Source organism: Rhizobium sp. N731, assembly GCF_001664145.1.
In the GTDB taxonomy this organism is placed as follows: Bacteria; Pseudomonadota; Alphaproteobacteria; order Rhizobiales; family Rhizobiaceae; genus Rhizobium; species Rhizobium esperanzae.
In genome coordinates this window covers 170,408-283,105 of the sequence record NZ_CP013606.1, presented here as the reverse complement: position 1 = coordinate 283,105, position 112,698 = coordinate 170,408, and the positions used below count along the sequence as shown (strand labels likewise).

The following is a 112,698-nucleotide window of genomic DNA, read 5'->3' as shown; positions in this document are numbered from 1 at the left end:
GTGCGAGTCAACCGAATCACTTTACGATTGGTTCCGAATCAAAACGAATCAAATTTCAATAGCTTAGCCAAAATGATTCACGCGTTTTCCGAGTCTCGATCATCCCCTTGAATCTGATCGATCTTTTCCACGCCCGGTGCTTTCTGCGATGGGAACAACCAGGAGATAGGAGCGCCTGAGGAGTGGTTTTGATCCTCGACGGCTCAATCGACGCGTTGTCCTTCGCCATCGAACACATGCAGATATTGCGGCGGGAAGGCGACGTTGACCTTCGGCCCCGCCCTCAGCGCATCGCGGTCGAGCGTGAAGATCTTGAACGGCAGGCCGTGAAGCGCGAGGTGCAGGATGATGCCGAAGCCGGTGGGCTCGACGAGCTCCACATCGGTTGCAAGCCCGGTTCCATCATTCGTCATCAGCACATGCTCGGGCCGGATGCCGAGCGTCACCTTCGCGCCGTCTTCAAGCGGCAGCGGCTTTGCCAGCGGCACGATCGTTCCGTCTTTCAGCCGCACGCCACCCGCATCATAATTCGCCTCGAGGAAATTCATCCCCGGCGAACCGATGAAGCCGGCGACGAACAGGTTGGCCGGCCGGTCGTAGAGTTCCAGCGGACTGCCGACCTGCTGGACGACGCCGCCATGCATGGCGACGATCCGGTCGGCCAGCGTCATCGCTTCGATCTGATCGTGGGTGACGTAGATCGAGGTCGCCTTCAGCTCGCCGTGCAGTTTCTTGATTTCGGCGCGCATCTGTTCGCGCAGGCGCGCATCGAGATTGGACAGCGGCTCGTCGAACAGGAAAGCCTTCGGCTGGCGCACGATGGCGCGGCCCATGGCGACGCGCTGGCGCTGGCCGCCGGAAAGCGCCTTCGGCCGCCGTTCAAGCAGCGGGTCGAGGCCGAGCTTGGCGGCGGCCGCCGCCACCGCGCTCGTGATCTTCTCCTTTGCCGTCTTTCGCAGTCTGAGGCTGTAGCTCATATTGCCGGCAACGTTCATGTGCGGATAGAGCGCATAGGACTGGAACACCATGGCAATGTCACGGTCCTTGGGATGCCGTTCGTTCACCCTGGCGCCGGCAATCCGGATTTCGCCCGATGTGACATCCTCCAGCCCGGCAATCATGCGCAGCAGCGTGGACTTGCCGCAGCCGGAAGGGCCGACGAGCACGACGAATTCGCCGTCCCGGATTTCAAGATCGACGCCGTGCAGCACCTGCACGTGGCCATAGGCTTTGCGGATGTTCTGGATGTCGATCGATGCCATTTGTTTAACCCTTGACCGCGCCGGCCGTCAGGCCCTGGACGAGATAACGCTGGATAAGCAGGAAGAAGAGACCGGCCGGGATGAGCGCCAGGACGCCCGCCGCCATCATCTGTCCGAAATCCACCGAGAATTTCGAAACGAAGGTGAGAAGCCCGACCGGGAAGGTCGCCGCGTCATTGCCGTTGATCAGCATCAACGCAAAGAGCAGCTCGCTCCAGGCCGCGGTGAAGACGAAGCCGAGTGTGGCGGCGATGCCGGGCAGCGTCAGCGGCAGGATGATTTGCCGGAAGGCGGTGAACTGCGTTGCCCCGTCGATCATCGCCGCCTCTTCGAGATCTTTGGGGATGCCGTCGAAAAAGGACTGCATCAGGAAGGTGGCGAAGGGCACGTTGAAGGCGGTGTAGACGATAACGAGGCCGGTCAGGCTGTTGGTCAGATGCAAGGGCGACAGGATCTTGAAGATCGGCGCGACCAGCATGACGAGCGGGAACATCTGGGTCAGCAGCATCAAGGCGACAATCCAGTATTTTGCCCGGAAATTGAAACGCGACAATGCGTAGCCTGAGAGCGAGGCGCAGATCGTCACGGTCACGGCCGTCGAGACCGAGACGATCAGACTGTTCTTGAAGAAGGTCGGAAAGGCGCTGTGCTGCAGCACGAAGGCATAGTGATCCCAGCTCGTGCGCGACGGCCACATACGCACGCCTTCGCTATAAAGCAGGTCGTTCGGCGTCACCGAGACCTTCAGCAGCCAGAACAACGGGAAGAGCGCGAAGGCGATGTAGCAGAGGATTGCCAGGCGGTGCGCGATCGTGGGAAGGATGGATCGTCTCATGGTCTCAATCCTTGTTCAGCAGCGTCTGCCTGAGCAGGATGATCAGCATCGAATAGGCGAGCAGCAGGGCAAGCAGCACCAGCGCGATCGCCGAGGCATAACCGAAATCGAGCCGTTTGAACGCCGTCGTGAAAATATAGCTCGCGACGATCTGCGTGCGGTCGGCCGGCCCGCCATTGGTCATGACGACGATCAGATCGGCGAAATTGGAAATCCAGACGGTGCGCAAGAGCACGGTGATGGCGATCGTCGGCGCGAGAAACGGCAGGGTGATGGAGCGGAAGCGCTGAAACCAGCCGGCGCCGTCGATCGAGGCCGCCTCGTAGAGATCGCGCGGGATCGCCTGCAGGGCCGCCAGCAGCGTGATGGCGAAGAAGGGAATGCCCCACCAGACATTGGCGACGATCGGTCCCCACATCGCAAAGTTGGGATCGGAAAGGATATTGCCCGGCGCCTGCATCAGCCCGAGGGCGAAAAGCCAGTGCGGGATCGGCCCGATAACCGGATTGAACAGCCAGGCCCAGTTGAGGCCGGCAAGAAAGGACGGCACCGCCCAGGGCAGGAAGACCAACGCCTGCGCGATCGCCCGGCCCGGGAACGGCTTGTCGAGCAACAGCGCCAGGATGAGCCCGAAGACGAACTGCAGGACGACGGAGGCGCCGGTCCACCAGAGCGTGTTCCTCAGCGCCCCGTAAAAGGCGGCATCGCCCGCAAGCTCGCGGAAATGATCGAGCCCGATGAAGCCGCCGGAAAACGGATTGAGCAGCTGGATATCGCGGAACGCATAGGACACGCCCAATGTCAGCGGCACCAGCATGACCGCGATGATCAGGATCAGCGACGGCGCGCTGTAGAGATAGGGCTCCGAAGCATCGGCAAGACGACGCAGCCACGGCCTGCGGTCGCGACGTATGTCGATAATATCGGCGGAAATGGTCATCGGTTTGCAGTTTCCATTATCTTTACACGGTGAGGCCTTGCGCGGGTGGTGCCTTTGAACTGGGTGGCTGAGGCCCCCTCATCCGACCCTTCGGGCCACCTTCTCCCCTAGGGGAGAAGGGATATGCCGCAACGTTTCGACTCCCTCTTCTCCCCTCGGGGAGAAGGTGCCCGTAGGGCGGATGAGGGGCTTCTGTCTCGAAGCCCCCTTCACCCCTACTTCTTGCTCAAGAACTTCTGCTGCGCCTTGGTCAGATAGTCCGCCCACTGGTCAGCCAGATCCTTTGCCGAGATATCGCCGAGCAAGGCCTGCTGCGAGGTCTTGATCGCCAGCGAATCCTTGAAGAAGGCGAATTCCTCGAGATAGGTCGGCATGACCGTCGGCACGGTGTTCGGATCCGCCAGCTCTTCGAACCAGCCCTTGAACTGGTCACCGGCGTAGAAGGGATCCTTCTCGGCCGCGGTATAGGCCGGCAGGGCGCCGATGCGCTTGTTCCACTCGATATTGCCTTCCGGCCCTTCGAGGGTGGCGATCAGCTTCCAGGAGAGATCCTTGTTGGCGCTCGTCGCAAACATCGACCAGCCGCCGTAACCGATGGTCGGGAAGGACTTGCCATCAGGCCCCTTCGGCAGCGGCATGACGCCGAAATCTTCCTTCTTCATGCGTTCGGCAATGGCGATCAGCGCATCCGGGTCCTGGTCGAGGAAGGCGCAGGTGCCGGAATAGAAGCCGGCGACGACTTCGTTGAAGCCCCAGTTGACGCTGTCCTTCGGCGCATAACCCTTCTTGTAGAGGTCGACCATCCACTCGATGCCCTTGGCCCAGCCAGGGCTGTTCATTGTCGAGGTGCCGTCCTCATTGAAGTATTTGTTCGAGCCGGCCATCGAGGCGGCAAAGATCATCCAGCCGTTGAGACCGCCCGGTCCGCCGCGCATGCAGTAGCCGTATTTGCCCTGCAATTTGGAGACTTTTTCGGACGCAGCGGTGAATTCATCCAGCGTCTTCGGCGGCGCGGCGACACCGGCTTCCGAAAGCAGCTTCTTGTTGTAGAACATCGCCCTCAAATAGAAGCCATAGGGCAGCATGTAGGCGGTGTTCTTGACATCGCGGCCGAGTTCGAGGGCACGCGGCGTCAGCTCCTTGGTGTGCTCCCACTTTGCGAGATAGGGCTCGAGGCTTTCGAGCATGCCGTTATTGGCGTAAAGCGACAGCCAGGTATCGGGCATTTCCATCACATCGGGCACGTCGCCGGCCGACACCATGGTGGCGAACTTCTGAAAGGCTTCGTTCCAGGGCAGCGAGATGATGTCGACCTTGGTGCCGGGATTGGCGGCCTCGAACTTGCCGACGATCGATTTCAGCGTTTCGGTGCGCTCCGGGCTGGTGATGACTTCGACGAGCTTGAGCGTCGTATCGGCAAAGGCCGTACCCGCCATCATCGTAGCAAAGAGCGTCGAGATTATTAGTTTTTTCATGCTCAGTCCCCCTTTTAGGTTCTCTCGGTTTCAAGATTGCGAGGCGGCGGCGAGCGCCTCCTCGATGTCTCTCCACAGCGCCTCGGTTCCTTCGAGACCGACATGGAGACGTACGGATCGCGCATGGATGCCAAAGGTTTGCGCGGAATTCGGCTGGGCCTTCTGCTGCAGCACCACCTCGCCCGGTACGATCAGGCTTTCGTGCCCACCCCAGCTCACACCCAGTTTGAAGAGCTTGAGGTGATCGGCGAAGGCGCGGATATCGACCCCTTCGCGGAAGATGAAGGAAAACAGGCCCGACGTGCCGTTGAGCCCGGCCGGCAGCCGGTTGGCGAGGCCCGGATGACAGACCGTCTCCACCACCTCCAGCCGCTGCAGGCGCCGGGCGATCTCGAGAGCCGAGGCCTCATGCGCCTTCATGCGCAGCGGCAGGGTGCGCAGGCCGCGGATCAGCAGCCAGGCGTCGAAGGGCGAAAGCTTGCCGCCGAGATAGGGATAGGCCTCGGCCTTGATCCGGGCGACCACCTCCTTCGAGCCGGCGACGACGCCCGCCACCACATCGCTGTGGCCGCCGAGATATTTCGAAGCCGAATGGATGACGAGATCGACGCCGAGTGTCAGCGGTCGCTGGAAGAACGGGCTTGCCCAGCTGTTATCGATCATCGAGACGACGCCGTGGCGCTTGGCAAGGGCGGCGAGCGCGCCGACATCATGCGCCTCCATCACCCAGCTCGTCGGGCTTTCCAGGTACAGCAGCTTAGCGCCGGGCAACGCTCTGGCAACGGCCTCCTCGTCACGCCCGTCGACATAGGTCACCTCGATCTTCATCCGTTTCAGGATGGTGCCGAACAGGCGGAAGGCATCGGGATAGACGTGTTTGACGGCGACGATGCGGTCGCCCGGCTCGACGAAGCTCAAAACACTCGATGAGATCGCCGCCATGCCGCTGGCAAAACCCAGCGCATCCTCGGCGCCTTCGAGCTTGGCCAGCATTTCCTCGAAGGCCCGCACCGTCGGGTTCAGCCCGCGCGTATAGGTCGGCCGCACCTTCTCACCGCGATAGACAGTGATCATCTCGTCATAATCGGAAAAGGTGAAAAGCGAGGTCTGGAAGATCGGCGGCACGACGGCGTCGGCGAAATTGCCGTCGTCATGGGCGGTGATGATGGAGGCAAGATCGAACGGGTCTGCGCCGCTGCTCATTTGGACATTTCCTTGATGTCTTCCTCGACGATATCGAGAATTTTCAACGTTTCGGCGCGCGCCGCCTCGGCATCTCCGGCGGCGATCGCGTTGAAAAGGGTGCGGTGAAAGGGAAAGGACCGGCGGGCGAAATCCTGCCGGTCGAAGGGATGCTCCCAGAAGCGCTCGAAGGTCTCGCGCATCTGTTCGAGCAGCTGGCGAAACAGCGGATTATGGGTGGCGTCGTAGACGGCGAGATGGAAGGCCAGATCCTCCGGCCCCGATGTGCCCTTTTCCAGATGCACCCGCTCCATCTCGTTCAGCTTCTCCTCGATGACGACGAGGTCCTTGGCGGTACGCCGCCGCGCCGCGACCATGCCCGCCTCGCATTCGATGCCGCGGCGCACTTCGAGCGTCTGCAGCAGCGCGTCGCGCAGATGCGCCGCGTCGAACGACAGCGGCATATGGATCGTTGCCCTCGAAACCGGTTTCAGCAGATAGGTGCCGCTGCCCTTGCGCGTCTCGATGACGCCGAGCGCCTGAAAATGGCGGATCGCTTCGCGAATGGTCGAACGGCCGACGGCAAGGGCGGCCATCAGTTCCCGCTCCGCCGGCAACCGATCCCCGGCCTGCAGGCGCGCGTCTTCGACATAATCCGCCAACGCATCGGTCACCTGACGCGCGCGGTCGATAACAGGAAGCGGCCGGATCACCGGCCTGTCGCTGCTGTTTGCCTTCATGGTTCCCCAGTTTCTTATCAGGCAGTCAGATCGAAAATTGGTCTGACATCTTAGCATTTCGCAAAGTTGGGAAGGCGTCAAGCGCTGTTTGCACTCAGGAGTCGATCGCACCGAACCACATTGCCAAGTTCAGACATTGCGGCGTCGATTCTGCCGTGAGATGTTCCAGGACGTTGCGGCCGAAAGCGGAGGCTCCGAACCATGCGCGACTATGTGAAAAGCAAAGATTTTCACCGACATATGCGCTCGCTGCTGGTTGCGAGATTTCAGGAGCTTGGCTGGCAATCGCAAGCGGCTGGCAAGTGCAGCTTTGTCCAAGGCAGACGAGTTTTCTGGCTACAGGTATCGCAATATTCGAACAGCCTTACCGGCGGCACGTTTTCGCTCAACCTTTCGGAAGGTGTGGGCGCCGCTGGCGATACGAGAATATTGCGCCATCTGGACGAGGCTGACCGAGCCATCGGCAAGGCTTTGGAAGAGCACATCATCGCCCGCCTTCCCCCGCCGGATCCCGATCCGGACGTCGAGGTTGTCGGAGACGACGGCGGACCTGTCTTGGTGAAACTCGGTGATCTGGCGAAGGCAAATCCAAGGCAATGGGATGGTCCCTCCGACGTCTGGCTGCCCTACTTCAGCAAGAGCGACCTCGACGACTGGGCCGCTTTTCTTCTGCCTCGGCTTGACCGGCTCACGCGGTCGTCCACGCCTGAAATCATCGATCCGATGGCGTGGACCAAGCGGTTAGATCGCCTCACGGCTTTGTTTCGCAGGAGATGAGCCGGACATTCAGCCCGTCTCCTGGACCGCTGGCAAATGCGTGCCGCGCCCCCGCCTGCGCGCAGACGCATCGCGTCAGCGCTCCATCCTGAACCGCGCATGGCAGGTCGTGCAGGTCTGCAACATCAGGTGGAAAAGGTGTTCGGCGGGAAGCGACGACAGGCTCGACGCGTTGGCGACATGGGTTCCGAGCGGTCCGCCGCCCATCGGCTCTCCCGGCTGCATCCGCATGCGCTCGGTCATCGCCCCGGGATTGGCTTTCGCCGCCGCGCCCAGTGCGCGCGCATAGGTCCGAAGATCCTCGGCAAGACGGTCGAAGCGATCACGCTCGCGGGCGATGTCAGGCTTCGCTTCCGACCTCGCATCCTCGATGCCATCCGCAAAATGTCCTGCAAGAACCTCGCCCGACCTCTCGGCGATCGCGCCGGCGGCGGCTGCGAATGGCATGGACGAATAGGTGTCGGGGTTCCGGAACATCTCAGCCATGGTCTTCGCCGCTGCGGCCATGGCTTTCATGTCGGCCTGTCGGTCGCTGATGATATCCGCGCTCGCCGGTGTAACCAGTGCGGACACGGCGAGGACGGCGCCGAAAATGGTGGGCACTCCTGAAATCATCGAGAAACCTCGCATGTGATTGACCGGCCGGTGTCGCGCCAATTCTGAAGAGGCGAACTGAAAGACCCTCCGACCCTGTCGCAGCGAAGTCGAGCGAAAAGAGGGCGTAACCGCTCTGCCGCGCGGCGGGCGTCGATGGTACAGCGCTGGCAGCGCACGAAGCATTAACTGCGGCAAGATATTTTGTGGAGCAGGTCCGGAGGGGATGATGAAAGGCAGCTATTCGACGGCGCAGATCGGCCTGCATTGGCTGATCGCTCTGCTTCTCCCGGTCCAGTACCTCACCGGCGGCAGCATCGAACGCACTCACCATGCCGCCCATATGGGCGTAACACCCTCGTCCTTCGATCTCTTCCAGCACAACGTCCACAATTATGCCGGCATGCTGATCGGAGTGCTGATGGGCGTCCGGCTGCTTCTGCGCATCACGAGGCCGCCGGCGCCGCGATCGCCGGCTTCACGGCGGCAGAAGGCTGCGGCCGCCCTTCATCACGCCCTGTACGCGGCAATCCTGGTGCAGGCCGGCTTGGGTTTGGTCACCAGCTATTTCTGGTTCGGCACCGCAGCCTACCATGTCGCCATCGCGAAAATCATCCTGCTGATCGTCGCTCTGCACTTCGGCGCCGCGGTGTGGCACACGCTTGTCCTCAAGGACGAAACGCTTGATCGGATGATCTTTCCGCGTCGCGATCCATCCTCCGAAAAGCTGTAAACTCAAAGCTATATAGTGTCAGCCTGCGGGCGCACGATGCGCCGGCGCCACAGAAATGGCGCGAATCGCTGCCAGTCCTTCCGTGCAATTGATAATGGACGGCGTTCGATGTAATCGACGCAGTATGGGCAATATGTACCGAATCGCACTGAGCAGACTGCTCCTCCTCGTGCGGCTGGCGATCATCGTATCGCTGGCTGGGTACAGCATTTCCACTGTCGACGCCGCCATGCACGGTCCCGCCCTGCAAGTTGAAAAGACCATGTCCAGTGCTGCGTCCCACGGCAGCTACGATATGGCCAGCGTCTCAAACCACAAGCACGCACATGCCGATGCAGCCGACAATGACGGTCCTTCCAAGATCGCCAAACAGGAATGCTGCAAAGATTTTTGCGGCGGCTTCGTGCTTCTGTGCGCGAGCCAGAGCTTAGGCGGGCCGGTCGTCGCCTCGATCCGGCAGTTTATCGACGATCAGCACGTGATGGGGGAATTGCCGCCCCTGGATCGCCCCCCGAATATCTGATGAAGGATATGCCGGCTTGACCGGATCCAGTCGGTCGCCTGCCTGCGTCAGGGCAAGCGCGCCGTAGGCTATCTCTTATTCGGAAAATTCATAATGAAACCCTCGCTTTTCGTGGTGGGGCTGCCGCTTGTTGTCGGCGGCTGCGCATCCACGCTTCCTCCCGATGTCGTGGCGTCTTCCGCCGCGATCGAAGAGCCGTCCCCGCGCCCGGTCGTCTATCGATCACCGGTTTCGGGTTATATCACCAGGCAGCCGGTCGACCCGAAGCCGTGGCGCAAACAGAATGATCTGCAGTCTCCTCGGAAGGGAGATGCCTCATGATCGGCCTCGGAAAATTCGTCACGGTACTGGCCTTCCCGCTGATGCTGAGCGGCTGCGTCACCGGCGCCGAATATGCAAGCAAGCAGGCCGGTTTTGCTTCCGTTGCCGACAAGACCGCGATCGTCACCACCAAGCAGACGGTCTGGATACAGAACCAGAACCAGGCCCGCTCGGCGGCCGCGCAGGTAAAAAGCCTGCTTGCGCAAAAGAAGACCATCGATGTCGAGACTGCCGTTCAGATCGCCCTGCTCAACAACAAGGGCTTGCAGGCCGCCTACGCCGATCTCGGCGACAGCGCGGCCGATGCGTGGCAGTCGACGATGTTCACCAACCCGACCGTTGCCATCGCCACGACGGGCATAGGGACGCCGGAACTTGGGGCGTTCAAGACCATCGAGGCGATGATCACGACGAACATCCTGGCGCTCGCGACCAGAAACCGGGACATAGCGATTGCCGACACCCGTTTCCGCCAGGCGCAACTGACCGCAGCCGTCAGGACGCTCCAGCTCGCCGCCGACACGCGACGTGCCTGGATCGGGGCGGTGGCGACTTGGGAGACGGTCGGCCAGCTCCAGCGCGCCCAGGCGGCGGCGGATGCCGCTTCCGAACTGGCGGAGAAGCTCGGCGAGACAGGCGCGATGACCAAGGGCGCCCAGGCCCGCGAACATGTGTTCGTCGCCGAACTTGCCGGAGAGACGGCAAAAGCCCGCCTGGCGGCACGCCTCGCCAGGGAGGAGCTGACGCGGCTCATGGGCCTGTGGGGCAACGATCTGGACTATCAGGTCCCGAACAGCCTTGCGCCGCTGCCCAAGGCCATTGCCGGACGAGACGCGATCGAGGCCGAAGCAATCCGAAACCGGATAGACCTCCAGATCGCAAAGCTGGAACTCGAAGCCACAGCCAGATCCTACGGCCTGACCGAGGCGACACGCTATGTCACCGACCTCGAGATCCTGACCGGCTTCGACACGGAGCGGGAAATCGAGGATGACGAGAAGAAGACGAGGACGACCGGCCAGGTCGAGCTTGCGTTCGCCATCCCGATCTTCGACAGCGGAAAGGCCCGGATGCGCAAGGCCGAGCTGGCATACATGCGGGCGGCGAACCAGCTCGCGGAGAAGGCCGTCAACGTTCGCTCGGAAGCGCGCTCCGCTTTTGAGTCGTACCGCTCGAACTACGACATTGCCCGGCACTACCGCAACAATGTCGTGCCGCTGCGCAGCAAGGTCGGGGAGGAATCCCTGCTCACCTACAACGGCATGATTACCAACACCTTCGAGCTGCTGACCGACACGCGCGACAAGATCAACTCCATCCTGCTCTTCGTCAATGCGAAACGCGACTTCTGGCTGGCCGAAGCCAATCTCGCGCCCGCGATCTATGGCGGCGGGGCGTCGAATGCGTCGGCAGAAACCGAAGTCGGCGCTGCTTCCGAAAGCAGCGGGGGCGGCGGCCATTGAGAAAGGACCTCACCATGTTCAACAGACGACAACTGTTCGGAGCAAGCGCCGCCCTGCTGGCGGCTGGCGCTTGGACGAAGACCTCGGCCATGGGCCTTCCCGACGCTCCGACAATGGAGACGGCCGACATGCAGCCGCCGCTTCACCCGACCTCAGGCCCCGACTACCAGCCGGTCGTCACCCTCAACGGCTGGACCCTGCCCCACCGGATGATTAACGGCGTCAAGGAGTTCCACCTCGTCGCCGAACCGGTGGAGCGTGAGATGGCCGAGGGCATGACCGCCTACCTGTGGGGTTACAACGGCCAGTCGCCCGGACCGACGCTCGAGGCCGTCGAGGGCGACCGGGTGCGCATCTTCGTCACCAACAAGCTGCCGGAACACACGACCATCCACTGGCATGGCATGATCCTGCCATCCGGCATGGACGGCGTCGGCGGACTGACGCAGCCGCACATCCCCGTCGGCAAGACCTACGTCTACGAGTTCGACCTCGTGAAATCAGGCACCTTCATGTACCACCCGCATTCCGACGAGATGGTGCAGATGGCGATGGGCATGATGGGCTTCTTCGTCGTGCATCCGAAAGATCCGATGTTCATGCGCGTCGACCGCGACTTCGTCTTCCTGCTCAACGCCTACGACATCGATCCCGGTTCCTATGTGCCGCGCATCATGGAGATGACCGACTTCAACATGTGGTGCTGGAACAGCCGCGTGTTTCCGGGCATCAGCCCGCTGGTCGTCTCGAAGAACGACAGGGTGCGGGTTCGCGTCGGCAATCTGACGATGACCAACCACCCCGTCCACATGCATGGCTACGACTTCGAGGTGACATGCACGGATGGCGGCTGGGTGCGGCCGGAAGCGCGCTGGCCCGAGGTCAGCATCGACATCCCGGTCGGCGCGATGCGGGCCTACGAGTTCGACGCCAAGCATCTCGGCGACTGGGCCATCCACTGCCACAAGTCGCATCACACGATGAACGCGATGGGGCACGACATCCCGACCTTCATCGGTGCCGACAAGTCGAAGGTCACCGAAAAGATCAGGAAGCTGCAGCCGGAATACATGCCCATGGGCACCAAGGGCATGGCCGATATGGGCGAGATGGAAATGCCCATTCCCGAAAACACTGTCCCCATGATGACGGGTTGGGGCCCGCACGGCCCCATCGAAATGGGCGGCATGTTCTCGGTGGTGAAAGTCCGCGAGGGCATCTCGGCGGACGATTACGCCGATCCGGGCTGGTACGAAAACCCGCCCGGAACACAGGCCTGGGAATGGACCGGCGAACTGCCGGACGCGACCAAGGCCAAAGACGCAAAAACGCAAATCACACCGAAGCCGACAAAGGGCTGAGGTTCAATCCCCCACGTCCAGAAAGGATATATGCATGAAGAATTATCTACTCGCATTGGCGATCGTCGCCTTGGCAGGCCCGGCTTTCGCCTCCGGCAATCACGCCGGCGGCCACGGTGAGAAAATGGCTGTCGGCGAGCCCGGCGACAAGGCCAAGGCGACGCAGACGATCCGCGTCACGATGAAGGAAACCGATGACGGCAAAATGCTCTTCACCCCGGCTGTCTTCTCCGTCCGCAAGGGGCAGACGGTCAAGATCGCGATCAAGAACGCCGGGACGGTCGACCACGAGTTCGTGCTCGATCAGGAAGACAATATCCTGGAGCACAAGAAGGTCATGGAGAAGTTTCCCGAAATGGAACATGCCGACGCCAATTCCATCCGCCTCCCGGCCGGACAATCCGGCGAGATCGTCTGGAAATTCACGTCCGACGGCGCCTTCAAGTTCGCCTGCCTGATCCCCGGCCACTACGAAGCCGGCATGCACGGCGACGTCACCGTCGCTGGCAAGTGAACCGCAACACAAGGAGATATGAAGATGAAATCCACAATGATCAAAATCGCCATCGCCGCTCTGCTCTCGGCCTCAGCAGCCTTCGGTGCACTGGCTGAGGAATTCACCAAGGGCGTCGTCAACAAGGTCGATGCCAAGGCGAAGAAGGTCACCATCAAGCATGAAGACCTGAAGAACCTCGACATGCCGGCGATGACGATGGTCTTTCGGGTCGAGGACCAGGCGCTGCTCGAAAAGCTGAAGGAAGGTTCGAGCATCGAGTTCGTTGCCGAACGCCTGAATGGCAAGCTGACAGTCACCGAGGTAAAATAACGTGCGACTGCCGCCCGGTTCAAAGCCGGGCGGCAGCACATCAAGGAGTGGAGACCATGCGCAGGAGAAGCTTCATCGCGATGGCAGCGTCCGTCCTCGCGCTCCCCGGCCGGGCAACCCTCGCCGGCCCGGCGAAGATGACGGTCTACAAGGACCCGAACTGCGGCTGCTGCCACGAATGGTCAAAGGCAATGGCCGCGGCGGGATTTTCCGCCGATACCCGCGACACCGACGACCTCGCCGCCGTCAAGGCGCGGCTGGGTGTGCCCGCCGATCTGGAGGGCTGCCACACCGCCGTCGTCGAGAAATACTACCTCGAGGGACACGTGCCGCTCGAGGCCGTCCAGCGATTGCTGCGCGAGCGGCCGCCGCTTCGGGGGCTGGCCGTGCCGGGCATGCCGTCCGGTTCATTGGGGATGGGTGACGATCCGACGGCCTCCTATGACGTTTATGCGATCCGCTCGGAGACCGGAGCGCCATACGTGTTCATGGAGGTGCGCCCTCCGAAGGGCTGAGGTCTGGGCCGATCGAGCCGCGTCGTACTGCCGCTTATGAAACTGGAGCGTTGCAGAGCGCTGCCCAGAGATCGTGCTTCCAGTCGGCCCCAGGTCGCGCCGACAGGTCGACCGCATAGTCGGCGGAATTGATCCGCACCATCGCGGGCGAAACGCAGCGAACGCTTGCCTGGTGTTTCCCTGCATCCCGATAGAGCACTGTCCCACCACCATCGAATTCCGACAGTATGATCACGACGTCGAAATCGAAGGCCGGGTTGCGGGCTGGCCTGCCCTCCGCCAGGCTGAGGCTCACCGAGCGGCTACTGTCGAACGAAGCGGTATGGAAAACCGAAAGCTCGGACGCCGCAGATATCGATGCGGACTGCGAGCAAAGGATCAAAGTCAAAAGGACTCGGCGCATTTACCTCTCCCACGGTGAAATGCAGCCCGATCCTATCACATCGTCGGAGCCGGCGCGACCATTCGCACGGTTCCGAGCTACTCATCCGGGTTGACTAAGGTCGCCAGAATGCCTGCATCTCCTCAATCGTTACCTTTCCGTCCTTGTTGGCGTCCACGCCGCCGAAAATCCGTTTGTGGATGGCGGTCACTTCATCGAATGAAAGCGAACCGTCGCCATCGGTATCGGCAATCGCGAACATGATCTTCATCATCGGTCCGCGCATGCCCATCATCGGCATGCCGCCCATGCCGGATCGCATCATGTTCCGGCCCATCATTCCGCCGGGCATCATGTCGGAGCCGGGCATTTCTCCCGGGCTTCCGGTCATTCCCTCCACGTCCGAAGGCGAGGTGGTCTGCGGCGCGTCTTCGGGATGGTGTGGATCCGGTCCATTAGCCTGAGCAAAGGTCATACCTGCCGTGCCGGCCGTTATAGCCCCGGCCAGCAGGACAGCGTTAATAATCGGCACTCTCATAGGTCTTCTCCTTCGGCTGGTCACAGTTCACGCTTCCGCTGACGCGGCGGCGGGATGACTTCGAATTATGTGCTTCGCGTGCACGCCGCCGGGCCAGGCCCGTTGACGGACGCAGCGCCTGGGCGGCAGAGCCGAACGGCGCGTCGCCAATCAGCCAAACCGGCGGCTGATGACGTTGAAGATGGCTCCGAGCAATGCGCCCGCATAGCCGCCGAAAACGACGCTTTGAACCGTGCCGAGCACCACGCTCCAAAGGTCGAAGCCGGTGAGCCCGAGGTAGAACTGCAGCCACGGCCTATGGAGGCCCCACTCGGGAGCTATGAAGCCAAGAAGCATGCAAAGCAGGAACGATACGGCTGCAAAAACCGCCACCGTCGCGCTGAGAACAGGAACGGAAATTTGCGCAGGGGTCGTCGTCGGCGCATCGGAACGGGTGTGGAAGATTGTGTTCGCCATTGTGGTTCTCCTTCGGAGTTGTTGATGCCGCAAGACCACGAGACGACAGTAGATTCATCCTTTCGCGATGACCTTGATCCAGATCAAGAACGACACCCGGCTCGTCGAGACCGCATGGCGGGTTTGCCGGAACTCCGACGAAATTGCTCGCCGCTGCGGCTCTATAGTGCGTTAGCCGCCAACCAGCTCCGCGGTTCAGACCGCGGGCCTCTGCGCGATTTTCTGGAGCTGATCTATCGGCCAGCCTGTTTCAAGTTGACAAGCGCCTTGATCGGCAAATGATCCGAAGCGGTGCGGGCGAGCGGCGTGTCATGCGCTTCCACCTCGGAGATAATCCCCTTGCGGTTGGCGATGATGCGGTCGAGGGCGAGCAGCGGCAAGCCGGCGGGAAAGCTGGGGACTGCAGGTGGTAGCTCTCCGAAGGCGGATTGGAAGGTATTGAGCGAGGAGCGGTCGCCCAGCCGCCATTCGTTGAGGTCGCCGAGCAGGATGGTCGGCATCTCGTGCCTGTTGTTGATGAGTTCGACCAGTGTGCGGGCCTGCTGGGCTCTGTTATGGCGCAGCAGGCCAAAATGCGCGGCGATGACGCGCAGCACACTGCCCTCTTCCAGCTCGATTTCGGCGACGAGCGCGCCGCGCGGCTCCAGCCCCGGCAGCTTGACCTGGTGCACGTCATGCACCAGCCCCTTCTTGAAGAGCACGACATTGCCGTGCCAGCCATGCGCCTTGGCCATGCCGGCGACCGGCACCGGGATTAGCCCCGTCTCTCGCTCGAGTCGGCCGAGATCGAGAATGCCGGTGCGCTCGCCAAAACGCGTATCGGCCTCCTGCAGTGCGATGACATCGGCACCGATTTCATGGATCACCCGACTAGTCCGTTCAGGATCGAAGCGGCGGTCGGTGCCGACGCATTTGTGCACATTGTAGGAGGCGATCAACGTTCCGGCACTGCGCGGCCGTGTCTCCGTATAGGCGGGATCAAGCCGCTTTTTCCTGTTCCTGATCGAGGCGAGAATACTGGCCGGTAGATTTTCTTTTTTAGCGTGCATCGGAGGGCGCACTTGTTTCGTTGATCGAAAGGCTCTCTCGCCAGTATAGGCAGGCAGGCTGAACTTGCCATGTCCGGGCACAAAAAATCAAAGATAGGGCGACCCCAGCCACAGCACCTTCTCAAGCAGCCGCACCGGAAAGGGCCGCGCGCGCAAGCCCTCCAGCGTCACCAGCGTTGCCGATTTCAGGGTTTCGTCGAGATGCTCGTCGATCTCGGCGGCAAAGCCCTCGTTCAGCACTTCGAGGTCAACCTCGAAATTCAGCCTGAGCGAGCGCGGATCGAGATTGGAAGAGCCGACATAGGCCCAGGTGCCGTCGATGGTCAGCAGCTTCGAGTGGCTGAAGCTGCCGGTCGAGCGCCAGATGCGGCAATAATTCTTGAGGATCTGATCGAATTGCGCCGTCATCGCCCGGTCGACCAGCATGAGGTTGTTGACGTCAGGCACGACGATATCGACTTCGACGCCGCGGCGCGCCGCCGTCACCAGGGCGCTGATCAGTTCGCGGTCCGGCAGGAAATAGGGCGACATGATGCGGATCGATTGACGCGCGACGGAAAAGGCGCCCATCAGCATCTTATGGTTGGTTTCGACGCTGCGATCCGGCCCCGAGGCGACGACGCGCATCAGGATGGGATCGCCGGGGTTGCGCTGCGGCGGTTCGATGCGCCAGGCCTCGCCGTTCAACAGCTCCCCAGTGGTGAAGCGCCAGTCTTCGGCGGCAAGGTCGAAGAGGTCGGCGACCACAGGGCCGGTAACACTGAAATGCGTATCATGGGCGAAGCTCTTGCCCGTCTCCTGCTCGCTGAAACCCGCCCGAATATTCATCCCGCCAGTCAGCGCAATGCGGCCGTCGACGATCAGGATCTTGCGGTGGGTGCGCAGATTGGCATAGGGCAGCCGCAAACCCATGATGACATTGCCGTTGAAGACGGCGACGGTGACGCCGCCCTCCTTGAGATGGCCGAGAATGCTCGGCACCGAATAACGCGCGCCGACGGCATCGATCAGCACCCGGACCGTTACACCCCGCTTCACCGCGGCAATCAGCGCATCGGCGATGCGCAGACCGATGACATCACGGTCGAAGATGTAGGTTTCGAGCAGGATGCTGCGCCCCGCTTCATCGATGGCTGATTTCATCGCGGTATAGGCCTCGTCGCCGGTCTCCAGCATGTCGATCGTATTGCCTGATGTCAGCGGGTTGCGTGTCACGCGGTCGCCAAGCGTCTGCAGCGCCGCAAAGCGGCGGCCGAACTGGCTGATCACGGTCTCGGCGTCGGCGTCGAACGTCTCCAGCTCGTCGGTCCCGGGCGCGAGCAGCAGGGCGTCGCGGCGAATGCTCAGCGATTTGCGGCGGATGCGATTGATGCCGGCAATCGCATAAAGCAGCGCACCGACAACAGGCGAGAGGATGATGACGCCGACCCAGCCGATCGCCGCGCGCACCTCCTCCTTGGTCATGGCGGCATGGATCGCCGCCGCGGCTCCCATGGCGATCGAAACGACAAAGAGGATATGCGGCCAGTAGGTCGACAGGAGATAGAACATCGCTGGCCAATATAGCCGCGAAACGGCGGCGTTCAATTATCCAGCCGCTCCCCCATGGCGCGAAATTTCTCCTCGGGATTGTTTTGCCGGGAGTGGTCCGTTCGATCGCGGGAACAATCCCGGTTGAGATCGATTCCTTCTCAGAAGATGAGGATCGCCATCATGAATATCGCCGCAAGCGTCGGTCCTGCCTTGGCGCTCGAAGTCGCGGATGCAGACAGCATTGCCGAACTCCGGCATCAGGCCGAGGACTGCACCCGCTGTGACCTCTATCGGAATGCGACGCAAATCGTCTTCGGTGAAGGTCCGGGAAAGGCCGAGATCGTCCTTGTCGGTGAGCAGCCGGGTGACCGGGAAGATATCACCGGCAGGCCCTTTGTCGGCCCGGCAGGCCATCTGCTCGACCTCTGTCTCGATGAAGCCGGCCTGGACCGTCAACGCTGCTACGTCACCAATGCCGTCAAGCACTTCAAGTTCACGCCGCGCGGCAAACGACGCCTGCACGCGAAACCCAATGCCGGCGAGATAAGGCGTTGTGCCTGGTGGCTCGGTGCGGAACTCAACATCCTGCAACCGAAACTCGTGGTGGCGATGGGCGCAAGCGCTCTCTATGCGCTGCTCGGGCCGAAGGCAAAACTGACGCCCGAGCGCGGTCACATCCTGCAGCCTGCAAACCATCCGCCGGTTCTGGTGACCATCCACCCCTCCTATCTCCTGAGAATCCGCGATGAGGCCGAGCAGGACAGGCAGCGCCAGGCATTCGTGTCAGATCTGCACAGCGCGGCGGAATTTCAGTCTCGGTGAATGCCGATTCTCAACCTTGATATGCTGCAACGCGAAATATTTACGGTTGCAGTTCGATTTCGCTTGAAACGGCGCTCCTCCTCTGGAACCATCCCGGCAGTATCGCGTTCGAACGACGGCATTATGTGACTGGAGATCAGCGATGTCAGAAACTCGGGAAGAGTGGATCAAAAAACGTGCATACGCCCTTTGGGAAGAAGAGGGCCATCCGACAGGACGAGATTCCATCCATTGGGAACGGGCGCGGCACGAGCGCGAAGCGTTCGAAGGCTCTGCTGCCTCTTCCAACGGCAAAGAAGCCAAACCCAAGGCCAAGCGCGCCGCAACGGCCACGAAGCGTGCCGCAACGGGCGCCAAGACAAACGGCGTTGTCACGCCGGCGCCCAAGCGGACGGCGAGCCGCAAGACGGCATCCTGACTGCTGGAATACCGATCACATTCAAAAAAGGGCGTCGTTGCGACGCCCTTCGGCTGTGCTTTGTCATATGCCTGAATTAGTTGGGTTTTAAGAGATTGCAGGCGGGCTTGCCGCGCGGGGGTGAACAAAGGCCGGATGACGCTGCAAGTTTTGAAGCTTCCAAAAAAATTTGAGGCTTCGCCCGCAAGCCAGGAACAAGACGATACGAAACTGTTTATGGCGAAACGAGGGAGGCGGCCATGAACGATCGTATCGAAATCCTCTTCGCTACGCCTCTTGCAGCCCGCAGCCACGCTTCCAAGGTGATCGTGTAAGCCATGGAAATATCGCTCGTGCTCATCGCCGCTCTGCTTTATCTCGGTCTGGCGCTCGGCTTCATCCTCGTCGTCGATAAGCTCGTCGAGCTGGTTTTCCGCGATTCCCGTACGCCGCTGCGACTGCCCTCCTTCGATATCGGCCGCGCCTTTGCAGCGTCGCAGAAATTCCACCGGAAATAACAGTTCAGCTGGCGCCCACGCACGGTTAGAAAGTAGGGTGGTCTGGCGCAGCGACCCCGAAAACCGGAATTGATTTTCGGAAAGCAGGATGAGATCGAGGACAATGGGACAGCGGCGAAGCGTTCAGCCGGCGACATGGCTTTTTGCGGCGCGCTCCTTGCGTGACTTCGGCGACGGCTTCGTGGCCATTCTTTTGCCGGTCTATCTCCTTGCTCTTGGATTTTCGCCCCTGCAGGTCGGCGTCATTGCCACGGGATCCCTCTTCGGATCAGCACTTTTGACCATCATCATCGGATTTCTCGGCGGGCATCATGATCTCCGCCGCCTGCTTTTGGCAGCCGCCGGCCTGATGGTCGCCACCGGTGTCGCCATGCCCATGATCAGCGACTATGCGCTGCTGCTCGCCGTCGCCTTTGCCGGCACGATCAATCCGTCGGCAGGCAGCGTGAGCATCTTCGTGCCGCTTGAACATGCGGTCCTTGCCCGGGAGGTGACCAACGCCGATCGAACGAGAATGTTTGCGCGTTACAGCCTGGTCGGGGCGCTCGCAAGCGCCGGGGGCGCGCTTGCTGCGGCGCTGCCTGACGTCATGACGCGGTTCGGAATGACGCAACTGAGTTCGATCAGGCTGATGTTCGTTCTCTATGCGCTCGTTGGCATTCTCGGCGGCCTTCTTTATGCCCGCATACCGTCTCGCCCGGTGACGCACGAAGATCACAAGCCGGCGGCACTCGGGCCTTCGCGCGCCATCGTTATGAAGCTCGCGGCCCTCTTCAGTCTCGATGCCTTCGCTGGAGGTTTCGTGGTCCAGTCCTTGCTCGCGCTGTGGCTGTTCGAACGATTCGATCTTTCGCTATCCCAGGCTGGAGTGTTTTTTTTCTGGACCGGCGTGCTGTCGGCGTTTTCGTTTCCTGTCGCTGCCCGGCTATCGAACCGGATTGGCTTAGTGAACACCATGGTGTTCACCCACATTCCATCAAGCATCGCTCTCGGCCTTGCCGCATTCGCCCCCACCTTGCCGTTGGTGCTTGCCTTGCTGCTGGTTCGGGCCGCGCTTTCGCAGATGGATGTGCCAACCCGTTCTTCCTACGTGATGGCGGTTGTCACCGAGGCGGAGCGAGCCGCTGCCGCAAGCTTCACATCGGTGCCGCGCAGCCTCGCATCGGCGGCCAGCCCTGCGCTGGCCGGTGCTCTTTTCGCCGCGTCTTATCGGGCTTGGCCGCTTATCATCTGTGCCGGCCTAAAGATTATATACGACCTCCTGCTGTTGCTGCAGTTCCGCCACCTCAAGCCGCCCGAGGAATCCTGAAGTCCATGCCTGCCTCCGGCGGAAGTTCATCGGCTACCGCCCCTAAACGCAGCGCCGGCGGGCGCGAGCAGCGTCAACTGCAACGGGCGCATGCCCCCTCAGGTCCGTCCTCTGAGAGCTCGCTCTGTTCTGTCGGCGATTTGGGTCACGGCATAGGCGATCACCATGTAGATCACCACGGCGACCAGGAAGGCTTCGAGATAGTAGAAATTCAGCGCCGCGGTCAGCTGCGACTGTGCGAAGATGTCGACCACCTCGATGGCGAAGCCTAGCGACAGCGCCTTCATGATCACCATGAAGGAGTTGGCGAGATCCGGGATCGCTGCCACAATCACCTGCGGCAGCATGACCCGGCGGAAGAGTTGGCTCTTCTTGTAGCCGAGCGAATAGGCGGCGTCCGCCTGCCCCGTGTCGAACGAGTTCAGCGCGCCCTTGACCACCTCCGCCTGGAAAGCCGCGACGCAGGCTGTCAGGGCGACGATGAGCGTCACCCAATTCGGCGTCGAGTGACCATTGTACTCCACGCCGACGAGCGAGGTAAGGAACTGCAGCGTCGACGGAAGTCCATAATAGGCAAGGAAGATCACCACCACCATGGGGACGCCCTTGAACGCCACCTTGTAGGCGACAACGAGCTGGCGAAGGACTGGGACCCGACGATACTCGACCATGGCAAACAGGCTGCCGATGATCGTCGAAAGCACGAAAATGGCGAGCGCCATGGCAAGCGTCAGCGGCACTGCGCCCAGGATATCCCGGAGGTCGGGAAGAAGAACTTCGATATCGAACATGGTGTGCTCCTTCCTTCGATCAGACGCTTGCCATCAGCGTGGCCCGGGCGGGCGCAGCACTCGGGGCGAACTTCGCAGAACGAAGCTCGAAGAAACGGACGATCAGCCAGGCGGCCAGGCAGAGGACCGAATAGAGCACCGCCAATAGGAGGTAGGTTTCGAACTGATATTGGTTGTAGTCGCGCTCCATGACGAGGTGGGCGGTCGCCATCACGTCGGCGGCGCCGATGTACATGACCAGAGCTACATTATGGATGAGGTAGATGATCGAGTTTCCGTAGCCGGGAAGCGCGATATGCACCGCCTGCGGCGCGACGACGCGCACCAGCTTCTGCCGGAACGTATAACCGAGGCTGTCGGCGGCGTCATGCTGGCCGCGCTCGACGGCAAGAAAGGCCGGACGCATGACTTCCGACAGATAGCCGCCATGATAGAGGCTGAGGCCCAGCATGGCGGCGATCGTCGGCGAGACGAAGTCGTCGATGCCGAAAACGCCGACAAGCACCGGAAGACCATAAAAAGCCACGAACAGCTGCAGAACGACCGGAACGCTTCGCGCGTAGGACACGTAGAGGTCGGCCAGCTGGCTGACCACCGCAATCCTGCGCACGCGGAACGTCGTCGTCATCAAAGCCAGCACGAAGCCGGCGAACATGGCCGTGAACGTGATCGCAAGCGTCAGCGGCAGCGCCGAGAGCAGCTCGGGGATCATGATGGATAGGTCCACTTGGGAACACTCCTTCTGTCAGTCAGGGGCCTGGTCGCCGGCTTCGAAGCCAGGCGTTACTTCATGTATGTGGTGATGTCCTCGCCGAACCATTTCTGCGAGAGCTTGGCGAGCGTGCCGTCGGCCTTGAGCTCCTTCAAAGCCTTGTCGATGCCGTCGGCGAGCGCCTTGTTCTCTTCCGAGCGATGGATGAGCACGAAGGTGTTGTTGATCGCGACCGGCTCGCTTGCCTGGACGTTCAGCTTCTGCTGGTCGATCACGGTCTGCTCGCCGAGATTCGACGGCAGGACGAGCGCGTCATACTTGCCGTTCTCGACCTCCTTCAGGCGATCCGGATAGGGAATGCCGGCACTCGAAGCGGTGATTTCGATCTTGTAGTCGGGATTCTTTTCCTGCCACGCCGTAGCGAACTTGTAGATGCCGCCGCCCGCCGTCACCGGCACGATCTTCTTGCCGACCAGATCCTTCATCTCCTTGATGCCGCTGTCCTTGCGGCTGTAAATCTTGATCAGGCTGGCGCCGATCGGCGCTTCCGGAATAAGGAACTGCTTTTCGCGGGCTGGCGCACGATAGTAGCCGCCGGTTGCGATATCGTACTTGCCGGTCGCAAGGCCCGTCTCCTGCGCGATGTCGGCAGCACCTTCCATCACGAACTTGTACTGCGGCAGCTTGGCGTTGATCGCCTTCAGGACGTCGGGCTCGTAACCCTGCGGTTCGACGCCGATCGCGCCCCAGGAGAGCGGCTTCGATTCCGCCGCGGTGGCGATCTTGATCGTCCGAACGTCCTCGGCGAAGGACGCGGTTGCGAACGCGATCGCGACGCCTGCTACGGCGAGACCGAGACCACGGCGCGAGATTGAACTCATGGAAGTCATTTCAGGCATCCTTTCTTACTGGATCGCGCGTTCGGAATTGAGAAACTGAGCGAGGCGCGGGTTGGAGGGCGTGTCGAAGATTTCGGACGGACTGCCGTCGGCTGCGACGACACCTCGGTCCATGAAGACGATGCGGTTCGAGATGTTCTTGGCGAACTGCATCTCGTGCGTGACGAGAAGCGAGGTGATGCCCGAGGACGTGACATCCTTGATCACCTTGAGGACCTCGTTCACGAGTTCGGGATCGAGCGACGAGGTCGGCTCGTCGAAGAGCATCACATCAGGTTTGACCGCGAGCGCTCTGGCGATGCCCGTTCTCTGGAGCTGCCCGCCCGAAAGCTGCGACGGATAGTTGTCGAGCTTGTCGGAAAGCCCCACCCGCTCAAGCTCCTGCAGCGCAATGGCGCGGGCTTCGTCCTTCGACTTGCCCTGCACGACAACCAGCGGATCCATGACGTTCTGGATGACCGTCATGTTCTTGAAGACGTTGAACTGCTGGAAGACCATCGCGGTGCGTAGACGAATCGCCCGAACGGCGGTCTTGTCCGGCCGCGCGAAGTCCATCCTGATATCGTCGAAGGCAATCGTTCCGGATGCCGGCTTCGCCAGGTGGTTGATGCACTTCAACAGCGTCGTCTTGCCGGTTCCGCTGGGACCGATGATCGAAACCACGTCACCTCGTTTCACCGAGAGATCGACGCCATTCAGGATCTGGGTGCGACCGTAGGACAGCTTCAGGTTCTTGATCTCAAGCATTTCGGATATCAGGTCCTTTCGGAAGACAGTTCGGGAAGCGCTTCGGTCTCGGCATCGAACCACTCGTCGCCGAGAAGTTCCGGCGTGTCGAAGGCCTGGAGGTTTGCAAAGTGCTTCTCGCGGTCTTCGACGAAGAGCGATCGGACGACGCCGCGCGCCAGGCGGTCGGCGCCCTCGCTGATTGCAGGGATGTCGCCTGTGAGCTTGCCGTGGCTGAGGGTCGCCGGGAAGTTGAAGCAATGAATCTTCGAGAGAACCGGGCAGGAACCCGGTTCCCTCTCAAGGAATTCGAAAGCCTCGCCAAGATCAGGCGATCCTTCAAGCTCCGCATTCGCCATCCCGGCCGGCATCGGGAAGCGGTCGCGCCAAAGTCGGATGTGGGGTTCGAAGACCGCCAGTTCCGGCCGATTGGTCAGATCGATCTTGAAGCCGGTCCCGAAGATCAAGAAGTCGAGGGGGTAGCTGGCCTTCGACGTCGTCACGACGAGCTGGTCGCCGTCCTGCTGCAGGCCGGTGATCGGGCTTTGGAGATGAAGGTGGGCCCGCTCGAAGGAGCTGACGCGCAGCACGCTCGGACGCGGCGGCGGCGTCTGCTGGCTCATGGCGTAGTCGAGGAAGCGCCACTTCCATTCGTCGGGCAGTCCGGCGAAGCCATGGACGACGCCCTGGCTGCCGATGCCGGTGAACTTGTTGATCCGCGGCAGTTCCTTGCGGCGGACGAACATGTCGAGGCGGGCGACACCTGCTTCGAGCGCGGTCGCGGCATTGTCCATCGCCGACGCACCCGCACCGATCACCCCTACCCGCTTGCCGCGCAGCGCTGCGAAGTCGATCGCATCGGCGGTGTGCGCCCAGAACCTGCGATCGATATTTTCGGCGATGTCGGGCACGAAGGGGCCGCCGAGACCGTCGCGGCCGGTTGCGAGAACAACGTGGCGGGCGATAATCGTTTCCGTGCGCCCATTCTCGCTGCAGGCGAGGTCGAGCATGCCATCGTCGCGCGGCAGGATCGCATCGACCGAGACGCCGTTGCGCACCGGCAGCTCGAGCACCTTCCGATACCAGATCAGGTAGTCCATCCACGTCTCGCGTGGCGCTCGGTCGAGCGCCATCCACGCTGCGCTGCCGAAGCGCGCTTCATAATAGGCCCGGAAGGTGAGCGCCGGCAGTCCCATCGCGGGGCCTGTAAGCTGTTTCGGAGATCGAAGGGTGCGCATCCGGGCGAAAGTGACCCACGGCCCTTCCTGCCCGGCGGGTGCCTTGTCGAGGATGACATGGTTGGCGACGCCAAGGCGCTTCAGCATTCCGGAAGCGACGAGGCCTGCCATGCCGCCGCCGATGATGACGACGTCGATGACAGGCTGGCCATCAATTTCGCGGGCGGGAACCCACGCCTTGGCGGGCAGTTCCAGCCAGGAGAGGTCCTGACGAAGACGCGCTTCGAGGGCGTCAAGATTGTGAGGATGTGTGGAAAGGTCGCTCATGCCGGCGCTCCTTCGGAGATCGCAGCCTGCCCGTAGACGGTGTCCGCCAAGGTTTCGATGCCATTCGCCTCCAGCAGACGGCAGCCAGGCATCTTCAACGCTTCGAGCCGCGCGGCATCGATAACGGCGGCGACGGTCGGCGCGAGCGGCAACGCCGCCGCCGAGATCGCACCGAACAGGAACGGGATGGCCAGGTCGAGCACGCGCATAACGATGCCATCGAGGGGCACGCCGCAGACGGTCGCGGGCTCGACGATGGCAATGCCAAGTCCTGCGCGCACCAACGAGAGCGCAGTCAGCGAGGCGTTGACGTCGATGATGCGATCCGGCGCCACCCCTGCTCGTTCCAGCGCCTCGTCGACGCGATGACGAAGCCGATAGGGGTTCGCGAGCGTGATGATGCGACGCTCCGCGAGATCGGCCAGGCGAACGACGTCGTTCGCAGCGAGAGGATCGTCGGCGCCGATGGCGATCACGCAAGGTGCTTCCGCGATCCAGTGGATGTCGAGACCGCGATGTTCGAGCGGCAGGCTCGATATGCCAAGATCGGCCGACCGGGCGAGAACCGCCTGCACGACGTTTTCGGCGGCGAGCGCCTGGACGTGGAGATGACGCGGGATCAGGTCGGGCGAGACGGCCGCCAAAGCCTGCGGCAGGATTCCTGCGGCAAGAGACGGCGTTGCCGCGATGGTCAAGGTCGCGGGCTCGTCGAGACCGATTGCCTCGGCCCGTTCGCGGATGTGCGTCAGGCTGGCGAGATGACGTTCGACCTCGGCATGGAAGCGCAGTCCGCGCGACGTCGGCTGGATGCGCGGACCGCTTCGGTGGAGGAGCGCATAGCCCAGATCGGCTTCCAGGTCCTGGATCTGCCGCGTCACGGCCGGCTGGGAACGGCCGAGCAGCCGGGCTGCGCCGGTGACGCTGCCAGCCGACATCACCGCCGCGAAGGCTTCGAGCTGCCGGATGTCGAACGGGCTTTTATTCATATTCAACATGAACCACCGCTATCCATGCTTTGGAAGCATTCGCTTTCCATGATTTGAGCAGATACTAGATAATTATTTCGCATGATTGCAAGTCTCCATGTGATTTTGACATAATGAACCTCCACCCTATCTAAAGCTCTCCCGCGAGATGCAAAGGAGCCTGCCTTGACGCTCATCGAAACTCTTGCCGCCGTCAGACCCGGCTCAGCCCTTGCCGAGGCCATGGAAAAACGGACGGAGATCCTGCGCCTCAGCGAAGCCGCCCACGACGCAGTCCTTCTTCCGCGTGATCCCGGTGGCCTGTCGCATGGCCTCAGGGCGGCGCTTGCCGCCCGTATGGCCCGTCACAACCACAGCGAAAAACTGGCGAAGCACTATGACGAACTGGTAAAACGTGCCGCCGAGGCATCGACAGCGCCGCTCGCCAAGCCAGGTACTAGCGCAACCGATGGGCGCATCGCAGAGATCGTCCGCCATGCGGACCGACTGACGGTCGCGCCGCGGGAAGCGACCCGCGACCACATAGAAAGATTGCGCAGTGCGGGAATGACCGACGCAGACATCGTCCGGCTGTCGGAGCTTGCGGCCTTCGTAAATTATCAGGCTCGCGTCATTGCAGGGCTGGCGCTGATCGGAGGAAGACAATGAGCGAAATCGTCCATACCTTCACCACTGAGGTTCCGCGCTGGCGGCCTTACGTCATTCCAGTCGATCTTGAAACTGCGACCGCCGAGCAGCGGGCGGCAATGCAGGTCACGCCCTCCAACAAGGGCATCTCCCCCTACGTGCTGACGCTTGCGCATGACCCGGAATCCCTCGCCGTCCGCTCACCCCTGTTCAACCTGATTATGTACGGTAGGGACGGGCTTTCACCGGGAGAACGCGAGCTGGGCGCCACTGCTGCTTCCGTCGTCAATCGCTGCGTCTACTGCGCCGCCGTCCATGCCTCCCGGTTCATCAGCCATACCAAGCGGACTGACGTGATCGACGCCATTTTCGCCGATGGGCTCGACGCCGAACTCGATGAGCACCTTCAAACCATCTTCGATTTCTCCGCCCATCTGTCGACGACACCGCCGGAAGCAACGCAAGCTGACGCGCAGGCGCTGACGGACGTCGGTCTTTCCGAGCTTGAAGCCCTGGACCTCGTGCTATCGTCCGCCATATTCGGCTGGGCGAACCGCCTGATGCATACGCTCGGCGAACCAGTAAAGGACTAGACATTTCCGGGTTAGCTTAAAGCATTCTGTTGGATTCGCCGTAGGCGTCACCGCATGCGCATCAGGTCCACAGCGCGATTGCTGATGATTGCTTCCATCGAAAAATAGCCGGTCACTGTCGCAAGATCGAAGTTCGTTATCAGCTTCTGGTAGAAAGCGTCATAGCCGGACATTCCTTTGGTGATGACCTTGATCAGGTAGTCCCAGTCGCCGCCTATTCGGTAGAAATCGACGACTTCCGGCATCCGGTCGACGTGCTTGCGAAAATCTTCCGACCATTCCTTTGAATGATGGCGAGTTCGGATCATGACGATCACCGTGAGATCATAACCGAGCGCTTCGAAATCGATGGAGGCGCGCGATCCTTTGATGACACCTGTCGCATAAAGGCGCTGAAGCCGGCGCCAGCAAGCATTCTGCGACAGTCCGACCTGCTCGGCCAAGTCACGTTGAGAAAGCGAAGAATCCCGCTGCATGCACGTCAGAATTCTCAGATCAATTTCGTCGATTTTCAAATTATTATCGATCATATGACCCAATCTTGTCCTATTCGTCCAAAAAATCGGTGAAGTTTTCGACGGTGATGCAGATTAGAATCATTGTCAAATCCTTCGCGGAGAATGACGATGCACGAACTGGCTGCGCGCTATCCATCAAAAGAACTCTCCACGGTCCTCGGCAAGTTCAAGAGTGATCTCAACCGAGATGACCCCATCGGCAGGTTCAGGGCGGGGCTGATAGGCTCAAAGGCGAGTGTCGACGGCCCGTTCGGCCCCAAGGACCTCGTCTATGCCGACTATGTGGCTTCGGGACGCGCCCTCAGACAGATCGAAGAATTCATCCTCGAAGAGGTCCTTCCCTACTACGCGAACAGCCATACCGAGGCGTCCTACTGCGGAGGGATGATGACCCGCCTTCGGCGGGAAGCCCGCTCAATCATTAGAGAGCTCTGCGGAGCCGATCGACAGCATGCCGTCATCTTTGCCGGATCTGGCGCGACGGCGGGCCTCAATCGCCTGGTGAAGCTGCTGGGCGTCGCCGATGCGATCGCGGCCGGCAAAAGCGTGCGCGTCGTCCTCGGCCCATATGAACACCACTCCAACATCCTGCCTTGGCGCGAGAGCGGAGCGGAGGTCATCGAGATTGCCGAGGGTAACGACGGTGGTCCCGATCCGGTCATGTTGCAGAAGGCACTTGAGAACGCGCCCGCAGATTTGACCGTTTGCTCGTTCTCTGCCGCATCGAACGTCACTGGCATCCTGACCGACGTCGCGGCTTTCACAAAGATTGCAAAGGCTGCAGGCGCCAAAGTCGTCTGGGACTATGCGGGGGCCGGACCATACGTGCCGATTGCGATGACGCCCGAGCTTGGCGCCGAAATCGACGCAATCGTCGTGTCTCCTCACAAGTTCCTGGGCGGCCCAGGGGCCTCCGGCATATTGGTCGTGCGGCAGGACGCGGTAATGACGAGCAAGCCATCCTGGCCCGGGGGCGGCACGGTGAAATTCGTGTCACCCACGGGGCACGATTACAGCGACAGCCTGGAGTCTCGGGAGGAAGCGGGAACACCCAACGTCATCGGCGACATCCGTGCGGCGCTCGCCTTCCTGGTCAAGGACGCGATCGGACTTGATGCAATCAAGCGGCTGAACGACGAGTACACGCGGCGCGCCTTCACCGCGTGGAAGGACGTTTCGGAGATCGAACTGCTTGGCTCCACCTCGATTGCACGCTTGCCGATCTTTTCGTTTCGCGTGCGCGATGGAAAGGGTGGCTACATCCACCAGCAATTGATTACCCGCATGCTCAGCGATCGGTTTGGCATTCAGGCGCGTGGCGGCTGCGCCTGCGCTGGACCCTACGTGCATCGGCTGCTTTCGATAGACACCCGGACGTCGGAGCGCATGCGGCAGGCGATCTTGGCTGGCAACGAAATCGAGAAACCCGGATTCACGCGGCTCAACTTGAGCGTCCTCGCATCGGACGAAACAGTTGCCTTCATCCTGGATTCGGTCGCGCAACTCGCGCGGGACGCATCGTTGTATGTCGCGCTCTACACCTTCGATCCGGCGCGCGCGACCTTCTCACCGGTCGCGTCCGGTCGACAGGAGGCGGTCTGTGCGTAGACCTGATGTCGCCGCGTTCTTCGACGCGCGGACCTTTTCGATTCAATATGTGGTCAGCGATCCGCAAACCAGGGCCTGTGCGATCATCGATCCGGTTCTCGATTTCGACGAGAAGTCAGGATCGACAACGACCCACAACGCCGAGATGCTGTTGGACCACATTCGGGACCAGGACCTGCGCCTGCACTGGATCCTCGACACTCATCCGCATGCCGATCACCTTTCGGCCGCCGCCTATCTGAAGGAGCGGACCGGCGCGCCAACGGCGATCGGGAGCCGCGTCACGGATGTTCAGAAAATCTGGTCGAAGATCTACAACTGGCCTGATCTTCCCGTCGACGGCAGCCAGTGGGATCGGCTCTTCTTCGACGGAGACACCTTCTCTATTGGGAACATCGAGGTCGGCGTCATGTATTCGCCTGGCCATACCCTTGCCTCGATCACCTACACGGCGGGCGACGCCGTGTTCGTTCATGACACTATCTTCATGCCTGACAGCGGCACTGCCCGTGCGGATTTTCCAGGCGGCAGCGCCAGGTCACTCTGGTTGAGCATTCAGAACATCCTGACGTTACCCGGCGATACGCGCCTCTTTGTGGGACACGATTATCAGCCCGGCGGCCGGCAGCCGCTCTGGGAAAGCACAGTGGAACGTCAGAGGGCGGAAAACATCCACGTTGCGCGATGTGCTTGCGCCGACGCGTTCGTCACCCTTCGGGAGGCGCGTGATCGCACGCTGCCGATGCCGAAGCTCATACTTCACGCGCTGCAGGTCAACATCAACGGCGGCCGGCTACCGGAACCCGAAGGGAACGGCCTTCGCTATCTCAAGTTCCCGATGGGTGCCTTTCAAGGTTCCGTCTGGTCCTGAGCAACCCGATTACGGCACCTCGTCCGCTGACTGAACATTCTGTGCTCACGCAGGATCCTGAAAAATGGCGCTAGATCTTTTCCAATATGGCATGGGGACCCTCAGCGGCGCCTTGGTTGGCTTCACCCTCGCCCTTCTGGGCGGTGGCGGCTCCATCCTTGCCGTCCCGCTTCTTGTTCACGCCGTAGGACTGACCGACGCCCATACCGCCATTGCCACCAGCGCCGTTGCCGTTGCTTCGAATGCGTTGATCAGCCTGGTCATGCACGCGCGCCGAGGAACGGTGATATGGCGGTATGCGGGACTTTACTGCGCGACTGGCACGCTCGGGGCGCTGCTCGGCGCCTCGATCGGAAAGATGCTCGATGGGAAGCATCTGCTTTTGTATTTCTCGGGGCTGATGATCGCCATCGCCATCTTGATGCTGCGTCGAATAAGCGTCGCCAGCGAAGATACCTGTATCTTCGAACGTCGGAACACCACCAAGGTTCTTGCGATCGGTGGCGGGAGCGGTGTCGTCTCCGGTTTTTTCGGAATAGGCGGTGGCTTCCTGATCGTCCCCGGCCTGGTGTTTTCCACCGGCATGCCGACGATCAATGCGGTGTCGACCTCTTTGGTCGCGATCGTGGCGTTCGGTTCGACTACGGCTGCCACCTATTCCATCTCAGGTCTCGTCGACTGGCCGCTCGCCGCGGTCTTTATCGCGGGAGGCGCGTTCGGCGCCGTCCTCGGCTGCAAGCTTGTGCACCGCCTTAGGCCCTATCAATCTGCGCTCAATAGTGTTTTTGCGGGCGCCATTCTCACCTTCGGCGTCGCCATGGCGTGGAGCACCCTCCTCGGATAGCTCGCCGTAGACCACAAGTTACCAACTTGATCCAGGGGGATAGGAATGGCGTTTCGAACCTGGAGCAGGCAATGCTTTCGACTATTAAGGAATTGTTCGACTTCGGCTTGGCGAGCCAGGCACATTCGCACGTCCACGGAGCGCATCGGCTCTCGCACGGTGAAGGCGGCCACGGCCATACGCACGGCGTCGTCGACCCGAGCATCGCCTCCTCGAAGCGCGGCATCTGGGCCATCAAGTGGTCCTTCGTCATCCTGGTGATCACCGCGGTGCTGCAGCTTGTCGTCGTCTTCTATTCGGGCAGCGTCGCGCTTCTCGCGGACACCATCCACAATGTCGGCGACGCCGCGACGGCCATTCCGCTGTGGATCGCCTTCTCGCTCGTCCGCCGGGCGGCGACGAAGACTTTCAACTACGGTCTCGGCCGGGTCGAGGACTACGCCGGCCTCATTATCGTTCTTATTATTCTCTTCAGCGCGCTTGTCGCTGGCTACGAAGCGATCGACCGCCTCTTGAATCCGCAGCCGATCACACAGCTCGCCGCGGTCGTAATCGCGGGCGTCGTCGGCTTCGTCGGCAATGAGGCAGTCGCGGTGTTCCGCATCAGGGTGGGCCGCGAGATGAACAGCGCAGCGCTGATTGCCGATGGTTATCATGCGCGCACCGACGGCCTGACAAGTCTTGCGGTCGTGCTTGGCGCGATCGGCGTCTGGCTTGGCTTCCCGCTCGCCGACCCCATTGTCGGCCTCATGATCACGCTGGCAATCTTCGGCATCGTCTGGCAGTCCGCGAGAGCCGTCGTCACCCGCAGCTTGGATGGCGTCGAACCGGGGATCACGGACGAGATCCGCCATGCAGCCGAACACATCAGGGGTATCGACGAGGTCGTCGACGTAAAGGCGCGATGGCTTGGCCATAAGCTCTTCACCGACGTGGTCATCGCAGTCGATCGGTCGAAGACCGTTTCGGAGGCGAACACTATCGCGACCGCCCTGCGCCGCGAGTTGCAGGGACATCTGCCCTCGCTTGGAAACGCCACCATCCAGTTCGACGACGGCGGTGCAGTTTCAGCTCCGGTCCAGGCCTCCGCTTCTCCATCGGCCGGCCACGGTCACCATCACGCGCCTGCGCCGTTTACGGTGAGCTCCCGATTGGCGACCGGATTGCTGGAGATTATCGACACCCCCGAGGGCGAACGCATGCGGCTCTCGATCTCGAAGCATGCCAGAGGGCTCGAGGCGGTCGTGGAGATCGCTCGCGAAGGCGGCATCGAACGGCTGCCGCTTCTTCCTTCACCTGCGGATCATCATGCTCTGATGAGCACCGTCGCCCCAACCGAACCGCACGAGTTCGACGCCACGTTGAAGCTGATGGCGGGCGTCGAGATCGACGACCTTCCTTTCCGGATGGAAGAGCCTGAGGGCCATCATCACTGACTTGTCCCGGAGGCGGTCATCGGCGTAAGGTCGGGCCGCCTTCCCCTCGGAAGGATCGAGAAATGGACACGATGAGCGAACTGCACACCCATGCCACCCACCCGGAGATCGTCAAGCGCCTGAAGCGGGCCGAAGGCCACCTCCGAAGCGTCATCGCGATGATCGAGGGCGGCAAGCCGTGCCTCGACATCGCGCAGCAGCTTTCTGCCGTCGAGAAGGCGATCGTCAACGCCAAGCGCACCCTGATCCAGGACCATCTCGACCATTGCCTCGAAGAAACCGTCGGCGCCCTCCCCCGCGATAAGCGGCAGTCGATCGACGAGTTCAAGACGATCACGAAATACCTCTGACGGCATGGCCGACCTGCTTGTCTATCTGGGATTGTTCGCGACCGCCTTCGGTGCTGCGACCATCATGCCGATGCAGTCGGAAGCCGTTCTGGTCTGCCTCCTCCTGTCCGAGAAGTTCTCTATCTTCTGGCTGCTCGTCGTCGCCAGCCTCGGCAACGTTCTCGGTGCGCTGGCGAACTGGCTGCTCGGTCGCGGCATCGAACGCTTCCGGGCGAAACGGTGGTTTCCAGTGGGGCCGACGGCCCTCGACCGGGCGCAGCTATGGTATCGTCGCTTCGGCAAGTGGTCGCTGCTCGCAAGCTGGCTGCCAATCGTTGGCGACCCGATTACGGTCGTATCCGGTCTCTTACGCGAGCCCCTGCCGACCTTCCTGTTGCTGGTGAGCGTCGCCAAGGTAGGGCGATATCTGGTGCTTGCAGCAGCGACAACGGGGCTGGCCTGATGTTTCAGCAGATCATCGACATGCAGAGGGAAATCTACCTGACCTTCGCAAGTCATATAAAGGACTTCGCCGCGGGCGGCGGCTGGGGGGCGTTCTTGGCGTTCCTGCCGATGGGCATCGTCTTCGGCGCAGTCCATGCGATGACACCAGGCCACAGCAAGTCGGTGCTCGCCACTTATCTGGCGGGGTCGTCGACAAAGGCGCATCGGGCGCTTGTCGTGTCGCTGGCTCTTTCCTTCACCCATGTGACGATGGCGGTCCTTATCGCGCTGCTTGCCCTTCCCCTGGTATCACACTCCTTCGTCAATGCCGGCTCTTTGCCGGCACTCGAGGTTGTCAGCCGCGGGCTGCTGGGCGTCATCGGTCTCTGGATGGTGCTGACCGCGCTCCTCCGGCATAGCCACTCGCACGCTGAGGGCGAAGGCCTGCTGATGGGATTTGCCGCCGGCCTGGTGCCATGCCCCCTCACCTTGTTCGTAATGACCTTCGCGATGATCCACCAGGTCGTCGTCACCGGGCTGCTGTTCGCCGCCACGATGATGATGGGCGTCGCCCTGACCTTATCGGCAGTCGCCCTGCTCGCGGTGGTCTTCCGGGACCGCATCTCCTATCTGATGAGAAGGCATCCGCAATTGCTTGCCTCCGTCTCGCGCGCGATGGCCGGTCTGGCTGGTCTCGTGCTTGTCGCTATCGCCGCGATCGAGATAGCGAATTGGTTGAACGCGCGATGAGGATCAGAGCGATGCTAAGACTGCAGACTATACTCGCTTCGGCAGCAATTGCTTTCGTGCCTCTCACCAACGCCCTTGCGGACGATGGTCTGCCGTCGTTCGACCGCTTCGCCGATCGCTGCCTGGACCGAGGGCCGCAATATGACCGCGCGGCCGCACTCGCCCACCGAAACAAGTGGCCGTCGCTTGCTGCCGACATGGTGTTGAGCATTCTTCCTCTTTCGGAACCCGTGGCATTCGACGGCTGGATCACCGGGGCGGGCAGCACGGCGCCATTCGAAGCCCTGGTCGTTGGACGGGCTATGGTCGGAGAGAAGGCTGTCGAGAGCTGCACGATGGCCTTCGCGGGGACCGACGCCGCAGGCTTCGAGCGCAGCCTTGTTTCAACAAGAGCGGCAAGGCCGTCCGGAGAGCAGAACGGTGAAGGACGTATCCGGAAATTCTTCACGATCGAGCGCGATGGGTTGAAAGAGGCGGTGACGCTCGATCTTCCCATCTACCCGAACGGCAGCGACGAGGTGCTCGCGAGCGTCGTCGCCGAGCAACAAACCGAGCACTGAATATGTCCCGATGACAAAGCGATCAATGCATTCTGTCCCGCCATGCCGCATCGGCCGCGCCTTCGCAGCATCGCAAAAATTGCCGAACTAGCAGTTCTTGCCAGCGTCCGCTTGCGGCTAAAGCGCTGAACACGGGACGGTAACGATATTTCGACCGAACCCTTTCCCTGCCATTTCAAACCTCTATGTTGACGGTTGGACGAGCTAAACCCCTAGGGCGCGCATCTTTTCAGGCGCGCAAGAAATGCTGTAGAACGTTGAATTGCTGCCGTTCACACCGGCGCGGCGGGCGATAGGGAAGCGGTTTTGAATGGGAAGCGTCGGCAACAGCTGGCCGAGAGGCGGCGGCAAAATCGGCGAATTGTTGCGGCATCCGGCCTTTGACGCCGTCGGTCTCGGACCGGTCGAAAGCTGGCCTGCTTCTCTCAAGCATATCGCCGAAATGGTGTTGAATTCGCGCCAGCCGAAATTCGTCGCCTGGGGTCCGGATCTCGCCTTTCTCTACAATGATGCCTACGTGCCTGTTTTCCCTGACCGGCATCCTGGCGCACTCGGGAGACCCTTTCGCGAGGTTTGGGCTGATATCTGGGAACAGTTCTCGCCGATCGTCGCCAGCACGCTTGAAGGCAGGCCGCAGCTGTTTAAAGAGCTGCTCATCCCGATGCGCCGGGACGGCCGCACCGAGGATACCTGGTTCACCTTCTCCTACACGCCGCTGCGCGACGATGACGGCGCCATCGCCGGCATCCTCTGCGCGACCCTCGACGTCACCGAACAGGTCGCCGCCAAGCGCGGCGAGAAGCTGGCGCTGGAAGAACTGCGCGCCAAATCGGAGGCGCTTGCAGTCGTCAACCAGGCGGGCGCCGCTATTACCATCGAGCCCGATGTCGAACGTCTCACCCAGATTGTCGTCGATGCCGGTGTGACACTGACGGGCGCCGAATTCGGCGCCTTCTTCTACAATGTCGATGATGGCGAGGGCGGCAGCTACATGCTTTACGCGCTCTCCGGCGTCGACCGGAAGAACTTCGAGAAATTCCCGATGCCACGCAATACAAAGGTCTTCGAGCCGACCTTCAGCGGCGAAGGCATCGTGCGCTCCGACGACATCCTGCTCGACCCGCGCTACGGCCAGAATCCGCCGCATTCCGGCATGCCGACGGGGCATCTCCCGGTCAGGAGCTATCTTGCCGTGCCGGTCAAATCGCGCGACGGCAGCGTTATCGGCGGCTTGTTCTTCGGCCACGGCGAACCCGGCCGCTTCTCTCAAGCGGCCGAGGCGAGCCTCGTCAGCCTCGCCGGCCAATCGGCCGTCGCGATCGACAATATTCGGCTGTTCCGTGCCGCCAAAATCGAAATCGACCAGCGCCGCCACATGGAAGATCAGCTGCGCAAACTCAACGAAATGCTCGAGGTTCGGGTCGCGGCCGAGATCGCCGATCGCCAGCAGGCCGAAGCAGCGCTCCAGCAGTCGCAGAAGATGGAATCGATCGGCAAGCTCACCGGCGGCGTTGCCCATGACTTCAACAATCTGCTGCAGGTGATCTCAGGCAATCTGCAGCTTCTCGGCAAGGACGTGGCCGATAACGGCCGGGCCAGGGAGCGCATTTCGAATGCGCTTGCCGCCGTCGAACGTGGCTCGCGACTGGCAAGCCAGCTGCTCGCCTTCGGCCGCCGCCAGGCGCTGGAACCGAAGGTCGTCAATATCGGCCGCCTGGTCACCGGCATGGACGACATGCTGCGTCGCGCGCTCGGCGAGGAAATAGAAGTCGAGACCATCGTCTCCGGCGGCCTTTGGAACACCTTCGCCGATCCGGCCCAGATCGAGAACGCCCTGCTCAACCTCGCGATCAACTCGCGCGACGCTATGGATGGCGTCGGCAAGTTGACGATCGAGGTCGGCAACGCCTTCCTCGACGATTCCTACAACCGCACCCATCCCGAGGTGAAGGCCGGCCAATATGTCGTGCTCGCCGTCACCGATACCGGCTCCGGCATGACGCAAGAGGTGATGGAGCAGGCCTTCGAGCCGTTCTTCTCTACGAAACCGGAAGGTAAGGGCACCGGTCTCGGCCTGTCGATGGTCTACGGCTTCGTCAAACAGTCCGGCGGCCACGTGAAGATCTACAGCGAGATCGGCGAAGGCACGACCGTCAAACTCTACCTCGCCCGCTCGGTCCGCAGCGAGGATCGCGCCACGGCGGCCGACACCATGCCGGCGACCGGTGGAACCGAAACCATCCTTGTCGCCGAGGACGACGAGGGCGTTCGCGCCACGGTCGTCGAGATGCTCTCGGATCTCGGCTATTACGTGCTGAAGGCGAAGGATGCGCACAGCGCCCTCACCGTGATCGAGAGCGGCGCCCATATCGACCTGCTCTTTACCGATGTCGTCATGCCCGGCCCCCTGCGGAGCCCGGAGCTTGCGCGCATGGCGCGACAGCGCCTGCCCGACATCGCCGTGCTCTACACCTCGGGCTATACCGAAAACTCGATCGTCCATGGCGGCAGGCTCGATCCGGGCCTGGAGCTGCTCTCCAAGCCCTATACGCGCGAGGAGCTCGCCCGCAAGATCCGCCAGGTGCTCGCCAACCGGCCGCAACGCCACCAGGCGGAGGCCAATGCGCGGGTGTCCAATGCAAGGCAACCTGATCCACAGGTTCCCGGCACGGCTGGAAAGCTGAGGCTGCTGCTCGTCGAAGACGATGCGTTCATCCGGATGGATACCGCCGAAATCCTGCAGGATCTCGGCTACGACGTCATCGAGGCGGGCAGCGGCGAACAGGGCGTTGATATCCTTGGCCACACGCTCATCGACGTCATCGTCGTCGATGTCGGCCTGCCCGGCATGTCGGGCTCGGCCTTTGCCGCCAAGGCGCGGGACGCCCTTCCGTCGGTCGGCCTGGTCTTCGCGACGGGCGACAGCGACCCGCCCGACGCCGCTCGCTTCTCCGGCTCGGTCCTGCTGACGAAACCCTACGACAACGCTGCGCTCGACCGGGCGGTCAAGAGAGCCGTCGAGCTATCCCAAGCTGAACCGCTCTAACCCCGCCCTCGTCGAACTCGGGATATTTGCGCATCAGGTCGACCTCGCTGGTGCAGCTGTCGTCGCGGGCCGTTAATTCGATCGAGATCATGTCGGTAGGCTTGAGGCGGCCGTCGTTATGTAGGAATGTCCCTTCCCTTCCTTGAAGCTGACGATTAGGTGACCGGCGATACTTGGCCGTTCACGTCGATCGCGTCGTTTCCATCGGCTCTGACGATGTGTTTTTCCATGTTCTCGATTCCCCGCTGCACGCAGGTTTAAGCAGGCTTACCCATCGGAAACCTGACAAAACCGGCTTTTGTTCCGAATTTCGGGACAATGGCTCCTGGAGCGCCGTGTGTCCGTTCGGAGCGCAGAGGACGCTCTAACTCTTTAAATCTACGCACCGGACTACCGAAAATCGATCTGGTTCGGGCCGATGCTGTAGGGAACTTTTCCCCTCGGCACCGGTTGGATTCTCTTACAAACCGCGTTCGAGCGCTTGCAAACCACAGGAGGCGAAGATGCCGCGAGGAGACAAATCCGACTATACCGACAAGCAGAAACGCAAGGCCGAACACATCGAGGAGAGCTACGAGGAGCGTGGCGTCTCCGAGAAGGAGGCCGAACGGCGCGCCTGGGCGACAGTCAACAAGGAAAGCGGCGGCGGCAACAAATCCGGTTCCGGCCGCGGCAAGAAGGATACGCACGAATCCTCTGAAAAGGGCGGTCGGGCCGGCGGTGCTGCATCCGCGGCACGCTCGAAGGAGGAACGCTCCGCTTCCGCAAAGAAGGCGGCCGCGACACGCAAGCGCCACGAGCACCATAGCCATCACTAAGCATGTGCCGAAGGGTGTGAGCGGTCTCAGGCGGCGTCATGCTCCAACTCTGTAATCGAGGATCGGCAGGCGTCAGTCTATCGCCTGCCCATCCGGCAAAGGGATTTTCGCCATGGCCAAATCGAAGAAGTGGTCGCAGGACGTTACCGAACACAGCAACGCGATGGACCTCAAGGAAGGCGTGTTCAAATCGGACGATCCGAAGAAAATTGCCCGGTCGATCAAGCACTCCGCCGAGGAGAGCGATCGCCGCAAGTCGAGCCCGTTTCGCGCCGCCATGTCGATGCTGACCTTCTACATCAACCGCGCCGGCGAGCAGCTGTCGAAAAAGCGGCGCGGCACCCTTGAAAAAGCCAAGGACGAACTGCGAAAAGACTTCGGTCGTCAACCGAGGCATTGAACATGGCATATGAGCTTTATTATTGGGACGGCATTCAAGGCCGTGGTGAATTCGTGCGCTTGGCGCTGGAGGAAGCCGGCGCCGACTATGTCGACGTCACGCGTCAGCCCGGCCGAGGAACGGGCGCCATGCTCGAGATCATGAAGAGCGAAGGCGAGCTTCACATTCCCTTCGCGCCGCCCTTCCTGAAAGACGGCGATCTTCTTATCCCGCATGTCGCCAATATCCTGTTTTACCTCGGACCGAAGCTCGGCCTTGCACCGGAGGACGAGAGCCTTCGCTATGTCGCCAACGGCCTGCAGCTCACCATCACCGATTTCGTCGCCGAAGCGCACGATACGCACCACCCGATCGACGTGTCGCTTTATTATGAAGACCAGAAGCAAGAAGCCAAAGCCCGCTCGGTCGCCTTCATCCGGGACCGCATTCCAAAATTCCTCGGTTATTTCGAGCGCGTGCTGACGCGAAATCCGCAAGGTCCCAATCATATGATTGGCAATTCGCTCACCTATATCGACCTCTCCCTCTTTCAGGTGATCGAGGGCCTCACCTATGCCTTTCCCAAAGCGATGAAGAAGAGCAAGGCCGAATACCCCGCTCTCCTTGCCCTGCACGATGCGGTAGCCAAACGCCCGAACATCGCCCGCTATCTCGCCTCCCCTCGCCGCCTCGCCTTTAACGAGGAAGGTATTTTCAGGCACTATCCGGAACTAGACACCGGGAGCTGAAGAGTTCAGTTCGGCCTCGCCTATGAGGAAATCAAGCAGCCTGTTTTCTTCGGCCCGCAGACCCCGCAGCGGCTCGTTGCCGCCCTCGGTCAAAGGATGATCATTGCCGGCGAGCGCAATGGTGGCCGGATGGATATAGCTCGAGCGTGAGATCGCCGGCGTATTGTGCAGCGCCTCGGCCGCAGCCTCCGACATTTCCTTCACCGTCGGCCGGCCGCCGCCGACGATCCTTTCGCGGGCGACACCGAAGGCCGCCAGCGATCCGGCCCAGGTGCGGAACGTCTTGGCGGAAATCGGAATGCCCGATATTTCGGCCAGATAGGCATTCAGCCGGCCGGAATCGACCGGTTTCAGCGCGCCGCTTTCATCCTTCCAGACGAAGAGCTGGCGGCCGGGCAGGTCGGAAATCTCTTCCAGGATTTTCTGCAGCCTGGGATGTTTGAGGCTGCGCTGGACACGCTTGCCGCCCTTGGCGCGGAATTTGAGCTCGATGCGCCCGTCAACGATTTTCAGATGCCGCTTCAAGAGCGTCGTCGCGCCATAGGTGCCGTTCTCCCTGACATAGGCCTGGTTACCGACTCGCAGATGCGCCTCGTCCAGCAGCGTCGTCAAAGCCGCCAGCACACCGTTGACGTCTTCGGCACCGGTGTCGAGATGGCGCAGGACGGTGCGGCGGATCTTCGGCAGTGCCTGGCCGAATTCGATCAGCTGGTGGAACTTTCCGGCACTGCGGAAGGACTGCCAGTCCTTGTGATAGCGATATTGCTTGCGCCCGCGCGCATCGATGCCGGTCGCCTGCAGATGGCCGTTCTCGTAAAGACAGATCCAGACGTTTTCGTAGGCCGGCGGCAGGCCGAGCGCACCGATGCGCGCCCGCTGCAACTCATCGGAAAGTGTTGTGCCATCCGGCATCACATAGCTGAAGCCCTTGCCCCTCCTGCGCCTGCGGATGCCCGGTTCGGTATCGCTGACATAGATCAGGCCAAGTTCGGTGATGGCTTCGGCATTCATGCTGTTGATGACCTGCTATTTGCTCCTGCGGCCGAACTGAAACCATCGGCGGCGCTGGGCCTTGGTCGCCCCCTCCGGCGGTTGCGTCTGGCCTGTCGGTGCAAAGACGGCCAGGCTTTGGGTGTAGACAATGACCGGATTGTCCTGATCGTGCACCTCGAAGGCGCCGGTCTCCGCCCCGGTGTCGAGAACCCGTGACCACTGCGTCAGTCCGTTCACCTCAGGCAGATGGACCTCGCAGTCGCCGCCGGCGTTGAAGACGAGGAAAAGGTCATCCATGTTTTCGGTATCCAGCGCATGCGCGCTCTTCGAGAGGTAGAGGCCGAGCACCTGCAATCCTTCATCGTTCCAGGCCCCGTCGTCCATGAAGCTGCCGTCGGGCTTGTACCAGGCGATCTCGATGCGCCCGTCCTCGCTGATCTCGCCGGTCAGGAACCGCTCCTGCCGGAGGACTGGATGAGCCTTGCGGAAGGCTGCCGCCCGCCGACAGAAATCGAGGAAGGGATCGTCGAGCCCGTCCCAGCCTGTCCAGCCGATCTCATTGTCCTGGCAATAAGCGTTGTTGTTGCCGCCCTGGCTGTTGCCAAGTTCGTCGCCGGCCAGGATCATCGGCACGCCCTGGGAGAGCATCAGCGTCGCCATCATGTTGCGCCGCCGGCGGGCGCGGGCCGCGTTGATGTCGGGATTATCGGTGGCGCCCTCGGCGCCCATATTATCGGAATGATTGTCCGAATGGCCGTCCCGGTTATCCTCCCCGTTCGCCTCGTTGTGCTTGCCGTCGAAGGACACCGTATCCATGAGCGTGAAGCCGTCATGGGCCGACAGAAGATTGATCGAGGAGGTCGCGCCCCGATCGGAATGATTGAATTGCGGCGCCGAGCCGGTGATGCGCGCCGCCAGCTCCGACACCATGCCGCCGTCGCCCTTCCAGAAGCGGCGCACGTCGTCGCGGAACTTGTCGTTCCACTCGCGGAAAGGGTGCGGGAAACCGCCGACCTGATAGCCGCCCGCGCCGATATCCCAGGGCTCGGCGATCAGCTTGACGCCGGCCAGGATCGGATCCTGACGGATAGCACCGAAGAACAGGCCCTGACGGTCGAACTCCAGATCCTGGCGCCCGAGCGTGCTGGCAAGATCGAAGCGGAAGCCGTCGATATGCATGACCCCAACCCAGTAGCGCAAGCTGTCGAGCACCATGCGCATCACCATCGGATTGGCAACGTTGAGCGTGTTGCCGGTCCCGGTCGTATCGAAGGTGTGGCGGGGATCGTCGGGAGAGAGGATGTAATAGCTCGCATTGTCGAGCCCTCGGAAAGACAGCGTCGGCCCCTTCTCGCTGCCTTCGGCCGTATGGTTGTAGACCACGTCCATGATGACCTCGATGCCGACGGCATGGAACTTCTTCACCATGGTCTTGATTTCGGTGATCTTGTCACTTGAGAGATAGCGCGCCTGCGGCGCGAAGAAACCGAGCGTCTGATAACCCCAATAATTCCTCAGATTCTTTTCGAGGAGATAGCGGTCGTCGAGGAAATATTGGATCGGCAGGAGCTCGATCGCCGAGACGCCAAGTCCGACGAGATGATCGATGATCGGATCGCTGCACATGCCGAGAAAGGTGCCGCGCAGCCGGTCGGGCACTTTCGGATGCGTCATCGTCAGGCCGCGCACATGCGCCTCGTAGATGATGGTATCCGGCCAGGGCCGCCGGATCGCCTCTTCACCCGCCCAGTCGAAATCGGGATCCTGCACGACGCCCTTGACCATGAAGGGCGCGCTGTCGCGGTCGTCGAAGGAAAGATCGTCCTCGCCGATCCGATAGCCGAACAGCGCATCATGCCATTCCAGCTCGCCCGTCACCTGCTTGGCATAGGGGTCGAGCAGAAGCTTGTTCGGATTGAACCGGTGGCCCGCACCAGGATCATAGGGGCCATGGGCGCGATAGCCGTATACGGTGCCCGGTCCGATGCCGGCTATATAGCCCGACCAGATGTCGCCCTCGCGTTTGGGCAAGGGCAGCCGGGCAATCTCATCTCTTCCGTCAGGGGAAAACAGGCAGAGCTCGATCTGTTCCGCATGCGCCGAGAAGACGGCGAAATGAGTACCGGAACCCGTATACTCCGCCCCCAGCTCCGGCTTGAGGAAGTCGAGTTCCGAAAAGGAAAAGCTCATGGCGCCCCGCTTGATGAAAAGACCAAGCGGGAAACGTGAAGATGGTTCGAAAGTTCCGTAGCCGCGGGGGAAAGCGGGCGCTGTCGTTTGCCGATCGAAGCGTTTACGGCATCAGCTGGCCGCCGTTGACCTCGATGACCTGGCCGGTGATGTAGCCCGAGAGCGTCGGCGAAGCGAGGAAGAGATAGGCCCCGACGCAATCCTCTGATGTGCCGACGAAGCCCATCGGGATCGATTTGCGTTGCAGTTCCATCTGCTCGTCATTGGTATAACGCTCGTGGAAGGGCGTGGCGATCACACCCGGCGCCACTGCGTTGACGCGGATCCTGTCGGCGACGAACTCCTTGGCATGGCCGGGCGTGATGGTCGAGACGAAGCCTTTGGAGGCGGCATAGAGGACCGCGCCATTGCCGCCGCCATTGCGGGCGGCGATCGAGGTGGTGTTGATAATGAAGCCGCCCTGCTTTTTCAGCCAGGGATGGGCCGCGCGCGTCGCCGCCAGCACCGAACGGGCATTGAGGTCCATCACCGCGGCATAATGGGCGTCGGTATATTCGGAGGTCGGCTTGCGCCCCAGCATGCCGCCGGCATTGTTGATGAGCCCGTCGAGATGGCCGAAGGTCTTCGCCGTCTCCTCGACGACACGCTCGGTCTCCCCTTCCCGCGACACGTCGCCCTGGATCAGATGCACCGTGCCGCCGGCAGCCCGAATCTCTTCGCCGAGCTTCTCCGCCGGCTCGCGGCTGGCATTGTAATGCACGCCCACCTTGGCTCCTTGCGCCGCAAAGGCGCGGGCAACCGCCGCCCCAATCCCAGTCGAGGCGCCGGTGATCAGCACCGCCTTGCCTGATAGATCCGGCAATTTGATGGATGCGAGCATTTGAGCAAGTTCTGTCATGGCTATGACGCCTCCCGAAAAACCAAAGACATAGGTGATGAAACAGGCAGGGGAAAGTCTACCAGCCGAAATCTAAGAAGGGCAATGCACGAAATGGCGAGAGCCGAGGTCCTTGCAACACCTCGAATTCCTCTCAGCGGGCATCATCGCCGATGCCCGCCGGAGGACGTTCACTGGACCTTGAAAGAAATTGTTAGGAAGACACACCGAAAGCCGGCTGCGGCTCCCGCCTGGCAAGAGGCGGGAAGGCGAGCGCGATCGCCGCCGCGCCGAGTCCGACCATCGCAGAACCGATGAAAAGCCAGGAATAATTGGCGAAAGTATCGAAGATCCAGCCGCCGATCAGAGGGCCGAAGGCCATGCCGAGGCTGGAGAGCATCGTCGCGGCGCCCAAGACGGTGCCGATGATACGCTGGCCGAAATATTCCCGCGCCAGCACCGCATAGAGCGGCATCACGCCGCCATAGGCACTGCCGAAGACGATGGCGAGGGCATAAAACTCCGTCAGCTCGCTGACCAGGAGATAGGTCGCGAGCGCGGCCGCCTGCACCAGGAGGCCGGCGATGAGGACCGGCTTCACGCCGAGTCTGTCGGCGAGGCTGCCATAGAGCAGCCGGCCGCCGAGGCCCGCCAGGCCTTCGACACTGTAGATGCTGACGGCCGCCATCGGTGCGACGCCGCAGATCGTCGCATAGTTCACCATGTGGAAAATCGGGCCGGAATGGGCCGCGCAACAGGCAAAGAAGGTGAGGCCGAGCACGATGAATTGCGGCGACCGGAAGACTTTCGACAGCTGTGGCCGGCCGCCTTCCGCGGCAAACTCGGTGCCGGCGTCGACGGCTTCGGCAGGCGGGCGCCTGACCAGCAGGGCGGCCGGCACCAGGAGCACCCAGGTGGCGATGCCGATGATCAGCATGGCGGGGCGCCATTCATAGGCCGAGATCAGCCAGCGCGCGAAGGGCGAGATGGTCATCGGCGCCACCCCCATGCCGGCGGAGACGAGCGACACGGCAAGCCCGCGGTTCACGTCGAACCAGGCGGTGGTCGCCGCGATCATCGGCGCGAAGAAGGCGCTGGCGGCCAGTCCGACCAGAATGCCATAGGTCAACTGAAATTCGATGAGCGTTGCGGCGCGGCTGGCGAGCACCAACGCCAGGCCGAGAAGCACGGACCCTACCAGCACGACGATGCGCGGCCCGAAACGGTCGCTTGCCGCGCCCCACAGGAAACCGCCGAGACCCATAACGAGGAAATTCAGCGTCATGGCGCTGGCGATGCCGACATGCGACCAGCCGGTCGCGGTGGCGATCGGCTCCTGGAAAATCGCCAGCGAGAACATTGCGCCGATGGCGACGCACGACATCAGGGCGCCAACGGCGACGATGACCCAACGATAGGAAACACTCATGGCTTCATACCTCCATGCCGACAGAGTGATCGCGACGCGTGCAGCCGGTCCGCCGCTTTCCGCGCCTTGCGATTAAAGACGTTTGAACCGCTGCGATTTCGACAGCGCCCTCACATCTTTTTACCACCGTGCCGTTTAGAGCGTGCGGAACATCACCAGGGCGTCGACATAACCCTCAGTCGGATGAAGGAAGACGCCCGGCAGCCGGCCGACGATTTCGAAGCCGAGGGATTGCCACAGCGCGACGGCGCGGCGATTGCTGCTGACGACGAAGTTGAACTGCATGGCGCGAAAGCCCCGTAACCGGGCATGTTCGAGCGAATGGTCATGCATCCGGCGGGCGACACCGCGGCCGCTTGCCGCGGGATCGGTCATGTAGCCGCAATTGCAGACATGGCGCCCACCGCCCGCCTGATTGGCCTTGATGTAATAGGTGCCGAGGATGACGCCATCCTCTTCCGCGACGAAGGTCTCGCGGTCCGCTCCCATCCAGTAGGCGAGCGCATCGGCTTCGGAGAGATCGCTGTCGAGCGCATAAGTCTCGCCGGCACGGATCGTCGGGCCGATGATTCTCCAGATGGCGTTTCGGTCGTCATTGTTTGCGGGTCGGATCAGCATGGCCGTTTCTATCGAAGCCCGGCACCGGAGGCAACGGGCTGAGCCCTGTCAGACCCTTTCGAGGGCAATGGCGACCCCCTGCCCGACACCGATGCACATGGTCGACAGCGAATAACGTCCGCCGGTTTCGGCAAGTTCCAGCGCCGCCGTGCCGGCGATGCGGGCGCCCGACATCCCAAGCGGATGGCCAAGCGCGATTGCGCCGCCGTTGCGGTTCACCCGTTGATCGGCATCGGCAATGCCGAGCGCCCGCAGCACCGCCAGCCCCTGGCTGGCAAAGGCCTCGTTGAGTTCGATCACGTGGAACTGTTCTTGAGTCATGCCGAGCCGCGCCATCAGCTTGCGCGAGGCCGGGATCGGCCCGATGCCCATCACCCGTGGAGGAACCGCGGCGGCCGCGCCGCCGAGGATGCGGGCGATAGGGGTCAACCCATATTTCCGCGCCGCCGCTTCCGAGGCGACGATCAGCGCCGCCGCTCCGTCATTGACACCGGAGGAGTTGCCCGCCGTCACCGTGCCGCCTTCTTTCTTGAAAGGCGTGGCGAGTTTTGCCAGAGCCTCGATCGTCGTCGCGCGCGGATGCTCGTCCTTGTCGACGACGATGGGATCGCCCTTGCGCTGGGGAATGGTGACCGGAGTGATCTCCTTCGCCAGCCGTCCGCTCGCTTGGGCAGTTGCCGCCTTCGCCTGGCTGCGCAGCGCGAAGGCGTCCTGATCGGCGCGGCTGATATGATAGTCCTCGGCGACGTTCTCGCCGGTCTCCGGCATGGAATCGACACCATACTGTTTCTTCATCAGCGGGTTGATAAAGCGCCAGCCGATCGTGGTGTCGTGGATTTCGGCCGCCCGCGAAAAGGCCGTTTCGGCCTTCGGCATGACGAAGGGCGCCCGCGACATGCTCTCGACACCGCCCGCGATCATCAGCTCCGCCTCGCCGGCGCGGATGGCGCGCGCCGCCGTGATCACCGCATCCATGCCGGAGCCGCAGAGCCGGTTGATCGTCGTGCCCGGCACCGCAATCGGCAGGCCGGCGAGCAGCGCCGACATGCGCGCGACGTTGCGGTTGTCCTCGCCCGCCTGGTTGGCGCAGCCGAAGATCACGTCGTCGACGGCTTCCCAGTCGACGGCGCCGTTGCGCGCCATCAGCGCTCTCAGCGGGATGGCGCCGAGATCGTCGGCCCGCACCTGGGAAAGCGCGCCGGCGAAGCGGCCGATCGGCGTCCGGATATAGTCGCAGATGAAAGCTTCGGTCATGGCTTTCCCTTCAGAGTTTCGGAACGACGAGATCGGCCACCGGCCCCTCGACGTGCAGTCGCGCCCCGGTCATCGCCTGCAATTCCTCCAGCGACATGGCAGCGAGCTTCTCGCGCAGCAGGAAGCGCCCCTCGACAATGTCGATGACGGCATGGCTGGTATAGACGCGGGTGATGCAGGCCACACCGGTCAGCGGAAAGGTGCATTTCTCCACCAGCTTCGGCTCGCCCGTCTTGGTGACATGCTCGGTGATGACGCAGACCTGTTTGGCGCCATGCACCAGGTCCATGGCGCCGCCGACAGCCGGCACGCCCTTGCTGCCGACCCGCCAATTGGCGAGATCCCCATTCTCCGCGACCTGATAGGCGCCGAGGATCGCGACGTCGAGATGGCCGCCGCGCACCATGGCAAAGCTGTCGGCATGGTGGAAGAAGGCCGCACCCGGCTTCAGCGTCACCGCCTTCTTGCCGGCGTTGATCAGATCCCAATCCTCCTCACCTTCGGCGGGCGGCTCGCCAAAATTGAGGATGCCGTTTTCGGTGTGGAAGATCGCCTGACGGCCGGGCGGCTGATAGCGGGCGACCATTTCGGGAAAGCCGATGCCGAGATTGACATAGGCGCCGTCGGCAATGTCCTGCGCCGCCCGCCAGGCGATCTGCGCATTGGAAAGTTTGATGTCGTCCCTGATATCGACGGTCATACGTAGGCCACTCCGGCTCGGATGAGCTCTTCTTCCTGCTGCGGATGCGGGACGGCGACGAGACGGTCGACGAAGATGCCCGGAGTGACCACATGTTCGGGATCGATGCCGCCGGCCGGCACGATCGAGGAGACCTGGGCAATCGTCCTGGCCGCCGCCATGCACATCAGCGGATTAAAATTGCGGCCGGCCTTGTTGTAGGTGAGGTTGCCGTGGGTATCGCCGATCGCCGCCTTGACGATGGCAAAATCGGCTTTCAGCCAGCGCTCCTGCACATAGTGGCGGCCGTCGAATTCGGCGATGACCTTGCCCTCGGCCAGTTCGGTGCCATAGCCGGTCGGGGTGTAAAAGGCCGGAATGCCGGCGCCACCGGCGCGGATGCGCTCGGCCAGCGTGCCCTGCGGCACCAGCTCCAGTTCGATCTCGCCGGCCAGGTATTTGTCGGTGAAAGCGCGCGGATCTGAGGAGCGCGGGAACGAGCAGATCATTTTCCGGACCAGGCCGGCGTCAATCATTGCGGCGATGCCGATGCGGCCGTTGCCGGCATTGTTGTTGATCACAGTCAAGTTTTTCGGGCCCTTGTCGATCAGGGCATGGATCAGCTCGATCGGCGCACCGGAGCCGCCGAAACCGCCGATCATCACCGTCGCGCCGTCGCCGATCTCGGAGACGGCCGCCGCCGTGCTCGCGATTGTCTTGTCCATGGGGATCTCCTCAGCCTTGGCGTCAGAAATAAAACGCTGCGGGAGCAGCGGCAAGATATTTTGTGCGTTATTTGACATTTGTTCGTATATCGCACAGAATGACTCAAGGATTGGAGACCGGAACCATGCGCGAAAGCGATTTCGTCAGCGGCTTTGCCCGCGGCCTGAAAGTCATCGAAGCCTTCGGCGAAACGCGCCAGCGGCTGTCGATCGCGGAAGCCGCCAAGCTGACCGGGCTCGACCGCGCTACCGTGCGCCGCTCGCTGCTGACCCTCGCCGAGCTCGGTTATGCCGATTACGACGGCAAGTTCTTTACGCTGACGCCGAAGATATTAAGGCTCGGCCATGCCTATCTCCAGGCGACGCCGCTGCCGGCGCTGTTGCAGCCGCATCTCGATCATCTTTCGGAACAGGCCGGCCAGAGCGCCTCGGCCTCGGTGCTCGACGGCACCGAGATCGTCTATATCGCCCGGGCCGCGCAGCGCCGGGTGATGTCGATCAATCTCACCCCCGGCAGCCGCCTGCCCGCCTATTGCGCCTCGATGGGCCGGGTGCTGCTTGCGGCTCTTTCCGAGACCGAAGCGCGCGCCGTCCTCGCCAGGAGCGAGCTCAAACAGAACACGGCAAAGACCAAAACCGACCCGGAGGAACTGATCGAAGAATTCCGCCGGGTGCGCGCCGAAGGCTACGCCGTCATCGATCAGGAGCTGGAAATCGGCCTCTGCTCGATCGCCGTGCCTGTCGAAAACGACCGCGGCGAAACGATCGCGGCGATCAATATCGGCGCCCCGGCCGCCCTCGTCCCGGCCGCCGAGATGAAGGCGCGTTATCTCAAGCTGCTGAGGGAAACGCAGGCCGCCTTACGGCCGCTGCTGCGACGGTGACAGCAGCTGGAACTGCGCATGCCAGATCACTCGCGGTTGCCTGTGATCGAACTATGCGGCCCGACGCGCCCGTAAAGCCGTGGCTTTGTCTATGAGACGAGCGGTCATGTAAGCGAAACAGACGACTGCGCCCAGAAGCACCAGGAAGGCGGCAGGGCCATTCAGACCAATCGAACCGGCAAGCGGCTTGAAGACGCCGATCACGCCTCGGTGCAGGATGTAGACGGGATAGGAGATGTATCCGATCCACGTCGCCATCCCTTCTGCCTGGGCGGGCATCTCCAGCAAGAGGCCGAGTGTTACGATGAGCGGCGCCAGAGTGATCGCGAAGATCAGATCGTAGTAAGGCCGCAGCAATACCGGAACCGGAGCCACGATGCAGATCAGCAAAAGCAGGCAGGGCGCGAGTGCGACCCAGCCGCGCCTCCACGCCGATACGCCGTTGAACAAACGGCTGATAACCACACCTGCGGTAAAAGAGAACATCACTCGGGGCAGTCCACCCACTGCTGAAGGCCACTCCCAGCCGATATTCAACATGCCGTATTTCAGACCAACAAGGACCAAGGACGCCGCCGAGACGAGCGCAACGGCGCAGAGGGCGCGGACGGAGAGCTGGAAGAGCCACAATGCGAAGACGATATTGACCAGCAATTCCCAGAACATCGACCAGGCCGGGCCGTTGATCGGAAACATCCCTTGCATCGGATGCGCTTGAAGAAAATACATCGGGCTCGGCAGAACGAAGGTGTTTGTCGCCGTCGACACCAGCAGATCGACCGCGCTTTGGGCGCGCAGTCCCCAGCTCGTCAACAGAATGATCTGCACGAGGCCAACCGAGATCCCGATCAGATAAAGCGGATACAGGCGTTTCATGCGCGCCTTCATGAACGACTGAAATGGCAGGCCGCGCGACAGCCTTCGTCCGTAAATGTCGGCGATAATGAAGCCGCTCAGAACGAAGAAAAAGTCGACCGCCAGATAAGCCGATGGCGCATATCTCTCCTGGAAGTGCGTGGCGACAACACAAATGGCGGCAAAGCCGCGCATGGCATCGAGCGTATAGTAGCGGCTGCGGCCGCTTGTCGAAACATCTGCCCGGTGAAGCTGATGTGACGGATAATCGCGGTCGAGATCGGTCATCTTGTCGATTATCCCATGCGCTTGCGGCAGAAGGCCGTTTGGGTTGAGAGACGGGCGGCGAAACAATCCGCCGCGCTGGATATCACACAGGGGTGGCCACTGCGCCCCTGTTGCCCTTGCGCTGCCGAGCCTGCTTGATGCTGCCGATCAACACATTCAGGCGCGCCCTGCACAGCAAGAATATCAGGCTGCAGTAAGCGATCCCGCCTGCAAGGGCTTCTATAGCCAGACGTGCGTAGGGCGACCAATGAAGCAACAGTTCGTGCAGCAGCAAAACGACAGCCACCATCGCTGCACTCGCCGTGGTCGGCCGCAGGAACTGCGCCAAATATGCCGGCACACTCAGCTCTATATGCTGCGACACCTTCCAGCTGGTGATCGGCCAGAACAGCAGAACTTCGATCATGATCGCAAACACGATTGTCGTTACGCCGTAGGGGTAAAGAACTGCGATGGTCAGAAGCGTGAGAACGTTTCGAGCCAGCTGGTAGTAAAACCACCAATCCATCTCTCCCTGGCTTTTTATCAGGGATGCCTGCACGTAGCCGATGCCAGCCATCAAGCCAATCACGCAGTAGAACCGAACCGGCCAAACCGCCTCGATCCAGTGCGCCCCGAAAATCGTCGTGATCGCATCATCGGCAACTGCCGCAAGCCCGATGAAGACGGGGTAGGAAACCAGAGCACAGCCAAACGTCGCCATCAGGAATGCTTCCCGGACTTTCTTCGGATCGGCCCGCAGTGAAGACAGCAGCACGTGCGTCACCGACGTCAAGCCGCCGGCGATGACGTTGTTGATCATGTCAAACAGGCGCTTGGAAAAGTTATAGATACCGAGCGCCGATGGGCTCAGGAGCACGCCGATGAGCAAGTTGTCCAGGCTCATCGTCTGTAAAAAGCGGGTGCCGGATGCAAAGAAACCGTAGTGAAGCAGATCATTGAGGCTCGCTCTCTTTATTTTCAGGCCGGGAATCCAGCCCGCACCCCAGAAAGCGGCGCCGCACGATGCCGCTGTGGCGGCGATCTGGGCAATGGCAAGCCCCCACAAGCCGAAACCGGCGAGAACCAGAACAAGGCAAAGGCAAGCAGACGTGACGGTCGCGATGACTGTGCGGACGGCCACCAGATGGAAGGACATTTTCCTGTTGACGATCGCATTCGGAACGACGGCGGTGAAGTCGAAGAATACCTTCAATCCCATGATGTAAATGAGATAGGTGACCTCCTTATGTCCGACATAGGCCGCGATCGACGAAGCGGCCAGGCATAAGGCGCCGTAGACCAGGAACGAAAAGCCGAGCGAAAGCAGGAATATCGTATCGAGGTGGCTGCGCCTGATCTCGGCTCTCTGGATGATCGCTTCGCCAAAGGCAGTCGGTCCGAAACTCGCTGCAAACGAGACGATGCTGAAGGACAGCGCGACAAGACCGAAGTCCTGAGGCTGGAGAATACGAGACGTGACCACAAAAACAGCGAAGGTCAGGACCGTCGGAATAAGGGTACTGAGTGCCGACCAGAAGGCACCCGTTACGGCTGCGGCAGACCGGTTCTCACTGACATGGCTGAAGAGAATATCGTCGTCTTGCAAAACCGACAAACTGAGCTCCTACCGATAATCAGACTATGGAAGGTTGAGGGACCAGATCGAGGGCGGGAATACTGGGACCGACAGTCATGGGCCGGCTCGACTTGTACCAGGTGCCGCCGATCTCATAGGGCAGGCGAGACATTGCTGCGAAAATCTCGCCGGCATTCGTTGCTGTCTCCACTAGGGGGCTGTCGCCGGTCCTGCTGTTGATGAAGGCGTGCAGACTGCTTGCCTCCCGCGCAACCGCGATATGCGGCTTATTGAGCAACAGACAGAGAATATGACCATGAAGATGGTTGGTAATGATCCGCTCGGCGCCGGACAGGATCCGCACGCCGTAATCGACATATCGACGGGCGACATCCTCGCGATGCTGGGCCAGCATCGCCGTGCGGCTCAATCCATGCCGCAGCGCTGAGCTGACGATGCTCGACATGCGCAAGCGCGACAAACTGTCGGGACCATTGATCCAATTGGTCAGAGGTCCGTCAACAATCGATCGCGCTTTCGCTATATCGACATCGTCGTCCTCGCCAAGAGGCTGCATGACATACAACACCCTCAGAGGGTCGGCGTCGAAGGGCTTCAGCGTCTCGATACCGAATGCCGTGTCCGGGCCCGCCTCGACCTCACAATCGAAGTTCGCCCTTGCCAGTTCGAAGCTCTGGTCATCGCGCGTCAGGCAGAAGAAGTTGCGATGCCTGCCAATCGTGCGCTTGGCGTATTCCTTGAGCGACTCGTTGGCGAAGTGAATCCTCTGCGGCATCTGGATGATCGTCCGATCCGGATATTTCCACATCAGGCGGCAGCGAAGATCATCCCTGCCCGCCCGCAAATCCCCAAAATCACTCCACCCGCAAATGAAAATTGGAGCATCGGCCGGCGTTTCCCTTATCTCGTCTATATTTTGGGATGCACCGCAAACAAGCGCCGGCATCCTGCCCGTTACTTCCTTCAATACCTGCGACAACCCAAGCCAACTTGCATGATGCCCCGGATCTTTATTCGAAGGAAAGTCCATTATAACGTAAGGCTGTCCCGAATTTACGAACTTCCTTACTATATCAATTAACTTTTCTTTTTGTCTCTGTGTTACAACTTCGCCGAGGTGATGCATCAATACAACTTGATTCTCTAAATTTTATCAGATGACCTATATCCATCAGATGTATGAGTCAATTGGACTTGGCGCGACATAGAAGCGCACCAGATTTACATTACTTTTTCGTAATGTTAGGCATGCTGGATTTTCGGAGATGACTTCGTTCTAGCGCTCACTCTCTGAGGCGGTGGGCCACGGCTCATCCGGTCGTTGTGCCGAGCGCACTGTTGTCAGAGGCGCAGTTGGGCAGATCGGAGAGAGTCTGGACTTGAGCCCATTTTCACAACGGCTCGTTCAAAACTCGCCTTAATGGCGTGTCAAACTTTAGAGGTGCGGGAGGCTCGCATGCACGGGGGCGATGGCAAGAAGGCATTTTACCCGAACTTCAACATGATCAGGCTCGTCGCAGCCTCGACGGTGATCTTCTCGCATGCCTTCCTTATCGTGGAAAAGACCTCGGCGAACGAGCCCTTCGAGCGGTTGTTCGGAGAGGGTAATATCCTCGGCCTATTCGGCGTCTATGTGTTTTTCATCACCAGCGGCTTCCTCGTCACGCAGAGCGCGCAGTTCGGCAGCGCGGGTGGTTTTCTCTGGCGGCGGGCGCTGAGGATATACCCGGCGTTCATCGTCTGCACCCTGCTCAGCGTCTACGTCCTGGGCGCCCTGTTCAGCCCGTTGGGCGTCAGCGGCTACTTGCTGAAATCGCTTCATCTGAAGACGACGTTGCATTCGCTGCTCGACCCGAACTTTGGCATGACCCTGCCGCATGTGCAGTTTTATGATCCGGCAATCTCCTGGCTCGCCACCTCCGTCAACGGCTCTCTCTGGACGATCGGGCAGGAAATCTTCTGCTACCTGATCGTCGCGGGATTGATGGCAATCGGGCTTCTGCGAGCGCCGCTGATGGCACTTGCCGTCGCCGTGGGCGTGACATGGCAGCTTTTCTTCGATCATCCGTGGCCAAACATACGCTTCCTGACGGATTTCACCTTTATCGCTCCCTATTTCTTCTGCGGTTCGCTTCTCTGGTTCGTGATGGAAAAGCGGCAGCCCAGCATTGTCCTGGCATTGGTCTTCGCGGCGCTCGGCGTGCTCTTCCTCGTCTTCTGCCCCGGCTATCTTTACGGCCGCATGTTGTTCGCCTATCCGCTTGTCTACATCGCGACCTCGCCCTCCATTCGCCTGCCGACTCTCGAACGATTGGGCGACGTCTCCTACGGGACCTATCTCTATGGCTGGCCAGTGGAGCAGGTGATGAACCATGCCCTCGGCCAGTACAGCACGTGGTGGGCGGTCTTTGCCCTTTCGCTGCCGACATCGTGGTTGCTCGGCTGGCTTTCATGGCATCTCCTGGAAAAGCGTGCGCTGCGCCTGAAGCGCATCTCGCTCCTCCAGCGACAGCCTGTCAGCCCTTGAGAAAAGCTTGCCGACCCACAGTTCGCAGCGACGTCTGACGCTCTTGATTGTCGCAGCCGGACCTTGGCGCGTGATTGTTCTCGCTTAGCGCATCATTCCGACCTACTCCACTTGATGCATCATAATTTCCGATATACATCATTCTATCGGAAACTATGGGGAAATGATGGAACGTTCGTTTTTAACGATCGCCGCCGGCGAGAATAGTGAGGCCATTCGGGCGCTTTCGGCGCCGGCGCGGATCGAGATATTGAAGCTGCTCTGCGCCAAGGGGCCGCTCAACATCAACGATATCGCCCAGACGCTTTCCCTGCCGCAATCGACCGTCGCCACCGGTATTCAGATCCTCGAAGATGCCGGCCTCGTCGATTCCAGGCTGGCCAAGGCGCGCAAGGGCAACCAGAAGATCTGCTCGGCGGTCTATAGCGAGATCCTGATCAGTTTCGAGGAAAGTGCGGCGCAACGGGCGAACAATATCATCGAGGTCGAGATGCCGGTCGGGCTTTATACGAGCTGCGATGTGCATGCGCCCTGCGGTCTCTGCTCGACCGAGAGTGTCATCGGCCCGCTCGATGTGCCCGATTATTTCCTCGATCCGCAGCGCATGCAGGCCGGGCTCGTCTGGTTCGGCCGCGGCTATGTCGAATATAAATTTCCCAACAATGCCAAGGTGTTGAACAAGGATATCCGCGCCATCGAATTTTCGCTGGAGCTGTCGTCGGAGGTACCGGGCACCAATCCGGACTGGCCCTCCGACATCACGCTCTGGGTCAACGGCATGGCAATCGGCACCTGGACCTCGCCCGGCGATTACGGCGACAAGCGCGGCGCCTTCACGCCGGCCTGGTGGAAGCTCGAAGGTTCGCAATACGGGACGATGAAGACCTGGCGGATCTCGACGCGCGGCACCTTTATCGACGGTATCGCCGCATCGAATATCACGCTCAGCGATCTGGCGCTCGGCCAGCATTCCTCGATCCGGCTGCGCGTCGGCATCGCCGAGAATGCCGGCCACACCGGCGGCGTCAATATTTTCGGCCGCGGCTTCGGCAATCACGGCCGCGACATCACCATGCGGCTGCATGTCTGAGAAGATAATATCGGATATCCTGATTTAAAAATCGCATTTATTTCGTGTTTCAGCAGCCGCTAAATCTATTCAATATACTGAAATTAAACGGTTTTTATCGACTCCTGCATTAGTATGATTAAATCAGTCTTTTGGTTGACATCACGACATTCCTGATATCAAGTTAGAGGCAAGAAAACAAAATTCCTGATACATAAACGGGAGGATCCGTTGAAGACGAATGTCGTTGCCCACCGCGATTTCCGCATCGCGACCATTGACGCCAGGCTCTACAGCTCATTTCTCGAGCATCTCGGCAGAGCGATCTACGGCGGCATCTATGAGCCCGGACATCCCACAGCCGATGAAGACGGCTTCCGCCGCGACGTGCTCGATCTGGTGCGTGAGCTCGACACGCCCTACTGCCGTTATCCCGGCGGCAATTTCGTATCGGCCTATAATTGGGAAGATGGGGTCGGCCCACGCTCGGAGCGCCCGGTTCGCCTCGACCTTGCCTGGCGCACCCGCGAAGCCAACCAGGTCGGCGTCAACGAATTCGTCGACTGGTGCAAGAAGGCCAATACCAAGCCGATGCTCGCCGTCAATCTCGGCTCGCGCGGCCTCGATGCCGCCCGCAATTTCCTGGAATATTGCAATCATCCCGGCGGCACCTACTGGTCGGACCTGCGCCGCAAGCACGGCTGGTCCAATCCGCATGACGTGAAACTCTGGTGCCTCGGCAACGAGATGGACGGCCCCTGGCAGGTCGGCCACAAATCGGCCTATGAATATGGCCGGCTGGCCGACGAGACGGCGAAAGCCATGCGCGGCTTCGACAAATCGCTCGAGCTCGTCGTCTGCGGCTCGTCGAATTCCGACATGAAGACCTATCCGCAGTGGGAGGCCGAGGTTCTCGACCAGTGCTATGACAGCGCCGACTACATCTCGCTGCATATGTATTTCGCCAACCGCGAAAAGAACACGCTGAACTACCTTGCCCGGGCGACCAAGCTCGACCGCTACATCACCACGATCGGCGGCGTGATCGACTACATCAAGGCGAAGAAGCGCTCGAAGAAGACGATCGGCATTTCCTTCGACGAATGGAACGTCTGGTATCATTCCAACCAGCAGGACAAGGAAATCCTGGCGCGCGACGAATGGCCGGATGCGCCGCATCTGCTCGAGGACGTCTATAATTTCGAGGACGTGCTGCAGGTCGGCGGCATCCTCAACACCTTCATCCGCCGCTCCGACCGGGTGCGCATCGCCTGCATCGCCCAGCTGGTCAACGTCATCGCCCCGATCATGACCGAAGATGGTGGTGCGGCCTGGCGCCAGACGATCTATTATCCCTTCTACTACGCCTCGCGATATGGCCGCGGATCGGCGCTGCAGCTCGTCGTCGACGGCCCGAGCTATGACAGCGACGAGGAGAACGAGGTTCCCTATCTCGACGTCTCGGCCGTGCATTCCGAGGATGGCCGGTCGCTGACCTTCTTTGCCGTCAACCGCCATCCGGACACAACGCTCGATCTCGACGTGCGGCTGGAAGGTTTCGGCGGCGCCCGGCTGATCGAGCAGGTGGAGATGACCCATGGCGATCTCGAAGCCGTCAACACGGCGCGGCGGCCGGAGACGGTCGCTCCGGTGCAGGTCGAGAGCGCCAAGATCGAAGACGGACGGGTGCGGGCGGCGCTGAAGCCGCTGTCCTACAACGTCATCCGGCTGTCGGTGTGACAGTCGCAGCCGGGTAAAGACCCGGCTAGAAAATCGGCTCCCTGCGAGGAGGCAGGCAGCCGGAGGATGGTTCGCCGAAGCGCAAGGTCCACAAGCCCGCTTCTGCGAACCGACAACCGCGACATGCCCATGCGTGCCCCAGCGGCCGCCGCATCGTCGCTTACAAGGGAGGAGTTCATGCAAAAGTGGAAGAGGTTTGCATTCGGCTTCGTGCTGGCCACGCTCGGTATGACGGCCGTCGCCACCGCCGAAGATTATACTTCCTTGCCGCGCAAGGAGACGCTCATCGTTGAAAATCCGGAAGGGACGATCAAGAATCCCGGCTGGTTCAACATCTGGGTCAATGGCGGCGGCGGGGTTTCGACCGGCCTGCAACAGCTGACCATGGATACGCTCTGGTATATCGACCCTGAACAGGGGCTCGGCGGCGCGGCCTGGGACAATTCGCTCGCCGCCGACAAGCCGCAATATAATGCCGACTTCACCGAAATGACCGTGAAACTGCGCAAGGGGCTCTACTGGAGCGACGGCGTGGAATTCACCGCCGATGACGTCGTCTATACCGTCAAGACGCAGATGGACCACCCCGGCATGGTCTGGAGCGCGGCCTTCTCGGTGCAGGTGGCAAGTGTCGAGGCGACCGATCCCCAGACCGTCGTGTTCAAGCTGAAGAAGCCGAATTCGCGCTTCCACGCCATCTTCACCGTGCGCTGGAACGGCGCCTGGATTATGCCGAAGCACGTCTTCGAGAAGGTGGAGGATCCGCTCCGCTATGATTTCGCCAACCCCGTCTCGCTCGGCGCCTACAAGCTGAAGGCCTACGATCCGCAAGGCAAATGGTATACCTGGGAGAAGCGCGACGACTGGCAGCGCACTTCGCTTGCCCGCTTCGGCGAGCCGGCCCCGAAATACGTGACCTACACCGATCCCGGCCCGCCGGATAAGCGGACGATCGCCCAGCTCGAGCACAATCTCGATATCATCCACGACAACACGCCGGAGGGCATGTTCACCCTCAAGGAGAAGTCGAAGACCATCGACACCTGGTTCCCGGGCTTCCCCTTTGCCCATCCGGACCCGACGCTGCCGGCGGTGATCTTCAACACCCAGGAAGCGCCCTTCGACAATGCCGATGTGCGCTGGGCGCTGGCCCTGCTGATCGACATCAAGGCCGTCGACATGGCGAGCTACCGCGGCGCGGCGACGCTGTCGGCACTCGGCGTGCCGCCGACGGCGGCCACGATGAAAGACTATCAGGCGCCGATGCAGGACTGGCTGAAGGATTTCGAGATCGATACCGGCAAGAGCAAGATCAAGCCCTATGACCCGACGGTCGGGCAGCAGATCGCCGATATCCTGCGCAAGCAGCCGAAGTTCAAGGACCAGATCCCGACAGATCCGGAAGCGATCAGCGGTGCCTTCGGCTATGGCTGGTGGAAACCGAATCCGAAAGCGGCCGGCGAACTGCTGGAAAAGGCAGGCTTCAAGAAATCCGGCGGCAAATGGCTGACCCCCGATGGACAGCCCTTCAAGATCCGGATGACGGTCGAAGGCGATACACGCTCGGTCTTCACCCGCGCCGGCACGCTGATTGCCCAGCAATGGGCGGCCTTCGGCATCGACGCGAAAGCCGTGCCGGCCGCGAAGCTGTGGCAGACGGCGCTGCAGCCCGGCGACTTCCAGGTGGCGATCGCCTGGAGCGTCGAAACCTGGGGCGGCGATCCCGACCTCTCCTTCTTCCTCGACAGCTGGCATTCGCAGTTCGTCGCCAAGAAGGGTGAGGTTCAGCCGCCGCGCAACTGGCAGCGCTGGTCCAATCCGGAGCTCGACAAGATCATCGAGAGCATCCGCGGCATCAGCGCCGACGATCCCAAGGGCATGGAGCTCGGCAAGGATTATCTGAAGCTGGTCGCCAAAGAAATGCCGACGATCCCGCTGATGTCCTATAACGTCTTCACCTCGATGGATACGACCTATTGGACCGGCTATCCGACGATCAAGGACCCCTATACGGATCCGGTGCCGAACTGGGCGAACTCGAGGTTGATGATGGTCAAGCTGAAGCCGGCTCAATCGCAATAACCCTCCCAACGCCGGCGCGGCAGCCATCGCGCCGGCCCCCTCATCGACGGGCATGAGCCCCAGCTGCCATGCTCGTCGATCCTTTCAAGAAGGGAAGCAGAGAGGAACCACTGCCTTATGACGCCCTATCTGATCTTTGTGCTGAAGCGGTTTGGTCAGTTTCTGCTCGTCGTCTTTCTCGGCGTGACGATCACCTTCTTCGTCACCCACCTGACCCCGATCGATCCGGTCGAAGAAAGCATAGGCGCCATCACCCAGATGGGTCAGTCCGATCCCAATGCAATCGAGCTGATGCGCCAGTCGCTGCGCGAGCTCTATGGAATGCAGGGCTCGATCTGGCAGCAATATCTGCATTTCTGGCTGCGGCTGGCGACCGGCGATCTCGGCCCCTCGCTCTCGGCCTTCCCGACCCCCGTTTCGACCATCATCCTGCGCTCGCTGCCCTGGACGATCGGGCTGATGACGGTGTCGACGCTGATCACCTTCGTGCTCGGCAATGCGATCGGCGCGCTCGCCGGCTATTACCGCAAGGACATGGTGCTGAAGGCCGTCAGCCTCGTCTTCATCGCGCTGCTGCCCATTCCCTATTACATCCTCGCCTTCGTGCTGCTCATCGTCTTCGGCTTCATCTGGCCGGTGCTGCCGATCAATGGCGGCTATGAGATGAACGCCAATCTGGACCTCTCCTTTGCCCTGGTCACCGACATCCTCAAACACTCCATCCTGCCGGCCCTTTCGCTGATCCTGGTCGGCGCCGGCAGCTGGCTGATCGGCATGCGGGCGCTGGTTTCCAACATCATCACCGACGATTATGTCGTCTTTGCCGAGCTTGGCGGCGTGCCGAAGGGCAAGATCCTGCGCTCCTACATCGCCCGCAATGCCATGGTGCCGCAATTCACCGGGCTTGCCATGTCGCTCGGCGCGATTTTCAACGGCACCGTCATCACCGAAATCGTCTTCGGCTATCCCGGCATCGGCAATCTGCTGATCGAAGCGGTGCATGCCGGCGACTACAGCCTGGTGCTCGGCCTCAGCGCCCTGTCGATCGTCGGTGTTGCCGCCGCCGTCTTCATCATCGACGTGCTGAGCCCGCTGATCGATCCGCGCATCAAGGTGGAATAGGCCATGTTTACCATCATCCGCGACCTCGCCCGCCAGAATATGGAATTCCTCTGCGGCCTGCTGCTCTTTGCCGTCATCGTCGGCCTGGTGATCCTGTCCTATTTCTCGCCCTATGGCGCCACCGACATCTACCTCCTGCCGCCCGATATGCCGCCGGACGGCGAATATTGGCTCGGCACGACTTCGCGCGGCCAGGATGTGTTCTGGCAGCTGACGATCGGGCTGCGCAATACGCTCTATTTCGGCATCGGCGTCGCCTTTCTCTCGCGCATCATCTCGCTGGTTGTCGGGCTGGTCGCCGGTTATGCCGGCGGGGCGGTCGACCGGGTGCTGATGGCGATCAACGACAGCGTCATGGTCATCCCGCAATTTCCGCTGCTGATCCTTTTCTATTTCGTGCTGAAGGACAACATGACCTGGGTGGCGCTGATCGTCATCATGGCCTCGCTCGGCTGGTCCTATGACGCGCGGCTGATCCGCTCGGTGGCGCTCGGCCTGAAGAGCCGGCCCTTTACCACCCAGAGCGTCTATTCCGGCATGACGATGCGCAAGATCCTGGTCGAGGAGCACCTGCCCTATGTGCTGCCGATCGTCTTTGCCACGACGATGAACAACATGATCTGGTCGATTGGCATGGAGATCACCCTTTCGGTGCTCGGTTTCACCGATATCGAGACGCCGACCATGGGCATGATGATCTACTGGGCCAATGCGCATTCGGCGCTGATCTCGGGCATCTGGTGGTGGGTCGCCGCCCCCGTCGCCGTCATCGTCATTCTCTTCCTGGCGCTCTTCCTGCTGTCCATGTCGATGAACGAATACAATGATCCGCGCAGCCGGCTGAACCGGATGGGAAGTTAGCATGGAGAATCTGGTCGAAATCGACAACCTGAAAGCCTATTACCGCGCCTTCCTCTATGGCGTCGATCGCGAGGTGCGGGCCGTCGACGACATCAGCCTGACGATCCGCCGCGGCGAGGTCTATGGCGTCGCCGGTGAATCGAGCAGCGGCAAGACAACGCTGATCAAGACCATCGCCGGCGCCATCCGGCCGCCGCTCCGGGTCGTCTCCGGCAGCGTCAAGTTCCACTTCGGCGGCGGCACCCAGGATCTCTATGCGATGACGCCGGAGGAGCGCGTGGCGCTGCGCTGGAAGCATCTCTCCTATATCATGCAGGGCTCGATGAATGTGCTGAACCCGGTGCGCCGGATCCGCCATTCCTTCACCGATTTCGCCTTTCGCCACATGAAGGTGAGCAAATCAATTTTCTTCGAGAAGGTCGCGAACCACCTGGAGAGGCTGAAGCTCGATCCGCAGCTGCTCGACGCCTATCCGCACGAACTCTCCGGCGGCATGCGCCAGCGCATGACCATCGCGCTCGCCACCATCCTGACGCCGGAATTCATCATCGCCGACGAGCCGACGACGGCGCTCGACGTCATCGTCCAGCGCGACGTGCTGCAGATGATCCGCGACATCCAGCGCGAGATGGGCTCGTCCTTCCTGTTCGTCACCCACGACATGGGCGTCCACGCCACCGTCTCCGATCGTATCGGCATCGTCTATGCCGGGCGTCTCGTCGAAGAAGCGCCGACCGCCAAGCTCTTCAGCATGCCGCTCCACCCCTATACCCAGCATCTGGTCGGCAGCCTGCCGCGCATCGGAGATGCCTCGACGCGGCCGTCGCTGGAGGGCCGTCCGCCGAACCTCGCCATGCCGCCGGAAGGCTGCCGTTTTCACCCGCGCTGTCCAAAGCGGATGGACATCTGCTCGCAGAAGGTGCCGCCGCTCGTCACCGTCGAGCCTGGGCGGCGGGTGGCCTGTTTTGCAGTTACGGGAGATCAGCTTTGACGGCTCTGCTTCACCTCTCGCATGTCACGAAGATCTACCGCCAGGGCGGCATGCTCGGCCGGCGGCTGATCACCGCGGTCAACGATGTCAGCTTCGAAGTCGGAGCGGAACCGGAGATCTTGTCGATCGTCGGCGAATCCGGCTCGGGCAAATCGACGATCGCGGCGATGATCCTGGGTCAGACCGAACCGACGGAAGGGCGGCTGGAATTTGCCGGCAAAACCGTCTCCATTCACAGCCGATCCGAACGCAAGGCGTTCATGAAGGAGGTCCAGCCGGTCCTGCAGAACCCGTTCGAAGCTTTCAATCCGCTGAAACGGGTCGATCGCTACCTCTTCGAGACGGCCCGCAATTTCTCCGCCTCGGGCAAGCGGCCGGACCGCAAAGAGGCGGAGCGCATGGCCGATGCCGCCCTGGTGCATGTCGGCTTGACGCTCGAAGAGGTGAAGGGCCGCTTTCCGCACGAACTCTCCGGCGGCCAGCTTCAGCGCATCGCCATCGCCCGCGCGCTGATCCCGCAACCCCGCCTGCTGGTCGCCGACGAGCCGGTCTCGATGGTCGACGCGTCGCTGCGAATGGCAATCGTCAACCTGTTCGGCCGCCTGAAAAACGAACTCGGCCTTTCGATCATCTACATCACCCACGACCTCGCCACCGCCTATTACATCAGCGACAACATCATTATCATGCGCAAGGGCGAAATCGTCGAACGCGGCCAGGCCCGCCCCGTGCTCGACAATCCGCAGCATCCCTATTCTCGGGCTCTGAAGGATGCGGTGCTGGCGGCGGATTTTAGTGTGGCGGTGTAAGTGGTGGGAGGTGGGCGCGCGCAATAGATGCGGGAAATGGTGCCAAGAAAGCGCTTTCGTTTCTGCCACTGCAATTCCAGGGAAAGTGTGAAGCGGTTTCCGTCCGGAAGTGCGTAAAAACAAAACTTGGAGCGGTCCTGCGTTTCCATGAAAGCTGAACCGCTCTAGCTTTGAAGCGGAAATTTCGGTGGCGGTCGCCGCTGCAGTTGAGGCAGGTGCTAGGTAGCCTACATGCCGACGGTGTGCTATTCTGTCGGTAAATATTAAGGTGAAGCTATGCGCCGGTTTCTTACATCGGTAGCGTTGTTTTTATCAGCGACCGCGGCGGCCGCGGGTGATCTATTGTTCGATGCCGTTTCAGCCGGAAACACCGTTGCTGTGGAGCAACTTTTAGCTTCGGGTGCCGATGTCAACAGCCGCACTCGCGATCAGGCGACACCACTCATCAACGCCGCGATTGCAAAGCAGCTTGCCGTTGCCGAGTTGTTAATAAAAAGAAATGCCGATGTTATGGCAAGGAATTCAGGCGGCTTTACGCCCCTTCACGCTGCGGCATTTTCGGGCAGCGTACCCATCAGCAAACTGCTCCTAGACCACGGAGCAATTCTCGACGATGCGTCCAATAAAGCGGGTGTTACCCCGCTCATGGTTGCGGGTGAAGAGAACCACGTCGATCTTGCTGAGTTCTTGTTGGCTAAGGGAGCTGATGTGGGCCACGTAGAGGTTCACGGCTACGCGCCGATCACGAGGGCCATATGGAAGGGCAATTTCGATATCGTCCGGCTATTCAAACAGCATGGCGTGACGTGTCCTCCGCTCAGCGTCCTCGGCGAGGAGGAATTTTACGCGAAGTGCATGGAAATTCACGAATGAACAGGAGGCGAAGATGCACTCTGGAAGCAGAACACAATGCATTGGTCGCTCTTTGGCGATGATCGGTCTCGCTGTCGTACCGGTTGTCGGTGGATCGCCGGCGGTGGCCGACGACTCGGTAAACACGGGGTACTTCGGCGGTGTCGCAATCATGGGATACGACACGGTCGCCTACTTTACCGAAGGCAAAGCGACGAAAGGTTCGGAAAAAAACTCCTACGAGTGGATGGGAACGCCTTGGCATTTCGCCAATGCCAAACACCGCGAGATGTTTATGAGCGAACCGCTCAAATACGCGCCTCAGTACGGCGGCTATTGCACGGGCGAGGTGAGCGACGGGTCAGTCACGGTCAACATCGACCCAGAAGCCTTCAAGATCGTCGAGGGCAAGCTTTACCTGATGTACGACAAGGCGCATGGGGAGGGGTTTGCCGCCCATCCGGCGGACACCGTGGCCAAGGCCGATGCCAAATGGCCGAAGGTCGCCGCCGATCTCGAGCTGGATCAGTATCACTGACCGCGAACGGCTTCTATTTGGCAGCCGAAAAATAGAAGACCTTGGTCGAGTTCACATAAGCGTAGGTGGTTTCGTCGGTCGGGTTTGCGTGTCTGTAGACCGGTCCGCAATCGGGCTGGCCAAATGCGTTTTCGCTCTGCTCGCAAAGGAGGTCGCCTTTGACAGAAACCGTCTCGGTCATCATCTGAGTTGCCGAGCGGAATGCCGCCTTGCCGTCCATCTGGACCTGCATGATCGCAAGGCTCTCGGACGGCTCGGTCTTTCCCCGCAGAAGTTTGCCCATGACGGTGGCCGCGATCTCGGTACCCTTCAACCGAGATTGCTCGTCCCCGTGGAAGCCGAAGGGCCATTCAGGCAGCCCGGCCTCGCGCAGCGCGTCTAGGATAAATGCCAAATCCTCTTTCCTGAAATGGGCATTGCCGATCCGCCACGCTGCCAGGGAGTCGCGCGCCCCGAGAAGGCGTTCGGCCTCGGCCACAGTCGCTCGAGCCTCATCAATGCGACCGACACGGACATAGGCCATGGCGAGTGCGGTAACAAACTCGCCGTTGCCTTGAGAGCCGTAACCAGCGCGCTTGAGACTGTCTATCGCCTTATCGTAGTCGTGTTGCAGATAAAAAACCATGCCAGCCGTGTATCGGTCGATGGCGGAGGGGTTCGGGTCGTACCTGAGCGCCGTCTCGACAGCCGCGGCGGCGTCGGCGTGATTGCCCCAGACCAATTGAACATATGCGACCGCCATATGGGCTTCGGCATTGGCGGCACCAAGCGACACGGCCTTTTGTGCCGAGGCGATTGCCTGCTCGTAACGTCGGTCTACAGCCTGCATGATGGCGAGAACCGCGTAGGGTGACGGAAGTTCGGGGTCGAGGGCAAGGGCGCGACTAGCCTTCTCGTAGGCTCTTTTTCGCGCCAGGGCGCTCTGGAGGACGTCGTCATATGCGCTTCGCCAGACAAAGGACGTCGCGCGCGCATCGGACGCGAAGGCTTCGGCAAACCCGCCGTCCAGTGCCTCGGCCTTGTCAAAGAGCCCCAATGCCTCGAGCATCAGAGAACGGCGTCCGGTACGGGCGGCCTGCTCGGCACGCAGATAATAATCATATGCCTCGAGATTGGTGGTCGGAGGACGGGCGATGCGCTCGGTCTCGCTTCGAGTCAGTTTCAGACCGAGCGCATCGGCGATCTGTCTGCCCATCGCGTCCTGCACGGCAAACACCTCCGCCGCGCTGCGGTCAAACCGATTGGCCCACAGATGGTCGCCGCTCGAGGTATCGATCAGTTGCGCGTTGACACGGATCAGATCGCCGCTCCGCTGCACGCTGCCCTCAACGACGAAGCGCACGCCGAGGTCACGTCGTATCTCCTCCAGGACGTGCGGCTTACCTTTGTAAGTAAACACGGAATTCTGGGAGATGACGTCAAGGTTCGAAAGCCTGGCGAGATCGGTAATCAGGTTGTCGGTAATGCCATCGGCGAAATAATCCTGGGTTTGGTCACTCAAATTGGCGAAGGGCAGGACCGCGATCGATGCGCGTTGTTTATGCGGCCATTGCCATGCGAAGAAGGTCGCACTGGCAGCGATCAATAGTCCTACCAGCGCTAACAGCGCCATATCCCGGGGCCGTGCCCGAGAGGAGAAGACGACTTTGCCGGTGTGGGCTGGGTCGAGCAGGACGCAATACACGCGAACCGGGTCCGCTATGTTTTTCAGTCGATGTTCGCCAAGCGCCGAGAAACCGACATCGACCTTGTGCGCGACGTGGTCGAATGCGGTACCGGAAATGAAAATTCCGCCAGGTTCGGTAATCCCCTGCAAACGGGCGGCAATGTTGACGCCGTCGCCATAGATGTCATCGCCTTCAACAATAATGTCGCCGAGATTGATCCCGATGCGAAACCGAATGCGCTGTTCCGCAGGAAGTCCCGAGTCTCTGCCGGACATTCCCCGCTGGATTACGGCCGCGCATTGAACCGCGTCCACAACGCTAGCAAACTCGACCAGCGCCCCGTCACCCATGAGTTTGATGATCCGGCCATGGTGCTCTTCGATGGCGGAATCGACCAGTTCCCGACGGCAGGCCTTCAACCGCTCAAGCGTGCCGCCCTCATCCGCGCCCATGAGACGACTATAGCCTACCACGTCCGCGGAAAGTATCGCAGCGAGACGCCTCTCCATTTCTCAGCCCACCCTTTCGATACAGGGAGCTGGACATCTTACCACGCCCGAGGGCGCGCTGGCACCGGACTCGGGTTTTTATCGGCAGGCGTTGCGGCCCTTTGAGACAGGAGGCGTTCGTCGGTAATTCCTCAGGAGGCGGATGCGATCTTCACATTCCCGCCATGTCCGCCTCCCCCAAAGACCCGGCGTTCGCCGAAGGAGGAGCGGATCTGCCCATGGGGGCCGGGCAGGCCGATCTCGGGGAAAAGCAACTCGGAAACCCGGTAGGCTTCTTCCAGATGCGGATAGCCGGAGGCGATAACGGTATCGATTCCGAGCTCCTGATATTCCCTCAAACGTTCCGCGATCGTTTTCGGAGATCCGACCAGCGCGGTTCCCGCGCCGGTGCGGACGAGACCGATCCCGGCCCAGAGATTGGGAGAGACTTCGAGCTTGTCGCGGCGCCCCTGATGCAGGGCGACCATGCGCGCCTGGCCGACCGAATCCGAGCTCTTGGCGAACACCTCCTGCGCTGCGGCAATCGTTTCGTCGGAAAGCTTGGAAATCAGCCGGTCGGCCGCAGCCCAGGCCTCTTCATCGGTCTCGCGAACGATGAAGTGAAGACGGATGCCGAAGGTAACGTGCTTGCCCAGCGCGGCGGCGGCATTGCGAACCTTGGCAATCTTCTCTGCCACTTGCGCCGGCGGTTCGCCCCAGGTCAGGTACTTATCGGTGATGCCGCCGGAAAACGCGATCGCAGCGTCGGACGATCCGCCGAAATAGAGCGGAGGGCGCGGTTCCTGTAGGGGCGGCAGGCCAAGTCTCGCATCGATGGCCTTGATATACTTGCCGTCGAGGTTGGCCTTGCCGGTCTCGACCAGCGAGTTGAACACTTGGAAGAACTCGCCGGCATGATCGTAGCGTTCGTCATGCGGCAGGAAAATGCCGTCACCGGCGAGCTCCTGGGCACTGCCGCCGACCACGATGTTAATCAGCAGGCGGCCGTTGGAAACGCGGTCGAGCGTTGCAGCGAGGCGCGCATAATAGGCCGGCGATGCCGTGCCCGGCCGAATGGCCACCAGAAATTTCAGTCGCTCGGTATGAGCGGCGAGATCCGCGGCCAGAATGAAGGATTCCTCGCACGCCGCACCCGTCGGGATAAGCACGCCGGAATATCCCAGCCGGTCGGCAGCCTTCGCGATCTCGCGGAAATAGCCGGGATCCGCCGGGCGACTGAGATCGTCCGACCCCAGATACGCACCGTCGCCGGACGAGGGGATGAACCATAGAAAGTCGAGAGGCTTGTCGATTGCCATTATTCCATTCCTGTCAAAGCGGCAGCCGTTGCCGATTGCCCCGAGATTGTGAAATTCCAAAAAATCAGAGGGCGCCGTGCCGCGGGGGCAGGATGCCGTTCAGATAGAAGTTTCCGATATGGTGGTATTTCCAGCGCACCGGATCATGCAGCGAATGCGTCCGGGCATTGCGCCAGAAGCGGTCGAGCCCATAGTTTTCGAGCGTCGAACGCGCGCCACCGAACTCGATCAGCTTGGTGGCGGCAAGCTGCGCCACCTCCGTCGCGAGCGCCTTGACCTCCGCGACGGCGATCGATGCCTGCGCTACGCTCGCCGCCGTCGGTTCTGCAGTGGCGCGGTCGACAATGCGGCCGGCCCTTGCAAGCAGCGCATCGACCGCATGCACTCTGATCGCCACGTCGCCGACGCCGTGTATGGTGTGCGGATCCTCATAACCGTGCTCGATCGCCAGTTCGAAAAATGGCCGCGCATGAGCCCGAACGTAGGAAATCGTTTCGGCGAGCGCCCCGCGCGCGATGCCGACCTGCACGGCGGCATGGATGATCTGCGCGAAAGGACCCATCGGCGTCGGCTGTTCGAAGCTTCCATCATGGTCGACGATCTGGAACGGCGTCACCTCGACGTCGTCGAAGGTCACGGTGCCGCTGCCCGTCGAACGCTGCCCGAAGGACGACCAGTCGTCGACGAAGTCGAGCCCCGGAGTCGCCCGGTCGATGAAGACCAGATGGACGCGGCCGTTCGGTCCCTTCGCCACGGCGACGACGATATGGGCGAAGAGGGAGCCGGTCGCGTAAAACTTCTGCCCGTTCAGGTAGAGCTTTCCGTTGCGATCGGCGAAATGCGTCCTGAAGTCGACCGGCGTCTTCGTGCCGATCTCTGTGAAGGCATTGCCAAGGCGGTCACCTTCCAGCACGCGCCGGAAATAGAGCTGCTTCTGCTCCTCGCTGCCGTTCAGCCGCAGCGCCTCCAGCATGTAGAAATGGTTCTGCGGGATCTGCCCGATCGAGGAATCCGCAGCCGAGATGATGGCGGTAACCTCGGCCAGCGTCACCGCCGAAACGCCGGCGCCGCCATAGGCTTTCGGGATGCCGATTGCCCAAAGACCGCTCTGCGAGAAGCGGTCGATCTCGGCGAGCGGAAGGCGCCGTTCGCGGTCCCGCTGGGCGGCACCGACCGCGAATTCAAGCGCAAGGTCTTTGGCGATCCGGATGGCCTCCGCATCATCGCGGATGACATGGGCCAGGCTCCGACGCGTGGCGATGTGCGGCGCAGGACGGCCGGCGGTGAGCGCGGCCTCCCGGTGCAGCTTGCGATCATTCGTGCTCATCTTGGGCTCAGTTCCAGGCGTGACGCGGCGGATGGACCCCGTTCAGATAATAATTGCCGACGTGGTAGTATTTCCAGCGCACGGGATCATGCAGCGTATGGACGCGGGCATTGCGCCAGTGGCGGTCGAGTCCGTGCTCGGCGAGGGTCGAGCGCGTTCCCGCAAGTTCGAACAGCTTGTTCGTCGACAGGATCGCAATCTCCGTCGTCAGAACCTTGGATTCGCCTGTCTTGATCGTCGCCTCCGAGACCGTCTCCAGCGTCGGATTGGCGCGGGCCGCGTCGATGGCGTGGCCGGCGATCTCGAGCAGCGCTTCGGCCGCATGCAGCTTGATCTTCAGGTCGCCGATCTGGGCGATGGTGAAGAGGTCTTCGCCGGCCGTCGCCTTGCCGCTATCGATCCAGGGGCGGCTATATTTGCTGACGAACTCGATCGTATCGTCGATCGTACCCCGGGCGATGCCGACATCGATCGCCGACTGGATGATCTGCGAGACGGGACCGCCGACCGTCGGATGGTCGAAAGAAGTAACCTTCAACGCCCGCGCCCTGGGCACGCGCACATTTTCGATCTTGACCGAACCCGACGCGGTGGTGCGCTGGCCGAAGCTCGACCAGTTGTTGGTGACGGTGAGGCCCGGGGCGTCGCGGTCGGCAAAGACGAGATAGCCCTGGCCGGTCTCGTCGACACCGACGATCGGCACGATATGGGCAAGAAGCGCGCCGGTCGTGTAGAATTTCTCGCCGTCGACGATCACCTCGTCGCCATCATGAACGACCTTGGTTTCGAAATCGGCGACGGTCTTGCTCTTCAGTTCGGAGAAGGCGTTGCCGTATCGGATCCCTTCGAGCGCCCAGCCGAAGAACAGCTTCTTCTGCTCTTCCGTGCCGTCGAGATCGACGGTCGCGACGATCGCCAGATGGTTCTGGGTGATCTGCGCGATGGCCGGATCGGCTGCAGCGATGATGGCGATCACCTTGGCGAGCGTGGCATAGGAGACTTCCGGACCACCAAAGGCTTTCGGCACGTTGATGCTCCAGAGACCGCTCTGCGAATAGGCGTCGAGCTCGGCGACCGGCAGCAGCCCCTCACGGTCACGCAGGGCGGCCCCGACCTTGAAGCTCGCGGCCAGCGTCTCGGCGATCTGGATCGCCTCCTCGTCGCTCCAGATCACATGCGCCGGCTTGACCGGGCGCGGACGGGGCGTGAAGGGATCGGTGGAATTGACGCGCGGATGGACGCTGTGATCGATCTTGGTGTCGGTGATGCTTCCCATGGGAAAACCTCGTCGGGTTGGATTGGAATGTCAGCTGGCATTAGCAAGCGTAATTGCCTGGTTGCGCTTGAAGGCTTCGATGTCGCGGTAACGGTCGGCCGGATGCGCCTTGGGCAAATAAGGCCCCTCGCCGAACAGCTTCTCCCGCAGCGTGCCGGGGCGATAGCCGGTAGGATAGGCGCCGCGCTTCTGCAGTTCCGGCACCAGATAGCCAACGATATCCTCGAAGCTCTCGGGCGTTACGGCATATGCAAGGTTGAAGCCGTCGACGTCGGTCTCGTCGACCCAGGCCTGGAGTTCGTCGGCAACGGTGGAGGGCGATCCCACGACCACCGGTCCCATGCCGCCGATGCCGCCCCATTTGGCCAGCTCCCTGATCGTCCAGCGCTTATTCGGATCGCCTTCCGACAGGCTCTCGATCGCCGAATGGATGGCGTTGGTCTCGACCTTGCGCACGAGGTCATCCGGCGCGTAGCGGGAAAAGTCGACGCCGGTCCAGCCGGACATGAAGACCAGCGAGCCATCATAGGAAACGTAGTCGAGATAGTCGCGGAATTTGGCGCGCGCCTTCTCATCGGTCTCGTCCACGATGACCGTCATCAGATTGTAGATGCGGAACTTCGACGCTTCGCGCCCAACGGTCGCCGCCCGCACCCGGACATCGCGCACATAATTCTTCAGGATCGTCCTGGTCTGTGCCGCGACAAAGACGCATTCCGCATGCTCCGCCGCGAATTGCTTGCCGGGCCCGGAAGCGCCGGCCTGGTAGAGCACCGGGGTCCGCTGCGGCGACGGCTCGGTCAGGGCGTAGCCCGGGACTTCGAAGAAACGGCCCTTGTGGCCGATCTCGTGCACCTTCGAGGGATCGGTGAAGATGCGCTTCTCGCGGTCGCGCAGCACGGCACCTTCTTCCCAGGACCCCTCAAGGAGCTTGTAGATGACCTCCAGATATTCGCTCGCCACTTCGTAGCGGTTGTCATGCGCACGCAATCCGCCTTGCCCGATGTTCTTGGCGCCGCTCTCCAGATAGGAGGTCACGATATTCCAGCCGACGCGCCCCTTTGTCAGGTGGTCGGCAGTGGCCAGACGCCGCGCGAATGGATAGGGGTGCTCGAACGAGATCGAGGCGGTGATGCCGATGCCAAGATGTTCGGTGGCGAGTGCAATCGGCGCCGCGAGCTGGATCGGATCATTGACCGGAATCTGCGCCGCCTGATGGATGGCGTGGTAGTTGTTGGCCTTGTAGACGTCGTAATAGCCGATCACGTCGGCGATGAAGATGCCATCGAAGACCCCCTTTTCGAGCGTCCTGGCAAGATCCTGCCAGTAGTCCAGATCCTTGTATTTCCAGGATTTGTCACGGGGATGGGCCCAAAGGCCGGGCGACTGGTGGCCCACGCAGTTCATGTCGAAGGCGTTGAAGTGTATCTGCTTGGTCATTCCTCGATCCCATCCGGATTTCAGGCGTGGTCCCGGAAGCATCCCGATGCGGCATCCATTTAACAGTTATTATATGTTTTTTATGTACTATTTCGGGGAATTTTTTTCCGAGTTTTGTCAGCGGGCAACCACCGGCTAGCCCTAGGTTATCACTCGCTGACCGGCCTCATCTGACCGCATCCGATCACACTTTTCCACGCGACCCGCCCTCTCGAAGCAAGAGGTGCCGCTGAATTTGAAAATAAATTCTATAATTTTTATGTACTTTAAATTCCTGTTGGTTAACGGCGCGGGTGATCTGTCGAATGATCCCCCCAAGGCCGACGCAGCTGCCACACGGATACCCGCTCCGTGGGCATTCCTGCGGCCGGCACCGTCGCAACCGAGGATCAATTCATGTCCAACCCCATCATCGACCAAGCCTATCGCCGCCGCACGGTGTTGAAGACCATGCTGGCATCAGGAGCGCTCCCTCTCCTGTCATCGGGCGTCTTTTCCTCCGCCCTGGCCGCGGACAACCGGTTCGCCGGCCGCACCCTCAATCTCCTGATCATTCAGCCGCATGTCATCACGGGCAAGAAGATCGCCGAGGATTTCGAGAAGCTGACGGGTGCGAAGGTCAACGTGACCGCGGTTCCCTACGACCAGGTCAGCGTCAAGGCGACCCTCGACTTTCAGTCCGGCGCCGGTGAATTCGACGTCATCGACTATTTCTATACCTACAAGGGTCAGCTAGCCGAGGATGGCGTGATCGAGGACGTGACCGACTTGATCGAGAAAGACAAGGCGGAAATCCAGCCCGACGACTTCATCCAGACAATTTATGACCAGTACACGCTGCATGACGGCCGTCGCTATGGCCTGCCTTATGACGGCGACAGCCACCTTCTGTTCTACAACAAGGAACTGTTCGATCGTTACGGCCTCAAGCCGCCGACGACCTGGGACGAATACAACGAAAACGCCAAGGTCATCACCGACGCGGAATCCAGGAACGGCATCTATGGTGCTGCGGTCCTGGGTGCGAAGATTCCCGTCATCATCCTGTCGACCTATGCCAACCGCCTCACCGGTTTCGGCGGCAACTTCCTGAAGGCAGACGGCACCTCGGCCCTCGACAGCACCGAAGCCGTGGAAGCGCTGAAGTCGCTGCTCGCATCCGCACCGCATGCATTGCCGACGCCGCTCGAGACGCGCTTCGAGGAGGGGCTGCCTGCCTTCCTCAGCGGCAAGGCCGCCCAGATCGACTTCTGGACCGACCTCGGCGGCTATGCCCAGGATCCCAAGGGCTCGAAGATCGTCGACAAATGGGGCGTCACCCGCATCCCCGTCGGCGGCGCCAACAAGACGCCGCGGCTTGCCTTCAACGCCGGCTTCGGCTTCGCAATCACCAGCGGCTCGAAGAACAAGGACGTCGCCTGGGAACTGATCAAGCTCGCGACGAGCAAGGACTACCACGAACAACTGCTCACGCTGACCGGCTCCGGGATCGATCCCGATCGTCACTCCGGCCTCAACTCCGAGAAGTTCAAGGCCTTCCAGCCGCTCGTGCAGCCGCTGCTGGCAGACGGCGCGTTGGAAAACAGCCTCGCCTGGCCGACGGCCGTCTATGCCCCGAAGCTGGAAAATGCGCTGACCGATGAACTCGCGCTGGCCCTTGCCGGGACGAAGAATGCCGAACAGGCAATCGCCGATGCCCACAAGGCCTGGACGAACATCATCGAAGCCAATGGCTGATCATTGAGCCTCGGCCACCTGGCCGACGCAAAACACGAGACCCGAAGGCGTGCCTCGCGCGGGGCACGCCTTTCGAGAGAAGAACAACAGGCGCGATGACATGACTGCGATCGATTTTCCCCTCGCTCGAAGACGAGCCGCCTCACCGACCGCCGATCACCGCCTTTCGGCACACCGGCTCGTCCGCTGGCTGTGGATCTCTCCGATCCTGCTCGGGCTCGCTGCGACCCTGGTCTACCCCACGCTCTTCCTGGTGGCGCTTGCGCTCAGCAAGAGCACGCTCGGCAAACCCTTCCGCAGCTTTGTCGGATTGCAGCATGTGCGCGACGTCCTCCAGGATCCGCTGTTTGCGACCTCTGTGATCAAGAGCATCGCTTATGCTTTCGTCACGGCGAGCATCCAGCTGGTGATCGGCTTCCTGATCGCCTTGCTCTTCACCCGGCTCCTGAAGGCCGGACGGTTCCTGGTCAGCCTGATCCTGCTGCCGCTGATGACGCCGCCGGTGATGGTGGGTGTCGCATGGAAATTGATCCTCGCGCCGGCTGGAGGGCTCCTGAATGGACTCCTCCTGAACCTTGGCATTGTCGACGCGCCGGTCAGCTTCCTCGGCGATCCTGTCTTTGCCTGGTTCGCCATCGCGGTTGCCGATGTCTGGCAATGGACGCCCTTCGTCGTCATCCTCAGCTTCGCCGCCCTTTCGACCATTCCCGAAGGCGTCCACGAGGCTTCGATCATCGATGGGGCATCACCGCTGCAACGCTTTTGGCACATTACTCTTCCGCTCGTGGCGGCGCCGCTCTCCTCAATCTATCTGCTGAAGCTCATCCTCTCTTTCAAGGTCTTCGACCTCGTCTATGTCCTGACGTTCGGCGGTCCGGGCTTTGCCACCACCACGACCGGCTTCTCCATCTATCGCCGCGCATTGGAACAGTTCGATGTCGCCCGCGCCGCCGCCGAGACCCTGATCTACAGTCTGGTGATTGGCGCAGTGCTCTGGCCCGTCATTCGCATTCACCAGCATCTCGAGAGGAAAGACGCATGAAAATCAGCCGCTCCGACATCCCGCTCGTTGCCGCGACAGCACCGATCTTCGTCTTCTTCACCCTGCCGATCGCCTATCTCGTCTCGGTGTCCTTCAAAACCAAAGACGACGTGCTGAGCGGCCATTTCCTGCCGACGAGCCCGACGCTCGACAATTGGCCGGCCGCTTTCGAGGCTGCCCATCTCTCAGGATTCATCGCCAACTCCGTTGCCGTGTCGCTGCTCGCCGGCGCCCTGACGTTGCTGCTTACTTTGCCCGCCGCCTACGCTGTGCTGCGGCTCGGCATCGGTGGCAAATGGCTCGCCGATCTCACTCTGTCGAGCTACATGGCGCCACCGATCGTGGCTCTCATTCCGCTGTTCTATCTTCTCAAGGCCATCGGGCTCCTCAACACCCATGCCGGCCTGGTGATGCTCTACGGCTTTGCCAATATCCCCGTCGCCTTCTGGCTTCTCACCCCTTTTCTCCGGCGCATGCCGCTGGAGATCGAACAGGCGGCGGCGCTCGACGGAGCCGGCCCTCTTCGGATCCTCGTCCATATCGTCGCCCCGATCATCGTACCGGGCATCGTGGCGACGCTGATCATTGTCTCGGTCCTCGCCTATAACGAGTTCCTCTTTGCCTCCGCCTTCACCTTTTCCGACGAGACGCGCACGCTTCCAGTCGGCATCTCGCTCTTCCAGGGGGATCGGCTGGTCAATTTCGGCCAGATGGCCGCCGCCTCGCTCGCCGGCATCGCGCCGGTCTATCTGGTGGCGCTCTTCCTGCAGCGCTATCTCGTGGCAGGTCTCGCCCATGGCGGACTCAAATGATCACCGCCGACGGCTCGCAACGCTTGCGCTTCCTGCGCAAGCAGGTTAAAACACCGAACTAGATGGTTCAGTATGTAAGTCCTCCCCTTGATCTCACGTTTGCGGCGCTGTCCGATGCGACCCGCCGCGGGATCATCGATCAGCTTGGGCGAGGAGACGCGTCGATCACCAGTCTCGCTGATACGTTCCAGATGACGCTGACCGGCATGAAGAAGCACGTCCAGGTTCTCGAGCGGGCGGGGCTGGTCGCCACGCAGAAGGTCGGACGGGTGAGAACCTGCAAGCTGGGAAAACGCGGCCTCAAGGCGGAGGCCGAGTGGATCGAGGCGCATCGCAAGCTCTTCGAGGCCCGCTTCGAAGCATTGGACGAAATCATCAGCGAAATAAAACGGGAGGGACGCGATGACTGAGCAAGTTGAGAGGGCAGGTGGCACGCAGAACCGCACGTCGGTCGAGCGCAGAGGGGATCGCGAACTTCTGGTAACCAGGACATTCGATGCGCCGCCGAGCACGGTTTACAGGGCGTGGAGCCAGCCCGAGCTGTTCCAGCGCTGGTGGGTGCCGAAATCAGCACCCGGCATTTCGCTCGTATCGTGCGATATGGACGTCCGCACCGGCGGCAAATATCGGCTGGAATTCGGCGCCGGCGGTTCGGACACCATGGCCTTCTACGGCAAATATCTCGAGGTGGTGCCGAACGAACGCATCGTCTGGACCAACAACGAGGGCGAAGAGGGCGCGATCACGACCGTGACCTTCAAGGACCAAGGCGGGCGGACACTCCTGACTTTCCAGGAAGTCTATCCGTCCAAGGAGGCGCTCGAGGAAGCGCTGCAGGGCTCGGCGGTCGCATTGCCGGAGCAGTTGGAGCAGCTCGACGAATTGCTGTCCAGCATCGGCGAGTAGCGCCGGTCGGGAAAATCGCCTCGAGAAAGCGTCTGCTCTTGGGAAGTGACTCCGCCACCCGCCGGAGCGAAGTCGCGTTCCCGGACATTCACCCTAAATCGAAATGTAGCGAATGCTAACCTTGGGGCGAAGCCACCTTCCCGCGGCCGAGCTCGAAATTGCGCCGCCCCAAGTTTTTGCAGTCGCAAATTACTTGACTGCGATTATCAAGGATAATACGCGCTTCGACCAGTTTCTGCCATTTCGAAGCGCGAGCATGACCCCCGCCGACCTGTTTCCTGAAATCGCTCGCGCCGATCAGCGTCCGGCCCTTATCTTCGCCGACGGACGGACGCTCTCCTATGCCGACCTCAACGCCCGGACGCTGCGCTTCGCGGAGCGGCTGGGACGGGGCGAAAAGCGCCTTGTCGCGATTTCGGCCGAAGTTTCGGAACATGTCATCGTCGCCTATCTCGGCGCGCTGCGTGCCGGGCATGCGGTGGCCATGCTGCCGCCCTGCGATGACAGGCTGTGGCAAGAGTTTCTGTCAGCCTTTCAGCCGGATTTCACCTACCGCGCGGCCGGTGGCCGCTGGCGGATCGTTGGGGAAAGCCGGCCTCAGCGAAGCGACGCACCGCTGCATCCGGATCTCGCCTTGCTGCTGATGACCTCAGGCAGTTCCGGGCGCGCCAAAGCCGTGCGCCTGTCCTATGCCAATCTTGACGCCAATGCGCGTGCGATTGCCGGTTATCTCGAACTCTCCCCTGCCGACAGAACCGCGCTCGTTCTGCCGCTGCACTATTCCTACGGCCTCTCCGTCATCCATTCGCATCTCGTTGCCGGCGGCAGCATCTTCATCCCGGGCGTCTCCGTGGTCAGCGAGGATTTTGCAAGATTGCTCGGCGAAAGCGGCTGCACCAATCTTTCGGGCGTGCCCTATTCCTATGAGCTGATGGAAAAGACGCGCTTCCGAAAGCACGAGCTGAAGGCGCTGCGCTTCATGACGGTGGCCGGCGGACGGCTGGCGCCTGAGCTCATCCGCCTCTACCGCGACCATATGCGCGCGAAGGGCGGCCGCTTCTTCGTCATGTACGGCCAGACCGAGGCAGCCGCCCGCATCGCCTTCGTGCCGCCGGAAAGCCTGGCGGACACTGAGGAGCGGATCGGCATCGCCATCCCCGGCGGCAGCCTCAGCCTCGTCGGCGATGACGGGCATCCGCTCGACAGAGCTGGCGTTGCCGGAGAACTCGTCTATGCCGGCCCGAACGTGATGATGGGCTACGGCGCCGACCGCGCCGATCTTCAGCGGGGCGCCGAGATCGCGGCCTTGCACACCGGCGACATCGCCATGCGCGATGCGGACGGGTTCTTCCGGATCGTCGGCCGCAAGAGCCGTTTCGCCAAGATCGCAGGGCTGCGGATCGGCTTCGACATCATGGAGCAGGTTCTGGCTGAAAAGGGGATTGCGGCTGCCGTTGTCGGTGACGATCACGGTCTGCAGGCCTATGTGACCGATGCCGCTTCCGCCGATCGGGCGCTTGATATACTCCTCGAGGCGAGCCATCTTCCGGCAAGCTTGGTCTCCGTCAGGGCGCGACGCGAGCTTCCGAGGCTTGCCTCCGGCAAGATCGACTATGCCGGCCTCAGCGACGACATGCTGGCGACGCGCGAAACGAGCCGCGCGGCGGCGGTCAGCGTGCTCGATGCCTATATCAGGGTCTTCTACCCCCACAGTGTCAGCCGCAGCGACAGCTTCGTCTCGCTCGGCGGCGATTCCCTCCGCTTCCTGCAATTGACGATGGAGCTCGACAGGCTTGGCATCGAACTGCCGGAAGGCTGGGAGCAGACGGCGATCGCCGAACTCGATATCGGCCCGCAGGTGGCACGGACCGATAGCGCCGAGGTCAGGGCGCTGCCGACCGATCTGGTCCTGAGGGCGATCGCCATCCTGCTCGTCGTCACCCATCACGAAATGCTCTGGCCCATTCCCGGCGGATCGGGCGTGATGCTGCTCCTCGTCGGCTTCAGCCTGGCGCGCTTCCAGTCGGGCCATTTCCTCGCCGGCAATTTCCGCCACGCGCTGCGGCCGGCAATCAATGTTCTCATTCCTTATTTTCTCATCGTCGCCGCCTATGGGCTCGCCTGGCAGACGATTCCCTGGGCCTCGGTGACGCTGACCGGCAATTTCGGCTATGCCGAGCCGGAGCGTCACGAGATGCTTCCCTATCTCTACTGGTTCATCGAAGCCTATGCGCAGACGCTTCTCGTCTTCTCGCTCATCTTCGCCCTGCCTGATGTGCGCCGGCTGGCACGGGCGCGACCCTTCGTCTTCTCGCTGGCGCTGCTGGCGCTGGCGGTCACCGCGCGGTTTTCGCTGCCGCACGTCTTCGATATCGGCCGGCGGCAGATTTTCACCCTCTACTGGGGCCTGCACCTCGGCCTGTTCGGCTGGTGCGCGGGCCTGGCCGGCAAGCCGGAGCAGCGGCTCATCCTGACGGTCATTGCCGCCGCCGTGCTCGGTTATCTCGCCTTCTGGGAAACGCTCTGGATCGGCACGACGGTCAAATATCTGACGATCTTCGCCGCACTGATGGCGCTTCTCTATCTGTCGCGCATTCCCCTGCCCGTGCGGCTGGGGCGGCTGGTGACGCTGATCGCCGTCTCGGCCTTTCCGACCTACCTGCTGCACCGCTTCGTGCCGGAACTGCTGATGCCTGAGGCAGCGGGCGTGCTGCCGGCTCCGCTCTTTCATCTGCTGGCGATATCAGGCGGCCTGGCGGTCGGCGTCATCGCCAACAGAACCGCGGCGGATCTTCGCAATCTGCTGGGCTGCATAGCGACGGCTCGCGGCACGGGCGGGCGCGCCATTGCGGCGGAGACGGCCTGAGGCGTTTTCGGCGCGGCTACGATCGGGCTGACGCGGATCAGGCGAAATAGCGGATATATTAGCGCCACCGCACGAAAAGCTTGCATGCAAGCACTAAATCGGATGTGCTGAACACGGCTTCTGTGGTGTTGGGCGACCGCAAATGAAAACCCTCGACGCACGAATTCGGTTCACAGGTGAGCGGCGACAGGTCACCGCCCTTTTCTATGACATCGTCGGCTCGACGGAACTGCTATTGCGGAGTGAGCCGGAGAAATTCTTCCGATCTGTTTCGGCGTTACATCAGAATGCCGAAACGATCATAAGAAAACACGGCGGGTTTCTTCATCAGCGGCTCGGCGATGGCGGATGCTGCTTCTTCGGATATCCCGAGCAATCCGAAGATGCCGCCGAAAGCGCGGTGCAGGCCTCTCTGGAACTGCTGCACATCGCCACCGGCAGCAAAACCAAAGCGCGCACGCCCTTCCAGCTGCGGATCGGGGTCGCCACCGGTCTCGTGGTCTTCTCCACGGAAGGTGATGAGATTGTCGGCACGGCGCCGGTACTGGCAGCGCGTCTGCAGGCGGAGGCCGAGCCCAATTCCGTGCTGGTCGCCGATTCCACAGTTCGGCTCACCCGGCACAAATTCGACTATAGGCTGGTTCGCGCAGCACGGTTGAAGGGCTTCGAAGATCCGATTGCGCTCTGGCGGCCGCAGGAGCGTGACCGGTCAGCGCCCGAAGCATCGCCGTCCGAGGGGCGCGACAGGCCGATCCGCGGCCGGGAAAAGGAGCTTGCCGCCCTTTCCAGCGCCTGGGCTTCGGCGCTCGAAGGCAAGGGAAGCCTGATCGCCGTCGTCGGCGAGGCAGGCATCGGCAAATCGAGACTGGTTGGCGAATTCGCCGGACGGCTGCGGCAGACGGCGCATGAGACGGTGGTCTTTCAGTGCGGCAGGCGCCTGGAGAGCCAGCCCCTGCATCCCTTCCTTTCTTTTCTCGAGAGGCTGGTCGAGCCCTCGGTTCTGAGGGATGGCGACCGTGAGACCTTCGTGCGGGCGCTTCAGGCGTCCGGCCGAGAGGTGGACGCCGCCGTCGCCGACGCAATTCTCTCATTCACCGCCGACCGTTCCTTGCCAATGTCGCGCAACATCCGCGTCTCCGATCCATCCGGGCTGGCGTTCCGGCGCAAGGTGATCGAAGCCGCGGCCGGGATTCTGACCTGCAAGGCGCGGGCTTTCCCGACGCTGCTCATCTTCGAGGATGTTCACTGGGCCGACGACATGACGCTTGAGCTGATCGACCGGCTGGGGTCGCTGGCCGGCGGGCTGCCGATCCTCGTGGTGCAGACATCGAGACTCAGGCGGTCTCTGGCGGTTGCAACCGAGATCGAGCTGTCGGGGCTGAGCTCTGCCGCGGTTCGCGATCTGGTCGCCTCGATCTGGCATGAGCATCCGCCGCCCGGGCTTTCGGATTTCATTCTCGACCAATGCGACGGCATGCCGCTCTACGCAGAGGAACTGGCCTATTTCTTCCAGGGAAGGCAGCCATTGGGCAAGTCGCTCTCCGAATGGCAAGGCCTGCTGCGCGACGGCAGCGTCACCTCGCTCAACGATCTGCTGTCCGCCAAGCTCGCTGCGACCGGTTCGGCACGACGGGTGGCGCAGATTGCCAGCGTCATCGGCCGCGAATTCAGCATCACGCTGCTCATCTACCTGCTCGAAGGCGTCAGCCGCCGGAGCGTCGACGCCGATATCGACCGGCTGCTTTCCGAGGGTATCATCGAGCGTTCGTCCGCCACGCAGGGCTCCTTTCAGTTCCGGCACGTGCTCGCGCAAGAGGCGGCCTATGGCAGCCTGCTGAAGAGCGACCGGCGCCGCATCCACCGGCGGATCGCCGATCGGCTGATCACCGAGGCAAAGCCCAGCCTGCCGGCTGCGATCGCCGCCTGGCAATGTGCCGAGGCCGGTCTGCATGATGCCGCCGCCCGCTTTGCCCTGGCGGCGGCGGAAGCAAGCGTTCTGCGCTCGGCCATGCACGAGGCCAACGTCTCGCTCGAACTCTGCGCGCGGGAGGTGGCGAGCCTTTCCCGGCGCCACGCCGAGCGCACCGAACTCGCCCTCAGCCTGTGCGAACTTCAAGGCGTCGTGGCGAGCGCCCTCGAAGGCGAGGGATCGGAGAGCGCGCGGCGGGTCTATTCCCGCGCCATGCAGCTTCTGCAGAAACAGCCGCCGGCCGTGCGGATGACCCATTTTCCGGTCTATTGGGGATGGTGGTTCACGGCACCCAACATTCTGACGCAGCAATCACGCGCGCGCATTCTCGTGGCGGACATGCAGGCCGTCGAGGATCGGGAGACGAGGCTTCAATCCTATCACTGCGGTTGGGCGACCAGCTTCCACGCCGGCGAACACGGCTTTTGTCTCGATTGCGTTGCCAAAGGCCTGAAGCTCTACGATCCGGAAAGCGCGGTCAGACATCGCGCCTTCTTCGGCGGACATGACGCCAAGGTCTGCGGACTTGGCGAAAGCGCCCTCTCCTATCTGCTGCTCGACGATGCCGGGGCCAGCGAAAATGCGATCAGCGAGTGCCTGGAATGGGCTGGTTCGACCGATCATGCCGGCAGCATGGTGCATGCGCTTTATTACGCCATCGTGCTCCGCCGCTGCCAAAGCCGATATGACGATGTCCATGCGCTCGGCGAACGGATGCTGGCGCTTGCCGAGCGGCATGGGCTGGCCGCCAGCCAGGCGCGCGCCAATATGTATTGCGGCTGGGCGGAGCTGATGACCTCATCGGCCGCGCGCGGCGAGGTGCGTTTCAAGGCCGGCCTGCTGTTGCAGCAGCAACTGGGCACCGACGACAATTTTTCCATGCACAGCGACATGCATGCGCAGGTGCTGCAGCGGCTCGGCAGGCCTGCCGAAGCGCTGGCAACCGTTCAAAATGCTATCAGCGTCGGCCGCAACAGCGGCCAGTCATTCTGGCTGGCTGAGCTTTATCGCCTCAGCGCGACGCTGAGGCGCGATCTGAATGAAACGCCGTCATCGATAAGAAGAGACCTGACGCGCGCGATCCAGATCGCCGAGGGACAGAAAGCCGCCTGGCTGGCGGCAAGGGCAAAGCGCAGCCTGGACGCATAGCCGCGGCCGTAACCTGAGATGGAAGGATGCGATGGACGAAGGGAGGCGCGATAATATCCTCGATACGGTCCTTGATACCGGGGCCCCCTCGCCTCCCGATCCCGGGCAGACGGTGCAGCGCATCCTGGCGCGCAGAGAGGATTACGGCATTACCAGGCTGGGTTCGATCACCGGGCTCGACCGGATCGGCATCCCGGTCGTCCAGGTCGTGCGGCCGCGCTCACGCTCCGTCGCGGTCAGCCAGGGCAAGGGGCTGACCTTTGCCTTAGCGGCTATATCGGGCCTGATGGAATCGCTCGAGGGCTGGGCTTCGGAGCGGATTGCTCCGGAGCGCATCTTCACGGCAAGCCTGCGCGACATGAAACGGGGAGACTGGTCGCACCTCGGCGCCGGCCGCTGCGCAGAGACGCTTTCCTGGATTGACGGGCTCGATCTCTTTTCGGGGCGGAAAATCGCCGTTCCCCTTGCCCTTGTGGACTCCGCCTATATCGTCCCGTCGCCGCATCCCCATTGGCTCGCCCGCGACACGACGGGACTTGCAGCAGGCACCAGCCTTCAAGGCGCGGTGCTGCATGCGTGCCTCGAAGTTCTGGAACGGCAGGCCCGCTGCACGGCGATGAAGACGCCGCATTTCTTCGACCGCTTCCAGATCGACAGCCGGTCCGTTCAACTGGGAGGCGCCGGTGAGATCATCCGGCGTCTGTCCAAGGCAGGGTTTGTCGTCGGGATCTGGCAAATCCCGACGCCGCATGCGCTGCCGGTCTATTGGTGCCATGTCATGGAAGATGCAAGCCGAGCCCCCTTTGCGCCGCTGCCGGCCGAAGGCTTCGGCTGCGATTTCAGCCACGACAGGGCGCTGACGAGCGCCTTGCTCGAAGCCTGCCAGTCCCGGCTCGGCGTGATTTCAGCGGCGCGCGACGATATCAGCGCGGAGCTTTACGGCCATGCCGACGCCGCGGAATTAACCGCTTGGCGCGCAGAGCTCACAAGAGGCGGCCGGCCCTATGTCTGCGATGAGGGGTCCGCCGCCGGCAGCCGCTCCAACCGGATGGCCATCGAGGCATTGAAGCTGGCGGGCGCGCAGGCGGCCGATCTTGTGGTTCTCCATTCCGATGACCGCGTGCCGCTCCACGTCGTGCGGGTGGTTGCTCCGCCGCTGGAAACCAATCCGGAGGCCGATCTTGCCCTGTGATATCGTGGTTTTTCTCGGCCCCACGCTTTCCGAGACCGAGGCCCGGACATATCTCGACGCGATCTATTATCCTCCGGTCGAATGCGCGGATGTGGTGCGGGCCGTGGCGCGACATCAGCCTGCGGCGATCGTGCTGATCGACGGCGTTTTCGGGGAGCTTCCGGCGGTTCGCCACCAGGAAATTCTATGGGCAATGGCGCGCGGTGTGCGCGTCTATGGTGCCGCCAGCATCGGTGCGCTGCGGGCTGCCGAACTCGCGCCCGAGGGCATGATCGGCCATGGGATGATCTACCGCTGGTACCGGCGGCACCCGCTCGCCGACGATGCCGATGTCACCGTGCCGATGGCGCCCGCAGCACTCGGATCACGCGCATTGGGCGATGCTCTGATCGACATCAGGCTGACGCTCAGAAAAGCCGAACGCGCCGGCATCATTCAAAGGCGGCTCCGAGACCGGCTTGAAACGCTGGCGCGCGCAATTCACTTCAGCGAAAGATCATATTCCAGGCTTCTGGCAGCGGCAGAAAACAACCGGTGCCCCGCCAACCAGCTTCAAGCACTAAAAACCTGGCTGAAAATTGGCGCCACAAGCCGGAAGCGGACCGATGCGGTAAATCTGCTGACATATCTCGCCGCTCAAAAGATCAATCGGCCGAATACGCTCGCTCCTTGTGAATTTGAACTTACCGAATCATTCGCCAATGACATGGAGTACTACAACATGCTCGACAGTCTCTTGCCGAAAGGCACGTAGTACTGGTATAGTGGACGATCGCTTGACGTTGGGCAACGAGCGGTGGGGGCGGCATTGGATGCCATCACGCATCAGGAGGGCGCAGGCACCGGGGCAGCCGCAGAGCGGCCGTTAGGTACACGTTTCCTTGTCTTTCCCCAGCCTTCCTTCATTCCCGGCTATGAAAAACCCGAGGTGGTGTGGATCGGACCCTCGGCCGGGCCGATCCTGGCGGGGCCGTCCGACGACAGGATCTATGTGGCAAATCCCGTCGAAGCGAAACCGCCCTATGCCGCGCCTTATATTCCGCCTTATCCCGGCCTGCTGCGCCCGCCGGCCGAGCCCGGCCCGGACGGGCATTTCGATCACATCGGGCCGGACTCACCGGCTTTCCTTGCAACCCATAGCTATGCCTGCGCCCGCCGCGTCCTCGATATCTGCGAGGGCTATCTCGGACGCCCGCTCGTCTGGTTCTTCCAGCCGACGCTGGAACGGCTGGAGATCATTCCGCGCATCCCGCATTGGCAAAACGCCCAATCCGGCTTCGGCTTTCTCGAACTGGGCGAGAGCGGGGGAAAACGCCCGGCCTCCTGTTTCGCGCTGAATTTCGATGCGGTCGCGCACGAGATGGGCCACCTCGTTCTTCTCAGCGAACTCGGCATTCTCGAAGGCGACGGCGCCGGCAGCGACTTCTTTTCCTATCATGAGGCGATCGCCGATTTCACCTCGCTGCTCGGACTGCTGCACTTCGATACGGCGCTCGACCGGCTGCTGCGCCGCACCGGCGGAAATCTGCTCTTGCACAACGAACTCGACAGATTCGCCGAGCTCAGCGACGAGAAGCAGCTGCGGTTGCTGAACAACTCGCTTCGCATCGGCGATGTCAGCCGGGAAGTGCACGACCGATCCAAGCCCTTTGCGGCGGGCCTGTTCGACGGCCTCATCGAGGTCTACCAGTCACTGCTGTTTGCGCGCGGGCTGTCGGACATCGATCCGAAGCGGTTCAGCGACCTGCGCCAGCAGATGGCGCCAAGGCTGATGGAAGAAGGACTTCGGACATCGGCGGCATCCTATGAGCTGCGGCACTTCGCTGTAAAGGCCGCCCTGCAGGAGGCGCGCGACATTGTCGGCGAAGCGCTCCTGCGTTCCTGGAGATATCTCGACCCCGACAGCCTGACCTTCGAATCGGCGGCAGTTGCCCTCCTCGAGGCGGCGAGCCGCGGGCGCGGGGTGGCTTATCTCGATCAGCTTGAAGATTGCATGAGGTGGCGCGGCATTTTGTAACCAAACGACGGGAGGCATCGATGACAGACGACAGCGTTCCAGCACCTTCTGGACCTCATTATGTAGCGGATGAAATCATACTCTATGGCGTGGATTTGAATGACGCCGGCGGCATTGCCCATCTGGAGGTCGGGATGGCGGGAACGACGGAGCTCCAGATCAGACTACGATCCGGAGCGATAATCGGCTCCACAGTGCTTGCGTATGGCTACGCTTTCGAGGGTCACTGCTACAGGCTGGATTCAACTCGCATTTTTATTGTTACAGGTCCGAATGCCGAGCCTGCGGTCGGCTGCGGCTTTGACACGTGCCTCGGTTACAAAATGTGGCGGATCACCGCGTCTGAACAAATCCTCGAAGTCTCAACGGCCTTTGGCGATGCCAGGAGCCTTATCTTGGATTCGCAGCTGCCCGGGAAGAGATCCCCTAGCTCCTACTCTATCACCTTGAGGATGGCGCATCGCAATGGCCGCCTGCAAAACGACTAGCTCGCAACAACGGGAGGACGATCATGGCTTATAGAGTCAAGGTTTGCGTATCGGAAGCCTGTGCAGCGCTCACAGCGACAGACTGGCTCAGCAACAGACCCTGCGTGAACATAGCAACGGGTGAAGAGATCAAAGAAGTTGAAATAGCTGCCCCGACGACCTTCGAGATAGCGGTTGGGATCAGAGACGGCGCAGGTCGTGTCGATATCCATGATCCGGCACATGGTACTTCCAAATACAATATTCCGCGCGAGCTTGATGCGAGTGGAAAAATTACCTTTCCTAAAGATGGGGCCGTATCACCAAAAGATCTCGACGACCTTGCCAAAGGGGTCGAGGAGTTAAGGGAGGAGGTCGCGGCTTTAAGGCAAGAGGTCGCGGCACTAAAGTAGCGGATTAGAAGCCGCCCTTACTGCGTCGTGCGCAAATCCGCCTCGTCCCGACAATGGCGGCGGCTTCGTCGAGCAGGACGTCCTTGGCCTTCTTGCGGGCATTTTCGGCGCTCATGCTGCGCTCGTCCGCCTGCAGGCCATCGTCTCCCTTTCGCCGAAGCTCGCGAGATCCGACAGTCCCGGCAGGCTAACGCGAAGCCGCGACCGGCTTCATCCAACTCGGGAGCTCCATTTGGCTGCTCCCCAACTCCTCAAGGGCTTCCGTGGCGAAGCTCGGCACGGCGCCTGTCCAGCGCAGTTCGCCATCCGCGTTGGAATGGCCGCCGCCATCGAGCTTATAGATGCTCTCGACGATATACTGGCCGTCCTCATTGAGGCCCTTGATCTCGGAAATTTCGATGACCCGTCGCCGACCGGTGCGCTTGAACCGGGCAATCTGGACGACGACATCGACGGCGGAAGCGATCTGTGAGCGCAGCGGCCGCAGCGGCATGTCGATATCCGACATCAGCGCCAGGGTCTCCAGCCGGTGCAGTGCGTCGTAGGGCGTATTGGCATGCACGGTCGAAAGGCTGCCGCTATGGCCCGATGTCATCGCCTGGATCATATCGAGCGCTTCGCCGCCGCGGCACTCGCCGACGATGATGCGGTCCGGCCGCATTCGCAGGGAAGAGCGGAACAGCTCGCGAATGCTGGCGCCGCCGCGACCGAACCTGTCGGGCTTGGTGACTTCGAGATAGACGACGTGCTCCTTGCGGATCTGCAGTTCCGACGTGTCCTCGATGACGATGACCCGCTCATGATCGGCGAAGGCTTCCGATAGCGCGTTCAGCATCGTCGTCTTGCCGGTGCCGGTGCCGCCCGAGATGATCACATTCTTCTGCAGCCCGACCGCCGCCTGCAGCAAGGACAGCGACTCCTCCGTCAGGCTGCCTTGGGTGACGAGGTCGCGAATGCTGCGATGTTCTCTCAGAAAGCGGCGAATGGAGATGCAGAGCCCGGTGCGGGCGGCCGGCGGCTGGATCATCTGCACGCGCGAACCGTCCGGCAGGCGGGCTTCGACGCTCGGTTCTTCCGGCGTCAGGCGCTTGCCTGAGAATTGCGCGATGCTGCGCGCCGCCGATTCCAGATCCTCGCGGCTGGCGAAGCGCGTATCGGCGCGCTCGAGCTTGCCGCGCCTTTCGACGAAAATGTCGGAGGTTCCGTTGATCAGGATTTCGGAAACGCTCGGATCCTCGAGCAGGAAGCGGATCGGCGCCAGGAGCTTGTCGAGCGCCCGGGTCAGAACCTGGAAGGTCGTCTGTTCGGCAGCGTCGTCGGAAACGGCTTTCATCAGAGCGGCATCCCGACGAGGACGGAGCTCATGCCGAACAGCGTTACCATCATCTGGACCGCAGTCGGAAAGAACAACATCAGTGGAATGAGGACCAATGCAAGTATCAAGACGCTGCTCATCGTTTCCATGGTTTTGTCTCCGGAACGACTGACGGGCCATAGCCAATATTGAAGACGAGCTTAATCCAGATCGGCAAGCAACGCCATGGGGTCGCCCTCGCCCGCCCACCACTTTGGCCGTGTTGCTTCTGCCTCTTCTATCGCCTTGAAACCATTGACCAATAATGGAGCAGCAGACGATATCCGCGAAAATCGCTTCACTGCATGCCTCACCCAAAAAAATTATAGCTTAATCAGCCTGTTAGCCTGAAACCGCCACCGTCAACCGCATGTCTGCAGGCGACGCCTCCAAGACAATTGGAACCCTGCCTTCCGTTTGCTTGACGGAGGGCTGGCCTTGGGCGCACTCTTGGGTCTTAATGATGTTGCTCAACAAGCGTTGGCGACCGGGGAAGAAAAGCAGAAGCAGAAAAAATCATTGGAACGAGCAACGTGCTGGTTCGGATCGATGGCGTATGCTTGCTTCTTCTTCACCAAGGTCTTCGATCCGAAACAAACCATGGAACGAGGAATACGCAGATGTTTGCAAAACTCAAGACTCTCGCAATTGCACTTCACAAGGACGAACGCGGCGACATGGCCCAGATCGTCCTCGCCGTCGCCCTGATCGTCATTCCGCTGATGCTGCTCCTGCTCGCATTCGGCAAACAGATCGGCGAATGGTTCAACGAAAAGAACACGGCTCTCTCCGACGCCGAGAGAATTCCTGAGCCGGGTCAATAAGCGGGGTCGGTGTCATGGACATGACCTACGATCTGACCCTGATGCCAGCGGCGGCGGCTCTTGCCGTCGCCTGCGCCACGACCGCGGCGGTGTTCGATCACCGCCATGGTCAGATCCCGAACGCCATCACCTACCCATACCTGCTTGCCGGGTTCATGCTGGCGGCGATCGGCGGCGGTCTCGCGGGGGTCGGCCTGGCTTTTGCCGGCCTCCTTGCCGCAGGCCTGATCTTCATCATCGCCTTCGCAGCCGGAGGCTGCGGCGGCGGTGATGTCAAGCTGATGGCGGCGCTCGGCGCCGTTCTCGGCCTCTGGCCGGCCATCGACGTGACTCTCGCATCGCTGATGATCGGCGGCACGATTGCCGTCTTCTCGATGGCGCGGTGGGTTCAATGGAGCGTGCTCGTGCGAAGCCTCGGCCTGTTCGCCCTGCTTCTGCCCGCCGGTTTCCGCGACGCCGCCTCGGTGCTGAAGCCGCGCGAAACCCATCATACCGTCCGTTTCGGCGTCGCCGCCGCTCTCGGACTTCTCTGGTGCCTGTTCATGCCTGATTTCACCCCTCTTTCACTCGTGAGGTAACGGCAATGCGCGCGGAACTCGAACGCCCCACTTTCGACGGTGCTTTCTGGAGTTCGATCCTGCACTCGCGGACCTTCTGGATCCCCCAGGATCACGGCGCGCTTCTCGGCACCTTCGCAATCGCGATGCTGTTGCTAACCTGGATGCTGCTGCTGCCGCGGCTTTCCGCCCGCCGGCGCCGGATGTCGGAGCTTCACGGCGATATCTCAGGCAGCACGACGATGATGGATTTCGTGCTCGTTACGCCGATCTTCGTCTTCTTCATGTTCGTGGTCTTCCAGTTCACGATCCTGGCGAAGAACCACCTCTTCACCCACTATGCAGCCTATGCGGCGGCACGCAGCGCCCGCGTCTATTTCTGCCCGGCCCTGCCGATCACCATCCACAGCTTCATCGGCCCCAAGACCTGCGATAACGATGCTGCAGCGGGCAAGGCCGATCTCGCCGCCCGCCTGGCGCTGATTCCGGCGGCCCCCTACGACCAGCTGAAATGCGTCGGCGCTTGCCAGCCGCCGGAAGAGGCGCTGAAGAGCCTTGCCGACGCCTCGGGCCTTTCGAAGAACTGGCGCGCCATGCGCAACCAGGCCCGCTACATGTTCGACCCGCAGAACGTCACGGTCACCGTCGACCGCGCCCCGATGGCGCTCTATGCCGCCATCAACCGCTCGCCGCATGTGCCTGTCACGGCCAAGGTCGAAGCGCGCTTCCTGCTGCTCGAATATGCCGGCTGGGTCTTTGCCCGCGGTCAGCGGAAGGACGGGCGCTACTACACGATTTCGACGGCGGAGGTGAACCTGTTATGACACCGTCCTTCATCAAGCGTTTGCACCGCGACCAGCGCGGCTTCCTGTCTCCGATCATCCTCTACATGACGATCGCGCTCGCGCTGATGATCGTGTGGATCCTGAACACCGGGCAGATGATCTATGACAAGCAGCGCACGCAGGATACCGCCGATGCCGCCGCACTCGTCCATGCCGATTGGGAGGCGCGCTATCTCAACATCATGGCGATGAACAATGTCGCCTCCTCGCAGGCAACCGTGGTCATGGCGACGTCGGTCGCCTACCAGCTGACGACGGCGGAACTGTTTCTGCGCTCGAGCGCCATTCTGGCGAAACTCGCCCAATACTCCTTCACCGAAGGCTTCGGACCGGCGTCGCTCCTGCCGCCGTTGCCGCCGATGCCCTATTGCCCCGGCTGGCAGAAGGTCCCGATCGTCGGCGGCATCATCTACGGCGCTTGCCTGGCGTTCCAGGGATTCCGCGCGACCGAAGCCACCAAGGCGATCGCCTATACGGTGGCGGCGCAGGCCAAATATGATCCCTGGAATCTGATCAAAAAGTCTAGGGACATCATCGATGCGATGAATGATCTCAACGATTATCTCGTTGAAAGCTTTCCCGAGCGGGTCGGCAATGAGGCCTTGCATCTGGTTCGGTTGAACAAGTCGGATCACGTCGTCTTCCATCCGCCCTGCGAGTCTTGCGGACAGGCCGGAGAAGGTGCCGGCGGCAACCTGCCGGTGGACCGTGATGGCGTCAATCCAGCCGCTGCCTATACGGAAATGTGCCTTGCCATGTCCTATGGCACCCAGGGACAGGATCCGCTCCTGATGCGCGGCGAATACGCCAACCGCGGCTTCCCCAACGGCAAGGGCCCCTTGACGGCAGGCGGCGTAGACGGCAGCCATATCCGCGACTGGGTCAACCATGAGAGCGGCATCGACGATCAGCTGGTGGAGTTCTATATCTTCTACGAAGCCTTCGGGCCGGCCTATCTGAGCAAGGTCCCGTTCAAGGCGATTGTCGAGCAATATGCCGGCGATCTCAGCTGGTGGCAGGAGCTGACGCTCGATGCCAGCTTCTGGATCGCCGACAAGGTCTTCGGCGTCGGCTTCGGCATCACCAACCCCTTCCAGTTGCCGATCGACGTGCCGCCGCGGTATTCCGACTCGCAGACGAAGGACGAGAACGACTTCACCCGCAAGTTCGACATGATCTGGAACCAGGTCTGCGGCCCGGCGGGCGGGGCGATCTCGGTGACCGGTGCCAATCTGCCGCTCGTCTCCCTCCCGAAGCCCTACTGGCTGAAGGGACGCATCCCCTTCAACTTCACGCCCTTCGGGGGCGACCAGCTCACCGATTACCAGACGCTGGCGATCGTTTCGCGGGCGCCGCGCGCCAGGCTCCAGGTTCGGCTGTTCAAGGACAAGACGCCGTCCGCTTATGCGCTGGCGCAGAGCTGGGTTCACAATTACACGGCCTTCGATCTCTACACCCAGGACTGGCTTGCCTCGCTGGCGCCCGCGACCCTCGCCGACGATGCCGGCGCGGTTTCCAGCACCATCAAACAGAGCCCGGCCGCCGACAGCTTCACCGGCCTGACACGCGTCTTCGACCAGGGAGGAGCCAATGCCTGGGCTGCCGTCAACACACACTGAGCACGACGGAGGCGCGCCGGCCGGCGGGTTCATGATGCGGCTGCACAGCGATCGCCGCGGTCTCGCCTCGATCGAATTCGTGCTCGCCGCGCCGGTTATCCTGCTGATCGTGATCTTCGTCATTCACGCCAACAAGATTTCCACCAAGAAGGTCGCGACCATGCTTGCCATGCGGAACGCCGCCTTCGCCGAGGCGTCCGGCCTCAACTGCACCTCGGATTTCTCGAACGTGTTCCCGATCCCGGCCTTGCCGGCCCTGCCCGGAGGAGACGCCATCAACTGTTCGCGCACACCTTCGCATGAAGGCGGCGGCGATCCTCAGCGCACCTTTATCTGGGACGATGTGCAGAACACCCTCGAGAGTAATGGACGCGAGTTCGGCGATATGGTCGGCGAGCTCGCCGACGAGAAGCCGCAGCTCGTGACCGCGACCGCCGACCGCGTCTACAAGTTCAGGGATTCCGACGATCTCGACACCATCCGCAGCATCCGCTGGAAGGATGCGTTCACAGTGGATGACTCGACGCTCTTCATCTCGCACAACAACGACACCACGCGGCGCGGCTACGACCCGACGCTACGCCGGGAAATCCGCCATGTGGCCAGCCATTCCGGCGATCTCTTCGACGGCGTCTTTCCGGGGGCGAAGTGACATGGCACAGCGGTCGAGCATTTCCGTTCATCTCCTCGGTACCGCCATGGTCGTCGGGCTCGCCGTGGTATTGGCTACACCGGGGCGCGCCGAGATCTATAAGGATATCCGGGTGACGCTGAATTCGATGCTGGCCGGCATCCTCGGGACGCCGGAACGGGCGCCGCGCGATCTCGTCATCAACGGCCAGCCGCTCGAGTTCACGCCGTACCAGAGCGATCGCAGCATTTCCGATATCACCGACGAGTGGCTGCGGGTGCTGGCCGCCAATACTCGGCCCGCCATGCCGAAAAGCAGCGACCGGGAGGAACTGACCGCCGTCATCGCCGCCAACATGATGATCGTCCCGAAGGTAAGCCGCATCCGCGACGATCTTGCCGTTGTCGTGCGCTTCTTCGACGGCGACGGCGAGGCTGCGCTCGACTATATGAGACGGCAGGATCCGAACAATCCTTCGGCGAAAGCGCCGATTCCGGGCGTCTCGATCATGATCCGCCGGCCTGCCGATGCGCCGATGACCGAGGTGCTGATGAGCCGCTTCGACGATGTCGCCGCGACGCTGCCGGCCTTCGCCGCCCCGGCCGATGTCGGCAAGCTGCCGGTGTCGCTGCGTCCGCCGGCCGGCGTCGAGGTGCTGAGCGATATCGGCGACCGTGACAAAGGCCATATGTCGCGCACGGTCGTGTCGAAGGGCACGCTCGCCGCAGCGCGCTGGTCCGATCAGCGCGCCGACCTGCTAATCCGCGATGGCTTCACCATCGAAACGCCGCCGGCTGAGCGCGGCGGCGTCACCGCGCTTTATGGCCGGCGCGGCAGTGTCGAAGCCAATGTTCTCTACACCAGAAGCAAAACCGACGGCAGGACCGTTGAGGTCATTCAAATCAGGCAACCCTTCGTCGAAGGAATAACACCATGAACTGGAAGCTCATTGCCGCTGTGATCGTCGGGCTCATTACCGGCGTTCTCCTCTACTTCTGGACCGAGAGCGTCAAGAACGAGCAGGTGGCCTACGCCTTCATGCGGCTGCAGCCTGACAAGAAGGTGACGAGAGGACAGGCGATCACGCCGGACATGCTCGCCGAACCAGTGATGCTGCCGGAAAGCTTCGGGGCGCTTGCCAAGCTCGCGGTTCCCGCCGCCAGCGCCTATCAGGAATGGCTGAAGGACCGGACGGCCGCGGCCGATATTCCGGCTGGCTCGGTGCTGCTCTTCCAGTATTTCGACGATACCGACGGCGGGCGGCTGACGACGATGATCGCGCCCGGCAAGCGGGCGCTCACCCTGCCGGTCAACGCCGCCGAGGCGGTCGGCCATTTCGTCGAGCCGGGCAGCTATGTCGATATTCTCGGCACGGTCGACGAACCGGTCGAGCCGGTGGCGCCGCCCGCCGCGACGCAGCCGGGAACGCCCGGGCAGCCGGCGGCCGCATCCGGCCAGGCGCCCGCCGCACCGGCAGCGCCGGCCCAGCCGCCCTCGCCGGTCGAGCAGATGCTGAAGAACTATCTCACCCAATATCCGGGCGCCGACGAGAACGACGTCAACGCCTACCGGAAGCAGGCGCAGGACTACAAGCTCGGCATCAGCTCGCGCACCCGCGTCGTCACCCGCACCTTCCTGCAGAACGTCAAGGTGCTCGCCGTCGGCGCAGCGACCACGCCGGAAGGTGCGGTCACCAAGGCCAATAGCAGCTATAATCACGTCACGGTCGAAGTGACGCCGTCGGAGGCCGAGATGTTGATCTTCGCCATGGGCCAGGCGAATGGCAGCCTCAACCTCGTGCTGCGCAATCCGACGGACAATAGCGTCGAAGACCTGCCGAGCATCAACTGGACGCGCATGTGATCGTTTCGGGGATTGAGCCATGCTGTTGAAGATTTCCTATGAGGACGGCAGCGGACGGGAAGTGATCCCGCTCTTGGCGAACGAGACCTATTTCGTCGGCGAAAGCAGCACGCTTTCGCTGCCGGCCGGCGCCGGCGTCGTGCGGCTGCGCGGCAGCCACGTCTCCTCGCCGCAATTCGTGCTGCGCAAGTCAAGCCAGGGCTGGTCGGTGCAGCATCATGGCCGCAACCCGACGCGGCTCGACGACCAGCCGCTGAGGGCCGGCACGCCGGTGGCGGTTGCGGCCGGCATGTCGATCTGGGTGCCGAATGTCACCATAGAACTGGTTGAACCGGCGGCGGCGCCGGAGGCGGTGACGCAGTTTCCGGACCAGGAGCGGGTGCTGGCGCTGCAGATGGAAATACATGAGAGATTGCTAAAAGACACGCAATATGACCGGCTGGTCAAATCCTCCGATTTCGGCCGCGAGGAGACGCGCAGCCGCATCCGCGAGCGGCTCGACCTGTTCATCAAGGAGGCGCTCGATGCAGCGCCGCAGGATCTGGTCATCCTCGTCATCAAGAACGCCGTCTATCGCTGGCTGGCAAAACGCATCGCCCGCACCGGCCGGCGCGACGCTTCGTCGAATGCCGCAAGCCTTTCGCGCGAAGAGCAGGACAACCGCCGGCTCTTCGATGTCGGCAAGGCGCTGATCTCGGCGCTGCAACTGAAGCTCAACTTCGAATCCACCCGCGCCGATTTCGCCCAGCTCGACACCAAGTTCGGCGCCGCCTTCCAGGCCCGGCAGGCGCTATTCAACGCCGGCGACCGCTACGAAATCGCCCATATGCACCTGCGCTCCAATATCGAGGAGCTGATGTATCGCTGGGGCACGATTTCGGAACTGATGGATCTCGACGTCATCTCGGAAATCATGGTGACGCGCTATGACGAGATCTACGTCGAAAAATTCGGCCTGCTCGAACGCTACCCCTTCGCCTTCGCCAATGAGCGGCAGCTGATGAAGGTGATCGAGCGCATCGCCGTCGATTCCAACCGCTCGATCAACGAGAGCGAGGCGATGGCCGACTTCCGCATGCCGGACGGTTCGCGCGTCAACGCCGTCATCCCGCCGCTCGCCGTCAAGGGCGCCTGCCTCACCATCCGCAAATTCGGCGGCAAATCGCGGCTCGACATCAGCAAGCTGGTGGCCGCCGGCGCGCTCAGCGAACCGATGCGCGCCTTCCTCGAGGCGGCGGTGCGCGCCCGCAAGAACATCGTCGTCTCCGGCGGCACCGGCTCCGGCAAGACGACGCTCCTGAACAGCCTGTCGCAGTTCATTCCGGTCGGCGAGCGCGTCGTTGCGGTCGAGGACACGTCGGAACTGCAGCTCGACGGCATCCATGTCGTCTATCTGCAATCGCGGCCGAAGACGGCGGAGAGCGAAACCAGCGTCACCATCCGCGACCTGGTGCGCAATGCGCTGCGCATGCGTCCCGACCGCATCATCGTCGGCGAGTGCCGCGGTGCGGAGGCGATCGACATGCTGCAGGCGATGAATACCGGCCATGCCGGTTCGATGACGACGGCGCATGCCAACACGCCGCAGGACATGATGACCCGCCTGGAGGTGATGGTGCTGCAGGGCCAGAGCTCGCTGCCGGTGACGGCGATCCGCCAGCAGATCGTCGCCGCCGTCGAACTCGTGGTGCAGCTCAACCGGCTGGAAAGCGGCCGGCGCGCCGTCACCGAGATATCCGAGGTGATCGGCATCGATCCGGACACCGGCCTCATCATCGTCGAGCCGATCTTCAATCTCGTCGGCCGCGCCGGCGGCCAGGCGGTGCATGCCTTCACCGGCTATCTGCCGAGCTTCGTCGCCGAGCTCGTCGCCTTCGGCGAAGACGGCGAGATCAAGAACCTCGATATGTTCGTTTGAGGGGGAACCATGGACATCAGCATTCTGCAGATCCTGACGATCGCCCTCGGCGCGGTGACCGCGGGACTGCTCGTCTGGGGCGCGCCGGTGCAATGGCCGGCACCACTGCTGCGCGCCACCGAACGCGATATCGCGCTCGCCAGCGAAGCAGCCCAGGTGTTCGGCCGCGATGCGGTGCCGCCCTATACGATGATCCTTGCCTATGCCATCACCGCGATCGTGGTCTTTGCTCTGGTCTCGCTGATCTTCGGCCCGATCGTCGGCATCGTCGTCGCCATTCCCGTCGCCTTCTTCCTGCCCAAGGCGACGATCCGCTATTTCCTGCAGCGGCGCTGGCTGCAGATCGAATCGCAGCTCCCCTATGCCGTCGACCAGATCGTCTCGGCGGTGCGCACCGGCAAGCCGCTCGCCGTCGCCGTCAATGCGGTCGCCGATACCGGCCAGATGCCGTCCTCGCGCGAGTTCGAGCGCATCGCCCGCGAACAGAAGCTCGGCATCGGCCTGGTCGAGGCGCTCGACCGCCACGGCCGCACCGTGCCGAGCCTGCATTTCAAGATGGTCGATGCCGCCCTCGGCCTGTTTGCCCGCCAGGGCGGCGACATATCCGAGCCGCTGACGGAAATGTCGAAATCCTTCAAGGAGATCTGGAAGCTCGACCAGAAGATCAGCACCTCGTCCTCGCAGGCGCGGATGAACTTCCGCGTCGTCAATGGCGGCGCGCTGTTCATGATCCTGATGATCTTCTTCGGCCAACCTGAGCTGATCGACAAGGTGTTCGGCAACGCCATCGGCATCGTCATCGCGATCGTCGGCGCCATTCTCTATGCCACCGGTTTCTTCTGGATGCGCTCGATGATGAAGGTGTCGGTATGATGTCGCAAATCCCCCTCGCCCCGATCATCATCGTCCTTGCCGGCATCACCGCGGCGCTCATCGTCTGGTGGATCGGCGACCTGCTCGGCAGCGTCCAGGTCGTGCGGCGAAAGGCCGGCGGCGACGGGCCGCCGCCGAATATCGTCGACAGCATCCGCATGCGCACGCCTGTCGAATTCGTGCTGAGGCACTTCGAGCCGCTTCTCGCCGATTTCGGCGCGCAGCTCGAAAAGAAGCTGATCTATGGCGGCCGGCCGTTCGGCGGCGTGACGGGGCGTGAATATATCGCCCTTCTCATCGTCTTGAGCCTCTTCGGCTTCATCCTGCTCGGCGTGCTGTTCGGCATCGCGAGCGGCAGCATCATCGGCGGGCTGGTCGCCGGCCTGATCCTTGGCTTCATCCCCGCCATTTATTTCTGGGTCGTTGCCGACGACAAGATGCAGGACCGCAAGGAACGCATCTCGCGCGAATTTCCCTATTTCCTCGATCTCGTGGTCATGACGCAGCAGGCGCAGGCGACGCTGCCGGAAAGCCTCAGGCTTTATGCCGAGGCCGCCCCGGGCACCGTGATGAGCGAGGAGATCGAGCAGACACTGAAGGACGTGGCGCTCGGCACCGGCATGATCGAGGCGCTGCAGCGCCTGGAGGCGCGCATGACGGCCGAGGAGGTGGTGCGGGTCATCCGCGCCGTCATCCAGGGCGAGGTCGAGGGCAGCAACCGCGTCGAGCTGTTGCGCGAACATGCGCGCGACCTGCGCTTCCGCCGCTGGGAAAAGGCCGACAGGGCCAGTGAAAAGCTGAAGGCCAAGATCGTCATGCCGGCGATGATGATCGTCGTGTCGATCCTGCTTCTGGTGCTGGCGCCGGCAATCGTCGAGATGATGTCGAGTGGGATGTTCTGATCATGGTCTTTTCCTTCTTTCGCGGCAACAAACCCAGCCTTCTGCAGACCGGTCCCGGCGGTCAGAGCCGCAGCCATGTGCTCGACCGGGCGGAAATGTCAATCGGCCGGGCAGCCAATGCCGATATCGTCGTCGACGATCCGTTCCTGGCGCCGATCCACGCGCGCATCGAAAAGCAGAGCGACGGCGGCTTCATCATCCGCCGCATGGGGCTGAACCCGATCATGCTGCGCGGCGAGGCGCTGCTGCAGACGGCTTCGCTGAAAGCCGGCGACAGTTTCCGCCTCGGCAAGGATGTCGAGTTCCAGTTTGTGGAGAAGGCGCCGGCCAAGGAGGCGCCGAAGAAGGAGACTGTCAAGGCAGACGACGGCAAACCGAAAAAGCCGCTCTTCAAGCAGCCAGCCTTCCTCGCCGGCATGGGCCTCGTCTACCTCGCCGTCGTCGGGATCATCGGATATGTGATCCTCTCCGGCGGCGGCAGCACGGAGGCCGGCCCGACAGCGGAGCGCATCAACGCGGAAGCGGCCCGCATCCCGACATGCATCAAGAACGCCAGGCGCCTGCGCCAGGTCTCCGAGCAGACTTTCAACGGCGCCGTCGGCGGCCGCGTCGGCCGCGATGGCGATGTCACCTATGCCGCGCTTTCGCTGGCGACCGAACCCGCCGACGATGCGGCGCTGGCGAAGGCGGCAGAGCCGATCGTCGAGGCCTACAAGCGCACGGCGCTCGCAGCCCTTGCCTCGGAAAACCGCGGCAACAACACGCTGGCGCAGAGCCTCTATCAGCAGACCTACGATCTCGTTCCCGACGTCAACTGCTCGGCCGCGCGTTTCGCGCTGCAGCGCCGCGCCGCCACCAAGCCGCCGGCGCGGCGGTGAGCGCCGATTCGAAACTCTTCAAAACGGCTCGGAGGGTCGACCGGCCAGCGCGCGTCGTAGTCACGCCTACGGCCAAGCCGGCCGGTCGATCAGCGGCCCGCAGCTTCGGTGACAAATCTGCGGAACCCCTGAATGCCGGAGACACCTTGAGTATGCCCTCGCCACGCTTTTCGCCTGACGAAAATCTGCTCCGGCAGAGTTAGCCATCCAATGGTTTGACTTTGCTACGTTTGTCCGGCGCGATGCCGCCCGGATTAACCTCATTTGTTGCCGGGCCCGGTCGAACCGCAGTCGTTGCAGTTGGTGTTGTCCGGGTTGCCCTTGTTTGTTGAGGTGTCCTTGGTGCCGTTGCTGCTTCCTGCGTTGTCGTTCGGTGGCAGGTTGCCGCTTTCGCCCATGGTTGTGGTCTCGTCCCGTGAATTGCTGCTGGCAGCAAACGTCGACTGAAGCCCACCGAGCAGAAGTGCGAGGGCGGTGAAAACCGAAAGCGTAAGTCTCGACATGGTACATGCTCCTTGATCGGGGTTCACTAACATCAGGCATGCGCCAGAGCGTTCCTTTTGGAGATGTGCTGGCTCCCCTCCGGCGTTGGTCGCCAACGGACTACGACTCCTCGCCCCGCCTCGCGGCGGGAGCTGAATCGGATGTTAGGATTCTCCTCATTGGAGGTCGGCTATCGGCTTCGACGCGCGATACTCAAACCATCTGACACGTGAGATTGTTCGCCCATAGCAAAAACCTCCATTTTCGACTGATCTCTGCAGTCGGAGGAGGATTTATGCCTTCCCATAAGATAAAAAGACTATAATCAGAGCGGCGACAGATCAACTTACTAATTGTGTGATTTTCTTAGTTAATTCGGGCTAAGATGTGAGTAGACTTGCACGCCCGGGGATCGGACTCTGTTATTCATAATGAAGAGGAAGTGCCGCGCGTTCTCATCGGAGGCCTGATGTTGGCACACCCACGTCCTTCGAGGCCCCTGCGGGGCACCTCAGCCACGCCAGTGGGTTCCAAATTCCGAAACGGACCTTCCTTCTAATAAGGCCGTTCTTTCCATGGGGCGGCAACAGACCTTTGCGTTGACCGCTTCGCGGCTCCTGTTCCGTTGGAGGGCGGCACCCTTGTGAAGCGTCGCCATATGACCGTCTCAGTGGTATCATGAACCGGCACGGTCGCGGTGTCGGGCAGCCGGATGGTGCATGTCGCGTCAATCGCCTGGGCTTCAATCGGCGCATCTCCTGAGGGGAGACAGCCATGGCAACCGCAAGAGCAGAGCGGCGGCTGGCCGCGATCCTGGCCGCTGACGTCGTCGGCTATTCCCGCCTTGTCGAACATGACGAGACTGGGACGTTGTCGGCCCTCAAGGTTCTGCGCCGGGAGGTGATCGATCCGCTGCTGGCCGAGCATCAGGGCCGTATCGTCAAGCTGATGGGCGACGGTGCGCTCGTGGAGTTCGGCTCGGTCGTCGATGCCGTCGCGTGCGCGGTCGCCATCCAGAAGGGGGTTGCCGAGAACCAGGCCGATATCCCGACGGAGCGACGCATCGTCTTCCGGATCGGCGTCAATCTGGGTGATGTGATCCACGAGCTCGATGGGGATCTCTACGGCGATGGCGTCAACATCGCGGCCCGCCTCCAGACCTTGGCGGATCCGGGCGGCATTTGCATTTCCGGCACGGCCTACGATCACCTCCCGGGCAAGCTTGACTGTGACTACGAATACCTCGGCGAGCGCGCGCTGAAGAATATGGAAAGGCCGGTGCGACTGTACCGCCCCCTTCAGGAAAGGACGGCCGCAGGAACGGCATCGTTGAGGTCTGCACTTCCGGAGCGGCCATCCATTGCCGTGCTGCCGTTCAACGCCCTGAGCGCCGAACCGGAGCAGGACTTCTTCAGCGATGGGCTGACCGAGGACATCACCACCGCGCTATCCAAGCTCAAGGGCTTCTTCGTGATCGCCCGCAACACGATGTTCACCTACAAGGGAAAGCCCGTGGATGTGCGCGCCATCGGGCACGAACTCGGGGTCCGCTATGTTCTCGAGGGGAGTGTCCGCAAGTCCGGCAACCGGATGAGGGTGACCGCGCAGCTCATCGATGCGGCCTCCGACGTCCATCTCTGGGCCGAGAGGTACGACGGCGACCTCGGCGACATCTTCGCCATTCAGGACGAAATTACCGCAAGCGTCGTCGGCCGCATCGGGCCGGAACTTCTGGCGGCGGAGCATGCTCGCGAAAGCCCCAAGCCGCATCATGGCCTTGATGCCTGGGAATGTGTCGTGCGGGCAGTGTTCCTGTGTTCCCAACTGTCTGAGGAGAGCAGCAGGAAGATGCTCCCGCTGCTCGATAGGGCAATCGAACTGGCCCCCGGCTATGCCCAGGCGCTCGCCATGAAAGGTTGGATTACCTTGTGGCGCGCGTTCCAGGGGTGGGAGGACATGGGATATGCCTTGGCCCTTGCCAGGGATGTCGTCCAACAAGCCATGGCCGCGGACGATAAGGAACCGTGGACTTACCTTGCGCAGGCGATGATAGCCTTTGCGACGCGCGACAATGTCCTGGCGGTGGCAGCGATCAGCCAGGCTGTCGCGATCAACCCCAACTCCGCGTTTGCACACGGCCAGTTGGGACTTGCGCATGCCAACGGGGGCCGCGCGGCGGACGCCATTCCTTGCATCGACTACGCCCTCAGACTGAGCCCTCGCGAGGCTTTTCTCGGCGACTTTCAGTTTTACTACGCCATGGCTCATTTCCAGGGCGCGAATTACGAACTTGGATTGCGTTACGCACGGGAGGCGCATCGATTGCGGTCCGGCCATGCGGTTCCGCTGATCATTGGCACTGCGTGTGCCGGACTTCTCGACAACCGGGAGGCTGCCACGGACTTGCTCGGACGGCTTAAATCGCTAGTTCCTGATATCTCACGGGACGCGGTCGGAGCAACATCTTCTTTCGTCCGCGCCGAGGATCGGGCGCGTCTGATCGAAGGACTTACCCGTGCCGGCCTGAATTGACGGGTTGGATTGACCTTGAGAACCGATGGTGGCGTTTGCTACCGAATGCCGCAACGCTGCTTCTTGCATGGATCAACGCCTGAGCGCCCGCCTCGCCCTTCGAGACCGCTGCGGGACATGCATGGGTGCTCCTCCTTGCAACGCGGGCTCAAGGCCCAATCAACCGTTCGAACGAAGACATGGCGACGGAGATGCTCGCTGAGGTACGAGTTCAAAACCCAAGGATGACACGCATCCCCGTCGCGCAACCCACTATACAGCAACGGCAACGTACAAGGATGAGGCTCTCTTGGAGGGCCGCGCATGCCGGCGCCGGGGCGATCGGCGGCGCGCGCGTTGCACGGCTGTTTTACGGTTGCCCGGGAGGCTTCGCCTTCGCCGCGTCGCATTCCGGCAGTCGTACAGGTTTGACGAGATTCGCCAGCGCCTCGGGCTTGGCGCATACCGGGAAGCCGGCGAGCGGCATTGTCTCTATGAACCGATTGCGCTCCACCGTGCTGAGGCCGGGTTCGTTGATCATGCTCTCGACGGTCACGTCAGGGTGCTGCTTGAGAGTTTCCAGAGCTGAAGCATGCGCCTCATCGGTTCGACCCAGGGCCGCAAGCGAGCTGCTGCGGATCACCCAAGTCCACCTTTGGTAGTTGTTGGCCGTCATGCGCTCCAGCATCGTCACCGCGTCCTCATACCGCCCCGCCATGAAATAGGCAGGGGCGAAGAAGTTGGACGCCCACATCGGATAGTTCGGGTCGAGCCGCATGACCTTGTCGACCATTTGAGCACCGCGTTCCGGATCGTTGAAGCGTGCGGCATAGCCGCTGTAAAAAGTCAGTATTTCGGACGAACCGGGAGCCAGGCGAAGGGCCGTGTCGAATTCGGACTTGGCGCGACCCATGTCGCCCCTGCTGGCAAGGCTCATGGCAAACACCACGTGGGCCTCAGCATCGCGCGGATCAAGCCGGACCGCGCGTTCGGCCACATCGGCGCCCGCCTTGCGGTTGCCCTCGGGATCGACTCCGAACACTCTCATCAGATCATGAGCGTGGTAAAGTTCTACCCAGGCCCGCGCCAGCCCCGGGTCCAACTCCACGGCCCGGTTGAGAAAGGCGATGGCCTCCTCGTCATCGGCTTTGGTGATCTTTTCGATCTTCTCCGACCCGAGCAGATAATAATCGTAGGCATTCAGGTTTTCGGGCCGTTTGCGTTTGGCTGCGGCCCGCCCGGCCTCCTGAATCAGTCCCACGCCGCCGCCGAGGCGGTTGGCGACCTGCTCTGCGATTTCGGTCTGAACGGCGAATACGTCCTCAGCCGGCCGGTCCCAATTCTCCGACCAAAGATGGCGCCCGGTTTTTGCATCGATCAACTGCGCTGTGATCCGGACCCGGCCACTCTGCCGCTGGATCGAGCCTTCCAGGACAAAGCCGACATGGAGCGCAGTTGCGACCTGGCGGGCATCCACCGGCTTTCCTTTATAAACTTCCGTCGAATTGCGCGCCACCACCTCGAATTCGGGAAACCGTGCGAGGTCGGTGATGACGTCCTCAGTCAGGCCGTCGGCCAGACGCCCGCTCGCCTCGTCGCCCCCATAATCTTCGAAGGGCAGCACCGCTACCGACGGCTTGCCGCTCAAAGGTTCCGGCTGGAGGAACCACCAGGCGGCCCCGCCACCTGCCAGAGCCAGAACGACGATCGCCGCTGCAGTTGTCCAGATCCAGCGCGGCATCATTGCGAGAAGCGGGCGGCGGCGTGCCCGTTTGCCGTCGAGCCTCAGCCGATACATCCGCACCGGGCGGCTGATGTTCTTGACCTGCCGCTCGCCGGCGAAATCGAGCGGCCAGTCGAGTTTGCCCTGCAGATGATCGTATGCCGTGCCCGACACTACCACGCCTCCCGGCTCGGCCAAATGCTCCAGCCGCGCGGCGACATTCACCCCGTCCCCATAAACATCGCCATCCACCAAGGCCACATCGCCCAGATTGATCCCGACGCGGAACATGATGCGTTCGGGCTCCGGCAGGGCGGCATTGCGCGCCGCCACGGCATTCTGAAACACCGCGGCGCAGGCAACTGCATCAACCACGCTGTCGAAGGCGACAAGCGCGCCGTCGCCCATCAGCTTGATGATGGTGCCATGGCGCTCAGAGATAGTGGGATTGATCAGCTCGGCGCGGATGGCCTTCAGCCGCCTGATGGTGCCGGCCTCATCGGCCTCCATCGCCTTGGAGTAGCCAACCATATCCGCCGCGAGGATCGCGAGCAGCTTTCGGTCAAGCGCGGGGGTGCCCATCATCGTTGCCTTGCATGAACATGCAATCGTCTCCGCAGTCTACACCCATCGAAGCGCCGCAACTAGCACACAGCCAGCGCGGCATGTCTGCTTGGGGTGCTTCTGCGTCCCACGGCGACACCCCTCAGCACGCGCACAAAATCTGGCATCCGCTCGCCGACCCTGCCATAATTGGGTTTCCCAAGGGAGGCACCACGATGCAGAGGAATGCGCCGGACTTCGGCCTTGAGGGCAAGGTGACTTTGGTAACAGGCGCGAGCCGTGGTATCGGCCGAGCTTGTGCGCTTGCCTGTGCGGCGGCAGGTTCCGATGTTGTCCTGGGGGTCCGCAATGTCGCAGCGTCGGCGGATCTGGTTGCCGAGCTCGAGGGCGCGGGACGAAAAGCCCTCGCGGTTGAACTGGACATTCCCAACAAAGCCCATATCGCGCAGGCTGTCGACGCAGCCCTGACGACATTTGGTCGGATCGACGTCCTCGTCAACAATGTCGGCGTGGCTCCAGGCAATCTCGCCGAACTCGTCGAGGAGAAGGACCTCGACGAGATCCTCGATGTCAACATCAAAGGCACCTTCCTGATGACGCAGGCCGTCGGGCGTCAGATGATCAAGCGCAATGGCGGCCGGATCATCAGCATCAGCTCACAGGCCGGCACCGTGGCGCTGCGCGGCGAGGCCATCTATTGCATGAGCAAGGCGGCCATCAATCACCTGACACGCTGCCTTGCAGCCGAATGGGCACGCTATAATGTCACCGTCAACACCGTATCGCCGACTTTCATCCACACGGATGGCACGGCACCCTTTCTATCCGACCCCGCCAATCGCCAAGCGACGCTCGATCACATTCCCCTCGGCCGGATCGGTGAAACCGATGACGTGGTGGGCGCCGTCGTCTTCCTGGCATCGCCGGCTGCGAGCCTGATCACCGGCGCGAACCTGCTGGTGGATGGTGGCTGGTCCGTCGCGTGAGGCCGAGGCGCCTGCCCACCGGCACAAGTATGCAGCCTTCTTGGCGGTCTCACTTTTTCGTCGACCGGGGTGCGTCACGACGCTCGCGAACGAGCCCATCTATGTAGGTCTGGAGCGAGATCGATCCGCGAATTGAGTCCTCGGGATATTCGGGGCCGTCGGCGGTGAGAGCCGTCATCCTTGCATATGAGTGAGCCGCCGCGTCGGAGAAACCCGAACTGCGGTATGCGTCTTCCCAGGTTTCGCGCGGAATCACCTCGACGCGTACGGCCCGGCCGAGGGCGGCGGCGAAGGCTACGGCAACGTCATTGGGAGAGTATCGTTTCGGACCTTCGACGGAGTGTGTGCCGATCCGGTCGATCGGCTCCCGCAGGAGCTGTGCAGCCACCCTTCCCAGATCCTCCGGCGCCACCATCGGGAGCTTCAAATCGGCCGGGAGCATGGTCGACAGCACCCCGTCCTTCGTGACGGGCCCCACCATCATATCCCAGTTGCTGTAGTAATAGGCTGCGCGGATGACACTGGCAGGAATGGGCTGGCCTCTCAGGCCCGTCTCCAGTTCGTAAAGGACATTGAGATCGCCGCATTGCTCGCCGGGCTGCGCGCCCATGGTTGATTGCGCCACCACCTTCTCCAGTCTCGAGCCTTCGATCGCCTCGAGCAGGCAACGCACGGTCTCCCGCTCCTCCCGATCCGTATCGCTCGAGATGTCAGCGTTCGGGTTCAGCAGGAAGGCCCGCTTCCCGCGGCGGAACACCGTCCGCAGCGAGGCCACGTCGTGGACGTCGGCGAGCGCAATCTCTGCGCCCCGCCGTCGCCATGCGCCCGCCCTCTCGGCGTTTCGTGTGACGATGGTGACGGCTTCGCCCTCAGCGAGCAGCGCCTTCGCCACGGCGGAGCCGACGCGCCCCGTCCCTCCAACAATGATGTACATCGGCCATGCCTCCCGCAATCATGCCGAGCACAACACTTCGCCCCTGCCAAAGGTTCCCTTGCCGTCGCCCGCACAGTTCACCGATGCGGAGTGCCTGCAGCTCGTCAGCGGGACTTGGCCCCTGCGGCTCAATGCCTCACGCGATTGACGCTTTTATGGGCCGTGATACGCATACTCATCAGCAACAGGACACCCATGATGCGAACTTCGGCTGCAGCAATTTCCGCTCTCCTTCTTCCAATACTGGCGAGCTGCACGACCACCTCGGGTGGCATCGTCACCGAGAACAAGAGCCTTACTGCAGTCAGCGCCGAGCGGACACGACTGGGGCAGGCCTGGCACCTCAAAACCGATTGCTCACCATCAAGCCGTCCGAACGTTCGAACGGTTTCTCCGCCAGCTCATGGGAAACTCGAAATCGTACCGGAAGATGTACTCGCGAATTCGAAGAAGTTTTCCAAATGCGCTGGGGTGAAAACCGCCGGCATGGTTGTTTACTACACGTCTGCAGCCGGATATGTCGGCCCTGATAAAACAACGTTCAGGGAGTCCTATGGAGATGGCGTCGTTCGCGACGTGACTTTCGACGTCAACGTCGTCAAGTAGACCGCGTGGGGGCGGCGGCGCGTTAGAAACGCCTATTCGCAATATTCATTGCATCGGGCATTTTTTTTGGGAATCAATCAAGCCTGCCGTGCTTTCAACGATAACACCAAGGTCATAGGGTTTGCCGGCGACGCGACGAACCCGTAATGCTCGTAAAAGGCCTTGGCTTCGTCGGAGATTGCGTGAACCAGAAGGCCACGAATGCCCATGATATGGGCCGCCTGTCCGGTGCGCAAAACGGCGTCTTGCAACAGCGCAGCTCCAATGCCTTTTCCCTGCCAGTTCAGATCGATAGCAAGACGGCCGAGCACTGCCATAGGAACGGGGTCGGGCATATTGCGCCGGACAGCTCCCGGCGCGTCCGCGACCGCGAGCGCCCCCGATGACAGGCAATAGTAACCGATGACACGCTCGCCCTCGCAGACCACGTAGGTTCGCGACGCGCCGCTGACCTGATTGGCCCGCGCCCGGCGGCGCAGCCATTCATCGAGACCATCGTGCCCGCTGTCGAATAGCTGGAGATCGTGCGCTTCTCCGAGAAGCGCCGGAGGTGACAACATCACCGCTACCAGGGTTTGGGAGCATTCATCAGCCGCTCAAAACCTTCCCCGCTGGGCGGCTGGTCGAGGACGGCCAGATAGTGTTCATAGCTATCGGGATCGACTTGCACCAATGTCTGATCGAGAAGCGCGTCTTCGGCGGCGCGGCGCGCGGCGTCGATCATGAAATCCGAGCGGGTTTTCCCGTGAGCCTTGGCTGCACGGTCGATCAGGCCGCGAATGTCGTCACGAACCTTCAAATTGACGGCGTGTTTGTGGGTATCGGTCGCGTTTTTGCTGGCCATGGTCTTTTCCTTCGAGATCAGCCTATACCACAGGCGCATACACAACGTGTATCTATTTCTTGCCGCACAGCGGTTCGACTGATCGCTGGTTCTCTACACCGTAGGCGGTGTGCCGCCTTTCAGACTGTTGCCTTGCTCGCGCAGTCTGATCTAGATGCTATGACGACCCACCGGTCGCCGCACCAATTCCCCTGCGTGTTCTTCCATCCAGGCCACTTCGAGCGCTCCCTCATCAAGGACGCCACGGCGTTCCAGTTCCATTTCCCATGCAGAGCCGGATGCAGCGAGATTGCACATATGTTGCTGCATCTGCCGAACCCTTTCGATGGCTGCCCGCATGATCTCAATCTCCGGCTCTATCCCGTAAGCGTCTAGGAACAGCTGGAAGCGCCGTGCTTTCTCGCGGATGCCTTTCGGCAAACCATGCGCTTCGCATTTGTCGTCTCGCCAAAAGGGCACCCAGCGCCACGCAATGAAGCCAAGGTCCCAAGAGCGCGGTCCTGGTGCTGCTGCATCCCAATCGATAAACGCCACAGGGAGCCCAGCTCGGAAGACGGTATTCCACGGTGACAGATCATTGTGACAGATGGTTTCGACGGGTTCCCGCGGTTCAAGGCGCCAGTTGCGCTCATTCCAGGCGAAGCTTGCTGCAGCATCGTGGTAAGATCGCAGCAATTTCCCCAATTCGACAAGGGCTCGGTCGCTCCAGACGTAGTCAGGAAGCCGGACATCGAAGCGGCCCTGTCGATCAGGGATGAAGCCCTGGCCCAAGCCAACGTCACCTTCGATGTAAGTGAGACATTCGCGTCCCTGATCATCGAAGCCGAGCGCACGCGGAGCCCCTTCGAATCCTTGCCGTTCAATGTGGCGAAGCAGGTCGAGAACGGCAGAAGACCATGCGCGGCCATCCCGCCGAACAGTGCCGCCGACCCGGACAACATTCGAATCTGCGCCGCCTGCGAGAGGAATTTCCGGTTCGCCCATGCCCAAGCTTAGGCACGGGCAAACCAGAGGGTCAAGCCGCGGCGCTATCTTCGCTGCGTATCGAACGGCCGAGAGGGCGGCTCCGCAAGGGTGATGCGATTGCCGTCGGGGTCCGCGATCTGGGCAATCCTTCCGTAGTCGCCCTCGGATTCACCTGTGAGCGTCACGCCAATCTCTTCGAGCGCTCTGCGGGCTTCATCCATTTTCGGCACCACAATGGTCAGCCTGCCGAACCCGGCATTCTCTTTGTCGAGGAAGATTTGGATGTTCGCTCCGGCGACGTTGCGCCATTGGATCAACGCCTCCATGGGACGATCATCAGGCCCCCGGTCGAACAGCCGAGTGTAAAACTTCTCCGCTTTATCCATGTCTGCCGTTGCGAGCGCGGCGTAGATTCCCTGGATCAGCATTGCCATGACTCCCCTTTCTTACCGCCTCCACGGTAATGAAACAGGACGAGTTGCGTTCCAAACCAGCGTGGATGGCGGCAAAGGCGGTCTGAGGGCCGTCCGCTATCCGATCAGGCCGGGAAGCAATTCGTCGAGCTGCTCCAACTGCTCCGGCAATGCGACAGCCGAGCCCTGCAGCGCTTCCTCAAGCGCCTCCTTGGACGGATATACTTGCCGCCGGTGCGGACGTCCATATCGCACGATACGAGCGAAATGCCGGGTGCTGATTTCGGCACCCACCAGCGCTGGAACAGCTCGGGCTGGCTCCACGCCCTGTAAACCGTGCTCGGCGGCGCATCGAATGTCCTGGTTATCACGAGTTCGCGATCCCCTCTGCGCTCGACCGACGTGCGGATCTGCGCGCCACCTGCCCTCTGAACCTGCTCAGTCATCGCTTCCCTCCTGTTTCAATTCGCTGATGATTTCGTCCAATGCTTCGAAGCGGGCCTCGAAGAGCCTGCGATGCGCCTCGATCCACTCGGCCTCCGCCTTGAGGCCGCGTTTCCCAAGCCTGCAGGTTCTCACCCGTCCGACCTTCTGCGTGACGACAAGCCCCGCCCGCTCGAGAACCTGGACGTGCTTCTTCATACCGGTCAGCGTCATCTGGAACTGATCCGCGAGACTGGTGATCGACGCCTCCCCTCGCCCAAGCTGATCGATGATCCCGCGGCGGGTCGCATCTGACAGCGCCGCGAACGAGAGATCGAGGGGAGGAATTTCATACTGAACCATATGGTTCAGTGTATAACCTGCTCGCGCAGCAAGCGCAAGTATCCCGAACTGCTGTGGACTGGTTCATTCGAGGTCATGCACCGCGGTGGCAGCAAAAAGACGTCTGGGCGCGAGCCGACAGCTGCCGAATGAGCTCGGCAGCTTCGCGCCCTCATTGCAGCCACGACGACACGCCGTTTGTCGCTCCGAAAGCTGGCGGTGGGAACGGAGGGAGATGCCGCCGATCAGCGTTCAGGCGGAGGACGTCAGGTGAGTTGAGCGAGGATATCGTCGACGACACCGGTAACGCTACCCGCGGTGTTGATATTGATACCGACTGGAAGATATTCCCGGGTCTTATGGTAACGGAGCACCAGAGCCCGCTCGGCCGGCTCGAAGCCCGGCTCATCGGGCCGCCCATCCAATCGTCGGTTCAAAGTCTCGACGTCGATGTCGAGCACGAAAACCTTATCGAACAGGTGCAGGAATTTGTGGAAATTGCGCGAGCCGCCACAGAAGAAGGTAACAGGGTGGGTGGTGTCGGCAGCAATGGCCCGGACCTTTTCGGCAGGCCAGATCCAATGCGCGTATCCCCAGACAAGGCGATCGGCGCCTTCGGGTGGTCCCGCGAGTGCCTGACCTGTCTCGGGGTCGCCCACATATGCCAGGACGCGGTCACCGTGGACAACATGGTAGCCCCGCCGCTCCAGTTCGGAAGCGACAGACGTTTTTCCGGTGCCCGAGCTGCCTTCGATCAAATAGTTCCTGATGCCCATGAGCGCTTTTATCACGGCATTTAATCCGGTGAGAAGGGTCGCGACCTGCCGGCGCTCCCAAAACGAATTCGGCGATCGTCCGCAGCCCGACACAATTCTGCGGCCGGATACGTCGGTCGTGACAAAGCAACTTCTAGGGAGCCCTTTGGAGACCGCGCGGGGGCGGCGCATTAGGCTCGTCGTTCAAACCTAGCGAGACGCTCTCTCGCCGAACAAAAGTCCAATCACAAGAAGACATCCGAAAGACAGAAGATAACCTGTCCACGCGATGGCGGCTGCCTTGCGCAATGAGCGAAACTCGTCGGCGACGTGGTATCTGTCGAAACGGCTGCGCCTGCGTGCTTGCCGTTCCCGCCAGCTGAGGCCGCGGTCTTCTGGCTTATCTACCAGACAGCCGGTCTTAATGAGCACCTTGATTATCACCCAAAGAATGACGGCGAAGCTCACGAGACAGGCACCGAAGCAGGTCCCAACTATTAACTTCAAGACCATCGGTTGACCGTCCACTCAGCTCACCCCATGCATCTAAGCAGGTACGTCCTCAGGATCAGCCATTAGAATAAACCTGTCAATTTCGCTCGCGGATGTTGCGCCTTTAGACGTGAGCTAAATCGACTGTCTTAAAGCTCGAGGCTAACAGCGATGTCGGCCACGGCCTGAGGGCGTCAGCCAAAGCGTTCCACCACGAAATCGATCACCGTCCGCAACATTGGCCGCACCGATGAGCAGAAGCGCGCCTTCGTGCGCGAAGCGACGGAGGCCGCTGTCGACACCTTGGCCTGCCCACCGGAATGCTGGAAATCCTGATTATGGAGATCGCCAAGGATTCCTGGGGCGGTCGGCGGCAAGCTCAAATCGGAGGGCTGAGAGGCGGCCCGGAGCGTGGATCCACTCGGCGGCGGCGCCTTTCTTGCATCCGCTGGCTGAGCCTGTCCTAAGCGGGCTTTCCGTTGCCGAAGGAGACGGCGGCTTTGCGCCGTTATTTCAGCCGTTCAGACACTTTTGTCAGTGTCCCAAAAGCTGCCGTCGAGCTGAGCGCCATAAAACTCAAAGACGACAGCAACGCCGGCCTGAAGTTACCTAACGGCCGGAAGCCGAAAAACAAGCCTATATGGGCATTTCGGAAGCTGGTGCTGCTTCCGACATTAAACTGACTGACACCCCCCGCTCTTAATTCCTAGATGTCGAAGCCGAGACGCCGAGCCATTTCGGCCGGTGGAGTAAGCGGCCACGCAACGAAAAATTTAAGCGTGACAAATTGCATCTTTCACCACGCACCAAGCAATTGCCACTGTCGGAAGCACCCTCCGGGAACGCTCCACATACCAGCACCAACAGGTGTCACCCGGCACTGCCGGGTGATAGATCGTCCGGCCGACGTTGGATGAAGGCCGCGGTCCGGTCGATGTCGTCAAGACCTGATGAACGAGAGCAGGTCGGGGTTGAGGACATCTGCATGTGTGGTCAGCATGCCATGGGGGTAGCCCGGATAGGTCTTCAGCGACCCTTTCTTGAGCAGGTCGACCGCACGCGGCACGGAGCTTGCGAAGGGGACGACTTGATCGGCCTCGCCATGCATCACCAGCACCGGCACGGTGATCTTCTTGAGGTCTTCGGTATAATCTTCCAGCCAAGAGTCGACAGTCGCGTGGTGAGCCAGGGCACCACCGGCCATGCCCTGGCGCCACCAGTTCGCAATGATCGCCTCCGAAGGCTCGGCCCCGTCGAGGTTGTAACCGTAGAACGGGCTCTCAGGGACGAACCGGAAGAACTGCGACCGGTTGCCCAGCACGCCCGCGCGGATCGCTTCGAACCACTCCGGCGGCTGACCGGACGGGTTTTCCTCGCTCCGGTACATGTTCGGCGTCAGGGAAGCAACCAGTACCGCCTTCGCGACGCGCTCCGGGTGGCGGGCGACATAGCGAGCCACCTCACCGCCACCTGTGGAGTGGCCGATGTGGATCGCGTCGCGCAGGTTGAGGTGCTCGGTCAGGGCCGCGAGGTCGGCAACCCAGTGGTCCATGTCGTTGCCGGTGCCGGGCTGGTCGGACCGGCCGTGGCCGCGCCGGTCG

The 112,698-nt window shown here is 61.7% G+C and carries 112 protein-coding genes and 3 pseudogenes (1 of these 115 running past the window's edge); 66 read left to right on the top strand and 49 right to left on the bottom strand.

Annotation, left to right across the window (positions count from 1 at the left end; genetic code table 11):
- Positions 1–203 precede the first annotated feature (203 nt).
- From AMK02_RS28765 to AMK02_RS28740, 6 genes are all read right to left on the bottom strand, one after another.
- Positions 204–1,262: an ABC transporter ATP-binding protein gene (locus tag AMK02_RS28765; RefSeq protein ID WP_046977162.1), complete on the bottom strand. Its 1,059-nt coding sequence runs from the start codon at positions 1,260–1,262 to the stop codon at positions 204–206.
- 4 nt (positions 1,263–1,266) lie between these two features.
- On the bottom strand, positions 1,267–2,097 hold the full coding sequence (locus AMK02_RS28760) for a carbohydrate ABC transporter permease (protein ID WP_016737554.1): 831 nt from the start codon (positions 2,095–2,097) through the stop codon (positions 1,267–1,269).
- A 4-nt stretch (positions 2,098–2,101) separates the two neighbouring features.
- Complete coding sequence (locus AMK02_RS28755; RefSeq protein ID WP_064808430.1) at positions 2,102–3,037, bottom strand: carbohydrate ABC transporter permease; 936 nt, start codon at positions 3,035–3,037, stop codon at positions 2,102–2,104.
- A gap of 215 nt (positions 3,038–3,252) precedes the next feature.
- The gene (locus AMK02_RS28750; RefSeq protein WP_064808428.1) at positions 3,253–4,512 is read right to left on the bottom strand and encodes an ABC transporter substrate-binding protein; all 1,260 of its coding nucleotides are present in this window, start codon (positions 4,510–4,512) and stop codon (positions 3,253–3,255) included.
- A 30-nt stretch (positions 4,513–4,542) separates the two neighbouring features.
- Positions 4,543–5,715, bottom strand: coding sequence for a PLP-dependent transferase (locus AMK02_RS28745; protein ID WP_004669611.1), 1,173 nt, complete (start codon positions 5,713–5,715; stop codon positions 4,543–4,545).
- Positions 5,712–6,434 carry a FadR/GntR family transcriptional regulator gene (locus tag AMK02_RS28740; protein WP_020923112.1) on the bottom strand — a complete coding sequence of 241 codons (723 nt, stop codon included), beginning with the start codon at positions 6,432–6,434 and terminating at the stop codon, positions 5,712–5,714. Before AMK02_RS28740 ends, AMK02_RS28745 begins: the two co-directional genes overlap by 4 nt.
- 201 nt (positions 6,435–6,635) lie before the next feature.
- Between AMK02_RS28740 and AMK02_RS28735 the strand changes: the two genes are divergently transcribed.
- A complete protein-coding gene (locus AMK02_RS28735; protein ID WP_064808426.1) occupies positions 6,636–7,211 on the top strand; it encodes a hypothetical protein in 576 nt (191 codons plus the stop codon).
- Positions 7,212–7,286: 75 nt separating this feature from the next.
- Here AMK02_RS28735 and AMK02_RS28730 read toward each other — a convergent pair whose 3' ends face one another.
- Positions 7,287–7,841, bottom strand: a complete 555-nt coding sequence (locus tag AMK02_RS28730) for a cytochrome c (protein ID WP_064808424.1) — start codon at positions 7,839–7,841, stop codon at positions 7,287–7,289.
- 193 nt (positions 7,842–8,034) lie between these two features.
- Between AMK02_RS28730 and AMK02_RS28725 the strand changes: the two genes are divergently transcribed.
- From AMK02_RS28725 to AMK02_RS28690, 8 genes are all read left to right on the top strand, one after another.
- Positions 8,035–8,538 carry a cytochrome b gene (locus tag AMK02_RS28725; RefSeq protein ID WP_064808422.1) on the top strand — a complete coding sequence of 168 codons (504 nt, stop codon included), beginning with the start codon at positions 8,035–8,037 and terminating at the stop codon, positions 8,536–8,538.
- A gap of 124 nt (positions 8,539–8,662) precedes the next feature.
- Positions 8,663–9,061 (top strand): hypothetical protein, encoded by a 399-nt coding sequence (locus AMK02_RS28720; RefSeq protein ID WP_081279287.1) that lies wholly within the window; start codon positions 8,663–8,665, stop codon positions 9,059–9,061.
- 93 nt (positions 9,062–9,154) lie between these two features.
- Positions 9,155–9,382 (top strand): hypothetical protein, encoded by a 228-nt coding sequence (locus tag AMK02_RS28715; RefSeq protein ID WP_064808420.1) that lies wholly within the window; start codon positions 9,155–9,157, stop codon positions 9,380–9,382.
- Positions 9,379–10,845, top strand: coding sequence for a TolC family protein (locus tag AMK02_RS28710; RefSeq protein ID WP_064808417.1), 1,467 nt, complete (start codon positions 9,379–9,381; stop codon positions 10,843–10,845). The genes AMK02_RS28715 and AMK02_RS28710 overlap by 4 nt, the downstream gene beginning before the upstream one ends.
- Before the next feature lie 14 nt (positions 10,846–10,859).
- Positions 10,860–12,206: a multicopper oxidase family protein gene (locus AMK02_RS28705; protein WP_064808415.1), complete on the top strand. Its 1,347-nt coding sequence runs from the start codon at positions 10,860–10,862 to the stop codon at positions 12,204–12,206.
- A gap of 34 nt (positions 12,207–12,240) precedes the next feature.
- A complete protein-coding gene (locus tag AMK02_RS28700) occupies positions 12,241–12,720 on the top strand; it encodes a cupredoxin domain-containing protein (protein ID WP_064808413.1) in 480 nt (159 codons plus the stop codon).
- 24 nt (positions 12,721–12,744) lie between these two features.
- Positions 12,745–13,032, top strand: a complete 288-nt coding sequence (locus AMK02_RS28695) for a copper-binding protein (RefSeq protein WP_064808848.1) — start codon at positions 12,745–12,747, stop codon at positions 13,030–13,032.
- A 56-nt stretch (positions 13,033–13,088) separates the two neighbouring features.
- Positions 13,089–13,547, top strand: coding sequence for a DUF411 domain-containing protein (locus AMK02_RS28690; protein ID WP_064808411.1), 459 nt, complete (start codon positions 13,089–13,091; stop codon positions 13,545–13,547).
- A 34-nt stretch (positions 13,548–13,581) separates the two neighbouring features.
- Here AMK02_RS28690 and AMK02_RS28685 read toward each other — a convergent pair whose 3' ends face one another.
- The 5 genes from AMK02_RS28685 to AMK02_RS28665 form a co-directional block, all read right to left on the bottom strand.
- A complete protein-coding gene (locus tag AMK02_RS28685) occupies positions 13,582–13,950 on the bottom strand; it encodes a hypothetical protein (protein WP_064808410.1) in 369 nt (122 codons plus the stop codon).
- A 94-nt stretch (positions 13,951–14,044) separates the two neighbouring features.
- A complete protein-coding gene (locus AMK02_RS28680) occupies positions 14,045–14,467 on the bottom strand; it encodes an EF-hand domain-containing protein (protein WP_064808408.1) in 423 nt (140 codons plus the stop codon).
- A 150-nt stretch (positions 14,468–14,617) separates the two neighbouring features.
- The gene (locus AMK02_RS28675; RefSeq protein WP_020923106.1) at positions 14,618–14,923 is read right to left on the bottom strand and encodes a hypothetical protein; all 306 of its coding nucleotides are present in this window, start codon (positions 14,921–14,923) and stop codon (positions 14,618–14,620) included.
- Positions 14,924–15,156: 233 nt separating this feature from the next.
- Positions 15,157–15,972 carry an endonuclease/exonuclease/phosphatase family protein gene (locus AMK02_RS28670; protein WP_064808406.1) on the bottom strand — a complete coding sequence of 272 codons (816 nt, stop codon included), beginning with the start codon at positions 15,970–15,972 and terminating at the stop codon, positions 15,157–15,159.
- A gap of 87 nt (positions 15,973–16,059) precedes the next feature.
- Positions 16,060–17,523, bottom strand: coding sequence for a phospholipase D-like domain-containing protein (locus AMK02_RS28665; RefSeq protein WP_064808844.1), 1,464 nt, complete (start codon positions 17,521–17,523; stop codon positions 16,060–16,062).
- A 162-nt stretch (positions 17,524–17,685) separates the two neighbouring features.
- Here AMK02_RS28665 and AMK02_RS28660 point away from each other — a divergent pair, with 162 nt between their 5' ends.
- The 4 genes from AMK02_RS28660 to AMK02_RS28645 all read left to right on the top strand — a co-directional run bounded on the left by AMK02_RS28660 (position 17,686) and on the right by AMK02_RS28645 (position 20,551).
- Positions 17,686–18,327, top strand: a complete 642-nt coding sequence (locus tag AMK02_RS28660) for a UdgX family uracil-DNA binding protein (RefSeq protein WP_064808846.1) — start codon at positions 17,686–17,688, stop codon at positions 18,325–18,327.
- 142 nt (positions 18,328–18,469) lie between these two features.
- On the top strand, positions 18,470–18,745 hold the full coding sequence (locus AMK02_RS28655; RefSeq protein ID WP_064808404.1) for a DUF2934 domain-containing protein: 276 nt from the start codon (positions 18,470–18,472) through the stop codon (positions 18,743–18,745).
- 317 nt (positions 18,746–19,062) lie between these two features.
- Entirely contained in the window at positions 19,063–19,242 is a 180-nt protein-coding gene (locus AMK02_RS28650) for a hypothetical protein (RefSeq protein ID WP_064808402.1), read from the top strand.
- A 103-nt stretch (positions 19,243–19,345) separates the two neighbouring features.
- The gene (locus tag AMK02_RS28645; RefSeq protein ID WP_064808400.1) at positions 19,346–20,551 is read left to right on the top strand and encodes an MFS transporter; all 1,206 of its coding nucleotides are present in this window, start codon (positions 19,346–19,348) and stop codon (positions 20,549–20,551) included.
- Between the two features lie 98 nt (positions 20,552–20,649).
- Here the strand turns inward: AMK02_RS28645 and AMK02_RS28640 are convergent, their stop codons facing one another.
- The 6 genes from AMK02_RS28640 to AMK02_RS28615 are packed head-to-tail and all read right to left on the bottom strand — an operon-like array spanning position 20,650 to position 26,170.
- Positions 20,650–21,342: an amino acid ABC transporter permease gene (locus tag AMK02_RS28640; protein WP_064808398.1), complete on the bottom strand. Its 693-nt coding sequence runs from the start codon at positions 21,340–21,342 to the stop codon at positions 20,650–20,652.
- Positions 21,343–21,361: 19 nt separating this feature from the next.
- Positions 21,362–22,069, bottom strand: coding sequence for an amino acid ABC transporter permease (locus AMK02_RS28635; RefSeq protein WP_064808396.1), 708 nt, complete (start codon positions 22,067–22,069; stop codon positions 21,362–21,364).
- Between the two features lie 56 nt (positions 22,070–22,125).
- Positions 22,126–22,944 carry an amino acid ABC transporter substrate-binding protein gene (locus AMK02_RS28630; RefSeq protein WP_064808395.1) on the bottom strand — a complete coding sequence of 273 codons (819 nt, stop codon included), beginning with the start codon at positions 22,942–22,944 and terminating at the stop codon, positions 22,126–22,128.
- A 15-nt stretch (positions 22,945–22,959) separates the two neighbouring features.
- Positions 22,960–23,700 (bottom strand): amino acid ABC transporter ATP-binding protein, encoded by a 741-nt coding sequence (locus AMK02_RS28625; protein WP_064808393.1) that lies wholly within the window; start codon positions 23,698–23,700, stop codon positions 22,960–22,962.
- Positions 23,701–23,708: 8 nt separating this feature from the next.
- Complete coding sequence (locus tag AMK02_RS28620) at positions 23,709–25,184, bottom strand: NAD(P)-binding domain-containing protein (protein ID WP_064808391.1); 1,476 nt, start codon at positions 25,182–25,184, stop codon at positions 23,709–23,711.
- Positions 25,181–26,170, bottom strand: a complete 990-nt coding sequence (locus tag AMK02_RS28615; RefSeq protein WP_064808843.1) for a LysR family transcriptional regulator — start codon at positions 26,168–26,170, stop codon at positions 25,181–25,183. Before AMK02_RS28615 ends, AMK02_RS28620 begins: the two co-directional genes overlap by 4 nt.
- A gap of 165 nt (positions 26,171–26,335) precedes the next feature.
- On the opposite strand from AMK02_RS28615, the gene AMK02_RS28610 reads away from it, so the two are divergent.
- Entirely contained in the window at positions 26,336–26,818 is a 483-nt protein-coding gene (locus AMK02_RS28610) for a CMD domain-containing protein (RefSeq protein WP_064808390.1), read from the top strand.
- A complete protein-coding gene (locus AMK02_RS28605) occupies positions 26,815–27,390 on the top strand; it encodes a peroxidase-related enzyme (protein ID WP_064808388.1) in 576 nt (191 codons plus the stop codon). The genes AMK02_RS28610 and AMK02_RS28605 overlap by 4 nt, the downstream gene beginning before the upstream one ends.
- Positions 27,391–27,437: 47 nt before the next feature.
- On the opposite strand, the gene AMK02_RS28600 is transcribed toward AMK02_RS28605, so the two are convergent.
- Entirely contained in the window at positions 27,438–27,920 is a 483-nt protein-coding gene (locus tag AMK02_RS28600; RefSeq protein ID WP_064808386.1) for an Lrp/AsnC family transcriptional regulator, read from the bottom strand.
- A 96-nt stretch (positions 27,921–28,016) separates the two neighbouring features.
- Between AMK02_RS28600 and AMK02_RS28595 the strand changes: the two genes are divergently transcribed.
- The 9 genes from AMK02_RS28595 to AMK02_RS28555 all read left to right on the top strand — a co-directional run bounded on the left by AMK02_RS28595 (position 28,017) and on the right by AMK02_RS28555 (position 37,796).
- Positions 28,017–29,516, top strand: a complete 1,500-nt coding sequence (locus AMK02_RS28595; RefSeq protein WP_064808383.1) for an aminotransferase class V-fold PLP-dependent enzyme — start codon at positions 28,017–28,019, stop codon at positions 29,514–29,516.
- Complete coding sequence (locus AMK02_RS28590) at positions 29,509–30,387, top strand: MBL fold metallo-hydrolase (RefSeq protein WP_064808381.1); 879 nt, start codon at positions 29,509–29,511, stop codon at positions 30,385–30,387. Before AMK02_RS28595 ends, AMK02_RS28590 begins: the two co-directional genes overlap by 8 nt.
- Positions 30,388–30,451: 64 nt before the next feature.
- Positions 30,452–31,231: a sulfite exporter TauE/SafE family protein gene (locus AMK02_RS28585; protein ID WP_064808379.1), complete on the top strand. Its 780-nt coding sequence runs from the start codon at positions 30,452–30,454 to the stop codon at positions 31,229–31,231.
- Between the two features lie 71 nt (positions 31,232–31,302).
- Positions 31,303–32,667: a cation diffusion facilitator family transporter gene (locus AMK02_RS28580; RefSeq protein ID WP_064808377.1), complete on the top strand. Its 1,365-nt coding sequence runs from the start codon at positions 31,303–31,305 to the stop codon at positions 32,665–32,667.
- Positions 32,668–32,729: 62 nt separating this feature from the next.
- Positions 32,730–33,017, top strand: a complete 288-nt coding sequence (locus tag AMK02_RS28575) for a metal-sensing transcriptional repressor (RefSeq protein WP_064808375.1) — start codon at positions 32,730–32,732, stop codon at positions 33,015–33,017.
- 4 nt (positions 33,018–33,021) lie between these two features.
- Complete coding sequence (locus AMK02_RS28570; protein ID WP_064808374.1) at positions 33,022–33,459, top strand: YqaA family protein; 438 nt, start codon at positions 33,022–33,024, stop codon at positions 33,457–33,459.
- Entirely contained in the window at positions 33,459–34,190 is a 732-nt protein-coding gene (locus tag AMK02_RS28565; protein WP_082929734.1) for a HoxN/HupN/NixA family nickel/cobalt transporter, read from the top strand. Before AMK02_RS28570 ends, AMK02_RS28565 begins: the two co-directional genes overlap by 1 nt.
- Entirely contained in the window at positions 34,172–34,750 is a 579-nt protein-coding gene (locus tag AMK02_RS28560; RefSeq protein ID WP_237358389.1) for a hypothetical protein, read from the top strand. Before AMK02_RS28565 ends, AMK02_RS28560 begins: the two co-directional genes overlap by 19 nt.
- A gap of 310 nt (positions 34,751–35,060) precedes the next feature.
- Positions 35,061–37,796 (top strand): hybrid sensor histidine kinase/response regulator, encoded by a 2,736-nt coding sequence (locus tag AMK02_RS28555; protein ID WP_064808372.1) that lies wholly within the window; start codon positions 35,061–35,063, stop codon positions 37,794–37,796.
- On the opposite strand, the pseudogene AMK02_RS32645 reads toward AMK02_RS28555, so the two are convergent.
- Positions 37,756–38,026 (bottom strand): annotated as a pseudogene (locus tag AMK02_RS32645) (hypothetical protein). The gene AMK02_RS28555 and the pseudogene AMK02_RS32645 sit on opposite strands and share 41 nt — an antisense overlap.
- A 273-nt stretch (positions 38,027–38,299) precedes the next feature.
- Here AMK02_RS32645 and AMK02_RS28550 point away from each other — a divergent pair.
- The 3 genes from AMK02_RS28550 (at position 38,300) to AMK02_RS28540 (ending at position 39,742) form a co-directional block, all read left to right on the top strand.
- On the top strand, positions 38,300–38,614 hold the full coding sequence (locus AMK02_RS28550; RefSeq protein WP_064808370.1) for a hypothetical protein: 315 nt from the start codon (positions 38,300–38,302) through the stop codon (positions 38,612–38,614).
- Positions 38,615–38,726: 112 nt separating this feature from the next.
- Positions 38,727–39,014, top strand: coding sequence for a DUF3175 domain-containing protein (locus tag AMK02_RS28545; RefSeq protein WP_064808368.1), 288 nt, complete (start codon positions 38,727–38,729; stop codon positions 39,012–39,014).
- A gap of 2 nt (positions 39,015–39,016) precedes the next feature.
- A complete protein-coding gene (locus AMK02_RS28540; protein WP_064808366.1) occupies positions 39,017–39,742 on the top strand; it encodes a glutathione S-transferase in 726 nt (241 codons plus the stop codon).
- On the opposite strand, the gene AMK02_RS28535 is transcribed toward AMK02_RS28540, so the two are convergent.
- From AMK02_RS28535 to AMK02_RS28500, 8 genes are all read right to left on the bottom strand, one after another.
- Positions 39,725–40,753, bottom strand: coding sequence for a DNA topoisomerase IB (locus AMK02_RS28535; RefSeq protein WP_064808365.1), 1,029 nt, complete (start codon positions 40,751–40,753; stop codon positions 39,725–39,727). The genes AMK02_RS28540 and AMK02_RS28535 overlap by 18 nt on opposite strands.
- A gap of 15 nt (positions 40,754–40,768) precedes the next feature.
- Positions 40,769–42,925, bottom strand: coding sequence for a glycogen debranching protein GlgX (glgX, locus tag AMK02_RS28530; protein WP_064808363.1), 2,157 nt, complete (start codon positions 42,923–42,925; stop codon positions 40,769–40,771).
- Positions 42,926–43,028: 103 nt separating this feature from the next.
- On the bottom strand, positions 43,029–43,823 hold the full coding sequence (locus AMK02_RS28525; protein WP_064808361.1) for an SDR family NAD(P)-dependent oxidoreductase: 795 nt from the start codon (positions 43,821–43,823) through the stop codon (positions 43,029–43,031).
- Positions 43,824–44,016: 193 nt separating this feature from the next.
- The gene (locus AMK02_RS28520) at positions 44,017–45,231 is read right to left on the bottom strand and encodes an MFS transporter (RefSeq protein WP_064808359.1); all 1,215 of its coding nucleotides are present in this window, start codon (positions 45,229–45,231) and stop codon (positions 44,017–44,019) included.
- Between the two features lie 135 nt (positions 45,232–45,366).
- Positions 45,367–45,849 carry a GNAT family N-acetyltransferase gene (locus AMK02_RS28515; protein WP_064808357.1) on the bottom strand — a complete coding sequence of 161 codons (483 nt, stop codon included), beginning with the start codon at positions 45,847–45,849 and terminating at the stop codon, positions 45,367–45,369.
- A 48-nt stretch (positions 45,850–45,897) separates the two neighbouring features.
- The gene (gene pcaF, locus AMK02_RS28510) at positions 45,898–47,103 is read right to left on the bottom strand and encodes a 3-oxoadipyl-CoA thiolase (protein WP_064808355.1); all 1,206 of its coding nucleotides are present in this window, start codon (positions 47,101–47,103) and stop codon (positions 45,898–45,900) included.
- A gap of 10 nt (positions 47,104–47,113) precedes the next feature.
- Positions 47,114–47,803, bottom strand: coding sequence for a CoA transferase subunit B (locus tag AMK02_RS28505; protein ID WP_064808353.1), 690 nt, complete (start codon positions 47,801–47,803; stop codon positions 47,114–47,116).
- Positions 47,800–48,507 (bottom strand): 3-oxoacid CoA-transferase subunit A, encoded by a 708-nt coding sequence (locus AMK02_RS28500; protein WP_064808351.1) that lies wholly within the window; start codon positions 48,505–48,507, stop codon positions 47,800–47,802. Before AMK02_RS28500 ends, AMK02_RS28505 begins: the two co-directional genes overlap by 4 nt.
- Positions 48,508–48,632: 125 nt before the next feature.
- Here AMK02_RS28500 and AMK02_RS28495 point away from each other — a divergent pair, with 125 nt between their 5' ends.
- On the top strand, positions 48,633–49,391 hold the full coding sequence (locus AMK02_RS28495) for an IclR family transcriptional regulator domain-containing protein (RefSeq protein WP_064808349.1): 759 nt from the start codon (positions 48,633–48,635) through the stop codon (positions 49,389–49,391).
- A gap of 51 nt (positions 49,392–49,442) precedes the next feature.
- Here AMK02_RS28495 and AMK02_RS28490 read toward each other — a convergent pair whose 3' ends face one another.
- From AMK02_RS28490 to AMK02_RS28480, 3 genes are all read right to left on the bottom strand, one after another.
- Positions 49,443–50,534 carry an acyltransferase family protein gene (locus AMK02_RS28490; protein ID WP_064808347.1) on the bottom strand — a complete coding sequence of 364 codons (1,092 nt, stop codon included), beginning with the start codon at positions 50,532–50,534 and terminating at the stop codon, positions 49,443–49,445.
- 82 nt (positions 50,535–50,616) lie between these two features.
- Positions 50,617–52,131, bottom strand: a complete 1,515-nt coding sequence (locus AMK02_RS28485; protein ID WP_064808345.1) for a lipopolysaccharide biosynthesis protein — start codon at positions 52,129–52,131, stop codon at positions 50,617–50,619.
- Positions 52,132–52,150: 19 nt separating this feature from the next.
- The gene (locus tag AMK02_RS28480; RefSeq protein ID WP_064808343.1) at positions 52,151–53,239 is read right to left on the bottom strand and encodes a polysaccharide pyruvyl transferase family protein; all 1,089 of its coding nucleotides are present in this window, start codon (positions 53,237–53,239) and stop codon (positions 52,151–52,153) included.
- A 330-nt stretch (positions 53,240–53,569) separates the two neighbouring features.
- Between AMK02_RS28480 and AMK02_RS28475 the strand changes: the two genes are divergently transcribed.
- The 10 genes from AMK02_RS28475 to AMK02_RS28430 all read left to right on the top strand — a co-directional run bounded on the left by AMK02_RS28475 (position 53,570) and on the right by AMK02_RS28430 (position 64,704).
- Positions 53,570–54,640, top strand: a complete 1,071-nt coding sequence (locus AMK02_RS28475; protein ID WP_064808341.1) for an acyltransferase family protein — start codon at positions 53,570–53,572, stop codon at positions 54,638–54,640.
- Positions 54,641–54,803: 163 nt separating this feature from the next.
- Positions 54,804–55,730, top strand: coding sequence for an ArsR/SmtB family transcription factor (locus AMK02_RS28470; protein ID WP_183701363.1), 927 nt, complete (start codon positions 54,804–54,806; stop codon positions 55,728–55,730).
- A 210-nt stretch (positions 55,731–55,940) separates the two neighbouring features.
- Positions 55,941–57,449 (top strand): arabinosylfuranosidase ArfA, encoded by a 1,509-nt coding sequence (gene arfA, locus AMK02_RS28465; protein WP_064808339.1) that lies wholly within the window; start codon positions 55,941–55,943, stop codon positions 57,447–57,449.
- Positions 57,450–57,626: 177 nt separating this feature from the next.
- Positions 57,627–59,531 (top strand): ABC transporter substrate-binding protein, encoded by a 1,905-nt coding sequence (locus AMK02_RS28460; protein WP_064808337.1) that lies wholly within the window; start codon positions 57,627–57,629, stop codon positions 59,529–59,531.
- A gap of 117 nt (positions 59,532–59,648) precedes the next feature.
- Positions 59,649–60,653 carry an ABC transporter permease gene (locus AMK02_RS28455; RefSeq protein WP_064808335.1) on the top strand — a complete coding sequence of 335 codons (1,005 nt, stop codon included), beginning with the start codon at positions 59,649–59,651 and terminating at the stop codon, positions 60,651–60,653.
- Between the two features lie 3 nt (positions 60,654–60,656).
- Positions 60,657–61,514: an ABC transporter permease gene (locus tag AMK02_RS28450; RefSeq protein ID WP_064808333.1), complete on the top strand. Its 858-nt coding sequence runs from the start codon at positions 60,657–60,659 to the stop codon at positions 61,512–61,514.
- 1 nt (position 61,515) lies between these two features.
- A complete protein-coding gene (locus AMK02_RS28445) occupies positions 61,516–62,505 on the top strand; it encodes an ABC transporter ATP-binding protein (RefSeq protein WP_064808331.1) in 990 nt (329 codons plus the stop codon).
- A complete protein-coding gene (locus AMK02_RS28440; protein WP_064808330.1) occupies positions 62,502–63,314 on the top strand; it encodes an ABC transporter ATP-binding protein in 813 nt (270 codons plus the stop codon). Before AMK02_RS28445 ends, AMK02_RS28440 begins: the two co-directional genes overlap by 4 nt.
- Before the next feature lie 276 nt (positions 63,315–63,590).
- The gene (locus tag AMK02_RS28435) at positions 63,591–64,187 is read left to right on the top strand and encodes an ankyrin repeat domain-containing protein (RefSeq protein WP_016736606.1); all 597 of its coding nucleotides are present in this window, start codon (positions 63,591–63,593) and stop codon (positions 64,185–64,187) included.
- 13 nt (positions 64,188–64,200) lie between these two features.
- Entirely contained in the window at positions 64,201–64,704 is a 504-nt protein-coding gene (locus tag AMK02_RS28430) for a YHS domain-containing (seleno)protein (RefSeq protein ID WP_269465935.1), read from the top strand.
- Between the two features lie 13 nt (positions 64,705–64,717).
- Here the strand turns inward: AMK02_RS28430 and AMK02_RS28425 are convergent, their stop codons facing one another.
- The 5 genes from AMK02_RS28425 to AMK02_RS28405 form a co-directional block, all read right to left on the bottom strand.
- Positions 64,718–66,880, bottom strand: a complete 2,163-nt coding sequence (locus AMK02_RS28425) for an adenylate/guanylate cyclase domain-containing protein (protein ID WP_064808329.1) — start codon at positions 66,878–66,880, stop codon at positions 64,718–64,720.
- 131 nt (positions 66,881–67,011) lie between these two features.
- The gene (ssuD, locus tag AMK02_RS28420; RefSeq protein ID WP_145924262.1) at positions 67,012–68,181 is read right to left on the bottom strand and encodes an FMNH2-dependent alkanesulfonate monooxygenase; all 1,170 of its coding nucleotides are present in this window, start codon (positions 68,179–68,181) and stop codon (positions 67,012–67,014) included.
- 61 nt (positions 68,182–68,242) lie between these two features.
- A complete protein-coding gene (locus AMK02_RS28415) occupies positions 68,243–69,505 on the bottom strand; it encodes an SfnB family sulfur acquisition oxidoreductase (RefSeq protein ID WP_064808326.1) in 1,263 nt (420 codons plus the stop codon).
- Between the two features lie 7 nt (positions 69,506–69,512).
- A complete protein-coding gene (locus AMK02_RS28410) occupies positions 69,513–70,781 on the bottom strand; it encodes an SfnB family sulfur acquisition oxidoreductase (protein ID WP_064808324.1) in 1,269 nt (422 codons plus the stop codon).
- Between the two features lie 30 nt (positions 70,782–70,811).
- Positions 70,812–72,221, bottom strand: a complete 1,410-nt coding sequence (locus tag AMK02_RS28405) for an LLM class flavin-dependent oxidoreductase (protein WP_064808322.1) — start codon at positions 72,219–72,221, stop codon at positions 70,812–70,814.
- Between the two features lie 396 nt (positions 72,222–72,617).
- On the opposite strand from AMK02_RS28405, the gene AMK02_RS28400 reads away from it, so the two are divergent.
- The 12 genes from AMK02_RS28400 (at position 72,618) to AMK02_RS28345 (ending at position 86,791) form a co-directional block, all read left to right on the top strand.
- Entirely contained in the window at positions 72,618–73,958 is a 1,341-nt protein-coding gene (locus tag AMK02_RS28400; RefSeq protein ID WP_064808835.1) for an ABC transporter substrate-binding protein, read from the top strand.
- 100 nt (positions 73,959–74,058) lie between these two features.
- A complete protein-coding gene (locus tag AMK02_RS28395; protein WP_064808320.1) occupies positions 74,059–75,000 on the top strand; it encodes a carbohydrate ABC transporter permease in 942 nt (313 codons plus the stop codon).
- Positions 74,997–75,812: a carbohydrate ABC transporter permease gene (locus AMK02_RS28390; RefSeq protein WP_064808319.1), complete on the top strand. Its 816-nt coding sequence runs from the start codon at positions 74,997–74,999 to the stop codon at positions 75,810–75,812. The genes AMK02_RS28395 and AMK02_RS28390 overlap by 4 nt, the downstream gene beginning before the upstream one ends.
- Positions 75,813–75,874: 62 nt before the next feature.
- Positions 75,875–76,222, top strand: a complete 348-nt coding sequence (locus AMK02_RS28385; RefSeq protein WP_064808317.1) for an ArsR/SmtB family transcription factor — start codon at positions 75,875–75,877, stop codon at positions 76,220–76,222.
- On the top strand, positions 76,215–76,718 hold the full coding sequence (locus AMK02_RS28380; RefSeq protein ID WP_064808315.1) for an SRPBCC family protein: 504 nt from the start codon (positions 76,215–76,217) through the stop codon (positions 76,716–76,718). The genes AMK02_RS28385 and AMK02_RS28380 overlap by 8 nt, the downstream gene beginning before the upstream one ends.
- 256 nt (positions 76,719–76,974) lie before the next feature.
- Entirely contained in the window at positions 76,975–79,584 is a 2,610-nt protein-coding gene (locus AMK02_RS28375; RefSeq protein WP_064808833.1) for an AMP-binding protein, read from the top strand.
- Positions 79,585–79,726: 142 nt separating this feature from the next.
- Positions 79,727–82,702 carry an ATP-binding protein gene (locus tag AMK02_RS28370; protein ID WP_064808313.1) on the top strand — a complete coding sequence of 992 codons (2,976 nt, stop codon included), beginning with the start codon at positions 79,727–79,729 and terminating at the stop codon, positions 82,700–82,702.
- 31 nt (positions 82,703–82,733) lie between these two features.
- A complete protein-coding gene (locus tag AMK02_RS28365) occupies positions 82,734–83,894 on the top strand; it encodes a YcaO-like family protein (RefSeq protein ID WP_064808311.1) in 1,161 nt (386 codons plus the stop codon).
- Positions 83,797–84,648: a TfuA-like protein gene (locus AMK02_RS28360; RefSeq protein ID WP_335726529.1), complete on the top strand. Its 852-nt coding sequence runs from the start codon at positions 83,797–83,799 to the stop codon at positions 84,646–84,648. Before AMK02_RS28365 ends, AMK02_RS28360 begins: the two co-directional genes overlap by 98 nt.
- 42 nt (positions 84,649–84,690) lie before the next feature.
- The gene (locus AMK02_RS28355) at positions 84,691–85,911 is read left to right on the top strand and encodes a hypothetical protein (RefSeq protein WP_064808309.1); all 1,221 of its coding nucleotides are present in this window, start codon (positions 84,691–84,693) and stop codon (positions 85,909–85,911) included.
- Between the two features lie 20 nt (positions 85,912–85,931).
- Entirely contained in the window at positions 85,932–86,399 is a 468-nt protein-coding gene (locus AMK02_RS28350) for a hypothetical protein (RefSeq protein WP_064808307.1), read from the top strand.
- A gap of 23 nt (positions 86,400–86,422) precedes the next feature.
- A complete protein-coding gene (locus AMK02_RS28345) occupies positions 86,423–86,791 on the top strand; it encodes a hypothetical protein (protein WP_064808305.1) in 369 nt (122 codons plus the stop codon).
- A gap of 187 nt (positions 86,792–86,978) precedes the next feature.
- Here AMK02_RS28345 and AMK02_RS28340 read toward each other — a convergent pair whose 3' ends face one another.
- Both AMK02_RS28340 and AMK02_RS32505 read right to left on the bottom strand, forming a co-directional pair.
- Positions 86,979–88,124 (bottom strand): CpaF family protein, encoded by a 1,146-nt coding sequence (locus AMK02_RS28340; protein ID WP_064808303.1) that lies wholly within the window; start codon positions 88,122–88,124, stop codon positions 86,979–86,981.
- On the bottom strand, positions 88,124–88,255 hold the full coding sequence (locus tag AMK02_RS32505) for a hypothetical protein (RefSeq protein WP_257784635.1): 132 nt from the start codon (positions 88,253–88,255) through the stop codon (positions 88,124–88,126). The genes AMK02_RS28340 and AMK02_RS32505 overlap by 1 nt, the downstream gene beginning before the upstream one ends.
- 510 nt (positions 88,256–88,765) lie before the next feature.
- Here AMK02_RS32505 and AMK02_RS28335 point away from each other — a divergent pair.
- Genes AMK02_RS28335 through AMK02_RS28285 form a run of 11 tightly spaced genes read left to right on the top strand, consistent with a single transcriptional unit; the run spans position 88,766 to position 99,055 of the window.
- Positions 88,766–88,969, top strand: a complete 204-nt coding sequence (locus tag AMK02_RS28335) for a hypothetical protein (RefSeq protein ID WP_064808298.1) — start codon at positions 88,766–88,768, stop codon at positions 88,967–88,969.
- Between the two features lie 14 nt (positions 88,970–88,983).
- Positions 88,984–89,547, top strand: coding sequence for a prepilin peptidase (locus AMK02_RS28330; RefSeq protein ID WP_064808296.1), 564 nt, complete (start codon positions 88,984–88,986; stop codon positions 89,545–89,547).
- A 5-nt stretch (positions 89,548–89,552) separates the two neighbouring features.
- Entirely contained in the window at positions 89,553–90,350 is a 798-nt protein-coding gene (locus AMK02_RS28325) for a TadE/TadG family type IV pilus assembly protein (RefSeq protein ID WP_064808294.1), read from the top strand.
- The gene (locus tag AMK02_RS28320) at positions 90,347–91,990 is read left to right on the top strand and encodes a TadE/TadG family type IV pilus assembly protein (RefSeq protein ID WP_064808292.1); all 1,644 of its coding nucleotides are present in this window, start codon (positions 90,347–90,349) and stop codon (positions 91,988–91,990) included. Before AMK02_RS28325 ends, AMK02_RS28320 begins: the two co-directional genes overlap by 4 nt.
- On the top strand, positions 91,962–92,642 hold the full coding sequence (locus AMK02_RS28315; protein WP_064808290.1) for a TadE/TadG family type IV pilus assembly protein: 681 nt from the start codon (positions 91,962–91,964) through the stop codon (positions 92,640–92,642). Before AMK02_RS28320 ends, AMK02_RS28315 begins: the two co-directional genes overlap by 29 nt.
- Before the next feature lies 1 nt (position 92,643).
- Entirely contained in the window at positions 92,644–93,558 is a 915-nt protein-coding gene (locus tag AMK02_RS28310; protein WP_064808288.1) for a hypothetical protein, read from the top strand.
- Positions 93,555–94,484, top strand: a complete 930-nt coding sequence (gene cpaB / locus AMK02_RS28305) for a Flp pilus assembly protein CpaB (protein WP_064808286.1) — start codon at positions 93,555–93,557, stop codon at positions 94,482–94,484. The genes AMK02_RS28310 and cpaB overlap by 4 nt, the downstream gene beginning before the upstream one ends.
- Positions 94,485–94,503: 19 nt before the next feature.
- The gene (locus AMK02_RS28300; protein ID WP_064808284.1) at positions 94,504–96,402 is read left to right on the top strand and encodes a CpaF family protein; all 1,899 of its coding nucleotides are present in this window, start codon (positions 94,504–94,506) and stop codon (positions 96,400–96,402) included.
- A gap of 9 nt (positions 96,403–96,411) precedes the next feature.
- Positions 96,412–97,275: a type II secretion system F family protein gene (locus tag AMK02_RS28295; RefSeq protein WP_064808282.1), complete on the top strand. Its 864-nt coding sequence runs from the start codon at positions 96,412–96,414 to the stop codon at positions 97,273–97,275.
- Entirely contained in the window at positions 97,272–98,177 is a 906-nt protein-coding gene (locus AMK02_RS28290) for a type II secretion system F family protein (RefSeq protein ID WP_064808280.1), read from the top strand. Before AMK02_RS28295 ends, AMK02_RS28290 begins: the two co-directional genes overlap by 4 nt.
- A gap of 2 nt (positions 98,178–98,179) precedes the next feature.
- Positions 98,180–99,055: an FHA domain-containing protein gene (locus AMK02_RS28285; protein ID WP_064808278.1), complete on the top strand. Its 876-nt coding sequence runs from the start codon at positions 98,180–98,182 to the stop codon at positions 99,053–99,055.
- Positions 99,056–99,315: 260 nt separating this feature from the next.
- Here the strand turns inward: AMK02_RS28285 and AMK02_RS28280 are convergent, their stop codons facing one another.
- Positions 99,316–99,558, bottom strand: a complete 243-nt coding sequence (locus AMK02_RS28280) for a hypothetical protein (RefSeq protein ID WP_064808276.1) — start codon at positions 99,556–99,558, stop codon at positions 99,316–99,318.
- A 754-nt stretch (positions 99,559–100,312) separates the two neighbouring features.
- Here AMK02_RS28280 and AMK02_RS28275 point away from each other — a divergent pair.
- Positions 100,313–102,070 (top strand): adenylate/guanylate cyclase domain-containing protein, encoded by a 1,758-nt coding sequence (locus tag AMK02_RS28275; protein ID WP_064808274.1) that lies wholly within the window; start codon positions 100,313–100,315, stop codon positions 102,068–102,070.
- Positions 102,071–102,419: 349 nt separating this feature from the next.
- Here the strand turns inward: AMK02_RS28275 and AMK02_RS28270 are convergent, their stop codons facing one another.
- Positions 102,420–104,354 carry an adenylate/guanylate cyclase domain-containing protein gene (locus AMK02_RS28270; RefSeq protein WP_064808272.1) on the bottom strand — a complete coding sequence of 645 codons (1,935 nt, stop codon included), beginning with the start codon at positions 104,352–104,354 and terminating at the stop codon, positions 102,420–102,422.
- A 197-nt stretch (positions 104,355–104,551) separates the two neighbouring features.
- On the opposite strand from AMK02_RS28270, the gene AMK02_RS28265 reads away from it, so the two are divergent.
- On the top strand, positions 104,552–105,322 hold the full coding sequence (locus AMK02_RS28265) for an SDR family NAD(P)-dependent oxidoreductase (protein ID WP_064808270.1): 771 nt from the start codon (positions 104,552–104,554) through the stop codon (positions 105,320–105,322).
- A 49-nt stretch (positions 105,323–105,371) separates the two neighbouring features.
- Here the strand turns inward: AMK02_RS28265 and AMK02_RS28260 are convergent, their stop codons facing one another.
- Positions 105,372–106,256 (bottom strand): NmrA family NAD(P)-binding protein, encoded by an 885-nt coding sequence (locus AMK02_RS28260; protein WP_064808268.1) that lies wholly within the window; start codon positions 106,254–106,256, stop codon positions 105,372–105,374.
- 195 nt (positions 106,257–106,451) lie between these two features.
- Between AMK02_RS28260 and AMK02_RS31580 the strand changes: the two genes are divergently transcribed.
- A complete protein-coding gene (locus tag AMK02_RS31580; RefSeq protein WP_145924258.1) occupies positions 106,452–106,862 on the top strand; it encodes a hypothetical protein in 411 nt (136 codons plus the stop codon).
- Positions 106,863–106,939: 77 nt separating this feature from the next.
- On the opposite strand, the gene AMK02_RS28250 is transcribed toward AMK02_RS31580, so the two are convergent.
- The 7 genes and pseudogenes from AMK02_RS28250 to AMK02_RS28220 all read right to left on the bottom strand — a co-directional run bounded on the left by AMK02_RS28250 (position 106,940) and on the right by AMK02_RS28220 (position 110,626).
- Positions 106,940–107,422, bottom strand: a complete 483-nt coding sequence (locus tag AMK02_RS28250) for a GNAT family N-acetyltransferase (protein ID WP_064808266.1) — start codon at positions 107,420–107,422, stop codon at positions 106,940–106,942.
- 5 nt (positions 107,423–107,427) lie between these two features.
- A complete protein-coding gene (locus AMK02_RS28245; RefSeq protein WP_064808264.1) occupies positions 107,428–107,706 on the bottom strand; it encodes a type II toxin-antitoxin system TacA family antitoxin in 279 nt (92 codons plus the stop codon).
- A gap of 150 nt (positions 107,707–107,856) precedes the next feature.
- Positions 107,857–108,690: an aminoglycoside phosphotransferase family protein gene (locus tag AMK02_RS28240; protein WP_064808262.1), complete on the bottom strand. Its 834-nt coding sequence runs from the start codon at positions 108,688–108,690 to the stop codon at positions 107,857–107,859.
- A 44-nt stretch (positions 108,691–108,734) separates the two neighbouring features.
- A complete protein-coding gene (locus tag AMK02_RS28235; protein WP_237358388.1) occupies positions 108,735–109,106 on the bottom strand; it encodes a VOC family protein in 372 nt (123 codons plus the stop codon).
- A 96-nt stretch (positions 109,107–109,202) separates the two neighbouring features.
- Positions 109,203–109,531 (bottom strand): annotated as a pseudogene (locus AMK02_RS28230) (SRPBCC domain-containing protein).
- Positions 109,524–109,871 carry an ArsR/SmtB family transcription factor gene (locus AMK02_RS28225; protein WP_064808260.1) on the bottom strand — a complete coding sequence of 116 codons (348 nt, stop codon included), beginning with the start codon at positions 109,869–109,871 and terminating at the stop codon, positions 109,524–109,526. The pseudogene AMK02_RS28230 and the gene AMK02_RS28225 overlap by 8 nt, the downstream one beginning before the upstream one ends.
- Positions 109,872–110,116: 245 nt before the next feature.
- Positions 110,117–110,626, bottom strand: a complete 510-nt coding sequence (locus tag AMK02_RS28220) for a hypothetical protein (RefSeq protein ID WP_064808258.1) — start codon at positions 110,624–110,626, stop codon at positions 110,117–110,119.
- Positions 110,627–111,319: 693 nt separating this feature from the next.
- Here AMK02_RS28220 and AMK02_RS30940 point away from each other — a divergent pair.
- Positions 111,320–111,493, top strand: a pseudogene (locus AMK02_RS30940) (tautomerase family protein).
- 104 nt (positions 111,494–111,597) lie between these two features.
- Positions 111,598–111,780 carry a hypothetical protein gene (locus AMK02_RS31575; RefSeq protein ID WP_123876252.1) on the top strand — a complete coding sequence of 61 codons (183 nt, stop codon included), beginning with the start codon at positions 111,598–111,600 and terminating at the stop codon, positions 111,778–111,780.
- Positions 111,781–112,037: 257 nt separating this feature from the next.
- Here AMK02_RS31575 and AMK02_RS28205 read toward each other — a convergent pair whose 3' ends face one another.
- On the bottom strand, positions 112,038–112,698 hold the 3' portion of the coding sequence (locus AMK02_RS28205) for an alpha/beta fold hydrolase (protein WP_064808253.1). It continues 158 nt past the right edge of the window; the window shows 661 of its 819 coding nt (coding positions 159–819); its start codon lies beyond the right edge, outside the window; it ends in the stop codon at positions 112,038–112,040.

Coding starts and splice junctions, on each gene's coding strand:
- AMK02_RS28765 (WP_046977162.1), bottom strand. CDS start 1,262: ATGGCATCGATCGACATCCAGAACATCCGCAAAGCCTATGGCCACGTG.
- AMK02_RS28760 (WP_016737554.1), bottom strand. CDS start 2,097: ATGAGACGATCCATCCTTCCCACGATCGCGCACCGCCTGGCAATCCTC.
- AMK02_RS28755 (WP_064808430.1), bottom strand. CDS start 3,037: ATGACCATTTCCGCCGATATTATCGACATACGTCGCGACCGCAGGCCG.
- AMK02_RS28750 (WP_064808428.1), bottom strand. CDS start 4,512: ATGAAAAAACTAATAATCTCGACGCTCTTTGCTACGATGATGGCGGGT.
- AMK02_RS28745 (WP_004669611.1), bottom strand. CDS start 5,715: ATGAGCAGCGGCGCAGACCCGTTCGATCTTGCCTCCATCATCACCGCC.
- AMK02_RS28740 (WP_020923112.1), bottom strand. CDS start 6,434: ATGAAGGCAAACAGCAGCGACAGGCCGGTGATCCGGCCGCTTCCTGTT.
- AMK02_RS28735 (WP_064808426.1), top strand. CDS start 6,636: ATGCGCGACTATGTGAAAAGCAAAGATTTTCACCGACATATGCGCTCG.
- AMK02_RS28730 (WP_064808424.1), bottom strand. CDS start 7,841: ATGCGAGGTTTCTCGATGATTTCAGGAGTGCCCACCATTTTCGGCGCC.
- AMK02_RS28725 (WP_064808422.1), top strand. CDS start 8,035: ATGAAAGGCAGCTATTCGACGGCGCAGATCGGCCTGCATTGGCTGATC.
- AMK02_RS28720 (WP_081279287.1), top strand. CDS start 8,663: ATGGGCAATATGTACCGAATCGCACTGAGCAGACTGCTCCTCCTCGTG.
- AMK02_RS28715 (WP_064808420.1), top strand. CDS start 9,155: ATGAAACCCTCGCTTTTCGTGGTGGGGCTGCCGCTTGTTGTCGGCGGC.
- AMK02_RS28710 (WP_064808417.1), top strand. CDS start 9,379: ATGATCGGCCTCGGAAAATTCGTCACGGTACTGGCCTTCCCGCTGATG.
- AMK02_RS28705 (WP_064808415.1), top strand. CDS start 10,860: ATGTTCAACAGACGACAACTGTTCGGAGCAAGCGCCGCCCTGCTGGCG.
- AMK02_RS28700 (WP_064808413.1), top strand. CDS start 12,241: ATGAAGAATTATCTACTCGCATTGGCGATCGTCGCCTTGGCAGGCCCG.
- AMK02_RS28695 (WP_064808848.1), top strand. CDS start 12,745: ATGAAATCCACAATGATCAAAATCGCCATCGCCGCTCTGCTCTCGGCC.
- AMK02_RS28690 (WP_064808411.1), top strand. CDS start 13,089: ATGCGCAGGAGAAGCTTCATCGCGATGGCAGCGTCCGTCCTCGCGCTC.
- AMK02_RS28685 (WP_064808410.1), bottom strand. CDS start 13,950: ATGCGCCGAGTCCTTTTGACTTTGATCCTTTGCTCGCAGTCCGCATCG.
- AMK02_RS28680 (WP_064808408.1), bottom strand. CDS start 14,467: ATGAGAGTGCCGATTATTAACGCTGTCCTGCTGGCCGGGGCTATAACG.
- AMK02_RS28675 (WP_020923106.1), bottom strand. CDS start 14,923: ATGGCGAACACAATCTTCCACACCCGTTCCGATGCGCCGACGACGACC.
- AMK02_RS28670 (WP_064808406.1), bottom strand. CDS start 15,972: ATGCACGCTAAAAAAGAAAATCTACCGGCCAGTATTCTCGCCTCGATC.
- AMK02_RS28665 (WP_064808844.1), bottom strand. CDS start 17,523: ATGTTCTATCTCCTGTCGACCTACTGGCCGCATATCCTCTTTGTCGTT.
- AMK02_RS28660 (WP_064808846.1), top strand. CDS start 17,686: ATGAATATCGCCGCAAGCGTCGGTCCTGCCTTGGCGCTCGAAGTCGCG.
- AMK02_RS28655 (WP_064808404.1), top strand. CDS start 18,470: ATGTCAGAAACTCGGGAAGAGTGGATCAAAAAACGTGCATACGCCCTT.
- AMK02_RS28650 (WP_064808402.1), top strand. CDS start 19,063: ATGGAAATATCGCTCGTGCTCATCGCCGCTCTGCTTTATCTCGGTCTG.
- AMK02_RS28645 (WP_064808400.1), top strand. CDS start 19,346: ATGGGACAGCGGCGAAGCGTTCAGCCGGCGACATGGCTTTTTGCGGCG.
- AMK02_RS28640 (WP_064808398.1), bottom strand. CDS start 21,342: ATGTTCGATATCGAAGTTCTTCTTCCCGACCTCCGGGATATCCTGGGC.
- AMK02_RS28630 (WP_064808395.1), bottom strand. CDS start 22,944: ATGACTTCCATGAGTTCAATCTCGCGCCGTGGTCTCGGTCTCGCCGTA.
- AMK02_RS28625 (WP_064808393.1), bottom strand. CDS start 23,700: ATGCTTGAGATCAAGAACCTGAAGCTGTCCTACGGTCGCACCCAGATC.
- AMK02_RS28620 (WP_064808391.1), bottom strand. CDS start 25,184: ATGAGCGACCTTTCCACACATCCTCACAATCTTGACGCCCTCGAAGCG.
- AMK02_RS28615 (WP_064808843.1), bottom strand. CDS start 26,170: ATGAATAAAAGCCCGTTCGACATCCGGCAGCTCGAAGCCTTCGCGGCG.
- AMK02_RS28605 (WP_064808388.1), top strand. CDS start 26,815: ATGAGCGAAATCGTCCATACCTTCACCACTGAGGTTCCGCGCTGGCGG.
- AMK02_RS28600 (WP_064808386.1), bottom strand. CDS start 27,920: ATGATCGATAATAATTTGAAAATCGACGAAATTGATCTGAGAATTCTG.
- AMK02_RS28595 (WP_064808383.1), top strand. CDS start 28,017: ATGCACGAACTGGCTGCGCGCTATCCATCAAAAGAACTCTCCACGGTC.
- AMK02_RS28585 (WP_064808379.1), top strand. CDS start 30,452: ATGGCGCTAGATCTTTTCCAATATGGCATGGGGACCCTCAGCGGCGCC.
- AMK02_RS28580 (WP_064808377.1), top strand. CDS start 31,303: ATGCTTTCGACTATTAAGGAATTGTTCGACTTCGGCTTGGCGAGCCAG.
- AMK02_RS28575 (WP_064808375.1), top strand. CDS start 32,730: ATGGACACGATGAGCGAACTGCACACCCATGCCACCCACCCGGAGATC.
- AMK02_RS28570 (WP_064808374.1), top strand. CDS start 33,022: ATGGCCGACCTGCTTGTCTATCTGGGATTGTTCGCGACCGCCTTCGGT.
- AMK02_RS28565 (WP_082929734.1), top strand. CDS start 33,459: ATGTTTCAGCAGATCATCGACATGCAGAGGGAAATCTACCTGACCTTC.
- AMK02_RS28555 (WP_064808372.1), top strand. CDS start 35,061: ATGGGAAGCGTCGGCAACAGCTGGCCGAGAGGCGGCGGCAAAATCGGC.
- AMK02_RS28550 (WP_064808370.1), top strand. CDS start 38,300: ATGCCGCGAGGAGACAAATCCGACTATACCGACAAGCAGAAACGCAAG.
- AMK02_RS28545 (WP_064808368.1), top strand. CDS start 38,727: ATGGCCAAATCGAAGAAGTGGTCGCAGGACGTTACCGAACACAGCAAC.
- AMK02_RS28540 (WP_064808366.1), top strand. CDS start 39,017: ATGGCATATGAGCTTTATTATTGGGACGGCATTCAAGGCCGTGGTGAA.
- AMK02_RS28535 (WP_064808365.1), bottom strand. CDS start 40,753: ATGAATGCCGAAGCCATCACCGAACTTGGCCTGATCTATGTCAGCGAT.
- glgX (WP_064808363.1), bottom strand. CDS start 42,925: ATGAGCTTTTCCTTTTCGGAACTCGACTTCCTCAAGCCGGAGCTGGGG.
- AMK02_RS28525 (WP_064808361.1), bottom strand. CDS start 43,823: ATGACAGAACTTGCTCAAATGCTCGCATCCATCAAATTGCCGGATCTA.
- AMK02_RS28520 (WP_064808359.1), bottom strand. CDS start 45,231: ATGAGTGTTTCCTATCGTTGGGTCATCGTCGCCGTTGGCGCCCTGATG.
- AMK02_RS28515 (WP_064808357.1), bottom strand. CDS start 45,849: ATGCTGATCCGACCCGCAAACAATGACGACCGAAACGCCATCTGGAGA.
- pcaF (WP_064808355.1), bottom strand. CDS start 47,103: ATGACCGAAGCTTTCATCTGCGACTATATCCGGACGCCGATCGGCCGC.
- AMK02_RS28505 (WP_064808353.1), bottom strand. CDS start 47,803: ATGACCGTCGATATCAGGGACGACATCAAACTTTCCAATGCGCAGATC.
- AMK02_RS28500 (WP_064808351.1), bottom strand. CDS start 48,507: ATGGACAAGACAATCGCGAGCACGGCGGCGGCCGTCTCCGAGATCGGC.
- AMK02_RS28495 (WP_064808349.1), top strand. CDS start 48,633: ATGCGCGAAAGCGATTTCGTCAGCGGCTTTGCCCGCGGCCTGAAAGTC.
- AMK02_RS28490 (WP_064808347.1), bottom strand. CDS start 50,534: ATGACCGATCTCGACCGCGATTATCCGTCACATCAGCTTCACCGGGCA.
- AMK02_RS28480 (WP_064808343.1), bottom strand. CDS start 53,239: ATGCATCACCTCGGCGAAGTTGTAACACAGAGACAAAAAGAAAAGTTA.
- AMK02_RS28475 (WP_064808341.1), top strand. CDS start 53,570: ATGCACGGGGGCGATGGCAAGAAGGCATTTTACCCGAACTTCAACATG.
- AMK02_RS28470 (WP_183701363.1), top strand. CDS start 54,804: ATGATGGAACGTTCGTTTTTAACGATCGCCGCCGGCGAGAATAGTGAG.
- AMK02_RS28460 (WP_064808337.1), top strand. CDS start 57,627: ATGCAAAAGTGGAAGAGGTTTGCATTCGGCTTCGTGCTGGCCACGCTC.
- AMK02_RS28455 (WP_064808335.1), top strand. CDS start 59,649: ATGACGCCCTATCTGATCTTTGTGCTGAAGCGGTTTGGTCAGTTTCTG.
- AMK02_RS28450 (WP_064808333.1), top strand. CDS start 60,657: ATGTTTACCATCATCCGCGACCTCGCCCGCCAGAATATGGAATTCCTC.
- AMK02_RS28445 (WP_064808331.1), top strand. CDS start 61,516: ATGGAGAATCTGGTCGAAATCGACAACCTGAAAGCCTATTACCGCGCC.
- AMK02_RS28435 (WP_016736606.1), top strand. CDS start 63,591: ATGCGCCGGTTTCTTACATCGGTAGCGTTGTTTTTATCAGCGACCGCG.
- AMK02_RS28430 (WP_269465935.1), top strand. CDS start 64,201: ATGCACTCTGGAAGCAGAACACAATGCATTGGTCGCTCTTTGGCGATG.
- AMK02_RS28425 (WP_064808329.1), bottom strand. CDS start 66,880: ATGGAGAGGCGTCTCGCTGCGATACTTTCCGCGGACGTGGTAGGCTAT.
- AMK02_RS28415 (WP_064808326.1), bottom strand. CDS start 69,505: ATGAGCACGAATGATCGCAAGCTGCACCGGGAGGCCGCGCTCACCGCC.
- AMK02_RS28410 (WP_064808324.1), bottom strand. CDS start 70,781: ATGGGAAGCATCACCGACACCAAGATCGATCACAGCGTCCATCCGCGC.
- AMK02_RS28405 (WP_064808322.1), bottom strand. CDS start 72,221: ATGACCAAGCAGATACACTTCAACGCCTTCGACATGAACTGCGTGGGC.
- AMK02_RS28400 (WP_064808835.1), top strand. CDS start 72,618: ATGTCCAACCCCATCATCGACCAAGCCTATCGCCGCCGCACGGTGTTG.
- AMK02_RS28395 (WP_064808320.1), top strand. CDS start 74,059: ATGACTGCGATCGATTTTCCCCTCGCTCGAAGACGAGCCGCCTCACCG.
- AMK02_RS28390 (WP_064808319.1), top strand. CDS start 74,997: ATGAAAATCAGCCGCTCCGACATCCCGCTCGTTGCCGCGACAGCACCG.
- AMK02_RS28385 (WP_064808317.1), top strand. CDS start 75,875: ATGGTTCAGTATGTAAGTCCTCCCCTTGATCTCACGTTTGCGGCGCTG.
- AMK02_RS28380 (WP_064808315.1), top strand. CDS start 76,215: ATGACTGAGCAAGTTGAGAGGGCAGGTGGCACGCAGAACCGCACGTCG.
- AMK02_RS28375 (WP_064808833.1), top strand. CDS start 76,975: ATGACCCCCGCCGACCTGTTTCCTGAAATCGCTCGCGCCGATCAGCGT.
- AMK02_RS28370 (WP_064808313.1), top strand. CDS start 79,727: ATGAAAACCCTCGACGCACGAATTCGGTTCACAGGTGAGCGGCGACAG.
- AMK02_RS28365 (WP_064808311.1), top strand. CDS start 82,734: ATGGACGAAGGGAGGCGCGATAATATCCTCGATACGGTCCTTGATACC.
- AMK02_RS28350 (WP_064808307.1), top strand. CDS start 85,932: ATGACAGACGACAGCGTTCCAGCACCTTCTGGACCTCATTATGTAGCG.
- AMK02_RS28345 (WP_064808305.1), top strand. CDS start 86,423: ATGGCTTATAGAGTCAAGGTTTGCGTATCGGAAGCCTGTGCAGCGCTC.
- AMK02_RS28340 (WP_064808303.1), bottom strand. CDS start 88,124: ATGAAAGCCGTTTCCGACGACGCTGCCGAACAGACGACCTTCCAGGTT.
- AMK02_RS32505 (WP_257784635.1), bottom strand. CDS start 88,255: ATGGAAACGATGAGCAGCGTCTTGATACTTGCATTGGTCCTCATTCCA.
- AMK02_RS28335 (WP_064808298.1), top strand. CDS start 88,766: ATGTTTGCAAAACTCAAGACTCTCGCAATTGCACTTCACAAGGACGAA.
- AMK02_RS28330 (WP_064808296.1), top strand. CDS start 88,984: ATGGACATGACCTACGATCTGACCCTGATGCCAGCGGCGGCGGCTCTT.
- AMK02_RS28325 (WP_064808294.1), top strand. CDS start 89,553: ATGCGCGCGGAACTCGAACGCCCCACTTTCGACGGTGCTTTCTGGAGT.
- AMK02_RS28320 (WP_064808292.1), top strand. CDS start 90,347: ATGACACCGTCCTTCATCAAGCGTTTGCACCGCGACCAGCGCGGCTTC.
- AMK02_RS28315 (WP_064808290.1), top strand. CDS start 91,962: ATGCCTGGGCTGCCGTCAACACACACTGAGCACGACGGAGGCGCGCCG.
- AMK02_RS28310 (WP_064808288.1), top strand. CDS start 92,644: ATGGCACAGCGGTCGAGCATTTCCGTTCATCTCCTCGGTACCGCCATG.
- cpaB (WP_064808286.1), top strand. CDS start 93,555: ATGAACTGGAAGCTCATTGCCGCTGTGATCGTCGGGCTCATTACCGGC.
- AMK02_RS28300 (WP_064808284.1), top strand. CDS start 94,504: ATGCTGTTGAAGATTTCCTATGAGGACGGCAGCGGACGGGAAGTGATC.
- AMK02_RS28295 (WP_064808282.1), top strand. CDS start 96,412: ATGGACATCAGCATTCTGCAGATCCTGACGATCGCCCTCGGCGCGGTG.
- AMK02_RS28290 (WP_064808280.1), top strand. CDS start 97,272: ATGATGTCGCAAATCCCCCTCGCCCCGATCATCATCGTCCTTGCCGGC.
- AMK02_RS28285 (WP_064808278.1), top strand. CDS start 98,180: ATGGTCTTTTCCTTCTTTCGCGGCAACAAACCCAGCCTTCTGCAGACC.
- AMK02_RS28280 (WP_064808276.1), bottom strand. CDS start 99,558: ATGTCGAGACTTACGCTTTCGGTTTTCACCGCCCTCGCACTTCTGCTC.
- AMK02_RS28275 (WP_064808274.1), top strand. CDS start 100,313: ATGGCAACCGCAAGAGCAGAGCGGCGGCTGGCCGCGATCCTGGCCGCT.
- AMK02_RS28270 (WP_064808272.1), bottom strand. CDS start 104,354: ATGGGCACCCCCGCGCTTGACCGAAAGCTGCTCGCGATCCTCGCGGCG.
- AMK02_RS28265 (WP_064808270.1), top strand. CDS start 104,552: ATGCAGAGGAATGCGCCGGACTTCGGCCTTGAGGGCAAGGTGACTTTG.
- AMK02_RS28260 (WP_064808268.1), bottom strand. CDS start 106,256: ATGTACATCATTGTTGGAGGGACGGGGCGCGTCGGCTCCGCCGTGGCG.
- AMK02_RS31580 (WP_145924258.1), top strand. CDS start 106,452: ATGATGCGAACTTCGGCTGCAGCAATTTCCGCTCTCCTTCTTCCAATA.
- AMK02_RS28250 (WP_064808266.1), bottom strand. CDS start 107,422: ATGTTGTCACCTCCGGCGCTTCTCGGAGAAGCGCACGATCTCCAGCTA.
- AMK02_RS28245 (WP_064808264.1), bottom strand. CDS start 107,706: ATGGCCAGCAAAAACGCGACCGATACCCACAAACACGCCGTCAATTTG.
- AMK02_RS28240 (WP_064808262.1), bottom strand. CDS start 108,690: ATGGGCGAACCGGAAATTCCTCTCGCAGGCGGCGCAGATTCGAATGTT.
- AMK02_RS28235 (WP_237358388.1), bottom strand. CDS start 109,106: ATGGCAATGCTGATCCAGGGAATCTACGCCGCGCTCGCAACGGCAGAC.
- AMK02_RS28225 (WP_064808260.1), bottom strand. CDS start 109,871: ATGGTTCAGTATGAAATTCCTCCCCTCGATCTCTCGTTCGCGGCGCTG.
- AMK02_RS28220 (WP_064808258.1), bottom strand. CDS start 110,626: ATGGGCATCAGGAACTATTTGATCGAAGGCAGCTCGGGCACCGGAAAA.